The following is a 91,681-nucleotide window of genomic DNA, read 5'->3' as shown; positions in this document are numbered from 1 at the left end:
GATACGCCCGCTTCCCGGGCGACCCGGGCGAAGGAGACTCGCTGTCCAGTTCGGAGCAGGTCCCGGACGACGGTCTGCGTCCGGGTGGTCTTGGCCGTGCTGTCCGCTTGCCGAGCCTGGTGCAAGCGGGCCACGCGTGCGTCGCGGGACGATGCGATTGCGCTCATGCCCCGCTCCTGATCTTCAGGCTCTCCAGCGAGACGAACGCGGCAGCCGACCTGGCCTTGCGCAGTTCCCGGGCTGCTTCCTCGACAACCGTCCTCTCGTGTTCGGGCAACCTGTCCAGTGTGTTCCGCATCTGGCCCAGCGACTTGTCGTAGCCGGCGATCTGGTCGTCGAAGTTGCGGATGACCCAGTCGGCGGCGCCCATCGCCAGGGCGGCTTCCTTGTCGGCCCGCAGTTCGGTGATCTGCTGTTCCAGGGCTGGGAGGTAGGAGGGGTCGGGGCGGTAGAAGTCGCATCCGGCGCACTGGAAGCGGATCCGGCAGTGCTGTCCGCCGGCCTTGACGTTGCTGGGTTCGCTGCATCCCCCATAGGGAACCGCGACGGTCTGGCCCTCGTAGGCCAGGGCATCGCTGAATCCGCGGGGCATTCCGTGCCGGTCGGTGCTCAGCGGAGCGATGGTCTCCACGGCTTTGCGCTTCCGCTCCAGGGAGACCTTGAAGTAACCCATGGTGGTGTCGATCTCCCGGTGATCCATCAGCTCACGCAGATGATCGACGGGGACACCGGCGTCAGCGTGCCGTTGCGCGTAGGCATGCCGCAGCCCGTAGAGGATGATCTCCGAGCGGTCCAGAGCAACCAGGTTGCCCTCGTTGTCGAGCTCTTCGCCGAGCAGAGCGGGAATCCTGTTCACCCACGTCCGGAAGATCTTGGCGGAGAAGTGGTGTGCGGACATGTGGCCGCGGCGGGTGCGGTTCACGCTGAGTGTGTGGTGATCGGCCACGTGCCTGAAGGTTCAGCGAGTAGTCGCGAGCCTCCTCGTGGATCTCAAAGGTCTGATCGTGTACCAAGACCATGGTCACGGTGCCCGTGCGTGGTGACACGGCCCGTTCCATGCGCAACATCAAATACTCCTGAGTGGTTCTTGTGCCTCACTCCATAATCACTCTCAGTGAGGCACGGCAGGTCGGAGCACCTGTGACACATGTGTCTCAGACCCTCAGAAGCGATGCAGATAACCAGGAACGAGGTCCTCCTCGATGAGGCCGTCACCGACCCGGCGCGGACCGGCCGGTGCACCCAGACCGGCGGCCGCTGGTACTCGCCGTACGACGACACCTACGTCGACGGCCCCCGCGCCCTCGACATTGATCACTACGTGCCCCTCGCAGAATCCTGGGACTCCAAGTAGGCGGAGTTGGGGTGGATGCATCATTCCGCTGCTACGGCTGGCGGCTTTAGGGCTGGTAGGGATGCGGTTGTCACCCGGTCTGGTGATGTTGCGGGCTTTCTGGCCTGAGGCGGGACATCCAACGCCACGATGTTGCATCAGATGCAACTGCTTGGGGTGTGGGATGAATGGGCTGAATCTGCCGGGCGCGATCCGGTTGGTGCGGGCGGACAACGTGCGCGCCATAGATCCGGCCCCGGCGTTGTTCGAGGCGATGCTGGTCGGGTGGTCACATCAGCAGCAGAGCCGGCTCCTGCAGCGAAAGACGATCGATAACCGGCTGAGTCTGGTGCGGCGGTTCGCCGCGTTCACGGGCACGTATCCGTGGGACTGGACACCGGAGGATGTCGAGGTGTACTTCGCCGGTCGGCTCTCGCGTGGTGAGGTGGTGTGGTCCACAGTCCGGGGGCAGCAGGGCGACCTGGAGATGTTCTGCGCCTTCATCACTGATGCCCGGTACGGGTGGGCGGCGGCGTGTCTGGAGGAGTTCGGCCGGTTCCCGGTCCAGGTGTGCCACGACTGGAACACCGCCGAGCACGTGGCCGAGTTCGAGGGCCGGCCCGGGCGGCGGGCGTTCACCTATGACGAGTTGCAGACGTTCTTCGACGCGGCCGATGACCGGGTGGAGCAGATCCGCAGGAAGAAGCGCAAGGGTGTCCTGGCAGCGTGGCGTGACTCGGTGCTGGTCAAGCAGGTGTACGCGTACGGAACCCGGCGCCGTGAGACGACGATGCTGGATCTGAGCGATCAGCGGCACAACCCGCGCGCTCCCCAGTACGGGCGCCTGGGCGCTCTGGAGGTCCGCTACGGCAAGGCGTCCCGGGGCAGTCCGCCCAAGCGGCGCACGGTGCTGACGGTGCCGGAGGTCGACTGGATCGTGCCCGTCGTCCAGGAGTGGGTGGAGGAGGTCCGCGCGGGCTTCGGCCCAGGACGGCACCCCGCGCTGTGGGTCACGGAACGGTGCGGGCGGCTGAGCGTGCGGCGCCTGGACGAGGTGTTCACCGTGATCCGTGAGCACGCGGACCTGCCGGACGAGCTTGATCTGCACTGCCTGCGGCACACCTACATCACGCACCTGATCGAGTTCGGCTATCCCGAGAGGTTCGTCCAGGAGCAGGTCGGGCACGCCTACGCGTCGACGACCGCGCTGTACACGTGGGTGTCGGATGAGTACCGCAACCAGCTGATCGAGAACGCGCTCCAGCGACGACTGGCGGGCGCTGGGGGAAGGGCGTTGGTGCCGCGGTGATGCAGCGCATGCAGTACACGTGGAACCTGCGCCGTCTGATGGCGGAGCGGGCGATGTACCAGACCACGGACTTGGTCCCGTTGTTGGCTGACTACGGCATCCACCTGTCCCGCGAGCAGGTCTACCGCCTGGTCACGCAGGCTCCGCAGCGGCTGTCGATGGATGTCCTGGCTGCGCTGTGCGGGATCCTCGACGTCACCCCAGCCGACCTGATCACGGTGGCTCAGGCCCCGACCCAGGTCGCGAAGCCGACCGCGACCGGCGAGGACGCCAGCGCGGCGAAGGCGCCGCCGACGCGGCGCGTGTGGGTGCGTCGCCCGGGTGAGCAGTGAGCGGCCCTGGGCGGGCGCGCCCGGCGTGGGCCGAGCTCGCACACCGCATCCGCCTCCACCTTCCCGAACTGCCCACGGATGTGGCGGAGCGGATCGTGGCCGGGCTCACCCCATCGGCCCGCGGACGTGTCCGGGCCCATCTCGCGGCCCATCCCGATGCGCTGGTCAGCGGCGACTCCGCCGCGCCGCGCTCGGTCCAGGCCCTCATCGCCACGCTGGCCGAGGCCGGGGTGCAGGGGGTGCGGGCGCCGGCGTGTTTGCGGTGCGGGCGGGTGCGGCTGCTGCGGCGGGCCGTGTCCGGCGGCCGGGTGTGCCTGGGCTGCGAAGGCGTCCTGGCTGCGCACGGCGACGTGGGTCCGTGCAGCGCGTGCGGGGCGGTCGGTCCCCGGCCGAGCCGCAAGACCTGCGCGGCCTGCCGCCGCGTCCAGCTCGCCGCCGACCGCACCTGCTCGGTGTGCGGGCGCCCGGCGCCGTGGGACCCGTGCACGAACTGCCGGCCGCGGCCCGCGGCTCCGTGCGCGCTGTGCCGGGTCAGCGCCCCGGTGTGTGCTCGGTGGCCGCTGGGTCCGGTGTGCAAGTCCTGCTACCGCCAGGCTCGCCGCCACCCCGCCCTGTGCCCGCTGTGCGGCCGGACGCGCGTACTGATCGCCCGCGTCCAGGGACGCCGTGTCTGCGGCCCCTGCGCCCACCACCCCGACCCCTACCCCTGCCCCCGGTGCGGTGACCCCCGCTCCTACCAGGTCCGCGGGTTGTGCGACCGGTGCGCGGTGCGCGAGCGCCTCACCGTGCTGTTCACCGCCGTTCCCCAGAGCGGCAGCCAGTACGAGCACATGCGCGCGGCTCTGGCCGACTGCCCGGAACCGGGCACGGTCCTGAACTGGCTGCGCAACTCCCACTCGGCCCGCTTGCTGACCAACCTCCTCGCCACCGGGCGCCCTCTCACGCACGATGATCTGGATGCCACCGCCGACAACCGCTCCGCGGCGATGACCGCGGAGTATCTGCGCGGCCTCCTCATGGCCTACCGAGTACTTCCGGAACGCGACGAACTGACTGCCCGGATCACCCGCCACCTCGACCGGGTCGCCACCCGCCACCCCGACCACGCGCTGCTGCTGCGCTCCTACGTCCGCTGGTCCCTGCTGCCACGCGCCCGCCGCCACCAACGCCTGCGCGGCGGCGGCACCAAGCACCGCATCCGCTGGGCGTACATCCGCATCAACACCGCCGCCGACTTCCTCACCGCGATGGCCGCTCGCGGGCTGCCCATCGGGCAGATCACCCAGCATGACGTGGACGGTTGGCTCGCCGCCAAGCCCCAAACCCGCTACGAGGCCCGGGACTTCGTCGTCTGGGCCCACCGCCGCCACCACACCCGGGCCCTGGTGATCCCCCATCGTCGCAAGGCCGACCCGGTCGGGCTGGACGAGGATTCGCACTGGGACCTGCTGCACCAGTGCCTGACCGACACCGCCCTGCCGCTCGAGGTCCGGGCCGCTGGCTCGATCCTCCTGCTGTTCGGACAGCACCTCACCCGCATCGCCGCGCTGGCCACCACAGCTCTGACCACCACGGATGGCACCTCCTGCCTCACGCTTAACCACACTCCCATTCCTCTGCCGGACTCCCTCGCCCGACTCCTGTGTGATCTCGCTGCGCGCCCGGCGCCCACCGGGTGGGCCGCCAACACGCCGTCCGCCTGGCTCTTTCCCGGCCATCTGCCCGGCGCTCACCTCTCCTCCGCCGTTCTGGGCCGCCGTCTGGCCGCGAACCACATCCCCAACCGGCCCGCACGCACCACGGCGCTGATCGCCCTCGCCCAGGACCTGCCCCCGGCCATCCTCGGCCCGATGCTCGGCCTGCACCCCATCACCGCCGCCCAGTGGCGACGGCGCGCCAGCACCGACTGGACCACCTACCTGCAAGCGCGCCTGCAAAACCGGAACAGAGGCTCAAGGATCACATGACGAAGGTGAACCTCATACGACACCCCCTGGGTATTTCCTGAGGTCTGATTAGGCTGACCGAAGCCGAGAAGGGGGCAGTCGTGCAATTTCCTCGATAAGCTTAGGGAAGGTCCACCCAAGGGCGTTGGCTGCGGCGGCAAGACCACCGCCGGTGCGCAGGGCAGGACAGGCGTTAACTTCAAGGCAGTGCGGCTCACCCCGATTGTCGCAACGAAAGTCCACGCGCGAGTATTCGCCAGAGCCCAGGCCTACTGCGCGATGGGCACTCAGAGCTTGCTCCTGAAGTCTGACTCGGAAAGCAGACGTGACATCGGCAGGGCTCCGGCGGCGTGACGCACCTGGCCGATTCTTCGCTTCGAAATCGTATAGCGGCCCGTTGCATTCAATCTCTACTACCGGAAGTACATGGTCACCGAGTACGCCGACGGTAAATTCCCTCCCCGGCAAGAACGGTGAAATCAACCAGTCTTCCCCCCCTGCCGATTCCGAGCTGGCGGCTGCGAGTTCATCGGCTCCTCTGGCCAAGAACAGGGTCGAATAGCTTGTACCAGCGAGGAGCTTAACCACGACGGGGCCGTCATCAAGCATGCTCAGCACGCCAGAGCGCACCTGACAATCGCCTGCTGGGTGCACCTCCCAGCGGCTCACAGTAACGCCTGAATCTCGCAGGACTCGTAGCGTGCTGTGCTTATCCCACGCCAAGCTACATGCCGCGCTTCCTGCGCCAGCAAATGAGATATCAGCCATTTCTAGCATCGCTTGGATATGCCCGTCTCCACCCCAGCCGCCGTGCAGCGCCGGAAATACCAGGTCTGCCCGTCGTAGAGTCGCAACCATCGCTTCCGATGTGAGCGCAGAGAAGACATTCCGTTGACTCTTGCGCGTGCCAATAGCCGGAAGATCAGCCGCGACTGTAGGCCGCGGTAAATCGTCATGGTTACGAGTCGACCGACAGATGAATGGCTCGTCTGCGGCCGGATCAACCACTGAAACATCGTAGTCTAGGTCGATTAATGCACGAGCTACCGATATTCCCGAGTCGAGAGATACGGCTCGCTCAACGCTCTCCCCGCCACACAAGACCACAGCCCTCATAGAGCAATTTCTAATGCCTTCAGGAGCGGAGTGCCACTCCAACCGCAGGCCCAGATGGCAGTGCCCACCAGTCTCCGACTGCGTGCGGGCATCCCCCACCGGGTAGGCCATGCCGGGCCGTCAACCTCATGGGGCAGGCCGACCATGTCGCCGACCTCCTTGTCCGCCAGCGCCTCGTCCCCCCCTGGCTACTGAGCTTGAACTCGTGAAGTCGTCGGGGTGAGGGATGGTACTGGTACCGGCAAGGCATCCGTCGATGAGGCGGGGCCGGTACTGGATCTTCCTCACCCCGTGGGGGATGGTCTGGATCAGGTACTCGGGTGTGGAGGCAGTGTTGGCCAGGCAGCCACGCCGTAGCAGGCGCGGATACCGGACCGGCTGGCGAGGACTCTGATACCTCGTCAAAGCCGCGCCTCGGAACGAAATATTGGGAGAAAACGCCCCCTCGCTGAGCGTTTGGTGCTGTTTCACCGCTCCTTGTTGGGGTTTGGGCAGTCCGTTGGCTCGAGACAAGAGGGACCGGTGAGCCCATCGGCCGGGGCGTGACGGCAGAGGCACGTTTCATCCCGGCACCTCCTGTCTCCTTCCAGGACGGGGTGGCGAAGGGGCCTTCGCCCCTCGCCAAGAAGGCCGCCGCGCGGTACATCCAAGACATAGCCCCGCGCGACGGGTATCTCAGCGACCTGTCCGACGACCGCTGACATGGTCCTGGGCGCCGAACAGTTCGGCCTGACCGATCTCAGCGACGCCCAGCTCACCGACCTCGTCGCCCTGCAGAGCCACTGATGGCCCTCTTCCACACCTACGGCGAGCTCCAAGGCACCGCCTACACGCACCACCCCACCACCGGCACCCGCAGCCAGGACCGCCGCGTCCGTGAAGCCTGGTACGGGGAACTGACGCCCCAGCGCAGCGACGAGCAGCGCATGAATGCCGTGACAGCCGGGGGCACTGCCGTGGGATGACGATCGGCGTGCCGGTCATCGAGCGCGCGCGGGAACTCCCAGCCGTCGGCGCAACGCTGCGCGAGTGGCGAGTGGTCATCGCCCCCGAGCTCGCCGGGCACATCGCCGCCGTCTCGTACCTTGCCGACACCGGGCAGCTCACGGTGTGCCCGGCGTCGTCGGCCTGGGCAACAAAGGCCCACCTGGAGCAGACCCGAATCCTCGCGGCCGCCAACGAGTCGGCGGGTCGTACGGTCGTCCGGCTTCTTGCGGATTCTGGCGCCCGGCGCGGTGCCGACGACCGAGGCTGTCGACGTCGATCCGGAGCCCGCGCACACGCCCGCCGGACCGCCGGGTACTCGGGAGGCCGGCTCGGACGGCTGCCGCCGCTCGCTCGCGCACCAGGCCGTCGTGCACCCATGCTGCGGCGGGCCCGTATGGAGTGCGTGACGGGGGAGGCTGGGACGGTGGCAGCTGTGCCGCAGCCGTCGGAGCGACGGTCCACGGCTTGACGGCGGGGTGCGCCGCTCTGGCGTTGCACCAGACACCGGCTGGTGAACGGACGCAGGTTTCCCAGCGCGTTCTGGTCCTGAGTGCGGTTCCGCGGTAGCGAGCGGATCACATTCATGATCGTTTAATACCTCTTCGACACAGAAGGGTGATCAATGCCACTAGGGTGAATTGATCTTTTTGCCCCTTCTGTGTTGATCATGCTTCATTCGTGATCTTCGGTGCGGGATAACTTCCCCTGCGAACAACTCCAATTCCTGACCAGATTGGGTTAAACCGCACATGCGCCACCCGCAGTCCGCGCGTACCTCGCGCGGTCGCACTTCGAGCCGAATATCCCTGCGCACCGCGGCAGCCAGCGGGCTGTCCGCGCTGACCGCGCTGGCCCTGATCGGCCCCGCTACTCCGGCGCTCGCCGAGAGTAGCGAAACCCCCTCCTCACCGGCCGCGCAGACGCATGCTGATGCGAGCGGCACCATCACCGAGGCGAACACGCCCGAGGCCGCCATCACCGCGGCTCAGGTTGGCCAGCGCAAGGTGGAGGTGCTGGAACGCCGTACCGAGACGTCCACGACCTGGGCCAATCCGGATGGAACGCTGACGACGACGCTCAGCGCGGGGCCCATCCGTATGGTGCGGGACGGCAAGTGGGTCGATGTCGACGCCACCTTGGCCCACCAGCCCGACGGCAGCGTCGCCGCGAAGGCTCACCCGCAGGACCTGCGCCTGGCCGGGGCAGGCGGTGTCAAGGCACGCTCCATCACCGCGGCGGCGGAAGCTCCGGACTCCAAGGCCCGTGACCTGATCTCCCTCGGCATGGGGGACCAGCGCATGGCCGTCCAGTGGAAGGGAGGCCTGCCCAAGCCGGTCATCGAGGACCACCAGGCCGTCTACCCGCAGGCCGTGCCCGGCGCCGACCTCGTCGTCGACGCCACCCGTACAGGGTTCGAGCAGTTCCTCGTCCTCAAGGAACGGCCCAAGGACAGCAAGGCCCCCTGGACGGTGCCGCTGACGCTGCCCGGCATCAACGCCACGCAGCACGAGGACGGCTCGGTCTCCTTCAAGGACAAGAAGACCGGCGACGAACTCGCCACCATGCCCGCACCCGTGATGTGGGACTCCCAGACCGACGAGCGTTCCGGCGAGCGGACGAACTCCACCCAGGTCGACATGAAGCTGTCCCAGGACGGCGACACCGTCGAGCTGACCCTGACCCCCGACAGCCGATTCCTGGGCGACCCGGACACCAAGTACCCGGTGACCATCGACCCGGCCACCGACGGACTCAGCACGCTGTTCGACACCTTCGTCCAGCAGGGCGACACCACGGACCAGTCCGCGTCGACCGACCTCAAGCTCGGCTGGCCCGGGGACTGGGCGGACACGGCGAAGAAGCAGAAGCGCATCGCCCGCTCCTACATGACCTGGGACACTTCCATCTTCGCCAACGCCCTGGTCGACAAGGCGGAGCTGTCGCTGTACAACTACCACTCCTGGTCGTGCGAGAAGCGCGAATGGGAGGTGTGGGCCGCAGGTGCGGCAGACACCAAGACCCGCTGGACCAACCAGCCGGCGCTGACCGAGAAGGTCGCCACGTCGACGCAGACCCGCGGCAAGTGCAACGACGCGGGCTGGGTGAACGCCGACATCACCGCACTCGCCAAGACCTGGTCCAGCGCCAACGCCGAGGAAGGCCACATCGGCCTCAAGGCCGCGGACGAGTCCGACACGTACGCGTGGAAGCGGTTCTACTCCTCGGAGTCGACCGCCGACCAGATCCCGCAGCTCACGGTCGACTACAACTACCGGCCTCGGAACGGCGCCAACCTCCAGGCCGGGCCTCCCTACGTCGCCGAGGGTGGCATCTACAAGGTCAACACCCTGACCCCCACCCTGCGCTTCACCCCGCAGGACGCCAATGAGAACGACATGGTCCGGGGCACGTACCAGATCACGGACAAGGAGACCGGCAAGGTCGTCTCCACGGTGATCGCCGACCCCGTGGCCACCGGCGAGACGTCCCAGGTCGTCGTCCCGGAAGGCAAGCTGGCCAACAGCAAGACGTACACTTTCCGCACCACGACGGACGACGGCACGCACTGGAGCCCCGGGTGGTCCGAGCCGGTGACCTTCACCGTGGACACCAAGTGGAAGCTCACCCCGGAGCTCAAGGCCCTCGGCGCGGTCAACTCCGCACTCGATGCCGCGGACGTCACCGCCGCGACCACCAGCGACAGCACCCACGCGGCCATCGCTACCAGCGAGGGCAACACCGTCCGGCTTCCCCGCAGCGGCGAGGACGCGATCTCCGTGAAGTCGGACGGCCGCGGCGACCTGGGCATCACCCTGCCCACCGCACAGCCGCGCGGCGTGAACGTGAACGGCAACGTCGTCTACCACAACCCCGACAGCCCGGTCGACACCGTCGCCCAGCCGAGCACCGAGGGCGCCGCCAGCATCTTCCAGGTCATCAAGAACGCCAAGGCTCCCCGCGAATACACCACCAGCCTGAAGCTCCCCGCCGGAGCCTCGTTGAGCACGCTGGAGAACAACCGCATCCTCATCTCGTCCGGCACGGGCGATGACACCGTGACGCACGGAGTCATCGAGGCCCCCTGGGCGACGGACGCCAACGGCAACGCTGTGCCCACCGCGTACCGGATCGAGGGCAGCAAGCTCGTTCAGACAGTCGACTTCGACAGCAAGACCGCCTTCCCGGTTGTCGCCGACCCCAAGATCAGCTTCGGCTGGGGTGTGTACCTGGCCGCCAGGGGCATGGAATGGAAGGTGTGGTCCAGCACGATCGTCACCGCTGGATATATTGGGTCGCTGTACACCTGCACGGTCGCGAAGCTTCCGGCGAAGATCGCGGGCATCGCCAAGATGGTGTGCGGCGCGGCATCCCTGAACGGCCTCAAGAACCTCCTGAAGGTCCTCAAGCAGATCAAGAAGAAGAAGCTTGATTCCAAGGGCTGCTACCAGACCAAGATCCTTCCCAGCAACGGGAAACTGAGCAAGGTGAGCAAGAAGAAGTGCTAACAGGTCACCGTCACGAAGGATCTCCGATCATCCTGCGCACGCCCTGGTGGCTGAATCTGATCGCGCTGGCAGCGGCGGTCTTCCCCTGCCTGGTCCTCGACCTCCCGTGGTACGTCGCCGCCGTCGCGGCGCTGATCACCGGAACCATCGCCGACCGCACCTGGGCGGCACGCCAACGCCGACGCAGTCGCAACGCGTAGGCCCGGCCCACCGCGGCGCAAACCGGCTGGTGAACCCTCAGGATTAACTGCAGTCGCCAAGAAACAGCTCCGGCCGAGCCATCAAGACGCCAGGCCACAAGGCCCCGGATCCCGAAAGCGGGATCCGGGGCCGCTGCGCGCCCGAGAAGAAGCGAAGGCTACGTCACCAACTGACGGCTGCGGTAGCGCCTGGGTGCCCAAGGAGGAACAGGACAAGCGGGGCGGCCGGATCCAGACCTTCGAAGAGGGAGTGGATCGTGCACCGTGGGCCAGTTCCTTGAGGGCCAGCTCTTGGCCGCCGTCAACTCCGGAAGTTCCAGAGCCGAAAAGGCGGGGCTGAACGTAGAACGAGCAGCCGAACGAGGACATCGCCGTGGCCAACGCGGCTGGTGGGGCACGGGGCTGCCCTACCCCTGCGGCTCTCAGGGATTCAGAGGGCGCGCTGGCCGTCCACGATGGCGGCGGTCCATCGGGCCTTTCCACCTGCCTGGATGGCCAGCTTCTGCTTCACCGGGTCGGCATATTGATCAGAAACTCATGGGGTTCTCGTCGAGGACGTAGCGGACGTGTGGGCCGCCGAAGTAGCCGCGGACGATGTGTGGCTACTGAACTTGATTGAGTGATGTCGGGCTGGACGGCTGGCCTTGGTTCCTGCTGAGACCTGAGTCAGATGTGGGCTCTGATCTGCTTCACCGGGTGCCCGAGTGTGTCGCCGATAGCGACCAGGTCCTCGTCGCCGAACCAGTCACGTTCGGGGTTCCAGATTGCGATCTCGAAGCGGGCGAAGCCGCACGGCCAGTCGTAGTCCAACACATCCAGCGACGTGTCGGTGCCGCAGCAGGGCACTTCCACGACCAGGGTGGCGAAGCCGTCCTCACAGTGGCTTTCCAGCAGGTCGGCGTACCACTCGGTGTCGATTGAGGCGCCGCAGTGCGGACAGCCGATCCGTTCCAGGTTGTCGCCGCAGTCGACGGGGGTGAGGGTGTCGTGCCAGGTGACGTCGATCTCGACCTCCACGCCATCGGGCAGACCGGGAGCCAGGTCCGCGGCGAGCGCGGCAGTCTGCTCGGCCGCCGCCCGGTCGGGCTGCCACTGGGGATCGGTTGGAATGATCGACAGGACGTCGTCGCTCACGGGCTCACTCAATTCGTCGGGCACAGGCGTTCGTCAGGGTGCCGCGATCGTAGGGCCACGTAGCAGGCCGGCCGTTCCCTGGGTTCGTTACTCATGGATGGCAAGGCCGGTGCCGGCGAGGCAGCCGTCGACTACGTGCGGTCGGTACTGGATCTGCTTGAGCCTGCGCTTCACGGCTCGGGTGATCTGGGCGAGGTCGGCCGCTGCGAGGTTGCCGATGTCGCGCTTGACCAGCGACCAAACGCCCTCGGCCGGGTTGAGGTCCGGGGCGTATGTGGGCAGTTGGAACAGGGTGAGCCACTCGGTATTCGCCTCGATGAACTCCTTCATTCCGACGGTCAGATGCAGGCGGACGTTGTCCCAGACGAGCACGATCGGGCCGTCGAGCTGGATACGGGCTCGGACGATCAGGTCCCGCAGATCGCGCCAGCCGAAGCCCTTCGGTTCGTCCTTGCGGCCCCGGTACTCGCGGATCCCGTAGATCAGCCGGGACCGCTCGCCCGGCTTGTAGCAGACCATGCCCGCCATCGGCACCCGCCCCGAGCCCCGGCCCCTCACTCTCACGACCGGGGTCTGCCCGATCCGGCCCCAGGTCCTGGCACGCGGCGGAGTCATCGACTGCCCGGCCTCGTCCTCGAAGACGATCCAGGCCCCACGCTCCGCCGCGGTCCTCTTACCCGCAGCCAGGTCTCCTTCTTCCACACCTCGACCGCAGCGTCGTCCCGCTCGATCGCCCGCCGAGCGGGTTGCTGCCAGCTCCAGCCGTGCCGCTTCAGTAGCCGCCAGGTCCCCTCGACCGTGTAGGAGACATGGAACAGCCGACCGATCAACGATTTGATCCGTGCGAGCGTCCACCGCTGGTCCGCCCAGCCGTGGGTAAGCGGGCCACGCTTCAACTCCCGCTCCAGCCTGGCCATCTGGGCATCACTGAGCCGAGGTCTTCCCGGGGATCCCTTCGACAGGACTCCCGTCTCGCCCAGCTCGCGCCAGGCCCGGCGCCACCGCTCGACCGACCGCACGCTGATCCGCAGGGCAGCGGCAATCTCCAAGTTCTTCTGCCCACTCTCGAAACGCTCCACGGCCTGCAGCCGTAACCGCTCCCGCGTGGCTCTCTCGGCGTCGGTAAGCCCGCCGCCCTGCGCGTACCTCACACCCCAGGGCTACCGGTACCGACACCCAGCCGTCAGGCGAACGACACCGACATCACTCAATCAAGTTCAGTAGCGTCCGCGTACGCCCACACCCCGGCCACGTGACCGGACCCCAACAGATCCCCCAAGGGCAGTACCCAAGTTCCCCGAGGTCGAATACCGCTCACTTGGAATAGCGCCCCCCACCAGCTGGGGCGAGCAGTTGGACGCCCGCGGAGCGTGAGGCGTACGCGAACGATCTCGACGACGAGCGGTCCCTGATCGCGGTCACCGCGGCCAGCAACCGGTCGAAGTCCGACCAGGACCCGGCCACCTGGATGCCACCGGCTGCGGGCTACCGCTGCACCTACGCGACCACCTGGGTCACCGTCAAGACCCGCTGGGGCCTGGCCGTCGACGCGGCCGAGGCCACCGCGCTCGCCAGCACCCTGGGCGAGTGCCCGAACACCCCCATCGAGGTGGAACTCGCACGATAGCCGAGCCAGGCTGCGCTTTCCGTCCTTCAACGGGACAGGACCCCGCGCTTATGGCGGGGCAGCGGACACCCGGGCCGGGATCCCGGTCCGCTTCGGGTGAGTTCGTACTCGTGCGGGGGCGCCCCTGTGCCAGTCCAGGCACAGGGGCGTTCGGCAAGTGACCTTGGGCCGTCGCTCACCAGTTCCGGGTGGCGGTCAGCTGCTCTACGTCCGCGTCCCCGAACCCGTAGGCCGACGCCACCAACCAGAGGTCCTCGGCGAGCACTTCGCGTGCAGCCGTCTGCGCAGACATGCCGCCACCGGCATCGTGCCTGCGCTGGGACAAGGCCCGGGTGTGCGTGCAGTTACCGACGGACAGCGGCTGAAATCAGGCGCGGGGCTGTGTCAGCGGCGACGCGCCTGGGTTGTGTCAATCTTCCACAACGCGGACAGCAGGCATGGATGCTTCGTCGGCTGCTTGGGGCACGGCGCAGCGGAGTTCTCGCTGGATTTTGTGGAGTGCGCTCTCGTAGGAGTCCGCACGCTCGCCGCCTGCGATCGCTTCCCGGTATCCCGTGAGGTCTTCGAGGACTTGGGGGTTCGTCCCGTGGTCCTGCTCGGGGAAGAGTGGATCGAACGACGACAGGATCTCTCCGTCCTGTGCGTAGGCGATCCAGCCGGCGGTTGAGTCGCTGAGGGTGACGGAGAGCGCGGCCGTGCCGCGTGAGGCGGATTCGAGGATCTCGTCCTCGGCCAGATAGAGGCCCACTGCCTCGACGGCGAAGGCCCAGTCACCATGGCTCCCTGCGCGGAGCAGGGTGTGGTCGTTGTCGAGCATGCCGCTGTCGCGGAGCTCATCTAGGTCCAGCCCCGGGATGTCTCCCTCTTCGAGGTCTTCGCCCAGCTGCTGAATGGCATCAGCTTCCGCACGGCTCAGGGGAGTCGGAGTTTTGTCCTCGCCCGCCACTCTGGCCAGGAGCTCAGTCGGGGAGATTCCCTTCGCGAAGATGACGCAGTATCCGAATTCATACAGATGCGAGTTCGGGAATGTTGTTGCACTCACTTCGCTACGCGTCCTCAACTTCTCGACTGCCGGAGTTCTTTCAGCGGGTTCGCCAGGGGGCGGCCCGGCCGCTGTGAGCGTACCCGGGTCTGGCAGCTCGATGGAAGTGCGGGTCTGGCACTCTCGCCGCGGGCCAGTGGTCCGGCCGGCCGTGGGCGGGCCGGACCACTGCGCGTGCGCTTCTGTTACTTCTTGGCGCCGACGTCTACCCAGTAGGCGTCATTGTTGAGGAGACGCCATTCCGAGGTCTTCTTTCCGAGCTCCCCGCCTACGCCCTTGTTCTGGCCTGCGGGCATGCTCGCGCGGGCGCACTTCGCGTTCGCCGGAGGAAGCTTGGCCTCGAACAGGCCGTCCCACATGAGCAGCCGGTTCTTCTTGCCGTTCACCGTGTCCTCGGCGACCCAGTACCACTGGCATGATTTTCCAGACGTCACCCCGAGCCGTCTGCCGCTCTCCTTGGATCTGGCGAAGGGATACTCGTCGCACGAAGGCTTGGGTGTGTTCGAGGCGGCTTTGAAGGTCTTGTCGCAGACAATGTCCCGGTTCTTCTTCGCCTGTGCTTCGCTGCCTTCACGGTGAAGGGGCTTCCCGCCCCCTTCAAGGCCTGGGTGGGTGGACATGCTCGCCTGGGCCACGGCAATGAAGAGGCGGGCCTCCTTGTGCTTCTTGGGCACCACCAGGGTCGGAGTGAAACTCGGCACGACACAACCCGCGTACTTGGTTACGCTGTTGTCGCAGCGGACCTTGTACGTACCGCCTCCCGGCTCCCGGTGGCCCCCCCATGAAAGGTCACCGAAGCTCGACGCGATATTGACGATGATGTCGTACTGGAGAAGGAAGGTCTTCCGCCCCTTGTTACCGTTCCAGGAGCGGGTCCAGTGTCCCTCGACCGACTGGCCGACCGTGATCGGCTGGGGCTTCTCGGCCCATGGCCCGGAGCTCTGCTTGCAGCTGTCGTCGAGCGAGCAGATCGACTCCACCTTCACCGTCATCAATGAGGACGTGAGGTCGGATTTCGTGAGATGGAACTTGAAGTGCTCGTCGAACTCGACGGAGTTGTTCTTGGTGTTGATCTCCTGCTCGGTGTAGCCGCGGGCCTTGCCCCAGACCCGGCCGGTCATCGTATCGACCAGGAGAATGGTCATAGAGCGCCGTGAGCAGATGGAGGTGCGCGTCACATACGTCTTGTCCATATTTTGGTTAGAGCACCAGAATGTGCTCGCCGCAGACTTTGCTGCACGGCCGGGCTGGGCTGCTTTCCTCTTCGGCGCTTCCTGTGGGTCTCCCCATTCGACGCACACGGCCCGCTCCTGGCCGGCGTCCCTGAGCTCCTTGAGGTGCTGTTCGTCGCAGCCGGAGCGCCCGGGCGCGGGGGCAGGTTCGGGCAGAGTCTGGAACTCCTGTGAGCTCGGTTCCGGATCCTCGGCAGGCTCCGCCGGTACGGTCTCGCCCGCCGGGACCGCCGTCCGGGGCGGCGCCGCCGATTCAGCACTGGCCTCAAGTGGCGTGAGCAGCAGCACGATTGACGCTGCAGCGGCTATCAAGGATCTCCTGCGCCCAGTACGCAAAGTGCCCCCCTGTGGAGTTGTTCGGACGTATACGCCCATGTCAGCGCATCAGGCAATCATGACGTGATCACTTCGTCAAAGATCACCGTCAGTCAGCGCCCCGCGCTGGCTGACGGCCCGACAGCGTCCAAGGGCACAACCCGCAATCGGAGGGAGAGCAGCCCGACTACCGGAAGCCGTGGGTTTCCTGATGCCCGGCCAGCGGCTGGGCTCGTCATGTACCGGGCTGGGACGCCGGGTCCAGGCCAGGACCCAGGACGTTGATCAGCACCCCGTCACCGAAGCGGACATCAACACCGCCACTCAGCTCCGCGTGAACGGTCACGACCTCCCCGCTGCCCTCAGGGGAGCCCGGCTGGCCGTTCCGTGTCCCGGCAAGGGCTCGCCGTCTTCCCGGAGGCTGTGTGATGCGTCAGCATGTGCTCGTCGGCCACCCCGCGGAAGGGAGACCTGGGCATGGGCAAGCACGAGAAACCGCCCGCGGATCCGAGCCAGGGCAAACCACCGCCCGGCAACAGCGACGGGCAGGTCCCCCCTCCCCCGCCCAGCGACGGCAAACACAAGAAGTAGGTCACCCAGGTGACGATCGTCTCCGAGCTCGGCGAGCTGCAGCACCGCCTGGCCGCGGCCATGGAGCAGCGAGGGGCCTGGCCGCGGCGCTCCGCATGGATCCGGCAGACCATCGAGGCTCTGCCCCGGCACGACTTCGCACCCGAACGCTTGTGGTCGTGGGACGGGAACAGGTATGTGCCGGTGGACCGCGGCCGGGATCCGGAGCGGTGGGCGGGCGAGGTGTACGCCGGGCCGGACACGGCGGCCGTCACACAGATCACGGCCGGGCTTGCCACCTCGAGCCTGTCGTGCCAGGCCGTGGTGGTCGACATGCTCGACTCCCTGCTCCTGGAACCCGGCCACCGCGTCCTGGAGCTGGGAACGGGCTGCGGCTGGAACGCCGCCCTGCTCGACTGGCGCGCCGGACCACACCGCACCATCAGCGTCGAGACCGATCCCCGCCTGGCCGGCGCGGCGCGCCGGGCCCTGGAGCGGGCGGGGGCGTCGGTATCCGTTCAGGCGGCCGACGGCAACAGCGGCTGGCCGGCCGGCGCGTTCTACGACCGGGTGATCGCCACCTACGCCGTCGAGCGGATCCCGTGGGCGTGGCTCGCCCAGACCCGACCGGGCGGACGGATCGTCGCTCCCTGGGGGCGCCTGGGGCATGTGGCCCTCACCGTCGCCGAGGACGGACAGTCCGCCACCGGCTGGGTCCAAGGCCTCGCGCAGTTCATGCCCGCCCGCGGCACCGAAGTGGCCGAGCCCGGCTTCCTCCAGGTTCGCGGCAGCGGTGACAGCGACGACGAACGGCCTTTCCTGCGCGACCTGGCCCCGCTCCACGGCGACGCGCACCTGCGGTTCGCGCTGCGCGTCGCCCTGCCCGACGTCCGAATCACTGTCGCCGCCGACGAGGACGGCCTCAACTCCTGGATCCACGACGGCGCCTCGTCCTGGGCCGTGCTGTCCGCGCTCGGGGACGGCAAGACCATCGCCGACCAGGGCGGGCCGCGGCGCCTGGCCGACGAACTCGAGACAGCCTGGGACGCATGGCACGACGCCGGCCGCCCCGACCTGTACGACTACGGCATGACCGTCCAAAACGGCGGCGCCACCCAGTACATGTGGGCACACGACCCTGCCACCGGCCCACGGTGGCCCCTCACCTGAAGACGAACCCGTCTCAAGCCGAGGGCGGCAGCCCACGGCTTGCCTTGCGGATCAGGGAACGGGAACGGCGACGGGCTCCTCAACGCCGTCCCAGCGGACCCAGATCTCGTTGGGAAGTGGTCCGCCGAGGGTGGCGGCCATCATGAACTCGGCGGACTCCCCCGGGCGCAGGACACCGTCTTCCGGAAGGGCCCTTCCGAAGGTGATGTTCGCGTCGTCCACGTGCACGCCCGTCACGGTCAGGGTGCTGTCGTTGCGCAGCACGTACATGTGCTTGCTCTTGCGTGTCAGGGTCCAGTGCGCCGCATGGGTGGAGCCCGTCGGCGCCGGCTCCGCCGCGCTACCGGGTCCGGGGGGCACGGGTGTTGCCGGGTCCAGCCCATCAGCGGGCTGTTCTGCGATCCAGCCCTCGATCATGCGCTCGACGGAGTAGGCGCGGCGTTCCGCGGCCTCGACCTGACGGTGCGCGAGGGCGGCGGCCTCGGTCTGCAGGCGGTCGCGTTCCGCCTGCTCGCGTGCCTGCCAGTGTCCCTGCCACACGGCGTAGAGGGCCACCAGGAGCGTGACGAGGGTTCCGCCCCAGGTGGCCGCGTCTCCCACTTCCAGGGCGCTTGTCATGGGCTGTGACGATAGCGTCACAGAGGCAGGGTTATGCCCAGTTCCCGCATGGCGGTCGACGGAGGGCCGCCCTCGGAGCGTTCGGTCTTGTGGCCCTTGGCGCCGGCTTCGAGGGTGCGGGGGTCGACGGCCTCGGCGAGGGCACCGGTCGCGTAGAGGCCGTCGGGGTCGGTGTCGTGGTCGTGGGGCAGCAGCCACATCACCCGTCGGCGGAACGTGCCCGAGGGAGAGGACTTGGCCGCCTGGGGCCCGAGGACGGCGTAGCCGACCAGACGTCCGTCGAGCGTGTGCGTCATATACAGAAGCCTTCAGCCGCTTCAGTCGCTTTGCGCCGCCTGGCGGCCGGGCGCACCATGGTGTTCGTCACGCACCGGCTGGCCAACGTGCGCCTAGCCGACCGCATTGTCGTCCTGGAAAGCGGGCGGATCGTCGAGGAAGGGGACTTCGACTCCCGGCTCGCGGCTGGCGGGCTGTTCGCCGAGCTGTACAAGCTGCAGCAGGATGACCCCGTTGCCTCGCTATAGGAAGAAGGGCTTTCATCGTGATCCGCGCTGGCCGAGACTGCCAGGTTCGTACGCTTACCGACCTCGCCGCGGCGGCGGGCAAGTCTGCGAAGTCGTTCAGGAACCAGAGGCTCCACAAGGTGCCCGGACATCCCGAGCCGATCAGTTCTGCCCGGGCGCGGGTGCTTCTGTGGGACGGTGAACAGGTCGATGCCTTCCACGCGGGCAGGCCCGTGCCGGCCCTGCCGGAGGAAGACAGTCGGGATGACCTGCTGGACCGCAACGAGGCCGCGGAGCTCGCGGATGTAGAACCGCGGACGTGGGACCGGTATGCGAACCTGCCGGGCATGCGCCCGCGCCCGGACCTCGTCGCCGTGGCGGAAGTGGACCATTGGCGCCGCGGCGAGGTCCTGGACTGGCTCGACGATCGCCCCGGCCCCGGCTCTTCCCCCGGCCGGCCCGTCGGCAGTCGCGAGGCAGCATCGCCCCACGCGCGGCCCAGTTGTTGGAGCGCGATCCGGCCATCACGGCCGCCGCAGCGGCCGTTGAACTCGGCGTCACTACTGACACGGCGCAACGTGCCCTCGCACGCGCCCGCGCGGCTGCGGTACGCCGGCTACTCCAGGATGATGCCGAGCTGACGGCCGAAGGGATTCACCAACGCCTCGGGTACCCGCTGTGGGCCGCCCAGCGCGCGCTGAAAGCCGCGAAAGAAGCGGTTGAAGGGTCTGCTGCAGGCGGCCGGCCCGCGGACACGTCGGTCCGCGGGGAGCAGGGTTAGCAGCCCTCCCAACCAGCCGCCGCTGAGGCGCCTGGCCGCCAAGGCGATCATCACACCCAAAGCCAAATGCCCACACCACACTAACCCCTGATCAGCCAGGACAGGCCCGTCTGAAGAGCCCGCACGATGGTCTCTTGTCACCATCGAGACACAAGCTCATACGCGGGCACCCTCGTCGACTGGGCCAAGACCTTCCTCCACCTGACGATCAAAAACTGTGAGCAGGCCCAAGGGCGCCAAGGGTTTCGTGATCCTGCCGAGGCGCTGGGTGGTTGAGAGGTCGCTGGCGTGGTTGTTGCACGCGCGCCGCAACGTCCGCGACTACGAGACCCGGCCCGAGCACTCCGAGCAGATACTCACCCTCGCCGCTATCACGCTCATGGCCCGCAGACTCATCCGGCACTCCGTCTATCCGGACGTGGCAAGCCGAGGGTCTCCCCGGCCGTTGCAGTGGCCTGACCACTAGAGCTCCCAGTCCAGCTCGTCCTCATCGACTGCCACAGGCAGGTAACCGTCCACCGCCTCGCCGGTCTCCAGTGCCGTGGCCGTCGCATCCAGGAGAGCCGGAAGCGATGCCCACATGGGGTGACGCGGGCGCGGGCGGCTCCGTCGTTCACGCCGTCGAGGTCCTGTCCGGCGAGGAGGCGTCCCATGCCCGAGAGGAGCGCGTCGGTGGCCTCGTCTATCTGCTTCTCAAGTTCGCTCTGTCCCATAGGGCACTGTTCGCCGTGGTGTTCACCACGTCGCTGTCCACCAGTGCCCTACAGGGGTCACAAGGCCGTAACTCCGGCCGTGGTAAGCGTTCTGGGCCCTCGGCGGTAAGCGTGCGCCCTTCTTGTGGGTCGAGCAGGTATGAAGTGCAGCCCGCCAAGTCAGGAATCGTCGAGAGCTCGCCGTGCTTCAGCCCACACCCACTCGAACTCCTCCGCAGTGATCTCGGCTGCCCGCGGCTGGCCCTGCCAGCCGTCCATGGGGCCCTCGGCGAGAAGGCCGTACTGCTGTTCATAGCGGCGCATCGCCGCGAGATCAGCATGATCACGCAAGTGAAGCATCTCCTCCAAGGAAGCCGCAGTCACCGGACGCGAGTCCTGCCCCCGGACCTCGACCTGTCGCGCCGCCCATCCGGCGTCATCGGCCTCGAAGTACAGCCACAGATCGTCGTCCTCGCAGTAGGTGCGAAACCAGGTCGTCATGGCGCCATCCTGGCCCACGGCCTTGACCAATGAGATAGGGGCGCTCCTCCGGTCTTCACTGCTCCCGAAGCCGCGTCGGCGCAGTCTTGGACCCGGGCTGCGGGGCCTCACGGATACGTCAGCGAAACGCTGCCGCTTCATTCGCTATCTCTAGAAGTAGTCCAGCCCATATGCGAGTACACAGATTCGCAACTATTGAGCGGCGACCGATCCAACGCAGTTGCTTGGATATCTGCATGGCGGCAGTTTCACTATCGGAAGTGTATCCGCAAGGGGTAGTCAGCTCACCGTTCTGCCCCCTGGACTCCGGCGGTCAGGATGGGGGCTCCGCGTCGCCTCGCCGGGTGACAGGTTTTCCTGGGGGCCAGGCCTGCGTCACTGCGTCGGACCCTGCGAGTCGCGGGCGTGGGGATTGAGGGCCAGGTGTGCGCGGCGGTCAATGCTTTCCAGTGCCATGGCGAGCCGGTCACTCCTTAATCGCGTTCGCGTCATACCCGTACTTCGGAGAACTGTGATCCGCTTCTCGCTGGTAGGTGTGTACACGAAGTAGTCGTCATCGAGGGGGTTTCGTTGAATATCGCAAGGAAGTTTTCTGCGGGGGTGCTGGTGTCATGCCTGGCCATGCCGCTGGCGGCTGAGTCTGCGTGGGCCGCGGACGGGCCCACCGTTGCGGGTGTCGCCTCCAACGCGTGTACGGGCAAGCCCAGGAAGCACGTCGTGAAGAAGTACTACCGCGGGCCCGTCATGGTCCCGCTGCGCTGCGGCACCAAGAACTGGGGCTACAAGCACCTGGTGGACGAGGGGCGGTGGAGCGGCAATTTCGACAAGAAGATCAATAAGACGGTGTGGAGCGGTACCATCACCGTGGACCAGCCCGGTCAGGTCGTCTACGAGCGCAAGTTCGCCGGCTGTCCTCCCAGGACGCTGTTCAAGGTCGTCACGAATCCCGGGGCCTACAGCGCTGATCCCCGGATCAAGCCGCAGGGCGTCATCACCGCGTACAAGCCGTCGAGTCTCGCCGCTTCCTGCTAGGAGGAAAGGGCTATGGCCACAGCCGAAGAGGTACGGGACCTGCTCGTGCCGCACCTCATGGGGCAACTGGACGATACACAGGCCGAGTTGAACGTCACCGCCCTGGATGTGGTGGAACACGGCCGCAGTTTCACTCTCGTCCTGGAACTCGTGGCCTACCGCGAGCGATGGCGGGTGCGCCTGGACAGCGACAGGTCGCAGATGGCGCTGTTCAACGGAACACCTCCCCACCATCTGGTGCGTGCTGTCGCCACAGAGTTCCGTATCCGCCTGTTTGAGTGGTGGCACACGAAGAACGCGGAGAAGCAGTCAGCCAAGCTCGGAGAGCGCATCGACTAGCAGCCTGTACGGACAAGCCACGATCCCCGCACCGCTGAGGTGCGGGGATCGTGGCTTGTCTGGACCGACGGCGCGCTCGTACGGGACCGACGCATGCCCTACTTCCCGAGCCAGCCTCTGTACGACTGGGCACAGCGGCACGGCATCACCGCCGCAGCCCCAAGAACCGTCGACGGCACGCACACTGCAGCCCTGGTCATGCTCTCGGCCGTGCGAGGGCGCCGGGGCCGACGGCGTGCTCTCCGAACCTGGCGCGTGCCCGGTCAGCGGCCCGTTCGATGCCGCGGCGTTTGCCGTCTGCCGGATCCAGGAGCAGTTGTTGGACGGCGTTGTGGGTTTCGGTGAGCTCGACGCGCAGGCTGATCGCGCGTACGCGGGCACGCTGGAGGCCGAGCCGTTCGTACAGGTCATACGCGTCGGCCCGTAACGCAGGTGTGTGGGCGGTGGGTTCGGCCAGAATTCGTGAGCGCTGCGTGGTGGACCCGTCGGCGTACGACACGCTCAGCGCGAGGCGCACGGCGACCTGGCCGGTGGTGCGCAGCCGCAGCCCGAGGCGCTCGGCGAGATCGAGCAGGGCCCGCCGATGGGCTTCGGGGTCGAGTTCGTCCCGCTCGAAGGCGTAGGAGCAGCCGGTCGATAGATGAACGCGGATCGTCATCGAGGGGTATGGATCTCAGACCGGGTTTGAGATCTGCCGTGTCCGACTCGCGTCAGAACCGGTTCTCATGAACAAAGCCACGGGACCCTGCGCTGGCCTTCTTCTCTGCGTCAGACTGAGGCCGGCCGCGCGGCGTGGAAGAGCGGGGAGGGGCGGGCCACGCTGGCCCGACCGCCCCTCCCCGCGCCGGACTCGCGTCCCATCCAGCCGCAGCTAGCATGTGTCAGAGCGCGAGGATTTCCTGCTTGAGTTCCTCGGCGATGACCCTGTGGTCCTCGCCCTTGGCGATCCGCTCCACTACACCTTCGAAGTACTCCTTGGCCTGCTCCTCGAAGCTGCCCAGCTTTGCGGCGAAAGCCATGAGGAAGTCCCGGACTTCATCGACAGATCGAGAGACCGCGATCTGGTCCGCCAGATACTGCGCCATGGTCTCCCTGAACTGCTGCTCCGGGTCTGCCATGCCCCGCCCCTTTTCGTCTGACCGTCTGAACCATGCCAAGGTGAGCCAACCACACTGGTGATCGTTTCGGCAGGGCCTCTCTTCCCACCAGATCGCGCCCGAGATCTCATGGAACGGTGCGTGAGAGCCGTCGTGGGCCTGGTCGTGCGGCTGGCCTTCGGGCGGGTGCCGCCGTAGAGGCGCAGGCCAGCAGGCACGGGGCGCTCATCCCTTCTCCGCTCGGGGACGGGCTGTCGCATCCGACGGCGTACGGGGGTGCGGCACAGAGAGCGGCAGTCCGAGATCGAGCCGCTTGTCCATGTCCAGGCGGAAGGTGCCGTACGGGTTGACATTGGACCAGAACAGCGCGGTCAGTCCGCGCCGGTCCTCGTCGCTCAGCTTCTTCGCCCACGCGGGTTCGGCCAGGACCTGCTGCACCAGCAGGGTGTTGACGTGCACGAGAGCGGACTGGAGCAGGTGCAGGTCGGCTGCCTGGCACCGGCGGGTGTGCGCCCGTGCCGCCGAACAGACCGGTGCTCGCATCGACTATGCGGATGAGCCGGAGGACCACTGAGGCGTTCAGGGCACGGGCAGGGGAAGTTGGCCTTCCGTCACTCTTGCCGGGTCGTGAAGGCCATGTGCCGGAGCTCGGTTCACCCTGGCGGGTTGCCCCCGCGGAGCAGGCGTTCGCGTTCCACGATGGTGCGGGCGTCCGGCGCGTGCGGGTCGGGGCCGGGAGGGGGCGCCGGAGTGCGCAAGGAGCGTTCGATCTCCTCGCTGGCCCGCAGGATGCGTGTTTCGTCGGGTGGTCCTGCGGGCCACAGGTGCAGCAGGTAGTCCTCGACGGGCTCGTCACAGACCTTGCCGGGGGCGAGGGTGCGGCCGCGGGCATGGAGGCGCAGCCGGTAGGGCCCACTGCCGCGGGTGCTCAGCACGGGCAGATCGTGGACGTCGCCAAGTTCCAGGGACTGTACGCGCAGGCGGCCGGTGGGGGCGTGCACGGTGACCTCGATGACCTCCTCCCACCCGTCCCACCGGTCCGATGGTGGGGGCGGCGGACCGGCGCTGGTGGCTACGGTGACGCGGACGGGGCCGTCGCTCACGCCGGTGGCGATCAGCGCGCCGGAGGACATGACCGCGACCAGGCCGTTGGACCAGTCCGCGGTGTGGGCGGGGATCTCTCCAGCGTCCAGGACGCCGAACAGGCCGTCCACCGCTTCCACGAGTGCCATGAACTGCCTCCTCATCCTCACGTTGGGGGTGTTGCCCGCAGGGCGAGCGTTCTCGCAGGCGTGTTCCGGGCGGTCGCCCTGCGGGTCGCGGTCAGCTGGCCCGGGCGGCCAGCAGCTGGTCGCGGGTATAGGTCGTCGATCCGTCCTGCGGGTTGGCGGTCAGCAGTTCGAGCAGTCCGTGCGGTGCTTCGGGAGCCCCCGCGGTCATGGCGGGCGCGGAGATGTCGTCGAGCAGGGCGTCGAGGAGTTCGGCCAGGGTGTGGCAGCCGGTGCCGGGGTAGCCCCAGCTCACCCCGTAGCCGGGGAGTTCGGGGGCGAACCACAGGGTGTCGTCCAGAGTGCGGATCCACACCGTGTGGCTGCTGACGGTGAGGGCGGCGAGCGGGGAGTTGGTGGGCAGGCGTTGCAGCGCGAACGTGGCGATCTCCCGCTCCGATTCGTGTGAGCGCACCGCCGGGATGCCGGTGACGGGGTCGGTGAGGAGGTCCTTGGGGCTCGCGTCGGGGGCGGTGCCGAGCAGCATCTTCTCCAGGACGCTGGGGTACTGGTCGCGGTCTGCGGGCTGCAGGCGGGTGGCCCATTCGCGGGCCGTGGGGCAGGAGCTGGGCCGGGCGGAGACGAGGGCGCCGGTGTGCCAGTGCTGGCCGCCGTCCCAGCGCTGGGCGAAGTCGGCGGCGCGGTGGGCGAGGACGTCGCGGCGCTCGGTGATGGCCAGCCAGCCTGCCCGGCGCACGACTTCCGGCGGTTCCACGGGTCTGGGGTGTCGTAGTTCGGCGGGGACGGCGCCGAGGACCAGGTGGGCGCCGTCACCACCCTTCGCGATGTTCTTGCGCAGGTCGGCGATTTCGGTGGTGACCGTGGTGTGGTCGCGGCGGCGGGCCTCGCGGGCGAGGTACCAGCACGCCGCAGCGGCCGGGGATCCCTCCGGCTCACCGGCGGCGAGTTCGGCCAGGGCGCTGACGGGCGTGGTCGCGTGACAGGCCGGGGCCTGTGCCGGGGGCGCGCCGGGGCGCCACGCGGCGATCGCGTCGCGGTCGCGGAGCACGGCAAAGAAGTACGTTGCCCGCTGCCCGAGCACCGCGGCGAGCTGCCGCCAGGTCGTCTCGTGCTGCTGGACGGTGGCGGGGTCGTAGGCGAGCAGCTGGGGCACGTGCGCGTCGGACACCGTGACCTGGGTGCTGGACTGGGCCACGACCACGCACGCGTACCGGTCGGCGAGGCGCTCCTTGTGCTGGCGGCGTAGCGCGCTCACGACGGCCGTGCAGGTGGCGTTGCCGTCGATCAGGGAGTGCGCCAGGCCGAGGGCGCCGCGCGGGGTCTGCCACCGTAAGATCGCGTAGCCGTCGGCGAACTCCGCCTGGTCGAACACCGCCTGCCCGTCCGTGGCCGAGGGCGGCTGAAGCCACCGAGAGCCGGTGGTGTCGTGGTCGTCGTGCCCGGGGGTGCGGTTGAACAGCCCCATGATCCGCCTCCACTGTCGGTCGGCAATGCGGCCCGGTCCGGCTCGTCAGGTGCCGGACCGCGGCACCGGTCCCTCCCAGACCACCACGCGGCACTGACAACCGGCCCTGCTCGCGGCTGCGGCTGCGACCCTCGGTAGAGACATCCTCTGAAAGTTCGCCTTGGCGCGCGCCTCGTTCTGGTCTCGCCGCCCCGGACGGGGAGCGCCGCCGACGCCGCGCCCTGCCGGGCCTCACGAAGGTATGACGCCCCGGCACCCCAGCGCACGACGACCCGGTGCCCAAGAACTCCTAACGCAACGTGGGTAGCCGCGGCTTTGAGAGGCATGTCGGTTGCTTGGGAGCGGCCTCCCCACGTGTCCCCACATCGCGTATCCCCGCAGTTCACAGGGGCGCCGCTGTCCCCCGTGCTTCTGGGACGCGAGGCAACTACCCGCTGGGGTGACGGCGCTGCCACTGTTGCTCAGCGCCGCCGGGACAGGCGGCCTGCACCAACATCAACGGGTAGGGCGACAAGAGGGGGAATCATGCGGCATGTGTTCAGGGGTGCGGGGCTTCTCGCCGCGGCTGGAGCGCTGACGCTGGTCGGCTCGGGCACAGCGTCGGCGGGGGTCTTCGGAACCATCGACAACAGGACGCCGTACTACTTCGACGCGGGTGATCTCGAAGGCGGCTCCTCCAGGTGCAAGATTTGGAACAAGGACGGGGGGTCGAAGATCTCCAACAAGACGTTCGACTGCACCATCGAGAACATCGCTCCGCACACCCAGACAGGCACGTGGTTCGACGCCGATTCGCTGCGTCCCCGCGGCGGCCAGAACGAGTACAAGGTCCGATGGGGCGACGACGGACACTGGACCTGGGTGAGCACCTACGTCTACACCAAGATCCAAAGCGACGAGATCGCCAAATGCACGAGCACAGCGCTCGGCCTCGTCGAATGCACGGTGGATTAGGCGGGATACGGAAGTAGGCCGTATCGGACCACTCCGATACGGCTTACCATCAGCGAATGCGCAGGCCGGGACGACGTGAGCATCGCTGAACGTGGCGGAAGAAGTAAGGAACTTCCCCTTAGCCGTAGTCGAGCCGGAGGACGTGGTGGCCGCGTGCCGCGTCGAGCCGCGGGCGACCTCCACGGGGACCGCCGTCCGGCAGGCGTGCCGTCCGGGCGCCCGCGCCGCTCGATTGGAGCGCCTGAGTCAGTGTGACGCAGGGCGACACTCAGCGGCGTGGACGGCCCGGGACCGTCATCGAGGTCGACGACCATTCGGCCCGGGGCCCCGCACGGCCGGTGTACCCGAGGGCCACGGCGTCGCGCGGCTCGCTCGGCCTGAGCTTGAGCCAGCCCCAGAGGCCCGCCGGATAGCCGTGCGACCACGGCTTGATCACAATGCCCTCGAGGCCCGCCGCCACGAGGTCCTCTTCCTACAGCCACGCGCGCGCCTGCGCCCCATCGCGCGTCATCGGGACGATGGCGCTGCAGATACGGACGCGGGCTGCAGGCATGGATGTCGCCTCGGCGATCACCGCAGCGTTGCAGTGGGTCACCGTTGGGTGTCCCAGGCGCTCGGCGGTCTCCGCTGATCAGGTCGGCGATGCGCTGACTGCGGAGAGCTCGGCGGTGCTCGGTGCCGCCCCTTGGCCGGGACCAGGACGACCTGCTCGGCCAGCCGCAGACCGCGCTCGTAGGTGCTCCCGGTGCCCGCGGTGACGCCAAGCTCGGCGGCGGCCTCGTGACGGTCCACCAGGTCCTGGTCATCAGCAGCCTCCGGCCGTGCTGGAGACGGGTGCCGCTGCGCGTGTGAGGGCGGCATGGTCGGCTCGGGCCCGGTTGAGGGCTGCGGCCTCGGTGGCCGCGTGACGGCGGTGCTGTGCACGCACCTGATCGAGCGGCGGCAGGGAATCGCCCGGAGCCGTGGTGGTCTCGGGGAAGGCCCGGCGGCTGCGGTCGCGCAGGACTTGGGTCTGCCGCTGCCAGGCCACCAAGCCGACCCGCCACGTCGTCAGAGCCAGTCGCTACCTCAAGACGCACGCCAGGGCGAAGCAGACCAATCTACTTCTCGGCATCCCCGGGCGACAGATGCTGCAAGGCAAGGGAGCGAAGGGCGTCCCGGGAACCATGCGTCATGCGCCCGATCACGCACGGCGCCACCAACAGAGACTTCGGGACCCTGAGGCAGCACGCGTAGTCGCTCAGTCCGTGGCCGTGGACCTCCAAGCAGCGGTGACGCACCCTTCCTCCCAGTGCCACCAGCCTTCCGCTGCACCATGTTCCAGAAGCTTGCGGATTCGCGGCAGGTTGGCCTCCGGCGGGACATCCAGCGCCACCATCCGGTACCGCTCGATGCTCTCACCCGTCGTGCCGAGCTTGTGGAAGATCTCCAGAACGCTCTGCCGGGCAGCAGCCGAACCGCCGTCCTTCAACACGATCAGCCGGATCGTGCAGTTCTCCGAAGCTTGGACCGTCTCCCCAGCCCAGCGGATGCCCTCATCGTCGATCTCAACCCGGATGATGTCGTCGCTGGCGACGCCACGGACGAACCACGGGGTGTTGTCCAGCCGGACGGTGCCGTCGCCAAGGTCTACGGCCCACAGGCTCTCGACGCTCGCCGGCGGCCAGCCGTCCTCGTCTATGTCCATCCGGAAGTGGACCTTCACGTGGTCGTCACTGATGTTCGTCACGACGCCATCATCCACGCCACATCCGCATGATCGGACATGGGAGTGCGGACGGAAGATGTCACCGGATCCGGATGGTGGAGCAGGTGAACGTCGTGTCCTGGAGCAGCGCCAGGGTGACGGTGATGCCAGCTAGCTCGTTGGCATCCCTTGGGCGGCGCGGCTGTCAGTGGTCTCTGTCAGGATGCCCTCGGTCAACATCAAGACCGGGAGACAACATGGGCACCTGGGACGTCGGCAGGCAGTCCGGACAATGCCGGGGTGATCTGCGGGGGCAGCGTCACGGTGATGTCCCGGCCCTGGATCACCGCGTGGAAGAACACACCGCCGCTGATCGTGTTCGTCACCGCAGAAGCCGAACTCTCGGACGGTTCCATCCCTCGCTCCCTCCGCGCGGACACGCTCATCGGGAGAAGACACGGTATGAGGTGGTGCGGTTCATACTGAAGGCCACGGCGAGAGAGGCGATCGACCTCGAGTACAGCAAGCTGGCCGACCGGCTGGGACCCAGACACCAGCCCCTGCCCCTGCCCCTCACCGACGAGCTCCCATCGGGCTGGGATGAGGCCGATCGCCGCGGGCCCCCCACCCAACCCGACCCGGCCGTCCTCAACGCCCTGTTGGTCGGCCCCGTCTTCGCCTGGCTGTATCTGCTGTCGGAGTCCCCGAGCGACTCCCTGCGCTGACCTCTGCACTCCTCGACGCGGCACTCGCCCTCGCCGGCTCCGGACCTCCCGCCGCCCCAGACGATTCCCGCGGTGAGCCAGTGACTTAAGCGCCGAGGTACTTCGCGTCGAAGCGGTCGAGCAGCGCGGGGTCGGCGTGGATATCGGCCAGCAGGCCGGGAACGGTCCCAGGCGGTGGCGAGGCCATGCTGTCGGCGACCTCGGCGAGCACGGTGGCCAGATCGGCGCGGAGCGATCCGCGGTCGGGCGCCACGGCCAGGAACTGGTCCGGCACGAGGACGTCGAAGATCATTTCCTGTTTGGTGGCGTGCCGCCGGTAGACCGCCCCCTTGCCCACGCCGTCAGCGCCCCCGGCGCCGGACCCGACGACTTCCCCGTGATACTCGACGCACTGAAGAAGTCCTACGACACCCGTAAGCAGCCCGCCATGACCCGGTTCCTGCCGGCGGTGCACTGGAAGTTGGGCGGCCTGCTCGGCTGGGACGGCCCCCGGGCGGGCCTGGACGGGCGGGTCGCCTCGCTCCACGACCGCCTGCCGAGCGACCTCGCCCGGGCCGCGGACCGCATGGCTCCCAGCACCGACCCGTTCGTCGAGGTCTTCCAGCTCGACAACGAAGCCGCCCGCGAACTGGCCAACAAGACCTGCCACGCCATCATGCACCTGGGCTGGGTATCGACCGGCGACGGCGGATTCGAACTGCGCATGGCGGCCCTGGTCAAACCCAACGGACTGTTCGGACGGCTCTACATGGCCTTCATCGCCCCGTTCCGCTGCCTACTCATCTACCCGGCACTGACCCGCCAATGGGAACGCGCCTGACAGGAACGCACCCGCCTGCTGGCCGTCACAGCGGCAGCGCCCTCGCCACGCGACTCCCCCGTGGTGGAATCGTTCATGTCCGGCCAACCACAGAGCAGGTCCGTCGACAACCCCTGCTGTCTCTTGTCGTCGAGAGCTTCGCCGGTGCCGCTTGCGGCTGGAAGGCAAGGGCTCTGCACAACGTCCAAGCAAGCCGACGCACCGGCGGCACCGGCTGTCATAACAGGCCAGCCACGGCCTCCTCAGGGACGACGACGCTAGCCTCCGGGCGAGCCGCGCTCGGGCGGAGCCAGAACGTGTCCGGCGGATCAAGAGTGAAGCCGGAGTCCGATCGAGGCGAGGCAAGGCGAGGGTGATGGTGCCGCTGATCGCCAGCAAGCTCCAGGTGCCGGCCGCCCTCCGACTGGATGGGGCGGCGGGTCGGCGCGGACCGTGCACTGCCCCCGCATGTCGCGCGTCCGTCTGCTCCGGCGCCCCGAACGGGGTGCCGGAGCAGACGGGTTCCCCTGGCCGGGCTGCTTGTGTGGCTACAGGGTGCGGGTCAGGTGGTCGGTGAGGAGCCGGGTGAAGCGGGTGGGGTCGGGCAGGTCGCCTCCTTCGGCGAGCAGTGCGCTGCCATAGATCAGCTCGGCGATCTCTGTCAACGCGGGGGCCTCTGCGTTTGCGTGGTGTGCGGTGCGCAGGGCGGTGATCAGGGGGTGTGTGGGGTTGAGTTCCAGGATCCGTTTGACGGTGGGGATCTGCTGGCCCATGGCCCGGTACATCTTTTCCAGGGTGGGTGTCACATCGTGGGCGTCGCCGACGATGCAGGCTGCCGAGGTCGTCAGGCGTGAGGAGAGGCGTACCTGCTTGACGTGGTCGGACAGGGTGGTGGTCAGCCAGGGCAGCAGTGCGGCGAAGTCCTGCTCGCGCCGGGCCTTGTCGGTCTCGTTCTCGCCGTCGGCGGTCTCGTCGAGGTCGACTTGGCCCTTGGCGATGGACTGCAGACGATGGCCGTCGAACGCGGGGACCTGGTCGACCCACACCTCGTCGATGGGGTCGGTGAGGATGAGCACCTCGTAGCCCTTGGCGGCGAAGGCTTCCATGTGCGGGGAGTTCTCCACCATGGCGCGGCTCTCGCCGGTCAGGTAGTAGATGGTGTCCTGGCCGTCTTTCATGCGCTCGACGTACTCGCGCAGCGTGGTGGTCTTGTCCGGGTCGTGGGTGGAGGCAGCCGAGACCAGCTCCAGCAGGGCCTCGGTGTTGTCCGGGTCTTCGAGCAGGCCTTCCTTCAGTGCCCGGCCGAACTGGGCCCAGACCTTGCTGTAGCGCTCGGTGTCCTTGGCCTGCATGTCCTTGATGGCGCCGAGTACCTTCTTGATCAGGCGTCGGCGTACACCTTGGATCTGGCGGTCGTGCTGGAGAAGCTCACGGGAGACGTTCAGCGACAGGTCGTGGGCGTCCACGACACCCTTGACGAAGCGCAGGTAGTGCGGCATGAGCGCTTCGCAGTCGTCCATGATGAACACCCGCTTGACGTACAGCTGCACGCCGGACTTGGACTCGCGGGAGTACAGGTCGAAGGGGGCCTGCGACGGGATGAACAGCAGCGCCTCGTATTCGAAGGTGCCTTCGGCACGCATGTGGATCGTCTCGGCCGGGGGCAGCCAGTCGTGGCTGATCTGCTGGTAGAACTCGTGGTATTCGCCCTCGCTCACCTCGCTGCGCGGCCGGGCCCACAGTGCCTTCATCGAGTTGAGCGTGTCGAGGTCGGTGGTGATCGCGCCGTCGGCGTCGGTCCGGTCGGTGGCCATGCGGATCGGCCAGCGGATGAAGTCCGAGTAGCGCTTGACGATCTGCCGGATCTTCGGTTCGGCGAGGTAGTCGGCGAGTCCGTCCTCGCTGTCGGCGGGCTTGAGGTGCAGGGTGACCGAGGTGCCGACGGGGAGGTCGTCGGCGGCCTGGACGGTGTAGGAGTTCTCGCCGTCGGACTCCCACTGGGTACCGGAGTCGGTGCCGGCCCGCCGGGTGCGCACGGTGACCTTGTCGGCGACCATGAACGCCGAGTAGAAGCCGACGCCGAACTGCCCGATCAGACTCTCCGCAGTGGCGGCGTCCTGGGACTCTTTGATCTTTTCCAGCAGGCTGGCGGTGCCGGACTTGGCGATGGTGCCGATCAGCTCCACGAGTTCGTCCCGGGTCATGCCGATGCCGTTGTCGCGGACGGTCAGGGTGCGGGCATCCTTGTCGACCTCCAGTGAGATGTGCAGGTCAGCGGTGCCGTTCTCGGTGAGGTCGGCGTCGGTCAGCGATGCCAGCCTCAGTTTGTCCAGGGCGTCGGAGGCGTTCGAGATCAGCTCGCGCAGGAAGATGTCCTTGTTCGAGTAGATCGAGTGGATCACCAGTCGGAGCAACTGGCGGGTCTCGGCCTGGAATTCCAGCGTCTCGACGCTGCTGGCCATGCTGGGTCCTTTCGACGGAAGGTCGGATACGGAGGGGACTCGGGCGCGAGGGGTGCCGTCGGCGTGACGCGCAGGCGGGGCGTACCGCGTCCGGATGATGACTTTGCGTGTGCGAGTCAGTCTTCGTCGGAGGCTGGCGTCGCGCGGTGGGCTTCGAGGGCGTTCAGTGAGTCGACGAGACCGGTGTGGCGGGCATCGAGGTAGGGACGCATGCCGAGCAGGGGTTCGATGAGTTCGACGGCGTCCGCGGCGCCGAGAGCGGTATGCAGGGCGGCCTGAGCTGAACGCGCTTCGGGCGCGAGGTGGGCGAGCGCGGTGATCTGTCCGGCGAAGCGGCGCAGGTCGGCGGCGTGGGCACGGGCCCAGGTGGCGGCGCTGCGGTCGGCCGCGCGGCGTTCGCGGGTGGCCTGTACACGCTGCTCTCCGGTGGTGCCGGCGGGGCCGGGGCGACCGCGGAGGTAGCGGCGCTCTGCCGCCTGACGGCTGGCGACACCGAGGGGGCGCGCCAAGTCGGCCCAGCTGGCACCTGCGTCGCGGGCGGTCTCGATCAGGCCGGTCTCCCAGCCGGCGAGCTGCTCACGCACCTGACGCAGCAGCATCAGGGAGGCCAGGGCCTGCTCGGGGCCGGGCCCAGCGGCGTCGGAGGGCTCGTTGTGGGCGTCGCGCAACGCGTCGTCCATGGCGGCCAGGGCTGCCGCGGCGGCCAAGAAGGACGTCGGGCTGTGGGCCTCGGTACGGGTCGCGGGCGGCTGGTCGGCTGCGGTCACAGGCACCTCCTTCAAAGGTCATCGACACGATGACACCACGATTGTCATCCATCCGATGACACGTTACAACAGTGCCAGTGCAGCGCATTGGCAGCAACCGCTCGAACCTGCTGGAGGTGTTTCACGATGTTGATGCGCACTGACCCCTTCCGTGAGATGGACCGGATCACGCAGCAGTTGATGGGCCCAGGCACCTGGTCGAAGCCGTCGGTGATGCCGATGGACGCCTACCGTGAGGGTGACGAGTACGTGGTGGCCTTCGATGTCCCCGGCGTTGCCGCCGACGCGATCGACATCGACGTCGAGCGGAACATGCTGACCGTCAAGGCCGAGCGACGACCGATGGCCAAGGCCGACGCCATCAAGATGGAGCTGTCCGAGCGGCCACTTGGCGCCTTCTCCCGCCAGATCGTGCTCGCCGACACCCTCGACACCGAACGCATCCAGGCCGACTACGAGGCCGGCGTCCTCACCTTGCGCATCCCGATCGCAGAACGGGCCAAGCCCCGCAAGGTCTCCATCAACGCCGGCTCCGGCCACAAGGAGATCTCCGGCTGACGCAGTCCGGAATCGGTGCGGAGGACGGCCACCTGATCCCTCCCCCTCCCCGTCCTCCGCACTCCCCTCTCCGTACCCCGTACGCAGCCCGACGCCCACGCAGGGGCGGCTGATGCCCTGGAGACGCGAGGCGTTCCCCGACCATGTGAAGGAACGAGGCGAATACGGCACCGCGGAGGAAGCCGAGCGTGCGGCGCGCGTGGTGCTGGCCCTGCTCGGCGGCCGCCCCCAGCCCACCTGACCAAGACCGGCAGCGCCGTGCCCGGCGCTGCCCTGCTCCCGAAAGGCATGTCCCGCAGTGATCACCGACGCGCGCATCACGCCCGAGCACCGGCAGCCCTGCTCGACGGCGTACGAGCAGATGCTGGAGAAGGTCCGATACGAAGGCGCCTACCCCACCCGTGAACGGGCCGAAGAAGCAGTCCGGGAGGTGCTCGCCGGACTCGGGCGCCAACTGACCGGCGACGAACGCGTCGACCTGGCCCGCTGCCTGCCCCTGGAGGCGGCCCGCGTGCTGACCACGCAGATCCCCGACACCCAGCCACTGACCGGCCGGGACTTCGTCAAGGGCCTCGCCACCCGCTCCGGCGCGTCCCTTGCCACCACCCGCTGGGACATCGGCTCCGTCTTCGCCGCCGTCACAGCCCATGCCGGCCCCCACCTGATCACCCGCATCCTCCGCCGGTTCCCCACCGGCTACGCCCTGCTCTTCGGCCAAGCCGACCTCACCCCCGCCGCATAGCCTCCGAGACACACCCCCGGGGGAATATCGGAAAGGCCGAACGCGGAAGAACACGAAGGCCCTGCTCCCTCCGGGGAACCGGAGGGAGCAGGGCCTTGTGGCGAGCTCAGCGGCCCCCGGGCCCGTGAAGCTCAGGCTGAGTCGGTGGTGTCGGCCTGGGGGCCCTTCTTGGCCCTGCCTGACGTCGAACGTCACGATCGACAGCTCTTCGGCCAGGTGGTGGGTAGGGGGTGCCGGGTGTATCGCGGCCGGGTGTATCGCGGGCGTATCGAAAAACTCATACGCCACCGCAACAGTCGCCGGTCTTGGGTGGAGGCACGGTCGGTCGTCGACCAGAAAGGGACCGTGATCATGGATTCGGATTCCGTGGGTGGTGTCGCCCGGCGGCGGCTGTTGGGGTGGGGCGGGCCAGCGGCCGCGGGGCTGGTGACAGTGGGAGCGCCGCTGGTGGGTACCCGGCCCGCCCGTGCCGATGGGGCCCCGGCCGGCTCCGGCATCCCGTCGGACGCCCGGCCCGGCGGCGCCTACGACCGGTACGTGGCGAAGCTGGCCGCCGAAGGCAGGTTCTCCGGTGTGGTGTTGCTGTCGCACCGGGGCCGGACGGTGCTGTCGCGCAGCTACGGCATGGCCGACAATGAGAAGGGGATCCCCAACGGCGAGAACACCGCGTTCAGCCTCAGCTCGGCGGGCAAGCCGTTCCATGCGGTGGCCATCCTGCAGCTGGCGCAGCGGGGCCAGCTGCAGCTGTCGGACACGGTGGGCACGCACCTGACGGGTTATGCGAAGAAGATCGCCGAGCAGGTCACCATCCACCACCTGCTCACCGGCACCTCCGGGATGAAAACCCCGGATGAGGACGTGCAACGCACATTCCAGAGCCGGAAGGAGGTGCACGAGTTCTACGAGCAGTGGGCCCGGCAGGCGACGCCGGAGGGACCCCCTGGCACACCCAGCAGCCACTCCGGCGCCGAGGTCGCCATTCCCGCGCAGATCATCGAAGCCGTGACCGGCCAGACCTACTGGGACTACGTCCAGGAGAACATTTTCAAGCGCTGCGGCATGACCGGTTCGGGGTTCTACACCAGGCCGCAGTGGCTCGCCGATCAGCACATCGCGCACCCGTACATGGCACTGGCCGACGGCAGCCACGTGGACGCGGTCCGCAATCTGGACAAGGGCAGCCCAGACCCGTGGGTCCTGGGCAAGAACCCGGGCCGCGCCTTCATCGACGCCCCTGGGGACGGCGGCTTCGCCACCGCGCCGGATCTGGTCCGGTTCGCGCGTGCGTTGGGCGACGGAACAGTGCTGGACCGGCACTACGCCGAACTGTTCACTGGACCCAAGATCCCCCTGGCCCCCGAAGGGAGCGGCCCAGCCCGCCGAGCAGCCCCGGCCGACGCGTCGTTCGGGTCCTACCAGATGCCGGTCAACCTCGTCAGCGGCCAGTGGGTGTGGAGCCGCGCCGGCGCCAACCCCGGCGTCGGCGCCAACTGGACCATCTACCCCGACACCGGCTGGGTCGGCGTCATCCTCACCAACCGCGACGGCGCGCCACTATGGGAGATCATCGAGGAGGAGACCCGCGCCGTCATCGGCCCGCGCCGGTCGGAGCGATGAGTTTTGCCGGGCTCGCAGGTCCTAAGGGGTGAATTCACCACACCGGAGAGAGCGCCGATGACTGAGGCCGACAAGGCACGGATCCCTGGCGTCGGCATCGTCGCCGTTCCCGTCAGCGAGCAGGACAGAGCCGTCGAGTTCTACGTCGGCGTCCTGGGGCTGGCCAAGCGGATGGATGTTCCGCTGGAGCAGAAACGTCCTCGTTATCGTCGAGTAGGAGCGTGTCATGACCGCACTGGACAAAGAGTTCACCGCGACGCTGCAGAAAAGCCCGAACAAGGGCGGCTGGACCTATGTGGTGATGCCCGGGTCAGCCGAATTCTTCGGCACCCGCGGGCTCGTAAGAATCCGAGGAACGATCGACGGTCACCCGTTCCAGAGTTCCTTCATGGCGCTGGGTGACGGTACGCACAAGCTGCCCGTCAAGGCCGACGTGCGCGAGTTGCTCGGAAAGGGCCCCGGTGACGAGGTCACCATCCACCTCGAGGCACGCATCAAGTGACACCGAAGCTGAGATGGCGCGCGGGCGGCTGGTTGTGCCGAACGCACAGCACCGCCCCAGCTCCCGCGCTCCGGCCACCATCGACACGCCACCGAGGAGGAGACGCTCCCCCACGCCATCGGCAAGGTCGCCGACGCGCACGGTGAGGCGATCGCCGAGCACTTGAGCGTCGAGGCCACCGTCCCCACCAAGCCCTTCCCTCCCATCACCACGGCCGAAGCACAGCGGGTAGCGTTCCGGCATGACCTCAGCGCCGCCCCGGTTTCCGCCGTACCCGATCCGCGGCGTGCACATCCTGCATCGAAAGCAGAACTGCTCACCGCACTTCGCAGAGACAGAGGTCGACTTCGAGCCCGCAGCCGACGGCTTCGTCTTCGAGACGGCCCGAGACCTGACGGTGCTGTATGAACCCGCCGAGGACCTTCCCCGCTTCTTCGCAGCCGCCGCTGCGGGGATCGAGGAACAACTCAGGCTGCCCGAGCACGCAATCATCACCGCCACCCGGGTCGTCCTGCGGCACGCCCGCGCCGATACCTCCCACGAACTCGCCTTCAGAATCGCGGGCTACCTCGCCGCGCGCAAAGCCGTGGAGTGCACGAAAGCACTGCGACATCGAGCTGCCCCCTGCCGCGACAGCGGAGCATGACGGCCACCACATACATGGGGGTGACCGGCACCGCTTCGGAGGACGCCCCGACGCTGTCGACACCTCCGCGGGGGACCCCTGCTCGACGTCACGCCAGCGGTGTGGGGACCGCGGCCGGGCCCAGGCCGGCCACGGGGCCGTCGGTCTTCTCCACGGGCGACCGGCTGCCGCACCCTTGCAGGGCGTCGGAGCAGGTGCGCTCGATCACGGAGACGACGACGGACGAGTGCCGGGTGGGCAGACGATGACAGCCCCGCTCGACGACCTGCAGTTCAGCGGTCGGGATCTGCTCGGCCAGGCGATGTGAGTGGACCGGCGGAACCGTGGGGTCCTCCTCCCCCACCAGGATGTGCACCGGGATCCGCCGCAAAGCCCCCAGCTCGGTGACCTCGTGACGCATCAGTGCCTTGAACCACCGCCCGGCGACATCCATCGGGGGCTGCGTGCTCAACCGCGCCTGCCACAGGTTGTGCAGGCGCAACGCCACACCGGGGGCGTGAATGCACAGGCCGGCCATGGCGTGGCGCAGCACGCCGACCAGCCGTGTCCGCAGCGGAAATCCGGCGGCAGCAAGGTCGAGGCCGCCGCTGCTGGTGGCCACGAGCAGGGCCGCGATCACTTTCTCCCCGAAGAGGCGGGGGCGGGACGCGGCCAGGGTGAGGACCGCGGCGCCTCCCATGGAGTGGCCGACGAGGACGACCGGGACGTCTCCGGGCGCGGTGGCGGCGATGACGGCCTGGATGTCGTCGGCCAGCAGCGACATCGACGGCCGTGCGGTGCCGGAGGTGGAACGGCCGTGTCCGCGCTGGTCGTAGCGCACGATGAGAGTGGACGGTCGGTTCAGCTGTTCCACGGTCTTGTCCCAGATGGCAGAGGTCGCCTGCCATCCGTGGGCCAGAACGATCACCAGGTCAGGGTTCTTCGGCCCGTGCAGGTAGAGAGCCAGACGCGCGCCGTCGGGCCGGGGCAGACCGACGAGGGTGCAAGGGGTCTCGGGCACGAACGTCTCCTTGAAAACGGACGGCAGCACGGCTGCCCCCGGGCCAGCAACAGCGACACAACACACCCTGCACGTCCACGCACGGCAGGACCTACCCGATCACGCCCCGCCACGAGCAGGAAGGCACACGAACAACAGACGCGGAAACACACACAACCGGTTGTGGAAAAACCCCGCAGCCATCCAACAGATCGGACAACCCACCACCCCACGCATCCATCTCTTGGTAGGGATTGGTCAGGAGAGGGCTGCTTCCGAGCCGGGGGCGCGGCGGCGAAACCCACCGGTCACCGGCAGAGTGGGTTCCGCGAGGAATTGGCGACAGGTGAAGAGGCGAGCCCAGCAGCAGACCGCCGGTTCGTACACTGCCAGGGTGGAAGACCAATTCGGGTTCGCCGGTCTTCACCCATCGTCCTCGTCAGCTCGCTGGGCTGTCGGCGGGTTCGTGTGGCGTACCACTGCACGAAACCGACGGGTCGGAGCAGTCGGCTGCTCCGACCGCGACCCGGCCCGTGTGGTTACGCGGACGCCGTCCGCAGGTCGACGACCGTGCGCAGCTTGCCGCTGCCCGCGGTGCGTTCGAGTGCGGTGCCGTCGACGATCTCGACCGTGCAGGTCAGCAGGTTCTCCTCGGTGACCGCCGTGCCCAGTTCCGGAATGGCCGTCAGGAACGCGGTGCGTGCTCGCTGCGGGTCTGTGGCGTACTCGCCTTCGAGTCGTACCGTCAGGAGCTCACCGGTGGTCTCGGTGCTCAGTACGAGTTGCAGTTCGCCGCGGTAGCCCAGCTGTTCCTGTGCGGTCTCCACGAAGCGGCGGTAGTTGTAGAAGTACGTGCCGATGCGCAGCACGTCGCCGTGGCGGCCGAGGAGTTCGATGCGGGGGGCGTGGCTGCCGCAAGGGCAGATGCCTTCCACGACGCGGCCGAGGTCGCCGATCTGGTAGCGCTCAAGGCGCTGGCCGGAGCGGGTGCGGCTGGTGAAGACCAGTCGGCCGGCCTCACCGGCCCGCACCGGTCGGTCCTCCTGTGGGTCCAGGATCTCCAGGGTGTGCAGTTCGGTCAGGACGTGGTGGACGGCTCCGTGGGCGTGGGTGCACTGGTAGCCGAGCGGTCCGAGGTCCGTACTGCCGTAGGAGGCGGAGCGGATCACTTCGACGCCGAAGGTGTCGTTGAGGGTGCGGCGCTGCTCGGTGGTGAAGTGTTCGCCGCCGTAGAAGACCTTGCGGATCCCGCCGTATGCGCGCAGCTTCTCGCTCTGGGAGTTGAAGAGCTGCCACAGGTAGGAGGGCATGCCGAGGATCGTGTCGGCGTGATGCGTGATGAGGGCCTCGGCGACCGCTGCGTGGTCGGTGCCCGCGGCCAGGGGGATCTGGGTGGCGTTCAGCCGCTCCAGGATGGAGAAGAAGCTGATGAACCCGCCGTACATGCCACCGCAGTAGAAGAGGTTGGCGGCCCGGTCGCGGGCCGGGTCGAACCCGGCAGCGAGCAGGCCGTGCGCGGCGGCCCGCATCTGGGTGTCGTAGTCGTGGTTGGTGAACACGGACAGGGCCGGGGTGCCGGTGGTGCCGCCGCTGCGGAAGTGCAGGTGGGCGTGTTCGGGGGCCAGCGTGGCCAGTTGCGCCTGGACTCCTGTCTTGTCCAGCAGGTCGCCGGTCGGTGGGGCGGGAGTGGGGGGCGCGGCGACGAGGTCGTCCAGGCACGCGGTGGCCTGGAAGGTGTCGTCGGTCTGGACGCTGACGCGGCGGCTGTAGCGCTGGAGCGCGTAGACGCCGTCATGCGGCTCGCCGTCGTAGCTGTCCAGCATCCCGCCGACCGGGGTGACGCGCAGCACGCCTGCCGTGAGCAGGGTGCGGGAGAGGCGGGCGATGTCGGCGCGGCTGCCGCCGACGGCGGCAGTCTGGAGGTAGCGGCGCATGGGCCGCAGGGTGGCGGTGATGTCGCGGGCGGGCAGCGGCTTGACCCAGATGCTGCGGTGCAGCGGCGACGCGGTGAGTGCGGGGCGGGTGTCGGCCAGGACCCGCCAGGTGCCGTCGTCGGCGGCGATGACCTTGGTCAGACCGAGGTGTTGTTCGAGGCGGGTGAGGAGTTCGGTGGTGGTGATCTCGGCCTGCTCGGCGGCGTCCAGGGACGGGGGTATGGCGGTGCCCACGACCGGCGGTACGGCGGCAGTGCCCGTCGACGGCGATGCGGCACCGGTGTCCAGCGCGGCAGCCGTCGCCTTCGCCAGGACGGGGGCGAAGGACGCCGCGAAGGCGAAGACCTCCTCGCTGTCCTCGGTGTCGAGGTACACCACCTGCGGGCTGGAGCACGCCTGCTGGTCCAGGCGGCAGACGTCCGCGGCGAGCGCCTCCAGGGTGGCCGGGTCCTGCCAGGCCACCCGGGTCAGGTAGGCGAAAGAGATCTTGTGGCCCCACTCGACCAACCGGCAGCCAGGAGGCGCGAGTTCGGCGGCACCCGCCACCGCGTCCTCGCCTCCCCACACGGCGATCACGTCGGCGGGCGCGCACATCAGGCGCAGCCACTCCCTGCGGCCGGAGGGGAAGCGCAGGGCGACGACGCGGCGGGCCAGCGCGCCGGTGGGGTCGGCGGCGGCCAGCTCGGCGAGCAGGCGCTGGGCGAGCAGCGTGTCACCGCTGCTGGTCTTCAGGACGTTGACGTTCCCGGTGAGCAGGCCCTCCACGACGCTCAGCGGGGCGACGGCCGCGGCGTTGCCGGGGGCGATGTGCACGAGCAGGCCGGCCGGGGCCCAGGCCTCGAAGACGGTCTCCCGGGCGTCGGGGCGGGTCAGTCGCTCGGGTCCGGTGCCGCCGAGCTCGCGGAGCAGCTTGCGTTCCAGGGCGGGGCGGGCGAGCGCGGCGGCCAGCTCGGTGAGGGTCTCTCCCATCTCCGTCGTGTCACCTGTGGCGTCGGCCAGTTGGGGGTGGAGGCGTTCCCGTACGGCGCTCGCGGGATCGCGCAGTGCGGCGCTGAGCGTGTCACAGGCGTTCAGCACGGTCTCCGTGGGCAGCGGCTCGGCCAGGGCCTCCTCGACCAGGGCCGGGAGGTCCGCCAGGCGGGCGGTGGCCTCGGTGTCGTCGATGAACTCGCCCTGCCAGTAATGGAGTGCGCGGTGCGTGGTGGCCGGGGGTGCTGCGAGGGTCACTGCGTGGGTCGCTTCCGTGGTCGTTGTCTCAGTACGTGCCATGCGTGTCGTCGCGGTGTTCATGCCTGTCCCTTCAGCAGCTCGGCTGCGGCCACCGCGCAGCTGCGGTTGCGGCTGACTCCGGCGCGCCCGTGGATGGTGAACCACGGTGTGGGCAGCGGGCAGTCGCACTCCTCGGCGGGGTGCAGCGAGGCGAGGTCACCCATGACGACGCTCTGTGCCGGCACGGAGGTGATGTACGGCGAGACCAGGTGCAGGAAGCCGCGCTCGCCGTACCCGAGCGGCCGCAGCGTGCGGGGATCGCGCACGGCGGCGCGGGACCACACGGGCACGTGCAGCCGGTGTCGGGCGCACTCGATGTAGGGCACGCAGTGTTCCACCGACCCGAAGGTGTCCCGGATCCGCTCCGGCTCGACACCGAGCAGTTCGGTCACGCGCGCGTAGAACTCGTCCTTCCCGATCTGCTGGTCGGCATGTCCCTTCCAGCCGCCGCCGAGCACGACCAGGGACCCTGGGGGCAGTTGGATCGGGGGCAGGCCCTGGGCGTGCATCCGTTCCAGGGTGAAGTGCAGGAACGCGGGGAAGCCGAGGATGCGCACGGGCAGGCCCTCCTCCGCGTATCGCCGCAGCGCCCTGATGCAGCCGTGCACGTCGAACTCGTGGCCCTGACCGGTGTGGCGCAGGGCGTGGGTGACGTCCTTGGCCGGGGCGAAGTCGCACAGGTAGTTGTCGGTGAAGGAGGTGCCGAGCTTCATGCTCGGGGCGGGTTCGTAGCTGTAGAGCAAGTAGTTGACGGGCTGGTCGGGGGTGATCCAGCCGTAGTGGTCGAAGATCCGGGCCACCATGCGCTGCGCGGAGCGGATGGTCCACTCGTCGAAGAACATCTGGGACTTCTGGCCGGTGGTGCCCGACGACGTCAGGTGCAGGAAGACGTCCTCGCGCGGGACCGAGAGCACCTCGTGCCGCTTGAAGAAGGTGGCGTGGACCAGCGGTGTGCGGATGTCCGCGCCGACCGTCGGTGCCGCGGCTTCCGGCGCGTCGGTGAGCAGCGAGCGGAAGAACGGCGAGCGTGCCGCGTGCCATTGGTTCGTCTCGGCCATGGCGGCCGCGAACAGGGCGTCGGTGTCGGGCCCTTGGGCGTACGGCTCGGCCAGGTCACAGAGTTGCTGGACGTGTGCGAGGGCCTCCGCGTCCGGGACGTGCACCGGGGCGAGGTGGGGGTTCACCGGAGCGCCCGGGGACGGCGGGGAGGCCGCGGTGTCCGGTGCGGCCGGAGAAGGGGTGTGGGTGTGGGTGTTCACAGGGCAACCTCGTGGCGGGGCAGGTATGTGGCGGCCCAGGCCGTCAGGTAGGCGTTCGCGTAAGGCCGGAGCGGCCCGCTGACGGCGATGGTCCGGAAGTCGATCTGGCGGCTGGTGCGGGAGAGCACGACGTAGTCGTGGAGCGTCTCGCCGATGCGGCGCATGGCCGGGTAGACGGCGCTGGGAACGAATCCCTGGTCCAGGAAGGCGGTCAGGCTCGCGGTGTCGGACAGCGGAAGGAGGGTCTCGACGTAGTCGGCGCCGGACCGGGAGACCGTTGCCATCAGGGGTTCCAGGGCGTGCGTGACCGCCGCCGGGTAGGGGTGCACGGCGATCAGGGCGCAGCTCCCGGCGACCGGGTCGAGGTCCACGTACGCCTCGAACGCGCCGTCCGGCGGCACCAGTACGGCGTTCGGGGCGTGCAGCGGGTAGTAGCGGCCGGCCGGGTCCGGGAAGAGCTCGAGGAAGCGGCGGCGTACGAAGCCGGGAGCGCTGACCACTTCCAGCGCCGCTGTCGGCGGCTGGGCCGGTCCGTCGGGGCCGACCAGGCCCGGGGTGTCCGAGTCCAGCACGGATCCGTGGGGGACGCCGGTGCTGGTCTCGGCGGCGGCGAGCAGCGGGCCGAGCGCCGCGGGTGCCCGGGAGACCCGCTCACGGTGGGCGAGCACGCCGTCGGCGAAGCGGGCGAACAGGCCGAGGCTCTCGCAGCCCGCCACCTCGGCGGCGTTGGGCAGCAGGCCGAGCGGTTTGAACCCGTTGCGGACCACGACCTGTTGGGGCCCTTCGGTGACCATCCGTACGGTGGCGTACACCGAGTCCAGACGGCCCGCGGCGAAGGCCGTGTCGCACACCGCTCCGGTCAGCTGTCCGGCGAGGCCGCCCCGGCGGCGGTCCGGGTGGACCGCCAGGCCGACGAGTTTGCCGATGCGGCTGCCCGGGTCGGTCTGTACGACGGCCGAGCCCGCGAGTTCGCCGGTGCCGGGCAGCCGTGCGGTGAGCCAGTGGGTGTGCGGGTCGGTGATCAGCCGGCGCATCACCGCCGGGTCGCTGCCCAGCGGCACGGGATAGCCGTGGCCGTACACGTCGAAGTACAACTGCCGCAGTTCCGCGATGTCCTGGAGCGCCGCGGGGGCGATGGCGGCGGTCATCGGAGGGCTCCCGGGGCGGCGGTGAGGGTGTCCGCGGGGACGGTCCGGGCGCTGGTCGCGCCGGGTTCGGGTGCTGTCGCGGGAGCGGCCTGAGGACCGGGGGCGCCGCTGTCCGGTGCCGTCGTGTCTCCGCGTCGGCCGAGCAGGAACAGGGCCGCCGCGACCGGCAGCAGGCCCGCGCCCTGCACCAGGCACAGCCAGCGCGCCTCCAGGTGGTCGCCGAGTACCCCGAAGAGCAGCGACGACAGGGGGAAGGTGGCGCCGAGCAGCGCCTGCATCACCGCGAAGAACCCAGGTTTGTCGGCGGCCGGGACAGACCGCTGGAAAAGAGCGACGAAGCGTACGCCGATCACGCCGACGCACCAGCCCGCCACGATCAGCGACACCAGCACCACCGCGGCGGTCGGCGCGAAACCCGGCGTCGCGAGGGCGAGCGCCATCAGGGCCAGGCACATCCCGCCGACCGTGGTCGGCGAGCCCGGCACGCGCCCTCCGGTGAAGGATCCCAGCAGGGTCCCCACGCCCAGGGCCGCCTCCAGGGCGGCGACGGTCGAGCCCCGTCCGTCCAGCACTGACCGGGTGTAGAGCGGCATCACGACGTACACGGCCGTGGTGAAGAGATTCGCGGCGGCGAAGCAGAACAGCGCGTGCCGGATGTGCGGCAGACCGGCGAGGACCTGGCGCAGTGTCCGGCGCTGCGGTGCCGCGCCCGGCGACATCTCCCCCGGGCTCTGGGAGGCGTCGGCGGTGACGGCCCGCGGGAAGCGGGTCAGTGTGACGAGCAGGGCCGCCGTGAGGTACGCGCCCGCGCATCCGGCGACGATGCCCGCCAGGTCCCAGGCGTCGACGAGCAGCGGGCCGAGGAGGCCGCCCGCGAGTCCGGCCAGGGACTGGGTGGACAGCTCGAAGCCGGTCGCTGCCTCGATGTCGGCGTCGTCGACCAGTTCGGGGACCGAGGTGGTCAGGCACGGGTCGAAGAGTGCCTGGCAGCCCGCGAGCAGCAGGGCCGCAGCGTAGACGACGGCGGTGGGCAGGTGGGCCGCGTAGGTCCAGACGGCGGTCGCGGTGGCGATCAGCCCGGCTGCTGCGGCGGCGCCCGCGAGGACCCCGCGGTGCGGGCAGCGGGCGATGATCCTGGCGACCAGCGGGACGAGGACGACCGCGGGGAGTGTACTGACGGCGAGGAACGCCCCTGAGGCGAAGCCGCGGTCGGTGTCGGTCGTTTGGCTGATCAGCCACCACACCACGCCGACCTGGAACATCCGGGCCGCCGTCTGGGTGAGGACCTGCGCGCTCCACACGGCCCCGAAGGCGGGGTTGCGCAAGACCACGGGCAGCCGCCCACGCGCGCCTGCGGCGGTCTGTTCATCGGAGGCGGTGCCGGTGTCCGGCGCGGTCATGAGCCCATCCGTTCGTCCAGGACACGGATCAGCTTGCCCGAGCGGGCGTTGACGGCCAGTTCGCCGTGGCGCACCCACGCCACCGACAGCGGGTGGATGTGCCCGGCTTCCACCGCCTCACCGAACAGCGGACGCTCCGTCAGCATTTCCTTGCGGATGGCGTCGGAGAGGTCGGAGCGTCCGGCATGTCCGGCAGGGTCGCTGTCGGACGCGAGGCGCAGCAGCAGGCCGTCGCGCCCGTCCCAGTGGCGCAGCACCATCTGTACGCCGGTGACGCGGCCGACCACGTCGGCTCTGCGGACGAGGTCCTGCACGTCCTGGGTGTAGAGCGAGACGGGTCCGACGCGCACGCCTTCCTGGGAGCGGCCGAGGATGCGGAAGTGCCCGGTGCCGGTGCCGGTCCACTCGGCGCGGTCGCCCGCGGGGTAGCGCAGGACGGGCATCAGGCGTCGGCGCAGGTCGCTCACCACGACCTTGCCCGGCACTCCGGCCTCAGTGATCGGCTCGTCGGTCTCCTCGTCGAGGATCTCCACGGTGGTGTACGGGGCGAAGGCCTGGTGGACGCGCGCGTCGGGGCCGGGCACGGCGCGGCCGAGCAGCCCCGCGTCGACGCTGGCGTACCCCACGGAGCCTGGTCGGGCGTGCGGGAACGCGCGCGCGAGCAGCGGTTCCTGGTCGGGGTAGAGGCTCTCGCCGCCGAAGAGCAGCAGTTCCACCTGCGGGAGTTGGCGGTCGGCGGTGACGAGGTGGTCGGCGAGGGCGCACAGCGTGGTGGGGGTGCCCGCGATCACCTCCACGTCGAACTGCTCCAGGGTGTGCACGGTCGACTCCAGGGGCGCGGCGCCGCCGATGGGCAGCCGCACGTTGGAAACGGGGCTGCGGTGCAGCGAGTCGAGGATGAAGGTGAAGCTGGCGTACAGCTCACCGGTGTAGAAGAGGTCGGCCACCCGGTGCCCGGGGCGCAGCCCGGAGTCCAGGAGTCCGGCGCCGAAGGCGGTGGTGAACTCCCGCCATTCCTCACGGGTGTAGAAGGAGAACTTCGGGGAGCCGGTCGTGCCGCCGCTCTTGAAGACCACCGCTTCATCGAGGGGGCCGGTCAGAAGTTGGTTGTCCCGGGGCGTATTGGCCTGCCAGAACCGGGTTTGCGGCACGACCGGAAGCTGCGTCAGATCCGTGACACGGTCCGGAAGTTGCGCGTAGAGCTCCGCGTAGAACGGGGATTGGCGGCGCACGAAACGTATGAGTTCCGTCAATGGTTGAACGGGCATCAATTCCTGCTTTACGGCATACGAAGGCGGCGAATCCCCTTGTGGGAGAGATCGCCTGGCGTGGTTGGGTGGCGTCCGTCTGCCGGGGCCGGCCCGGAGCTTGTGTCACGGGCGGCCCGCCGGTGTCACGGACTGCGCACAGAAGATTACCGCATGGCGAATGTGCCGAATTCCCACATGCGTTCCCACCGCACGCCGTCGACGCCTTCCGGCCATCTTGCGCGAGCAATTACACGCCCGGACCGGCTGGTTCTCCCGCTTCCGGCTTTTGAGTGCCCGTCAGCCGGGTGCTGTGATTCGGCTGGAAACCGGCTGGTGCGGCGGCGACTTGCCGACACGGTTCACCCGCCGTATGTCCCGGCCCGTCGCGTGGGCCGCGCTGTGTCCTACCCGAGGAAGCAGGGTGATGCCTCAGGCCGCGCAGCTGATGTCGGTGAGGTACCTGTAGCGGCCCCTTACTCCCCAGGTCCGCGACCTGCTCCACTCACGCATCGGCCAACGCCTGAACATCAGCGTCCGGCAGGGCGCGTACCAGCGCGGCCACTGACGGACATTCAGGCTCCGGTGTTGCACGATCCGCTGACGCGGCCCGGAACACACCTGGAGCCGGTACAGCGGAGGAGTTCCCACACGCGCGCACCGGCCTCCGGAGCTCGGACGCCGCAGGAGATACCGGGCGCCATTCCGCCGCCGCACCGTGCGGTAGGCCGCCTCGATACGCTCCAGATTTCCCCTTCGAAGGCCCTCACCTGCCCCCCAGCCAAGCCTTCAGCGTGCGGTCGGCCACCGTCACCGACCGCACCCCCCTGACACGAGCTGTCACTGCGCGTCAGGCAATGAAGCATCGGGGTTCAGGCACTCCACCCCGGCACCGCATAGGCCGACCTGTGTCAGACCCAGCGTGCAGCGATTCCGAAGTGGCAACACAGGCGTATCAAGCCTTCTTTCGAAGCCCGCCTAGCACCAAGGCGCGGACGCTGTGCCGTGGGTCCTTGCTGAGACGGTCCACAAGTTCCGTGATTGCTGGTTGGACGTCGGGCCCTGAGTGAGTGGTCACCGCTTCGGCCAGGGTGCGGCGCACTCGGACGCTCGGGTCTGCGGCCAGACGCGCCAAGGTGTCGGCGAAGCGTTGAGGGTGCTGCATACACAGCACTGCGCTGAGCTGTCGGGCAGAGATATGGCTGTTGTCGGCCAGAGCACGGGGATCGATGTCCGCCGTGGCTTCGCGTGGGAGGCGGTTGAGTGCCAGGGCTGCTTCCTGGACGTCTATGGCCTCGTCGCTGCGCAGGAGTTCAACTGCCTGGTCTTTGACCCATTCCTGCTCGTCGGCTGTTGTCGCTGAGGCAGCGGCAAGGCGTAGGCCATGGCCGCGCAGCGATGCGGATCCCAGGTTGATCTTTAGTGTGCTGAGCGGGTGGGGTTGGCCCGTGAACTCGTCGTCGAGTCGGCTTCCGTCGAACTCGCCCAGGACGAAGGGCTGACTCGCACGGAAGGTGGTGCGCTTGGCCTCTGGTTCCTGGTCGACGACGAGATTGTGGGCGCCGATCAATGCGTCCTGCCGGTTGGACGCCAGCTCTCGTCTATCACTTGCCACTGTAAGGAGCTTATCCAGGCAGGCGTGCCGTTCATCGGAGGCGAGGTGACAGACCATGGCCGAGTCAGGAACCATCGCGCTGCCCAGGGACATAGAGTTGGGATCCGGCTCGGGCCGGGCCAGGAGGCGGTCGCGTGCCGTCCTGGCTCGCTCCTGCACCTCGGGATGGTCAGGGTTGACCGCAGCCTGGATCACGTTGGACAGGTAGTGTCCCTGCCTTGCCAGCTCGTCGGCCCGTGTGCGCAGGGTACTCTGCTCATCACCGCTCAGCGGGCTGCAGGAGACGGTGCCGGCAGCCGCGCTGTCACTCTGCGGCCAAGCACCCAGCAGACGCAGCGTCTGGTCCCTGACGAGAACTTTCAGAGCCTTGTCAGTGTGGACGTCGGCAAGATCGAACAACCTGGTCAGGGCGCGCATCGCGAGCTCGGGGTGTGCTATGGCGATGGCCACGCAGGCAGCCGCGTGCGCGTCGTCGGTGTGGCGGTACTGATTGGGTTCGCGGGGGACGTCCAGGCCGAGCAGGTCCAGCAGGGCTGCGGCCTGTTCATGTGTGCTGCGCGAGGCAAGCGCGCAGGCGCTCTTCGCAGCCTGACTGGCCAGGGACCGCGTAGGTGAATCAACGAGTTCGCCGGCCCTGCCACGTACGGCCAGGTCCAGCATCTCGTCGAACAGCTCGCGGGCTGCCGCATCCTCGCCCAGGTCGTACTGTGCCGCAATCAGGACCGCACGTGAGCGCAGGGTCCACCAGGGCTGGCGCGCGCCGGGCACCAGGGGAAGCAGCGCATCTCCCATGTTCTTGGCGAGCTGTTCGAGCTTCTCGGTGCTTCCGGCGCGCTGGTAGTAGGCCGCCGCCAAATCGGGTTCGTTGTTGTCGCGGTAGAGGTCGCCGAGGAACGTCACGGCTTCGTTCTCGTCCGCCCAGCTCCCGGTGACCACGCTGTCTGTCAGCCAGCGGCGAGCCGTCAGGACAGCCTCGGTGGGCTTGTCCCGGACCAGTGCCGACATCGCTTGTGCTCTCGGGTCCCGGATGCGATCTAGCAAGCGGCCGGAGCCTGTCGTGCGCAGCGCCTGCGCGAGGCGGTGTTCGTCGTCGATCTCTATCGTCCACGGTCCGTACTTCGCGTTGGCCGCGCGGATGGCGTAGAGCCAGTCGGCGGCCTCTTCGGCAAGTCCCGCGTGGATGCCGTCCTGGACGGCGTCCCTCCAGTTCTCCAGGGCTTCCTCCGCCCGGCCTTCGAGGGCGCAGCGTCGCGCCTCGCGCGCGCTGACAAGCGCTGCGTGCCGGCCCTTCATCTGGTGCCGTCTGGCCTCGCGGAGCAGGTCCTGCCGTGGTGCGCTGTCGTATTCGGCTCGCAGCAGGCGCAGGCGCACCACGATGTCCTGCATCTGCTCCGTTACTGGCTGTTCTTTGGCCTGTGCGAGGGCGACGTCGATGAGGCCGTCGAGTTCCACGAGCGTGTGGGGCTCGGTCGCGAGCCGGTACTCGGCGAGCATGAGCACCAAAAGCGGCCGATACTCAGGGGCATCTGTTGCGCCGACCCCTTCCAGGGCGGGTGCCAGGTGGCTCATGACCAGAGGGTGGGCGATGTCCCGGGCAGCCGCGTTAAGGAGGGCTGCATGACGTGCCGTGGCCGACGCCTGTGGTGTGCGGGAGCCGGTCCCGTCCCGAGCGAACTGTTCGAGCTGGTGGGCCAGGATCCTTGCCTGGTCGCTGTCTCCGTGGTGCAGTGCGGCTGCCGCGAGTTCGGCCGCCAAGTCGGCTGCCTCGTCGAACAAACCGCCCTCTTGGAGAGCCTCGAGCTGCTTCTTCCGCAAGACAGTGGCGTGCCCGCGGAACCCGGCATCGTGCAGCCGGTTCGCCAGATCGCCGTAGAGCGTGGCTGATTCGGCCGGTGCCTCGGCCCTCCTGCTGTCCGCGGCACGCAGCATCGGTGCCACGTCGTCGGTGTTGAGAGGCCCGACGAGGATCCTCTCGGCCTGCTCCTGCCGGTCGGGCGGCGGTGTCGGCACTCCTGGCAGCGGGGCGCCCGTGCAGAAGTCGGCCGCTGTCTCGCGCGTCCAGAACTGGGCGACGATGTCGCCGCAGTAGCGCAGGTGCTGGTTGATCTGCTCGGCCCCCCACAGATCCACGTCAAGATCAGGATATTGGAGCTGGAGCGCGGCCAGCTCGTCGGCCAGCTGCGTGGCCTCGGTGGAGGCGGAGGTCGCCACGATCAGGCGGCCAGCATCGAAGGGACGCCGTCCGACCGCGAACTTCGCGACCGCCTTGCGCAAGTCCCCGGCGGTGAACGCCGCGTAATCCTTGCACTGGACGACGGTGAAGTCACCCGTCGGCTCCCGACCGGCCAGGTCGATACCGTGCTGTGCTTGCCCCTGAACCCCGTAGCGCCGAAAGCGGATGTCCCGCAGGCCCAGAACACGGCGTGACAGGGCGAGCATCAGCTTTTCGAAGCGATCCCAACCGAGATGCAAGCCCAGGTCCTCCCCCGGCGGCGTACGACCCGGGGAACCGGCAGGAGGAGGAGTACGCAGGTTCGGATCTCCCGCACACGGCGCCCAGACGTCCGCGGCCGGGCGGTCGCCGCCAGCCGTCTCAGGCTGTCGCGGCATGTCGGATTCGGAAGGGTTCGGCTGTGTCACAGCTGCATCATCACACCCCGCACCGACAACGCGCGGGGCACGCCGACGGATGCCCGTGGGCGGACGGCGTCGCGCTCACAGACTGCCCCTTCGCCCAACCTCACCGGCATCTGCTCCCCCAGAGGTGGCTGGCGTGGTGGGATCCCAGGTGACGGGGCTCTCACGACTGTGCCGCGAGTTGCCCCGGAGAGGCTGGTGCAGACCCAGGGTTATGTGGGGCATGGAGGCGATGACGGCAGGTCAGGCAGGTACACCCAGCGCTCCTGCGGGGTGAGATCCCGGTGCACTCCGCGGCAGAGCTTGCGGATGGACCGGGTCGGTGTGGTGAGTGCGCTGTCCCACAGCCGGACTGTTCCGTCGGAGACGCCGGTAGCGAGGGTGCGTCCGTCGGGAGCGAACGCGATTGCCTCTACCTCGTCGCGGTGGCCGGTGGGAGTGCTGCGGGACTTGCCTGTTTGGGTGTCCCACAGTCGCACCACTCCCTGGCTACCGGCGGTGGCCAGGGTACGTCCGTCGGGACTGAACGCCACCGCATGTACGGGGCTGGTGGTGTCGGTGAGGGTTCGGCGTAGCTTGCCCGTTGCGGCCCCCCACCCCCGCACCAGCCCGTCAGCACGGACGGTGGCCAGGAGGTGCCGTTGCGGGCTGAAAGCTATGTCGGAGACCGGGCCGGTGGTGTCGGTGATGGTACGGCGCGGGCCTCCGCTGGCCGCGTCGCGCAGCTGCACTATGCCCTTGGTGTCGAGGGTGGCCAGCGTGCGTCCGTCCGGGCTGAACCAAGCCCTATCCGCGCGACCGGTGAGGGTGCGGCGGGGCTGGCCCGTTGCGGTGTCCCACAGCCGCACTCGTCAGCGACCTCGCCCGGACCGGCGTCCCTTCACAGGCCAGTGCGCTCTCCGGACTGATCCGCCACATGGAGCTCGTGAGCTGACCCGCCGTCACCCACCGGTCAACGCCCCCTAGTTTTTCTAGGGGGCGCACTGCGACCGGGCCCCCACCCTCGCGGGCATCACAATCCGTGCCTAAGCGATCACATGGGGGTGTCGGCGATGGAGCCGATCAACACCCGCGCTCCGGCTGCTGCCGCTCGCGCCTACGTCCAACTCGGGTGGTCGGTGACGTTAGGACACCGCCTGCGCCCTCGACAGGGCTGCACCTGCGACAACCGCAACTGCCCAGCCCCCGGCGCGCACCCCTTCGTCACCCCATCGCCCCGCCTTGCCGAGGGCACCCTCGAGGAGGCGTTGCAGTCGGCACCCGGCGGCTCCCTCACCGCCTCCACCAACTGCTTCGACGCGGTCCTCGTCCCGCTCCGGGTCGGGATGGTCGCGATGCTGCGCCTCGACCGCATCAGCCTCGTCCCGTGCCTGGTCACCCACCAACAGACCGCCGCGCTGCTGGTGCTGCCCGCAACAGGCCGGTACGCGGCCGTGCACGACAGCGTCGAGGTACGCACCGGACCGGACGGGTGGCTCGCCCTCCCGCCGAGCAACGGCGCCATCTGGGACACCCCACCCTGGACCGACGCCACGAACACCCCGCACACCCTCCTCAACGGCGACACCGTCGGCCGCGAGCTCGAGGTCGCGTTCAAACTGGCCACCGGAACCGCGACGACGACGAAGGAACTACGGTGACTGCGGCGTCCGTCGACCAGGCCGCATCGCGTGCGGACGAGCTGTACGCGAACTACATGCGGCACCTCTACAGCTGCCCTCCGTGTCTGCGGGAGAGCTACTGCCCGGCGGGGACGCGGATGCGCACCGCGTGGAAGCGTGGCCAGGCCGCGGCTATGCGGGCCTACCGGGCACGCGCCGCGGAAGGGCGGCGGTGATGCGCGACGTGGACGTGAGCAACGCGGTGCGCGCCTTCCTCGTGCCGCGTGAGGGCACGCTCACCATCGAGCAGCGCTCGGGCTACGTCTGCATCTGGTGCCCAACCGTCCTCAGGCCCGGCCAGGGCATCCCCCTCGGCGGCGCCGGCACCTGGCACCCTCACGCCTGCACGCCCTGCCACACCATCCAGGGGCAGGCCCTGACCGCCTACCTCGCCTGGAACGATCACGTCACCGATTGCGTGGTCTGCCGCACCGGCCCCTGCGAGACATCGCTCTCCCTGCGGCACGCGACCGTTCAGACACGCGAGCGAGCCGAATGGCGGCCGGCCTGCACGTCCTGCAACGCCGCCTTCGCCCCCGGCGAGGGGTTCGTCCCACGCATGTGGCTCGGGGCGTCCAGGGTCGCGCTGTCCTTCCTGCATCTGGGGCCGTGTGCCTATCCGTTCCTCTCCTCACTCGGCGGGGACGACGGGCCGCATCTGGGCTACGGCCGCCGTCCCCTGCGCCCTCCGCCAGCCGAGGGCTGATCCTTGTACCTCTTGATTGCAGTCTCCTGGGGCGCTTGTCTGCTTCGAGAGCGAGCAGAGTTACGGATCAGGCCTGGCTCAGCTCCCACATCACCCAGAGGAGCACAACCAGCGGGAGCACAATGGCCGCCGTGCCGAGTGCGATACCCGTCCGTGCCCGGGAAGGATCGACGTCATTCCGGTCGCGCATTCTGTGCAGGGCGACGAGGCCGGAGATGACCGCGCCCGTCCCCACTGGCCCGATGAGGTACACGGGCAGGAGGCGCACCGATGAGGGCAGGAAGAAGGCGAGGACCGGCATCATGACGGCGACCCTGCCCAGTGCCCGCGACATTGTGCCCGGCGGCGGCAGCCGCGCCGATGCCCGTGCACCCGTTCCAGCCCTCTGCTCAACGGAACTCATGCTCCGGATGCTAGGAGTTGCTCTCGCCGACACCCATGCGCCCGCATGGACCAAATCCCCGAAAACTGAACACTCAGTCCCGCCACCAGTCGCCGGAATCTTCCAGCGCTCGACGCAGGTAGTCGTCCAGTCCGTTCGCCGCCCATGAACGTCCGTCCGTCTCGTGATCCCAGACGAACACGTCGTCGCGCAGCGGGACCCTGACAAAGGCGAACTGATCCCCGCCGCTGTTGTCACCGAAGAACATCAGCGGCTCGAAGGGCATATAAAGCATGGCGAAGTCCGCAGACGCACGGAAGGACGCGTTCTCTTCGGCGATCCGCTCAGCACTCCACACCACGTCAGTGCCATAGTGCCCGCGCACCCCATTGCACTCGCGGAGCACGGACGCGAGCTCTTCGGGGAGCGGCTGCCCCAGCACGCGCTCGACCTCGGCCAAGGCCACGCTGGTCGCCGGCTCGGCAAGCTCCGCGTCTGCCATGACTTCCATGATCCGTTCACGCCACATCCGGCGAGCATCGCAGGACCTCGACGATCACGACAAGCGATCAGGCCCTCAAACGCCCGTCACCCGCTCCGGAGTGACATCGAACTCACCGACATCCCACCCCGCCAAGATCGGCAAGTGGCATCCAAACTCATCGACCAAGGCGTCGCTAGAGCGTGTCTCTTTGACCGATTGGTCAGTTGATCGGATGTGTCCGTCCGGTTACTGAGCCTGAACTCGTGATGTCGCAGCTGCTGACAGGCCATGATCCTCGCGGTACGCCATTGTCATGAGGTACGCGCAGGGCGGTGGTCTGACGGACGAGCGGCGGGAGTTCCGTGAGGGCATCCGGCAGGTCGCGGCCCAGCGGTTCGCCCGCGGCGAGGCGAGCTCGGTGATCGCGAAGGATCTGCGGATCAGCGTCCGCTCGGTGCAGCGGTGGCGGAAGACGTGGACCAAGGGCGGCCCGCGGGCGTTACGCTCAGCCGGCCCGGCCTCCCCGCCACGGCTGAGCGAGGCCCAGTTTGCCCAGCTGGAAGCAGAGTTGATCAAGGGTCCGCTCGCACATGGCTGGCCAGATCAGCGGTGGACCCTGACCAGGGTCAAGACCGTGATCGGCCGACGCTTCCACAAGAGCTACACCATCCAGGGCGTGCGCAAGCTGCTGATCCGGCACGGCTTCTCCTGCCACATCCCGGCCAGACGGGCCGTCGAGCGCGACGACGAGGCGATCACCGGCTGGGTGAAGGAGACCTGGCCACGGGCGGAAGCACCGCGGCGGCGCTCGACGCCTGGATCGTCTTCGAGGACGAATCCGGGTTCGCGATGACGCCGCCCATCGCACGCACCTGGGCAAAACGCGGCCACACGCCAGTGATCCGGGTCCGCGGCCGTTCCCGCCGCCGCGTCTCGATCGCCGCCCTGGCCTGCTACAAGACGGGCCAGCGTTCCCGGCTGATCTATCGTCCCCGCCGCGACGACGGCCGGCGCGACGGACGTAAGAGCTTTGCCTGGACGGACTACCGCGACCTGCTCCAGGTCGCCCACCGGCAACTCGGTGGCCCGATCGTGCTCATCTGGGACAACCTCAACGTGCACCTCGACGCCCGGCTACACAGGTGGGTCACCGAGCAGGACTGGCTGATCGTCCACCAACTGCCCTCGTATGCACCGGATCTCAACCCGGTCGAGGGCGTCTGGTCCCTGCTACGGCGCGGATGGCTCAGCAACGTTGCCTTCACCAGCCCCGACCACCTCATCCAGACCTTCAGGCGCGGTCTTCGCACGATCCAATACCGCAGCGATCTCATCGACGGATGCCTCGCCGGCACCGGCCTGCCCATCACTCCGACGACTTCACGAGTTCAGGCTCAGTAAAAGAGGTACTGGTGAGTGACATTGGACCGCAGTACCCGTTCCAGCCCGCGGCACCCGCCTCTCCCGCTGATGCGGTGGGCGCGAGTCCGAGTCTCGCCACGATGGTCGTCATGGCCAGCTTCCTGGCCCAGCTCGGCGGCAACGGCTACCTGAGGCGCCGGGCGAACGTCACCATCAGTCCCACCGGCGCTTCCGTCAGGCTGTTCGACGACACCAACCAGGAGCTCACCAGCCTTGGCCTGAACCTCAGCCAGGGCGACGCGCTGGAGTTCCTCTTCTACCTCGAGGCCGAAACCCCCGGAGCCGCCCACGCGATCTCCCTGGAACTGGAACTCCTCGCGGACGGTAAACCCACGGCCCTTGCCGTGGCCGACGGCCGCTGCTTCACCATCGGCACGGCCCCACCGGACGCGGCGACTCACACCTACCCCGGTGCCAACCTCATGTACTGACCACGGCCGCACGAGGGAAGCGGACCGTAGGCGGCGCCTTGCTCCCATCCCACCCACGCCTTACCGTCAGTAAGACGAGAATGATTTCGCCTGAAGCGCGCGCCCCGGCCCCGGCTCGTCGCGCCGGGATCGAGCAGCCAGAAGCGGCCGGAATCCGGCCCGGGCGCGACCTCTGACATCGACTGGTACCACTGGTACCGTGGAGGCCATGACGGATCCCAAAGCGATGAATCTCCGCTTCCCCGATCCCGAGCAGCGCGCGGCCATCGCCGCCGCGGCGAGAGCGGCGGGCGTCAGCATGCAGGAGTACATCCTCTCGGCCGCCTACGACCGCGCGACCGCCGTCGAGCGGCGCTACCTGGAGGCCTTCCGGACGTCCATGGCCCGCAGCGGCGCCGCGTTCGCGGCCGAGCCCGGCAACCTCGACGTCAGCGCCGAGCAGCGGGCCGCCGAGCAGCAAGCGCAGCGGGATCTCGAGCAGACGGAGCGAGGACACGCCGCGTGACCCAGCCCGAACCGGCCCTCCCGCTCGACGTCACCTTCCTCCTGCACGCCGCCGAGCTCCTCGACGGCGATCCGCAGGTCGACGACTTCGGGCCGCTCTACGCCGCCGTCGCACGGGTCAATGCCCGCGCCATGGAACGCGACATCTACGGGTCGCTGTTCCTCAAGGCCGCAGCCCTGCTGCAGACCCTGGCGAAACTGCCGTGCCTGGAACACTCCAACGACGCCTTCTCCTGGCACGCCACCGAGGCGTACCTGCTCCTCAACGCGCACGAGCTCGACTACCAGCCCAAGGCGGCCGTCGCGCTCGTGCGCGACGCGGCTACCGGAGCACTCGGCGTGGCCAGAATCGCGCGCCAACTGCGTGACTGGGCCGTGGCTTGAGTAGCCCAATCCCTTCCTGAGAGCACTTCCGGGCCTGTCACCCTGTCCCGCATGACCCCGCCGCGCAGGCCCGGGCCGCTGCTCTGCCCCGTGTGGGGCCTCGACACCCGCGGGCTCCGGCCCCCGATGGCAGGATCCGCCCAGACGCAAGTCCGAGCAGCCGTTGAAGATGGCCGGGTGGAATACCGAGAAGGACCCGATAGCCCGACAGGAGAAATTCCTCAACTCAGGGGTGGAGTTGTTATGGCAGGGCAACGGCACCGATCAGTCAGACAAGATATCCGACGTTGTCCTGGATGGGCGGCTTGATGACCCACCCAGACGGGCATGCCGAGTACACCCCGGTCCTGTCGCCGAACGCCAGCTTGTACGTGGCGGGGTACCTCTTGGTACTCGACCCCTTGATGCAATCCACGAAAGTCCCGTACTTCTCTGGCCCTGTTCCGTCACACCACCCTCTAAAAGAGGTACTGGTGAGTGACTTTGGACCGCAGTACCCGTTCCAGCCCGCGGCACCCGCCTCTCCCGCTGATGCGGTGGGCGCGAGTCCGAGTCCCGCCACGATGGTCGTCATGGCCGTTGCGATGATGGTGCGACGATTCCGCATCCGTGCCCTCCTAGGTGTACACCGTCTCCGGCTCTGCGTTGCGCAGGGGATACACCTGCACCTGTAACTCGTTTTCAGAGCAACCGCCTTCTCCTGCTCTGCGGTACCGAGGTAGCGACCGGCACGACCCTGATGGGCGCCTATTCGAGCTCCTCAGCGTCTCCCTCATTGGCGGTGGATGCTCTTGAGCAGCGGCAAGCCGGATGTGCCAGGGTGGCGTGATCCTGTCTTCACGGCCCGCCGTGGACACGACCACACTGAAGCCAGAGCCGGGGCCGTGCCTTGTACGAACGCGCACCCCGTCCACTCCGTGTCCGTTAAGCATGCACGGGTCCAGAACGGGGGGGCAGGTATGGCCCTCGGGCCGTCATCGGGGGATGTGAGCCTGGAGCGCTGCCGGGTACGGCGCGATCCTCCCGCCCGACTCCGCGCGTACGTGGTCACATACACCGGATACCGCATGAGTGCGGCACCGTACATGTACAGAGCGACCTTCCCCTCCGCCACCGTGACGGTGTGCCTCAATTGGGGAGCTGCGCTGCACCTCACGTCTGATCGGAGCCACTCGGCTTCGAGTAGCGGCTGGGAGGTGATGCTGGGCCTGCAGACCAGTCCGGTGATCAGCCTCACCGGCGGCACCGGCTACGGCGTTCAGGTCGAATTGACGCCTCTGGGAGCTTTCACGCTGCTCGCCATGCCACTACATCACCTGTCCGACAGCATGATCCACCCGGCCGGTGTGCTGGGCCGACACTGGAGTGCCGACCTCACCGAGCGACTCGCCGAAGCACCCAGTTGGAGACGCCGTTGGGAGATTCTCGATGAATCCATCTCCCGGCGGCTCGCCGACAGCCGCTGCTGGCCTTCGCCGGTGCTGTGTGAGGCATGGGCCCTGCTGCGAAGCTGCCACGGCACGCTGTCGGTCGGTCAACTGGCTGACGCCACCGGGCGCAGTCGCCGCCGCCTGGAGATCCTTTTCGCGGAACAGATAGGTCTTGCTCCCAAGCGTGTCGCCCGCATTCTGCGCTTCCAAAGGGCTACGGTAATGATGCGGACACCGGGCAGGACCTGGGCCGAGACCGCAGCCGCATGCGGGTACCACGACCAGGCTCACCTCGCCCGCGAATTCCGCGCACTAGCGGGCATGACCGCAACCACCCTTCAGACGCTCGCCCCACACAGCATCTCGGACGGCACCAGCACCATCTCCGCGCCTCTGACCTCCGTCCCCATTTCGTAAGTCGGTTGGTCCTGCCAATTCGCCTAGCAGCAACTGGTGCTGCTCCGCGTCAGGCTCTCCGGGCGGGCTGACGACGCTCAGCGGCCCGTCGATCGCGGCGAGTTCGTCGAACGTCCGCGCCTCAAGGCCCCGTTGTCCGGCGAGGCCGACGGGGGGCCGGCCCTTCCCGGTGTGCCGCCGGCCGCGGGCCCGGACGTCCGCGGCGCGCTCAGGGTGCGTTGCGTACGCGGATTCATCGGCCGCGAGCGTGGGGGTGCAGGTCCATCCACGACGTGGTGCGCGGCTTCAGGTGCTTGCGGATCTGATCGGCCATCCCGGCTCGGCGGGCGGCAGCTCCGGCTCCAGTCCGGGTGGCGCTGCAGGACCGCGGCCGCGGTGGTGAACGAATCCTGTTGGAAGCTCCGCGTTCTTGGGCACCTCGGACCCGAAGTGGTGCTCCTGGTCGGCCCTTCCACAGGTGAGCGGGTCCGCGGCGGCGGACATGTCGTACGCGCGCCCGTAGGGGCCGTGTCGGCGCTGCGACGGCCACGAGGTGCCGTCACGCCCGTGAGGGCTCGCACTCGCCTCCTGTGCCGCCCCAGACACCCGCAACATCAGCAGTCGTTGACGGAGGAAGCCCCCTTCGGAAAACTCGAACCCGCGGCCCTTCGACAACTCGACCAATACCTCGCGGGCGGCCTGGCAGTCGCCGAGTGCCCGGCGCCCGCCGCCAGGCGAACCGACGGCTGATGCAGCCGTAGCCGTACCTGGGCGGGCCCAAGTTCGTCCGGGCCCGCCGAACCGCAGGCGGATCAGTTAGCGATGTACTGGTTGATGGTCGTCCCGTCGCCGACGACGTTGCCGAACGCCCCGGTCCCGCTGGCCGTGGCGACCGGCATGTTGCCGCCCACAGTGACCTTGTTGAAGTCCATGGCCGCGTCCATGCCGTGCGCCTCGAAGGCGCGGAAATCATCCAGTGCGTCGGGGTGAGCCATCAGGTGAGCGGCCAGCCGCTCGGCCCACTCCGGGGTTTTGGCCTCCACGTGGTCGCGGTAGTCGTTGCTGTCCCAGCCGGTGCCGAGCGTGGCGTCGTAGGTGCCGGCCAGGTCGTCCGCGTCCGGGCCGAACGCGGCGAGGGTCTGGTTCATAGTGTCGCGGTTCTTCTCGCGCTGGATCAGCCACAGCAGGGCCTGCTTGGCCTTCGTCTTGCCGTGAGTGCCCACCGCGTACAGCATGTTGGAGCCGACACCCAGAGCGAGGCCCAAAGCCACAGTCTCGTTGAGGACGTTCATGTCCGTGTTCCTTCCAGGTCTGCCGCGCCCAGTGCGCGGTCTGCTGGAAAGGATGCGAGGCAGGAGAGGGGTACGCAAACGCTTGATCATTAGCATTTACGCAGGTCAGAATGGGTTTCATATCCCTCGGGGGCCTCCGAAAGCGTACGCGTCGGCCCCCACCCCCTGCCTGACGATCTGACGTTTTGTTACCTGACTCACATCCGCATGTACTCCATTCCTTACGCACCGTTGTCATCGGTGGTGCGAGCCTTCGGCCGTGGCCCAGCGCCGCAGGGCAGCAGGGCAGCAGGGCAGCAGGGCAGCAGAGGATGCGCCGAACAGAAGGAACTCGCGGGAATCCCGACACAAGGCCGGGGCACCGCCTTCACGCCCCGCTCGCCCGAGCCCGGCGTCCCGCTGCCTGGACCGCCCGTCGGCACCACTCCGGCCACCCCGGGCAACGCACTGGACGAGCAGGCCGTTGTCAGTGGCGTCTGGCAAGCTCCTCGTGATCAACCAGTACAGGAGGGGTCAGGGTGAAGAATTTCAAGGTGATCTCGCGCGGGGCGGACAGGGTCCTGCACGTGAGCGTGGTGTCCTACAGCGAGCGCGCGGCGGACGCCGAGGTGAAACGGCGCCAGGCGCCGGGTGTTGTGGTGCGTGTGGTTCCCGTCGCGGTGGGCGGCGACGTGCTGGACAGCGTCCTTGAGGAGATCAGACAGGCGGCCGCCTGACCGGCCGTCAGCGCCTCACAACTGTCCGGCGGCCGTGCCGAAGACGGCCCCTCCCCCGATATGAAGCATGAGCGCGACCTCGTCCTCGTCGGTGACGATGCGCGATCCCGGCGTGCTTCAGGTCGACGGACCGGGCGCCGATACCCCGAGGGTGATGACGAACACTCATTGTCTTGAGTTCACCTGCCCGGCCTGGTGCAGCATGCGCCTGTGCCCCGAGGACCACAGCGGGTCGGACGGCACCGATGTGACCCGAGTGCTGCACATGGGCCCCATGGCCGGCCTCACCCTGAATCACCACACCCTGTTTCGCAGCGCCGGCTACGACATGAACCTGTACGCCTACACGCTGCCCGACGGCGCCCCGGGCCGGCCCTTCGTCCGGATCGCGGACGGCGACGACACGGTCGACGACTACTTCGACACGCACAGCATTGATGCGTTGCAGGAGTTCCGGGACCGCCTCGTCGCATCCCTGGCCGGTCTGACGGAGTACCTCAACAGGATCCAGGACTGGGACCGGTCGGCGAGTAGGACGGCGCGGGCCTGGGACGAAGCGGCACGACGTGACCGGCCGTGCCAGGGCAGTGGGGGGCAGAGCGAGCGCTGCGCACGGTGCGACCCCGACGGCGCCACGCCCGGAGAACAGCGGTGGCTCGAGTTGATGCACGCCGCGTCTCCCACCTGATGGGGCGCCGCCTGCGCTCGGGCAGGCGGCACCGACAGGCACCGGGGCGGAGCCCCTCGGGTGCTTTGACCAGCACGCGTCGTTGGTTGAGGTCGTTGTCGTGGTCACCCGTCATCAGGTGGGCGGCGAGGGCCCCGGTGCGGGGACTTCGTCCTCTGCCGCGAGGGCTTTGCCGCCGACGACGGAGAGCCAGCCCGGCAGCCGCGGCCATCACGTGTCTTCGTCCTTCCCTCGGGCCTCAGGCCTGCTTTGCAGGTACCGGATTTGACGATGGCCGCGGAGAGCCGTGCGTCGCAGGTGCGTGTCCAGCAGGACGGAAAGGGGCATATAGGATCATCTGGCGCGCCGGGGAGGGCTGGGTAAGCGCGTGCATTCCCTGCGCAGTTTCGAGGTCCTTCTACTCGGCGTACCTACAGACGAGAAGAAGGAATACATGACGCGTCCATGGAAGCTCAAGGCGACATCCCTGGCGCTCGCGGCGGCTCTTTCATGTACCGGCGGAACGGCCGTAGCCGCTGAGGTTTCAGCAGCCAAGAAGAAGCCACTCACCAAGTGCGATGACACCCCTCTCTCCGAGAGGATTTCCTGCCTCTCGGACATGGGCCGGGTAAGCGTCTATGCGATTCCTACCCTCATAATCATCGGCCACGCCATGGCCCAAGATGACCGAGGCGTAAGCGACAAGGCCGTCAGCGCCGATATCAAGAAGCATATGAATCAGTATGTGGATGCGCTGAAGGTCATCTCGGCCATTGAGGGGAGCTCGCCGACAGCCAAGGCCGAGATAAAGCGCCTCGAAGCAAAGGCCGACAAGCAGTTCGCGAATCTCCTTCTCGACGTCGAGGACACCGGCAAGAAGGCGTGGGCACTCGGCAAGGCCGTGTATTACGGAACTCTTGCTGTCAGTCGCTTCGCGGACTTCATCTCCGACCCGGGGCTCCACAAGGACCTTGAGGACATCAACAAGGGCTTCAAGAAGATGAGCGGCGCCCTCGACCAGATGAACAAGGGCGTCGATCAGATCAATCGGGGCCTCAAGGAGATGAACAAGGGCATCGACAAGGCAAATTCTGGGCTGGCCGAAGCCAACAAGGGGATCGCCGAGGCGAACAAGGCCATGGGCGACCTCAACAAGGTCATCCCTGAATTCGTCAAGGCTGCCGAGGGTCTCAATAAGATCACTGATCGCGTTCACATCGACTTCCCGATCACCCTCGAGGGAATTGTCACCGGAAAATCCCCACTAGAGAACGCCAAACTGCGAGTTGGCCTCTCCGCCCTCCTGGACCTGGTGCCCGGGATCGGCGACGGGAAGGGGATTATCGAGGGCATCACCGGGAAGGACAAAATCACCGGGCAGGGCCTCAGTGGAACTGACCGTATCCTCGGGTCCGTGGTGCTTCTGCGCTGGATGAAGGCGGGCAAGAAGGTCATCACGGCGGAAGACCTGTCCAAGGCCATGAAGGCCGAGAAGGCGACAGGGAAGGTCGACGGATGGCTCCCGAGGAATGCCTATGACAAGATCCCGCCTTCACTGAAGGAGTACGAGACGCTCAACAAGAAGGGCGTCGGCTACCGCTGGAACGACGGTAAGGGCAACGGCGTGCGGATCGACAAGGGCGAACCGAGCAACCCTCAGAAGTACCAGCAGGTCGATCACGTCGTCATCAACTCAGGCGGGAAGATAATCGGGCGCGACGGCAAGGTGATCAACGGCTCGATCAAGGACAACCCCCGTGCCGCGCACATCCCCGTGGACGAATGGGTCAAGTGGAAGGCATGGAACAAGCCGTGACCGCAAGGAAAGCCGTGAACCTCCCCGAGATGCGCGCCGAAGTAGTCAGCGCCGTCCGGGCCCTCGCCTCCCCCGAACACCAGCAAAAGGTGTGGATCGATCGCACATACCCGCATCCGGACTACTACGATGACCTCACGCTGAACGTGCACATCCTGTACGACGACACAACTGTCCTCGCGTCGCCTGAGGCGGCCCTCGGGAACACGCTGGCGTCGGAGCAAGAGGTGCGGGCCATGGAGGAGTTGGCCCGCGCCCTCGACGCCGTACTGGAGAACGTAGGTGTGGATGTTCCAGACGCGGAGTTCCTCCGATCCCCCCTGTGGCCGCAGGTCGTGGTCGCGGCGCAAGCTGCCCTGGCCGCCCTCGACGAACCTGAGCTCCACAGCGGGCCGCCGGCCTGATCTCCACGGAAACAGGGCGTGAGCGGCACCCCTAGGGCACAAGCAGGTGGGCCGCACAGAGTCTTCTGTGCGACCCACCTGCTGTGTGGATCTTCGTTCGTAGTTCAAGTTCCGGACCACCGGCGCCCGTGGCTGTGCCATGGGTCGGCTCCCTGGGGGCCATCGGCGAGCGCTCCCACGGGGCATGTCCTGCCAGGGGCGGCGGCTACAGCACGCGCTGGAGCAGCACGAAGATGAGGCCGATGACTCCGGTGCCGATGCCGTAGCAGGCGCCGCGGAGCATGTGTGCCGCGGCGGTGCGTCGACGGCGGCGGGTCTGTGTCCGGTCGGTGGCCGGTTCCGGGCTCGCGGTGGGCGGGCGGGGGCTAGAGCCTGTCTGACAAATGATCACCTGGCCGTTTCGCGGAGCCAGAGAATCAGGGAGGCCAGGACGACTCCCGCGCGGTAGCGGTCCGCGAGCTTGTCGAACCTGGTTGCGATCGCACGGAACTGCTTGAGGCGAGCGAAGCATCGTTCGACCACGTTGCGGTCGCGATAGATCTCCCTGTCAAAGGCGGGTGGCCGGCCACCGAAGCGCCCCCTGCGTCGACGGTTGGCCACCCGGTCGCGGCGCTCGGGGATCGTGGCGGCGATGCCCCGACGCCTCAGCAGATGACGGACGGCCCTGCTGGAGTAGACCTTGTCACCCAGCACACGGTCCGGTGTCGTGCGCGGGCGGCCCGTGCCGACGCGCGGGGTGCGGACCCCGTCGAGGACATCGGCGAACGCGGTGGCGTCGTTGACGTTTCCGGGTGTGAGCACGATCGACAGCGGCAGTCCCCGGCCGTCGACGGCGAGATGGACCTTGGTGGTCAGCCCGCCCCGGGACCGACCGAGTGCCTGATGCGCCTGCGAGCGGCCCGGATCTTCCAGTTCGTCCCTGTCTGCGTCCCCCTTTTACGGGCGCCCGCGGCGTGCTGGTGGGCCCGGTTGATCGTGGAGTCAACGGCGACGATCCACTCCACCCGGCTCCCCGCGTCATCATGGACCTGGACATGCTCCAGCGGCTTCGCCCACGTGCCATCGGCCTCCCAGCGGGCGAACCGCTCGTAGACGGTCTGCCACGGCCCATACCGCTCGGGCAGGTCGCGCCAAGGAGCCCCGGTCCGTAGCCGCCACAGCACGCCGTGGACCACCTGCCGGTGATCACGCCACGGACGGCCCCGTCCGTCCACCTGGGGCAAAAGGGGCTCTATCCGCCCCCATGCCGCATCCGTCAACTCACCTCGACCTGCCACAAGATCAATTATCAGACCGGCTATAGAGTCCTGCCCGTGGCAAATCATCAGGACGAGACCAGGACGGCCTACGACGGAGTCGTCGAGCTGTACGCATCGCTGTTCGCAAACCGACTGGAGACACAGCCTTTCTCCCGGACCATGATCGGCACCTTCGCCGAACTGGTGCGCGCGACGGGCAACCCGCGGGCAGCGGACGTCGGGTGCGGTCCCGGACATCTGACAGCCATGCTGCACGAACTGGGCCTGGACGCCTTCGGACTCGACCTCGCCCCCGGCATGATCGACCACGCCCGGCAGGCTTATCCGGCGCTGCGCTTCCAGGAGGCGCGGATGGAATCCCTGCCGATCGAGGACGCCGCGCTCGGCGGCGTACTGGCCCACTACTCGATGATCCACACCCCTCCGGGAGAACTGCCGGAGCTGCTCGCCGAGCAGGCACGCGTCCTGGCGCCGGATGGCCTGCTCCTGGTCTCCTTCTTCGGGACCGACGAACAAGAACCCGTCCGCTTCGACCACAAAGTGGCACCTGCCTACAGCTGGCCGGCGGATCGCCTCGCCGAACTGCTGGCCGACGCCGGGCTCGTTCCCTTCGCCCGGTTGCTCCACGATCCAGCCTCCGAAAGGGGCTTCCTCGACGCCCATCTGCTGGCCCGCCGTTCGTAGGCCCTGCCCGGTAATCCCCGCCGGACGGTCGGCGCACCTCCCGATTGCCAACTCAGCCGAACCTCGCTGATTGGACGGGAATTGTCAGACAGGATCTAGCGACAGCTGAAGCGGCGAGCCCACCAGCAGACTGCCGGTTCGTACACTGCGAGGGTGGAAGACCATGCGGCCACCAGGATGTATGCACGTCCGGCACCCGCCTTGCGGCGGTACGTCGGCTCGTATGTCGGTTTCGATCTTCGTGGGTTCCCGGCCGGGGTGCACTGCGGTCCGCCGGGCCGCGTGCTCACTGCGGTGATCAGCCTGTCCGGCCCTCTGGAGGTGGCGGCGGGCGTCGACGACGGGTCACCGGTCAACCGGTTCAACAGCGTGGCCGGCGGTCTGATGCGGCGGTCCGTCGCGATCCACCACGACGGACACCAGGAAGGCGTACAGGTGTCGCTGACACCGCTCGGGGCCCGGGCCGTCTACGGCATGCCCGCCGCTGATCTCGCCGACCGACTGGTCCCACTCGACGAACTGCTCGGAGCGCTCGGCGTCGAGCTGGTCGACCGGCTCCGCGCAGCGACGACATGGACCGCGCGGTTCTCCGCGCTGGACGAGTTGCTGCTGCGAGCCGTCAGCCGCAGCGCCAGCGGCGACCCCGTCTCTCGGGTGCGCCCCGAAGTGGCCGAGGCCTGGCGCCGCCTCCTGGCCGCGCGGGGCCGCGTCCAGGTCGAGAAGGTCGCCGCGGAACTGGGCTGGAGCCGCCGGTACCTCACCGAGCGGTTTCGCGGCGAGGTGGGCCTGTCGCCGAAGACCTTCGCCCGGGTGTTGCGCTTCGAGCACGCGCACGAACTGGCCACCCTGCACGACCCGCTCCCGTGGGCCGATGTGGCGACCGTCTCCGGCTACGCCGACCAGGCCCATCTCGTCCGGGACTGGAGCGAGTTCACGGGCCGATCGCCGACAGCATGGCGTCGCGGCGAGGTCCTGCTCGGGGCCGGGTAGTCGCCGAGACGCCGCCCATCGCGTCGGCTTTTCGTTCCCTTTCCTTCAAGACCGCCCTCTTGCAGTCCTGTGACGATCATCGGCATGAGACTCGTCAATCACGAACCCCACGCCATCGACCTGCGGACCACCCCCGTGCACCTCGGACTGGGGTCGAGAGCGAAACCCATCGAGGGCTTCGCCTGGGCCCCGGAGGTGCTCCAGGCCTACAGCGCCGCGATCGCGGCGGACGGCGCCGAAGGCCGGATGGTGACGATCTTCGACGGCGACGGCCCCGACGACCAGTGGGAGCGCCACCCCGCCGGCGACGAACTGGTCGTCTGCCTCAGCGGGTCCGTGACGGTCACCCGTGAAGTGGACGGAGTGCCCGACCGGGTTGTACTCGGGCCGGGCGAGGCCACCGTCAACCCGGCCGGGACATGGCACGCGGTCGACATGGCGGGACCGGCGTCCATCCTGACCATCACCGCCGGCCTCGGCACCGAACACCGTCCCCGGACCGAAGCCCGCCCGACCGAGCACGCCGGCACATCCGGCCCGCGCACACCATGACCACCCGTGTCGCATGCCTCGGCGACAGCCTCACCCGCGCACAACTCAGCGTCGACTACCTGGACCTTCTCCAACGACGCCGGCCTCCCGGCGACGTACGGCTCGCCCGATTCGGCGTCAACGGCGACTTCGCCCACAACCTCGCACAACGCCTCGATGCCGTCGTCGCGGACCCACCCGACGTGATCACCGTGCTGATCGGGACCAACGACGCCCGAGCGAGCCTCCCCGGCTACCCCGTCGAGCAGGCCATGAAGCGCAAACAACTCCCCGAACGCCCGTCGGCCGCCTGGTTCCAGCAGTGCCTGGGAGCCGTCGTCGAACGGCTGCGAACGCAGACCGACGCGACGATCGCTCTGCTGTCCCTCCCGGTCCTCGGCCAGCAACTCGACGGAGCCGCGGCGCAGGCATCACAGGCGTACAGCCGCATGATCGCCGAGGTCGCCACCACCACCAAGGCGACCTATCTCCCGCTCCACGAACGCCAGACCGAGGAGCTACGCCAGGCCAACCCGCCACCGATCCCCTACCAGGACCCGACGCCCGCAGCGAGCGTCAGCGTCGTCGTCCGGCGCGCCTTGCTGCGCCGCAGCCTCGACACGATCTCGCGGCGCCGGGGTCTCGTGCTCACGACCGACCACATCCATCAGAACAGCCGAGGAGCCGCCCTTGTCGCCGAGGTCATCGACACCTGGCTCTCGACCCGGAGCGCGTAGCCGGCTCCGGCGGCGGCCCCTTTCCTGCGTATTCGGAACCTGAAGGTTTGGTCGACGGCCAGACGTTCGGGGTGGCTGGTGTCGTTTTCTCCTGGGGCCGGCCGAGATCAGCGGCAACGCTGTCCTCGAGTTGCTGTCCTGCGGCGCCGATCCTGAACGCGACGAGCCGGCAAAACGGTGCTGGGCCCTGCTGGAGTGGTAACCCCGGCAGGCGCCCTCACACCGCTCAGCGCCTGTCCTCGAACTCGCAGGAGTTCGAGGGACGGCTTCTCACAGCACCACGACGTTGTCCGCGGCCGAAGTCGACGGTCCGGTGGTGGTGTTGCCGTAGTACGCCCAACGCCACGCGCCCGTCCTGGACGCCTTCGCGGTCGTCCTGAGATCACCCGAGGCGTTGGCGCGCACCTTCTTCACCGTGGTGTAGGAGGTCGCTCCGCTGGGCTTGAACTGCAGGCTCACCAGGCGGCCGCCGTACGAGGCGTACTTCTTCGTCTCCCAGTTGGCCCGCGTCACCTTGCCGGTCACGGTGATGGTCCTGCCCTTGGCCACGGGCTCAGGCGCGGCGTTCACGCTCAGGCGGGAGTTGCGCTTGACGTAGGCGGTCAGGCCCTTGTCGTCCGTGTCACCGCCGCCGCCGTTGAAGGACACCTCGGCCGCGACCTTCCAGGCTCCGGCCTCGCTGTTGCGCATGTCCCACACACTGGGGTCGAAGTACATGGTCTCGTTGAAGTCGCAGACGCCCGAGCTCACCTCGTGGCAGTCGCTCGTTTCGATGGCGTGCCACAGTCGGTCATCCGTGTTGCCGCGGTACAGGAACACCGCCGGCCACTTCCACTTGTGGGTGGTCGTCATCCGGAAGGAGGTGGGCACCGCGACCTCCTTGGCCACCCCGATCACGATCGGCTTGCCGCCGTTCACCTGGACGCGGGTGAAGGAGACCCCGCCCTCGGCCGCCCCGGCCGGCGCTGCCGCCACGCCCGTGAACACCGCCGCCGCGCCACCGGCCACGGCAGCTCTCCAGACTTTCTTGCTCACCTGATCCACGATCTTTCCATCTCTGTATCTCTAGTACTGAAAGGCGCCGGAGGGAGGCCCTCCGGCGCCTTTCAGACAGCCGGAGTCCATACGTGGTTGTGCGCCGGTTGATCACGATCGGGCATCAGGGGATCTTCACCTCGGGCGTCTGATGGCGAGGTGCATCCCACCGCCGAAGCCGCCGCCCCCGGCTGCAAGCCGGGCTGCACCTGCTGCTCGTAGTATCCGCGCCGTCTCCTCGTAGCGGTCCGACGCTGGAGCGCTGACGGCGAAGGCCCGCGGCGCCCGTGGGGGGCCTTCGTTGTGCAGGTCGGATCGAGGGGTTTCGCCTCCGAGCACTGTCCAGCAGGTCATGTGATCTTCCGGCGCGTTTGAAGCCGTGGCCGGAGGCCTGGATGCCGGTGACGGTGACCGGCCCGAGTACCACCTCCCCGACCACCATCAGCAATGGCTACTGGCCAGGGGTTTTGGGGTTCACCACGCTGAGGGTTCACAACTTGCCGACGGCGAACATGGCGACGGCCGCGCCGAACAGGGCGCGGCCGTCGTCAGCTGCGGACCTCATTCGCCCAAGGGACACGGACTCCATGGCCAGCCCGTGCGGCGGAACGCCTGAGCCAAGGTGGCACCGGAAATGCCCGTCAGGCGCACCGGAGAGGGGATGCAGTTGGGCGTCACCCCGTCACGTGATCGGGGTCTCCCAGGTTCGGTAGTCCTCGCTCACGGCGACACGTTCTCGTTGATATACCTCTGCGCTCGCCCCTTCAGTGAAGAGGAAGGGCGCGCGGAAGTTGAATGTCCAGGTGTCGTTGCCGTTGGGGGTGATCTCGATGCGAACCCTGGCCCGGCCGCCCCGCAGTTGTGACAGCGGGATCTCCCTCGTCACTTCGAGTTCGATTCGGGGCGAGTACGTGCGCTCCCGGAATTCGCCATATGTTCCATCGGCCAAGGCGATGGTGCGGTTGTTCCGGTCGTAGACGGTGATGCGCACGTGGGTGTCGTGATCTTTGTTCTGGTCGACCGTGAAAAAGGTGATCGACACCTGTTGAAGCGTCGGTTCAAGCCGCGCTGCAGCGGCCGCCGGCGACGGCGTGCTCATTGTCACTGGGGTGAGGAGAAGGCCTACTGCGAGGATTACGGTCGACGCGATGCGCCATGGCGCGGAGGAGCGTGTCTCGTGTGGGATTCCACTCCTGAGCGCCGGCAGTGGCGTGCGTTTCATTGTTGCCTCCTTGACTTTGATGGAGTGCAATTGATGGAGAGCTCAGGTCTTTCGCGAGAAACGATCTCCGCGCGCAGGCAATACAGCCAGGGTTCGGTTCGCTGAGCGGACCGGCACCTGTCCGGGCATCGGAGCGGCGGCGAGCATCGAGGCCCAGGGGCCATCGAGGAGTGAGCGGCGATGGAGGTCAGGCCACAAGCACCCGGAAACGGCGGGCGCGGCGTATTGGAGGGCGCGTTCGCGCTGCTCGAAGAACTCGGCCGGGTCGGCGAGGCCGGTCTGACCCAGCTGGCCGCCGGCGCGAACCTGCCCAAGGCCACCGCGCACCGGTTGCTGGAGCAGCTCGTTGTGCTCGGCGCCGTGCGCCGCCAGGACGGCCGCTACCGGATGGGTTCGCGGATGTTCCAGCTCGGCCAGTCCTGGCAGTCCTCCGCGCGCACGCTCCGCCTGGCCTCACGTCATCCCATGCGGCAGCTGGCGTCGATCGCGCCAGGCACGAGCCTCGGCCTGGCCGTCCCCGAGACCGATCGCGCCATGATCGTGTGCGGGATCCTCGGTGAAGTCGACGAGGTACTCTCCTGCGGCCCGGGGACACTGCTGCCGCCCGGATCGGTGGCCGAACAGATCATGTCCATCGACACCCCGCGGACAGAGCCACCACCGCCGTACTCGGCCCACGAATGGGGACGGCTCCTCACCCGAGCCCGCGACAGCGGCCTTGCCGTCGGCCTCGACACGCTGGAAATACACACGGCGGCCGCCCCCGTGCACGCACCCGACGGGACCATCGTCGCCGCGGTCGGCGCCGCCGTGCTCGACGCCTCCCACATCACCGCCCTGGCCGACCCCGTGCGTCGCGCCGCGGACATGACCAGCGCCGCGCTGCTGCACCTCCACCGCCGTACCCACGGAACACGCTCCACACGGCCACCACGACCATCGCTGCCATGACCAGCCAGTGGGTCGTCGGTGCGTCGTTACGGAATGGGAGAAAGGGCACGCTACGGACGCCGGTCGGCTGGTTCCGCCGGACAGGTAATCACCGGGAGCATAGCCATGTGCCTCCCTTGGCGAACCTGATCGCGGTGGGAGGGCTTTCCCGCAGGGAGAGTTACCTGGCTGAGTTCGACCGAGTCCGCTCGCGGGCTACCGGCTCCCCGTGCGCAGGCTGGCACGCAGCAGCGCGTGCCGGAAGTGGTACGTGATCCCTTCCTCGCGGAGCACACCCGCGCTCTGAACCGTGGTCATGAAGTCGCTGAACCGCAGCGGTAGCCGGTCGCTGACGACGTACCAGACGTGGGCGGCCCGGAAAGCCGGCCATGCGGTGAACAGTCCGGGGCCGACCACGGCGGCCGTCGCGGCGGCCCCGGCCAGGAACGCGCCCGGGGGTGCCCCCTCGAGATTCAGTGACCAGGCGATCCATGTCACGAGCGCCGTCGCGAGAGCGAGGCAGAGGGCGAACGCGGCCGTGACCTTGCTGTCCCGGCGTAGCAGCTCAAGGGGCCCGGTGGCGTTCGCCGGGGCCAGATTCACATCCAGCGTGCGCACGCGCTCCAGCAGGGTTCCCGCGGCGAATCCGCCGCAGAGGCCCGCGACGACCGACAGGACCGTCCCCTGCCCGAGCAGCGCCCACAGGTCGGGCCAGTCCAACGGAGCGAACAGCAGGCCCGCGAAGAGCTGAGTGGCCACCCCCGCCGCGGTCACCACAGGCAGCAGCCGAACGACCCTGGACACAACGATCGGGCCGCCCAGGTCCGAACGGAATCCGCCCGGTACGGCGGAGCGGTTGCGGTATTCCTCGGCCCGGGTGACCACGTACGCCATGGAGAAGGCGGCGCCGCACGCCGTCCCCCACAGCGCGCCTGCCACCACTGCGGTCCCCGCCGCCTGCGACAGCGCGGAGAAGCCCACCGCCAGCGCGGTCAGCACCAGGCCGTAGACCAAGGCGAGTTGCCACTGCGCGCGGCGGTAGAGCGTCCACCACCGGATGCCGCCGTCGCCTCGCTGCTCCGCCAGGAAGCGCAACAGGCGCAGGGCGCGACGGGCTGTCCAGCGCTGCCCCGTCTGCAAGCCGTTGTTCAGCGGGTCGAAGACGGCAGGGATCAACGAGGCCAGAAGGTGCCGCTCGACGTCCTGGGCGGAGGGGAACCGCGACGGGTCAGCCAGCTCCGCCGGGCCGGCGGCGTTGCCGCCGTAGACCTGAAGGCCGAGCCACAGCATGAGGGGGGTGGCGAAGGCGTCCCTGGCCCAGGGCGCTGTCCCGGCGCGCATCGCATCCAGCAGGGGAAGCCAGGCCGGCCTGTTCGGTGTGCGCGAGTCGGCCAGGAAGGTGGCAAGGTGTTGCGGCTCCAGGGGTCCCAGACGAACCGCGACGGATCCCCGTACGGCTCCGGCCGCGGTCACGGCCTCACGGAGCTGTTCCTCCCTGGAGGCCAATGCGATCGACAGGCCCGCGCCCAGAGTCTGGTTGAGTGCCCGCAGCAACGCGGCTCGCTCCGGGCCGGTCACCTCGTCGAAGCCGTCCAGGAACGGCACGAGCACGCCGTCGTGCAGCAGGGCGCGGGTGAGGTCCTGCGCCTCGACTCCGCTCTCGGGGCCGACGACGGCCGGGTAGCGGTCGGCGATCTGTCCGATCAGCCATGGGTACAGCGGCTGGCGTGCGTTCCAGCCGGCCAGGGACAGCACCACCGGCACCGGGCCGTCGACGGTCTGCCCGCTGGTCGCCGAGGCCAGGAGTTCCTCGGCCAGCAGGTGCAGGGTGATGCTCTTGCCGGAGCCCGCCGGACCGCAGATGACGACCCGCGCGGGCCGACGTCCGGTCCAGAGTTCCTGCCGCAACCGGTCGACGCGGCCGGTGCCCGGCGGGCCGTAGGCCTGCGTCACGCGGTCGTCGGCGAGCTCGGGCGCCGGCTCCCACGGAACAGCGATACACGCCACCTCGACCCCGCGGCCCCGCAGATCCGCCCGGAGCCGATCACGCTCGGCCCTCGCAAGGGGGGCGAGCCACTCCTCCCGGGCGGGAGGGGTCTGCGGCGGCTGTGGCCTGGACCGCCGCCACAACGCGAAGATCCCCGGGAACAGCAGCCCGAGCGAACCGACGAAGGTATCGACGGGACTGGCGAAGGGCGCCGTGGCCCGCAAGGTGTGGATCAGGTAACTGGCCGCCAGGAGAGCCAAGATGATCGACACGATCAGAACCGTCGCGGACGTCCCGCGCAACCGTGCACCGTTGGCCATGGTCGGCAGTGTGCCGCACGGTGTCGGCCCACATCGTGCTGATGGCACGCCCTCCCACGAAGGAGGGATGACGCGGCGTCCCGCAGGGGCGAGGAGCACGTCGATGCCGTACCACCAGCCTCGGCCCAGAACGGCGAGAGTGACAGCGGCACGCCGAGGGAGGCTCGCTGTCTCGTCTCGTTCGATCTGGTCCTGGTTCCGAGTGATCTGGTCCGATTCGCTCGGCGTCTCAGACGACCGGGCCGGTACGGAGCGTGCTGTCGGCTCGGTCTCGCGAGGTGGCCGCGCAGTCGTCAGCGGGCGAACTTCTCGATGGTCGCCGGCGTGACTGGGGTGAAGAAGTTGACGAGGTTGCCGTCGGGGTCACGGAGCAGGAGCGATCGGTTGCCCCAGGGCATCGTGGTGGGCTCGGTCACGAAGTCGGCGACGAAATCGGCCAGGTTCCGGTGCACGCCGTCCACGTCGGCGACGAGGAATTCGATGATCACGGTGTTGTTGTCGGCGGGACGGGCGGAGCCGGGTGCGAAGAGTGCCACGGTGCGGGTGCTGCCGATCGCGAGGGTCGCGCCGGTGGTCCGCAGTTCGGCGAAGTCCTCGGTGGACCAGTCCGCCCGCACTCCGGTGGCTCGCTCGTAGAAGTCGACGAGGCGCGCGACGTCGCCTGTGATGATGCGGATCGATACGAAGTCCATGCTGCTCTCCTCGGGGTTGGCGAAGCCGTTGCCCTTCGGACGCTAGAGCAAATAGTGGACAGAATCGGTCCGGTATCGACGCTAGGCTCGTGGACATGGCTCGACCTACCAGCCGTGTACTCACCCTCCTGGAACTCCTGCAGTCGGGCGGCATCAGAACGGTGGCCGAACTCGCCGACCGGCTCGGCGTCGACGGACGCACCGTGCGGCGGTACGTGGACCACCTGGTCGACCTCGGCATCCCCGTCGAGGCGGTCCGTGGCCGCTACGGCGGGTACCGCCTCGCGCCCGGATACCGGTTGCCTCCGCTCATGCTCAACGACGACGAGGCGCTCGCCGTGCTGCTCGGCCTCGTCGCCGGCCGCAGGACGGGGTTGCTGACGGCGGCTGAACCCGCGGGCGAGACGGCGGCGGCCAAGATCCGCCGGGCGCTGCCCGAGCGTCTCGCCCGCCGACTCGACGCCGTCATGGAATCCCTCGCCTTTACGGCTCCCCCTGGAGAGTTGGCCGCCCCGGAGGCGGAGGTCCTGCTCGCCCTCGCCGACGCGGTACGCCATCGCCGCCCGGTCTCGATGAGGCACACCACCCGCGACGGCCGAAGGGGCGAACGCACGCTGCACCCGTACGGAATCGTCACTCACGCAGGCCGGTGGTACGTCACGGGCACCGATCCCGGGATCGGCCAGGCCCGGACCTTCCGGCTCGATCGCGTCGCGGACGCGCGGGCCCTGCCGGGCTCCTTCGAACCGCCCGCTGAACTCGATCCCGCACAACGCGTCCTGTCGGGGCTCGCCAAGGCCGCGTACCGGCACGAGGTGACCCTGCGGATCCACGGGACGGTCGAACAGATCCGCGCCCGGCTTCCCGCCAGCGTCGCGAGCGTGGAGGAGCCCGCGCCCGCGGAAGGCGCAGATCCGCACGCCGAGCGTTGGCTCCACGTCGAATTGAGGGCGGAGCGGCTCGACTGGCTGCCGCCTGTACTCGCCTCGCTCGACCGGCCGTTCGTCATCGAGCGACCGGACGAACTCCGCGGCCTTGTCGTCGCGCTCGCCGACCGGCTCGCCGCTTCCGCCCGCCGAGCCTGACGGCGGTGTGTCCGGGCTGCGGTGTGTCCGGGCTGTGGAAGCCGTGCGGGCCGGATGTACAGCTCCTGCCTGTGGATTCCCGCCGATGCGTCCAGAGCGGGCGGGGTAGGGCAGGGCTGGCTTCGCGCAGGCGGAGGCCCATGCGGCGCACATGCCCGCGGGTGACGTTCGGGCCCGTGGCGAGGTGTCGCCAGGTGGTCAGGCGACGAAATCGTGGAGGGCAGGCCATGGAGCGGTCTTCTCGACCGATCCGATGTAGACCACGGCCTCCTCGAACTGGAAGTAGGAGAGCCCTTCGTGGCGTGGGCCGATGACCAGGAGGTTGCTCCCGCGGCGCCAGGCGGCGTGCCGCCATTCGCCGGGTCCCATGGCCAGGGCGCCTCCTTCCGACCTGAGGTCGCGCTCCGGAGGACCGAGTCGCCGACTGAACTCGGCGACGGCGGCGTCGATCTGCGCATCGAACACCTCCCGTCCGGCGTTCTCGTGGCTGGACCAGCCGGACAACGTGCCCCAGAAGTCCTCACCCCAGGTCTCGCCGCCCACCCAGTAGAAGTGGGCGAACGACAGGGCGAGATGGCTCCCGAGGTGGGCGAGATGGCCTTCGGCCGTGACGAAAGTGTCTTCCAACGGCAAGTCGTCGCCCTCGCACCAGCCCAGACGCCGCATCGCCGTCTCGAGGACCCCTCGGTCGTCCCACTGCAGTTCCGCCAGGCCGACGATCTGCTCCACCAACAGGGGTGTGACGGGGCAGACGGCGACGTGGTCGGCGATCGGGTCCTGAGCTGTGGTGATGGGAGCCTCCTCTGTCATGGCAGAACGGTATCCAGGCCATGTGACGGCATCGACACCCTGGGGCATGGGGCTGCCACGTCCTGTTTGCGGTCCGGGGGCAGCCGTGGGGCGGTCAGCGGCAGCCGCAGCCCGGCTTGCACCCGCGGGCGTCCGATCGGGGCGGCGAGCGCGCGGCCGAACCGCGCCAGGACCTCGACCTCGGAAGCGAGAGTCAACACCCCACGGCAGTACAGAGGATCCTGAATTCAAGGAACCGTGAACTCCACGCTACCGGCGTCTGCTCGACTCACCACCGAGTGGCGGTACCGCGTCCGCGGTGGCCAGTCTGCGGATCCGGCTGGGGCTACGAAGTCAAGCTGGCTTCTCGGTAGTTGGCTTGTAGGCCAGGAAACTGGCGAACTTCCAGTTCAGGTTCTCGTCGGGCTCCTGCACCAACTGAGCGGTGACGGTGAGTTCGGCCTGGTTCAGCAGCTCGGCGACTTGGAGTGTGGACAGCCGATACGACGTATACGACACAGGGTGACCGCCATAGCCGTGTGTGGGACGACGGTGCTCACCGGTGCCTACGTGGCCGGCGAGGAGGAGATGTCCGCCGGGTGCCAAGGTGCGGTGGAACTCGGCGAACACGACCGGCAGCAGCTCTGGAGGCGTGTGATGGGTGGAGTAGTACGCCAGGATGCCTCCGAGTGTGTCGTCCTCGATCTCCAGCTCGGTCATGGAGCCCACAGAGAAGCGCAGGTCCGGATAGGCGTTTCGGGCCAGTTCGATCATCTTTGGGGACACATCGATGCCGAATACAGAAAGGCCGAGTCCGGCCATGTGCGCCGTCACCCTTCCGGGTCCGCAGCCCAGGTCGGCGACCGGCCCTCGGTCGGAGGCAGAGGGCGAAGGGGCGTGTTCGTCGAACGGCTGCCGGGTCTGCCGTCAGTGATCGAGTCAAAACCAGGTGCGGCCGGTCGCCGCGACGGTGTGGGATGCGGGGCATGACGATCGTTCTCAACGAGCCCGGCGTCGACGGGCTGACCGGGGCCGTGGCTGCCCTTCGCGTATGGCAGGACGACCGCACGCCGCTGCAGCTCCACCCGGGAGACCTCGGGTGGGCCTGGGCGCTGGGCGCGGAGCGGCTGGCCGCGGCCGTGCGCACCTGGAGTGCGGACGGACGGATCGTTGCCGTCGGGTTTCTGGACGGCCCTGATGTGCTGCGTCTGACGACCGCGCCGGACCTGCGACAGGACGGCGCTCTGGCGCGCCGGCTGCTGGCGGACCTCAGCGATCCGGAGCGTGGGGTCCTGCCGCCCGGGAAGGTCGGCCTCGAGCTCCCCGACGGCGCTCTGCTCCGCGAGGTCCTCCTGGAGGCGGGCTGGAATCTGGACGAGCCGTGGACGCCGCTGCGCCGCGGTCTCTCCGAGCCGGTGCAGGACTCCGGCCTGCGGGTCGAGGTGGCCGGTCCGCAGACGGCGGGGGTGCGGACCGCAGTGCACCGCTCGGCGTTCAACAGCCCGATGTTCACCGAGGAGATCTGGCATGTCCTCGTGGCCGGGCCGGTCTACGCCGACGCCCGCTGCCTGATCGGCTACGACGACCAGGACAACGCGGTGGCCGCGGCGACGGTCTGGTCGGCCGGGCCCGGCAAGCCCGGCCTGCTGGAGCCGGTGGGCGTGCACGCCGACCATCGCGGGCGCGGCTACGGGACGGCGATCAGCGTCGCCGCTGCGGCGGCGCTGCGTGAACTGGGTGCATCCAGCGCACTCGTCAGCACCCCGACCTCGAACGCTGCCGCCGTCGCCGCCTACAGGGCGGCCGGATACGAGGCGTCGTCCGAACGGCTGGACGTCAGCCGAGCCGCCTGACGATGATCAGACGGCGGAATCGGACAGGCCGCGTCGCTGACCCTGGCTGGGGCCGAACGCCCTTTTCCGCCACCGCCGTCCCCGAGCGTGCTGAGATCACGCCGGGTGCATGGGGCGGACCGTGGCCGTGACGGCGTCGGCATGACCGCGTGGGCTCTCGGTTACAGCTCAGCTCGACGTCTGATGCGGCTGGTCCGACCGGATGGACGCGACCGGCGGCGGGGCCGCGTCGGTTCCGGGCACAGGCGATCAGTCGTCTGCGGAGTCGTGCTGGCCGAGGAGTTGTGCCGTGAGTTCCATGCAGCGCATCCGGGCGGGAGAGAAGTCGTACGGCATCTTGGTGACGGCTTCGAAGGCGCTCATCTCGATGGTTTCCTCGCCTTGCAGGTCGGCATCGTAGATCTCGAAGAGCTTCTCCTCGGCCGTGTCCAGCCCGGCAGCCTCGATGGCCTGATGGAGGGCCTTGTGGTGGGTGAATCGCTGTGCGGCGAGTTCGTCGACGCGAGGGTCACCGGGGTCGACGCCGTCGTCGAGGGCGGCCTCGGCTGCGTCGAGACGGTCCTCCTCAGCCCGCAGGTCGGGGTGGGTGGCCAGCACGATGAACACGCTGGCCTGCACCGCGGCGCCCAGCGGGCCGAAGACCCGTTCCGTGACCAGCAGGCTCTCCAGGTCGGAGGGTCGCAGCGCACCAGGGGGCAGGTGGCTGAGCCGGTCCGTCACCAGGTCGGAGAGCAACCCCAGCGGGTTGCCCACGGCCCGCAGGCGCTGGAGGGCGGCGCGCTGACGTCTGATGTCGGCTTCCTGGGCGGCCAGGGATTCCTCCAGGCGGCCCAGGTTCTCCTCGATGCCCCGGGTTTCGTCGAAGGCGGCCCGCATGTCGTCGAGGCTGATGCCGGCCTCTGCCATCTTGCGGATCCAGAGGAGGCGGATCATGTCGTCGTAGCCGTAGCGGCGGCGGCCGTCCCCGCCTCGCTCGGGCTCCGGCAGCAGACCGATCTGGTGGTAGTGGCGGATGGCGCGCGGGGTGGTCCCGGCGAACGCTGCGGCATCACCGATCTTGACCTGGCGGGGAGGGGTGACGGAGGGGTACATCGTAGACGGAGCCTTTCGTGCTGTGGTGCCTTCGAGGACAGCACATGCCGCTACGGCAGGTGCAACAACACCCCCAGGTCCCGCCGTCGGCCACGTCCTGGCCGCCGCTGAGGTCGGCGGGCTCAATGGGGCACGCTGCCCCGGACGGCTACGCCCCACGCCCAGCTCCGCCCGACAGTCCGCCCGCGACGCACGCAGTCACCGTGGGCCGTGTCCAGGACGTCTCAGGCTGACCGGAGCCCGGGTCGGGTGGCAGGTTGAGCCCGCCGGCCGCGCATGACAGGCTCATGCCCCGTGATCGATGAATTCGCGAAAGAGTACTTACACAGCGAACTTCGCGAGACTCGACAGGCGATGCTGTGGAAGCTCGACGGGCTCGGCGCGTACGACGTCCGCCGGCCCCTGACCCCGACGGGAACCAACCTCCTCGGCCTCGTCAAGCACCTGTCGGTCCTGGAGTCCAGGTACTTCGGGGAGGTCTTCGACCGACCAATCCCCCAACCCCTGCCCCGGTGGGACGACGCCGCGGAGCCCGGCGCCGACGTGTGGGCGACCGAGCACGAGACACGCGAAGAGATCACCGATCGCTACCGTCGCGCGTGGGAGCACGCAGACGCAACGATCGCCGCCCTCACCATCGGCTCCCCCGGCCACGTGCCCTGGTGGCCACGCCCCGACGTAAAACTGTTCAACATCCTGGTCCACATGCTCACCGAGACCAGCCGGCACGCCGGACACGCCGACATCCTCCGCGAACAACTCGACGGCTCGACAGGGACCACAGCCGCGCATGCGGCGCCGCGCCGCGACACCGCCGCCTCGGAAGCCCGACTCGCGACGATCGAGCGGGCCGCCGAAGCAGCAGCCGCCAAGCCCGACCACCATGGTTGACGACCACCGCACCCCCACCAGCTCCTGACAACGGCCACCAGGAACCCCAGTCTTCGGCCGGTGCCGGAGCACAGCCTCCTGGTGCGGCACCTATGGCGTGCCATGCGCTCTGGCGCATCCCCACCCGATCGGGTGAGCATGTGGTGACTTCATGTCACATCCGGCTACCGAGAGGCTGTTGAAGATGCTGGTCGACTGGCCCACCGAGACCTTCGTATTACGCCTGCACCGCATACCCGGCCTGGTGGCGGGCGTCTCGGCGGGGAGCCTGGAGGGCACCCCCGTGGTGCTCGGGCCGGAGACCGGCGCCGACGGCGAGCAGTGGGTGGCCGAACGGTTCCGGGTGATCAACCACCGGATCCGGCACGCCGCCACCGGCCTGTACCTGACCGCCGAGGGCACGAGCAGGGGCGCCGCCGTCACGCTGCGGCCCAAATTCTCCGACACCGGCAGCGATTCCTCGTACTGGCGCCAGGCGTGGCGGGCCTTCGTCCAGCGTGACACCGGTCGGATGATGGCCCTCCACGACTCCTCCAACTGCCTCCTCGGCCTGGCCGACCCGGCTGCCGAGCGGCCGGGTGGACCGCTGATCCTGGAGAAGGGCGCCGGGGCCGAGGACCGGAACTGCACCGCCTGGGCGCCCACGCCCGTCGCACCTCCGAAGCCCGCACCCGCTCCGGCGCCGAAGGCCACCGACCTGCCGGTGGGGACGGGACAGGTCCGGGTGCCGGCCCGCCGCTACGAACTGGACCGGCGGACCGTCGAGCAGATCTTCGATGCGACCACCTTCCGGGAGGTCCCCGGCGAACTCCTCGCCCCGGGCACCCGCATCGGGACCTTCGACTTCGACCAGTACTCCCAGGGCGACTGGTACCAGGAGGGCCGAGAGGGCAGCCTCGTGACCTTCACCGACAGCTACGAGCGTGCGGGGGGCGCCGTGCGCAAGGCCTTCCACCGGCTGCCGGGGGAACCCGCCCGCTACGTGGACGGCGACGAGGTCGTCGTCCACTACGTCCCGCCGAAGCTCGTCGCCCACACCAACTTCCCCGCCGCGCTCTTCGACGACTACAGCGGTGCCCTCATCAGAACGCCGTACCGGCTGGCCAACCGGCACGGCTTCTACAACCAGCCGCAGCGCCGCGAGGGCCTCTACTTCCCCAAGCGGGACGGCGCCGGGACTGTCGTGCAGTGGAACAAGACCTGGATCGCGGACAACGACACGACGTACAAGGTCTTCCTCTGCTTCGACGGCCGCTACTTCATCGACCAGATGGACATCACCTGGGCCGAGGACGGGAAGAGCTGACCCGCTCGCCCGACGCGTACGGCGAGATGTTCGCTCGATGCACCGTGCATCCCGGCCGGCGGAGGGTCCGCTGAACGGCGGCTCGGCCATTCCCCGCATCCTTCACGGGGAGTTGAGCAGCGCGGTGCCGAGCGCGGTGAGCGTGTGGAGGGCCGTGTTGCGGTGCCGGGCCGTCTGTACCAGGCCCGCTTGGCGCAGGGTGGTGGCGTGTTCGCTCGCCGTGGGAGGCGTGACGCCGGCCAGGAGGGCGAGTTCCTTGGTGGAGCAGCCCGGGTGTCCCGCGATGTTGATGAGGACGGCGGCGCGGGTGTGGCCGAGGAGCGCGGACAGTGCCGGTGACCCGGTTGCGTGGTGTTCCGCGTGCGGGGGCCGGGTGATGGGGGATCGCGCGTCCCAGGGGGTGTGGGCGGGATAGGTGAGCACGGGCTGGGGTGCGGAGGCGGTGCAGACAGCGGACCACCGCAGTCCGAAGTAGGAAGGGACGAGCAGGAGTCCACGGCCTTCGAGCAGGAGGTCGCCGTCGAGGCCGCTGGGCATCGAGACCTCGAGTACGGGGGCGTTCCAGCGGACGCAGTGGGGGTTCGCGGAGCTGAGCAGGTGTTCCATGCCGCCGGTCAGGGCCTGGCGCGTCCTCATCCCCACCTCGGCCGTGGCGTTGCTGGTGATCTGCGCCCAGTGGGGGGACAGCAGCACGGAGTACATGTGCTCCAGGCTGTCGCAGAGCCGCTGGAACAAGTCGCGGTCGTCGGCCAGGCCCTTGGCCCACGGGGGGAGGGGCCAGCCGGCCGCCACGTGCTCCAGGTCACCGCGGATCCGTGCGCGCGGCGTGGCCCGTACCCGCTCAAGGACTTCCTCCGGCGAACCCGACTCGGCACAGGTGAGGAAGTCGGGCGCCCAGCGGCGGGTCCGGATCAGATCGAGCACCATCCGGGCCTCGGGACGCAGGTCGGCCAGGGCGCGGCGCCGCCAGGCACCGAACCGCACGGCGTGGCTGGGCTGTTGAAGGGTGCGGACGGCTGCCCCCAGCTCCATCAGCGGAAGGGAGCACGGCGACACCCGTGTCCGCGCCAGATCGTCGACCGTGAAGTGAATGCGGTAGACCACGGCTCCCCGTCCCCCGTACGACACCGTTCGAGACGATCCTCCGGGAATGCCGTTGTTCGGTACAGGCCGAATCACGTCGAGCGGCGCCACCGACGGACGTGAGGCTGGATCCCGGCGCCGGACGCTCCGGCGCACCCCACGACCAGATCCATGGGGTCAGTCCACGAGAAGAAACGGGGAACTTCCATGCGCACTCGTTCCATGCGCACTGCCGGAATCGTGACGGCCGCGCTCCTGATGACCGGAGGAGCAACGGCCGTCACGACCGGCGCGGCCACCGCGGCGCCCTCGGCCGCCCTGGCCTGCTACGACACCAGTAAGCCTTTCACCACGGTGAACAAGGTGTGGCCCAAGTACCCGAACTGGGCCTACACGACGGCCAACTGTGCGGACATCAACGTCAAGCCCAACGCCACGATCAAGGTGCAGGCGTGCTGGAAGAACCACGCCTGCAACCGTCCGACGACGATCCGGGCCGGCCAGTGGGGAACCGCCGCCACGGACGTCCTCAACGGTACGAAGTTCTATCTCAAGTTCAGCGGTAACGTCAGCGGGAGGATCGCTTACTGACCGAACCGGCCCGGCAACGCCGAGATCCCGTCCGATCGAAGTGATCGGACGGGATCTCTTCGCTGTTGTACGAGCTGACTCGTGAACGGTGCCGCAGTGGGGCCGCGTGCTCCGTGGGCCGCTCGATGAGGTGACCGCGTTCGAAGCGGGCCCCGGCGCGGACGAGGGCGTTGGGCTTCGGTGCTTCGGTCGTCTGTGCCAACGTGTATGGACGTCCCTCTCAGCGGAAGTCCGCTGCGTGGTCCACCGCCCACTCCCGGAAGGATCGGGCCGGGGCCCCCGTGATGCGCTCCACTTCGTCGTTGACCGGCTCCGGGTTGTCGAGCATCTCCGCCTGGGCCGGCAACACGGCCTCCGCCAGCTCTGCCGGGTAGCCCGCGGCCTTCATCTGCTCGATGGCCTCGTCCAGCGTGACCTCCTCGAACCGCACCGGTCGCCCGATCGCCTCGCCGATCAGAGCCACCTGCTGTTCCTGGGTGATCAGTTCGGGGCCGGTGATCAGGGGGCGGGCGCCGAGCAGGGAGTCGGTCGTCAGTGCCTGAACGGCGACCGCAGCCATGTCCGCCTCGTGGATCAGCGGACGGGCCAGCCTTGCCAGCGGCGCCCGTACCGCACCGGTGGTGCGGACCTCCTCCGCCCAGCCCAGCGTGTTGCCCGCGAACCCGGTGGGCCGCAGCGCCGTCCACTCCAGGCCCGATGCCTCGATCAGCCGCTCCAGCTCCGTGTGGAACATGGTGATCGCCTCGCCCGGCTCCTCCTTCTCGCTCCCGACCCCCGCGGAGGACAGGTACACCACCCGTCGAGCGTGCTTCCCGATCACGTCGATCACTTCCGACGCGCCCTCAGCGCTCAGGAACGGCCACACCAGGAACACCGCATCGACGCCCTCCAGAGCCGTGGCAAGCGACACGGGATCACTCAGATCACCACGCACTGCCTGCACACCCTCCGGGAAGTCCGACTCCCCTCGCACCAGCGCCCGCACGGGCACGCCCGCCGCGTGCAGTTGCTCGACCACCGCGCCGCCGACCTTGCCAGTCGCGCCGGTCACCAGAATCACGGGCTGTGTCATCGGAATCTCCTCGTCTCGCCGTTCGATGACACGACCCTCGTACATCAACCATGGTTTAGGTCAAACACCGGCCGGAGGCGAATCCCCGCGCTGTCCAGCGGTCACCACGATCGACACGTCTGACGGCCTGGGACGTGCCCGGGGAATTCGTGGTCCGGGGCCAGGACACCCGGGATCAGGCGACGGTGAGCAGCCCGTCGATCAGGTACGCCGCCAACGGACCAGTCATCCGCGGCTGTTGCGGCGGTTGCAGGGCCAGCCCGCCAATGACGGCGCCGAGGCAGCCGACCCCGTCGGAGCCCGTGGAGCCGGGGTGGCCGAGCAGTTCGACCGCGTGCGGGACCTCCCGGGCGAGGGCGTCCTGCACGAAGCAGCGGACGTAGAGCGAGTCGGCGAGCATCGTCTCGCCCGTTCCTCCGTCGTCGATCCGGTGGGCGACGCCCTCCGCGGCCGACATCGCACTCTCGCTCTCCACCACCAGTCGGACCCGCTCGGACTCGGGCACCCGGTCGTCGAGCAGCACCCGCTCGACCAGCGCGCCGGCGGCCCCGAGATGGCTGCCGGTCATCAGCAGCTGGTACCAGGTGAAGCCCGCGGTCAACCGTGCCTCGAGCTGTCCGACAAGGTCCGAGGTGCGCACTGCACCCTCGATGCGTCCACAGCGGTGGCCCCTCGGCCCTGGCGGGCCGTCGCCACCAGCAGCCCGGGGGCGCCCCTGTCGCGGAAGTGACCGACGCCGGGACCGCCGGGGTCCTCCAAGTACGCGGGGGCTAGCGACCGCAGGCTCTCGTCCAGCTCCGGCAGCAGCTTCGCCTTCGTGGCGCGTGCCCGATCCAGAAAACGCATGCTCTCCCCCCACTCCTTCCGGGCGACCAGTGGGCAGGGAAGGGAACCTGTATTTCGCCGACGCGGACCAGCACCAGGTCGACAAGGTGACTCCCCAGGGCGACATCAGCACGGTCGCAGGCACGGGCACGGCCGGGCGCACGGCTGACGGCGGACCCGCCGACGCAGCCCAGCTCCACGCCCCCACAGCCGTGGTGGGCGATGGTGCCGACAACCTCTACATCGTTGCATCGCCAACAATCTGCGGGTCTACGGACAGTCCACGCCGCCACCCGACCCTCGCGGCACACCCGCCGCCTCGTGGGCCCACGGGCCCGCGGGGCGGCCGCCCGCAGCCGCCGTCCGGGTTCAGCAGGGTGTCCAGGGTCCAGAGGCTGTCGCGCGGAGCGCCGCGCACGACCATCGCACCGATCCCGGCGACCTGGCACGAACAAGCCCTTCCCGGAGCACGGCGCATGCACCGGCAGGCATCTGGGCACCGATGCCCGCGTGCCCCTTACAACCGATGCCCGTGTGCCCATCGCAGACGACTTACCTCGCTTCGCCGCTCTCTCGGCGAGGCTGACAGGCTTCGACGAAGCAGCCCTGGAGGCCACCGGGCTGACCGAGGTGTACCGGGCGGTCGCCGCGGAAGGGCTCGGTGCGCAGCGGTACACGCGGCTGCTGCGCGAGCTGCGGGATCCGGGCGACGTCATGGACGGCGGGCTGCGGGAAGCGGCTCAGGCGGTGACGTATCTCTGGTACACGGGCAGTTGGCCGGGGTCGCCGCCGGTCGTGGTGTCTCCGCGCGCTTACGCCGAGGGCCTGGTGTGGAAGGCGGCCGGCCTCAAGGCTCCCGCCACCGACCCCGGCGGGTACGGGAGTTGGGGCGAGGCGCGCGAGGGGTCGGGGCCGGACGGCGGGGGCGCGGGGAGCGGCCGGTGACGCGGTACGACGTGATCGTCGTCGGCGCCGGTGTCGCGGGCTCGCTCGTCGCGCACCGGCTCGGTCGGAGCGGCAGGCGGGTCCTGGTCCTGGAGGCAGGCGCGGGCGTTCCCGGCGGCCATGAACCGTCCGCCGACCCGCTCACCACCTATCTGACGGCCGCCGCCAAGGTGCCCGGCTCCCCCTACCGGGCCCATCCGGTGGCCCCCTGGCCCGAGGTGACGGACCTCTCCGGCACGGACGGGACGCCGGGGTTCCGGGCGGCCGGCCACCTGCGGCAGGACGGCCCGTTCCCCTACGCCAGCGGCTACGTCCGCGTCAACGGCGGCACCGGCAACGTCTGGACCGGCCTGGCGCCCCGCATGCTCCCGGAGGACTTCGACACCGAGCCCTTCGGGTACGGACGGCGGTGGCCGATCACGTACGACGACCTGGAGCGCCACTACCGGGCGGCCGAGGAGGAGTTGGGGGTGGCCGCCGACGCCGACGAACAGCGCGCGCACGTCGGGCTGTCCTTCCCCGACGACTACGTGTTCCCCATGCAGGCCCTGCCCGCCTCACACCTGGACCGTCTGCTCGCGGCCCGCCTCGACGGGCGGTGCGTCAAGGACCCCGCCTCCCTGGATGAGGTCGAGCTGCGCGTGGTCGGCACCCCGCACGCGCGCAACGGCGTGCCGGACCCTCGCTACGACGGCGGGCGCGGCTACGTGCCGCGCGGGCGGCTCGGGAAGCCCACCCCGGACAGCAGGTGCGTGGGCAACGCGAGCTGCGTCCCGCACTGCCCCTCGTACGCGAAGTACACGCCGCTCAAGACCCAGGGCCGTTGGAGTACGACCGTCTCGCTCCGGGACCGGTCCGTGGTGAGCCGGGTCCTCGTCGACGGGCGGGGCCGTGCCACGGGTGTGGAGCACCGCTCCTACAACGGGCAGGTGGCCGTCGCGCACGCCGATGTCGTCGTGCTCGCCGCGCACGCCGTGGAGAACGCCCGGCTGCTGCTCCTGTCCGGGCTCGCCGACCGCAGCGGTCAGGTCGGCCGCAACCTGATGGACCATCCGGTCCTGCTGACCTGGGGCCTGCTGCCCGACGACGCCCGACCGTACCGGGGGCCCGGCTCGGTCTCCGGCCTGGAGGGGTTCCGCTCCGGCGCGGCACGCAGCCTCCGGGCTCCGTTCCGCGTCGAGCTCGGGGCGTGGGGATGGGTCTGGGCGAAGGGGTCCGTCGATACCGACGTGCACCACTTCGTCACCGAGCGGGGTCTGTTCGGGGCGGAGCTGCGGCGGGCGGTCGGGGACCGGATCCGCCGCCAGTTCACCCTGCAGTTCGAGATGGAGCAGGGCGCCGACCCCGCGAACCGGGTCACCCTCCACCCGCACGAGCGCGATGCGCTGGGCCTGCCCCGCCCCCTCATCACGTACGACCTTGACGAGCACGTGAAGGAGGGGATGGCGGCGGCCCGTGCGGTCTCCGACCAGATCTTCGCGTTGCTCGACGCGGAGGACCACACCGACTACACGCCCGTGGCGGCCTGGCCGGGTCGCTTCGAGCACCGCGGCCGCACGTACGGCTATCGCGGCGCCGGGCACGCCGCGGGCACCCACATCATGGGCGACAACCCGGCCACGTCCGTGGTCGACGCCTGGCAGCGCTGCTGGGACCACCCCGGCCTGTACGCGGTCGGCTGCGGCAGCATGCCGTCGGTGGCCACGTCCAACCCGACGCTGACGATGGCCGCGCTCGCCCTGCGCAGCGCGGAGCGCATCGAGGCGGACCTGGCTGTCCGCGACCGTCCGGCGGCTCTCGCCCCGCCCCTCGCATCCCCCACGTCCGACGAGCCGCCACCCGACCTTGGAGCCCCGGCATGACCGCCGCCCTACCCCCTGTTCCCGAGCCCTTCCGACTCCCCTTCCATTACGGGGCCTTGCACCAGGTCGGCATCGACTGGCTGGTCGACCCGGACCCGGTCCGCGAGGTGCTCGCCAAGCACCACCCGGACCTGACCGCGGCCGTCTTCGACGACGGGCGGGCGCTGGTCTCGCTCAACTACCAGCTGTACTTCGCGCAGTACGCGTTCGGCGGCGGCGTCACGCAGGAGATCGAGTTCAACGTCATCGCGTTCCCGACGGGCGACGGCGACCGTCTGCCGCGCCTCACCTACGCCCAGTACGCGCAGGGCTGGGACCAGACCAAGCTGCTCGGCATCGCCCGCCTCCACGTCGTGTGCGACAACCCGTTCGCCATCAGGGCCGGGAAAGAGCTCTACGCGGAACCGAAGTACCCGGGCTGGTTCAAGGTCGACCTGCCGTCCCTCAACGGACCCGCGGGAGAGACCTGGACCGTACGGTGCAAGGCGGCCACGATCGGCCCGGACGACACCCTGGAGAGGGACCCGAGCCCGCTCCTCGACATCACGGCGGACCTGGACGGCCTCAGCGCCGTCGCCGCCAACTCCGCCCCGGTCACCGGCTACGGCACCGACCCCGAGGGACGCCTGCTCGCCGGCCCCATGAACGTCTACCAGCCCTACCGCTGGTACGACCTGACCGCCCCCGGACTCTCCTCCCGCACCCGCCTTGCCCTCCACACCCCGGACGACGACCTCGGCCACACCGTCCGCGCCCTCCTCGGCGACGCGACACCGGCCGCCGGCGCCTGGACGTACCAGTCTCCCCCGGTGGCCGCCCACAACCGCCCGTACTACCTGCCGGCGCGGCCGCGCCCCTGACCACCGGGTCCGCAGGCGCGCGAGCGCCTCGAGCCGCACGCGGTCGACGCACCTTCGCGGTGGTGCTCGACCGGCGATCGGGGTCTCCGTGGCGTCGCGGAAACGGGTCGGGGAGCGGTCGAGGAAGTTCTCCTCGTCGGCGGCGACGGTCGTGGTGAAGATGTCGGAACGGAGCGGTCCTTGTCCTCCCAACAGGTCTTGCGCAGCGCGCTCAGCTCCGCATGGCCCTGGAGGAACTGGCCGCGGCCATCGTGTGCCGCTACTTGGCCAGGTATCCCCCGTCGACCACATGGTCGCTGCCCGTGACGTACGCCGCGTCGTCGGAGACCAGGAACGCGATGAGGGCGGCCACCTCGCTCGGCCGGGCGGCGCGCCGCAGAGGAAGGGAGTCGAGGAGGCCCTCCGTGGCGTGGGGCGGCAGCTCGGCGAGCAGGGGCGTGTCGACGATGCCTGGTGAGACGGACAGGACGCGCACACCCCGGTCGGCGTACTCGCGGGCCGCGGTCCGGGTCAGGGCGAGGACGCCCTGTTTGGCGGCGGCGTAGGCAGCGTGGCCGCGGAAGCCCGAATGGGCCGCGATGGAGGCGAGGTTGACGATCACGCCTCCCGTGGCGGCGATCGAGGCGAGCTGGCAGCGCAGGGCGTGGAAGACGCCGTAGAGGTTCACCTTCATCACGGTGTCGAAATCGGCCGGTGACAGGTCGGCCAGTGGATCCAGCGGGCCCACGACGCCGGCGCTGTTCACCGCGATGCGCAGGCCGCCGCGCAGCTCGGCGGCTTCCGCGACGACGAGGCCGACGCTGTCCGGGTCGGTGACGTCGATCCGGCGGGGCAGGGCGGTGCCCCCTGCCGTCGTGATCTGCCCGGCCACCCGTCGCGCGCCATCCTCGTCGAGGTCCGCGACCATCACGACGGCGCCCTCCTCGGCCAGCCGTAGCGCGCACGCGGCACCGATACCGGAGGCACCGCCGATGACCAGGGCGACCCGGTCGCGCAGTCGGCCGGACCGTGCGACCGGTTCGGCCGACGGCTGCGTGTGCGCTGCCATCCGGGGCTCCTTGTCGATCATGGATAGATGGCTCCTCGGCATCGTGACGGGTCGGATCAGGACGGGCGGGCGTGGGCGGTGAGAGGGAGGCGGTCCGGCCGCAGGACGGTGCCGACCAGTGGCCGTACGGGGGTGGAATCGGCCGGTGTCAGGCGCCGCTGCCCCAGGAACGCGGCGAGCGCCAGGGTCAGTTCGGTCCAGGCGAAGTCCTCGCCGACACACAGCCGGGTGCCCGCCCCGAAGGGCAGGTACGTATGGCGTGGCGCCCTCACGGCGCTCTGGCGCGGCCAGCGCTCGGGGTCGAAGCGGTCCGGATCGTCGTACAGCTCGGGATCGCGGTGCAGTGCGTACGGGCTGAAGAACACCTCGGCCCCCGGAGCGAGCCGCACGCCGCCGAGGGTGACCGGTCGCAGCGCGCGGCGCATCAGCAGCCACGACGGCGGGTGCAGCCGCAGCGCCTCGGTCAGCACCTGCCGGGTGCGGACCAGTGCGGGCAGGTCGTCGAAACCGGGGGCACGTCCTGCGAGGGCGGTGTCCAGCTCGTCGTGGAGCCGCCGTTGGACGTCGGGGCGGCGGGAGATCTCGTACAGCGCCCAGGCGAGCGACGCGCTGACGGTGCCGGTCCCGGCGAGGAAGAGGGTGATCAGTTCGTCGGTCACCTCGGCGTCGGTCAGGGCGTCGTCCGGGCCGCCGGTGAGCAGGAGCATGGACAACAGGTCGCCCCGGTCCCGGCCCGTGGCGCGGTAGGCCCCGATGATCCGTTCCTGTACGGCGACGAGGCGGCGGAGCGGGCCCGCGTCCGGCGGCCGCCATCCGGGCAGCAGCGGGATGCGTTCCGCCCAGGCGTCGATCGGGGACAGGGCGAGGCGCATCGAGTGGTACTTGACGGACAGCCAGCCCTCGACGGCGGTGTGCAGCTCGGGGTCCTGGGGGTCCGCGAAGAGGGTGGCGAGCAGGGTGTCGAGGGTGAGCCGGTGGATCTGCGGCACCAGGTCGATCGTGGTTCCGGGTTTCCAGGCGGCGGCCCGGGCCAGGGAGCGTTCGGACATGACGTCGGCGTAGCGGGCGATCCGGGCGTGGTGGAAGGCGGGCTGCACCAGGCGCCGGTGGCGCAGGTGGCGGTCGCCCGAGGCGGTGATCAGGCCGTCGCCGAGCGGTCCGCGCAGTGCGTCGAACATCGCGCCCTTGTCGAAGGAACGCGCCTGGGAGGTCAGCAGTTCCCGGACGATGTCCGGCGAGGTGACGAAATGGACCGGGCGGGGGCCGATGTAGATCCTCGTCACCGGTCCGTGGCGCCGCAGCTCGCGGACGAAGCGCAGCGGGTCGCGGTGCAGGCGTGCGGCGTGCCCGGCCAGTGGCACCCTGCCGGGGGCGATGGGAGCTGCGGCGGGGAAACGTTCCGCCGCGGTGTCGGTGCGCACGCGTCACCCCTCCTTCGGCGCGCGGGTGGCATCCAGGCGGCGCTGCCCTGCGAAGAGGCCGTCCGCGGCGAACGCGTGGGTGTGGGTGGGGAAGTGGCTGAGCAGCGGTCGCGGACCGTACATGAGGGGTACGCCGGGCCAGGTGCCGTCGGCGCGCTGGGTCGCCACGAGGTAGGTGAGCCCCTCGTCCCAGTGGTCCGCGTCGTGGAGGCCGCCGCGTTCCAGGGCCGCGAGCGCGAGGCCGGTGGCGGCGGGAACGCTGGGGCCGCCCGGCTCGACGGGCCAGCCCCCGTCGGGATTGCGGGTGTTGGCGAGCGTCCTGGCGGCGGGGTGCCCGGCCGCGGGTGCCGCCGCGCCGTTCAGCGCGGGCAGGACCTCGGCGGTGGCGTACGGCAGGCCCCGGTACCAGCCGGCCTGCCAGCGTCCCTGGGCGCCGAGGCGCTCGGTGAGCCAGCGGCGTGCCGCGGCCGGACGTACCCGGTGGCGGCCGGGGTGCCGGTCGAGGGCAGTGACGACGTGGGCGATCACGTCGTCCACGGGAGGGTCCCCGGCGGACTGCCAGGTCCGCCACAGCCCGTCGGACATCTGCTGCCCCGCCAGGTGGCGCAGTCCCGCCCCGACCGTCGTGCCGGGCACGTCGTGCAGGCCGGCCAGCGCAATCAGGACGGCCGCGGTGGTGTCGTTGTCGGACTCGACGCCCGAGCGGTACGGCCAGCCGCCGTCCGGGTTCTGCGCCGCCACCAGGAACGCGACGGCGGCGGGCAGACCGTGGCGACGGAAGAGCGGCGCGCTGTGGAAGACCCGCACGGTCAGCGCGGTGTCCCATACGTCGCTGGTGGAGAAGCGCCAGGTT

The 91,681-nt window shown here is 68.9% G+C and carries 91 protein-coding genes and 7 pseudogenes (1 of these 98 running past the window's edge); 52 read left to right on the top strand and 46 right to left on the bottom strand.

The features are described from left to right. Positions 1-163 precede the first annotated feature (163 nt). A complete protein-coding gene (locus tag AB6L24_RS20135) occupies positions 164-946 on the bottom strand; it encodes a hypothetical protein (RefSeq protein WP_405656977.1) in 783 nt (260 codons plus the stop codon). Positions 947-1,180: 234 nt separating this feature from the next. Here AB6L24_RS20135 and AB6L24_RS20130 point away from each other — a divergent pair. The 4 genes and pseudogenes from AB6L24_RS20130 to AB6L24_RS20115 form a co-directional block, all read left to right on the top strand. Then, a pseudogene (locus AB6L24_RS20130) lies at positions 1,181-1,348 on the top strand (HNH endonuclease); the annotation flags it as partial. 169 nt (positions 1,349-1,517) lie between these two features. Next, positions 1,518-2,642, top strand: coding sequence for a tyrosine-type recombinase/integrase (locus tag AB6L24_RS20125; RefSeq protein ID WP_405656975.1), 1,125 nt, complete (start codon positions 1,518-1,520; stop codon positions 2,640-2,642). Next, a complete protein-coding gene (locus AB6L24_RS20120; RefSeq protein WP_405656973.1) occupies positions 2,639-2,974 on the top strand; it encodes a helix-turn-helix domain-containing protein in 336 nt (111 codons plus the stop codon). The genes AB6L24_RS20125 and AB6L24_RS20120 overlap by 4 nt, the downstream gene beginning before the upstream one ends. A 767-nt stretch (positions 2,975-3,741) precedes the next feature. Next, positions 3,742-4,941 carry a hypothetical protein gene (locus AB6L24_RS20115; RefSeq protein WP_405656972.1) on the top strand — a complete coding sequence of 400 codons (1,200 nt, stop codon included), beginning with the start codon at positions 3,742-3,744 and terminating at the stop codon, positions 4,939-4,941. A gap of 48 nt (positions 4,942-4,989) precedes the next feature. Here the strand turns inward: AB6L24_RS20115 and AB6L24_RS20110 are convergent, their stop codons facing one another. Next, entirely contained in the window at positions 4,990-6,036 is a 1,047-nt protein-coding gene (locus AB6L24_RS20110; RefSeq protein WP_405656971.1) for a D-alanine--D-alanine ligase, read from the bottom strand. A 542-nt stretch (positions 6,037-6,578) separates the two neighbouring features. Between AB6L24_RS20110 and AB6L24_RS20105 the strand changes: the two genes are divergently transcribed. The 5 genes from AB6L24_RS20105 (at position 6,579) to AB6L24_RS20085 (ending at position 10,729) form a co-directional block, all read left to right on the top strand. Further along, positions 6,579-6,737, top strand: coding sequence for a hypothetical protein (locus AB6L24_RS20105; RefSeq protein WP_405656970.1), 159 nt, complete (start codon positions 6,579-6,581; stop codon positions 6,735-6,737). Positions 6,738-6,821: 84 nt separating this feature from the next. Then, the gene (locus AB6L24_RS20100) at positions 6,822-7,001 is read left to right on the top strand and encodes a hypothetical protein (protein ID WP_405656968.1); all 180 of its coding nucleotides are present in this window, start codon (positions 6,822-6,824) and stop codon (positions 6,999-7,001) included. Beyond that, a complete protein-coding gene (locus AB6L24_RS20095; protein ID WP_405656966.1) occupies positions 6,998-7,492 on the top strand; it encodes a DciA family protein in 495 nt (164 codons plus the stop codon). Before AB6L24_RS20100 ends, AB6L24_RS20095 begins: the two co-directional genes overlap by 4 nt. Positions 7,493-7,772: 280 nt before the next feature. After that, positions 7,773-10,529, top strand: a complete 2,757-nt coding sequence (locus tag AB6L24_RS20090) for a DNRLRE domain-containing protein (protein WP_405656964.1) — start codon at positions 7,773-7,775, stop codon at positions 10,527-10,529. Next, positions 10,523-10,729: a hypothetical protein gene (locus AB6L24_RS20085; RefSeq protein WP_405656962.1), complete on the top strand. Its 207-nt coding sequence runs from the start codon at positions 10,523-10,525 to the stop codon at positions 10,727-10,729. The genes AB6L24_RS20090 and AB6L24_RS20085 overlap by 7 nt, the downstream gene beginning before the upstream one ends. Positions 10,730-11,395: 666 nt before the next feature. Here the strand turns inward: AB6L24_RS20085 and AB6L24_RS20080 are convergent. The 3 genes from AB6L24_RS20080 to AB6L24_RS20070 form a co-directional block, all read right to left on the bottom strand. Further along, complete coding sequence (locus AB6L24_RS20080; protein ID WP_405656961.1) at positions 11,396-11,863, bottom strand: hypothetical protein; 468 nt, start codon at positions 11,861-11,863, stop codon at positions 11,396-11,398. A gap of 87 nt (positions 11,864-11,950) precedes the next feature. Further along, positions 11,951-12,565 (bottom strand): transposase, encoded by a 615-nt coding sequence (locus AB6L24_RS20075; protein WP_405656959.1) that lies wholly within the window; start codon positions 12,563-12,565, stop codon positions 11,951-11,953. Then, complete coding sequence (locus AB6L24_RS20070) at positions 12,475-13,014, bottom strand: winged helix-turn-helix domain-containing protein (RefSeq protein ID WP_405656958.1); 540 nt, start codon at positions 13,012-13,014, stop codon at positions 12,475-12,477. Before AB6L24_RS20070 ends, AB6L24_RS20075 begins: the two co-directional genes overlap by 91 nt. 188 nt (positions 13,015-13,202) lie before the next feature. Between AB6L24_RS20070 and AB6L24_RS20065 the strand changes: the two are divergent. Then, positions 13,203-13,490: pseudogene (locus AB6L24_RS20065) on the top strand (DUF1524 domain-containing protein); the annotation flags it as partial. A 175-nt stretch (positions 13,491-13,665) separates the two neighbouring features. Here the strand turns inward: AB6L24_RS20065 and AB6L24_RS20060 are convergent. The 3 genes from AB6L24_RS20060 to AB6L24_RS20050 all read right to left on the bottom strand — a co-directional run bounded on the left by AB6L24_RS20060 (position 13,666) and on the right by AB6L24_RS20050 (position 16,052). Continuing rightward, complete coding sequence (locus tag AB6L24_RS20060) at positions 13,666-13,782, bottom strand: DUF5713 family protein (protein ID WP_405656956.1); 117 nt, start codon at positions 13,780-13,782, stop codon at positions 13,666-13,668. Between the two features lie 117 nt (positions 13,783-13,899). Further along, entirely contained in the window at positions 13,900-14,532 is a 633-nt protein-coding gene (locus tag AB6L24_RS20055) for a DUF6461 domain-containing protein (RefSeq protein WP_405656955.1), read from the bottom strand. Between the two features lie 185 nt (positions 14,533-14,717). After that, positions 14,718-16,052, bottom strand: a complete 1,335-nt coding sequence (locus AB6L24_RS20050) for a hypothetical protein (protein ID WP_405656954.1) — start codon at positions 16,050-16,052, stop codon at positions 14,718-14,720. A 627-nt stretch (positions 16,053-16,679) separates the two neighbouring features. Here AB6L24_RS20050 and AB6L24_RS20045 point away from each other — a divergent pair. Beyond that, positions 16,680-17,819 (top strand): protein-L-isoaspartate O-methyltransferase, encoded by a 1,140-nt coding sequence (locus tag AB6L24_RS20045; RefSeq protein ID WP_405656953.1) that lies wholly within the window; start codon positions 16,680-16,682, stop codon positions 17,817-17,819. 51 nt (positions 17,820-17,870) lie between these two features. Here AB6L24_RS20045 and AB6L24_RS20040 read toward each other — a convergent pair whose 3' ends face one another. Together AB6L24_RS20040 and AB6L24_RS20035 are read right to left on the bottom strand one after the other, a co-directional pair. After that, entirely contained in the window at positions 17,871-18,437 is a 567-nt protein-coding gene (locus AB6L24_RS20040) for a hypothetical protein (protein WP_405656952.1), read from the bottom strand. Between the two features lie 17 nt (positions 18,438-18,454). Continuing rightward, positions 18,455-18,718: pseudogene (locus tag AB6L24_RS20035) on the bottom strand (DUF6009 family protein); the annotation flags it as partial. A 72-nt stretch (positions 18,719-18,790) separates the two neighbouring features. Between AB6L24_RS20035 and AB6L24_RS20030 the strand changes: the two are divergent. The 3 genes and pseudogenes from AB6L24_RS20030 to AB6L24_RS20020 form a co-directional block, all read left to right on the top strand. After that, on the top strand, positions 18,791-18,961 hold the full coding sequence (locus AB6L24_RS20030; protein WP_405656951.1) for a hypothetical protein: 171 nt from the start codon (positions 18,791-18,793) through the stop codon (positions 18,959-18,961). A gap of 17 nt (positions 18,962-18,978) precedes the next feature. Further along, positions 18,979-19,581: a hypothetical protein gene (locus AB6L24_RS20025; protein ID WP_405656949.1), complete on the top strand. Its 603-nt coding sequence runs from the start codon at positions 18,979-18,981 to the stop codon at positions 19,579-19,581. A gap of 293 nt (positions 19,582-19,874) precedes the next feature. Further along, a pseudogene (locus AB6L24_RS20020) lies at positions 19,875-20,121 on the top strand (transposase); the annotation flags it as partial. Positions 20,122-20,593: 472 nt separating this feature from the next. Here AB6L24_RS20020 and AB6L24_RS20015 read toward each other — a convergent pair. Beyond that, positions 20,594-20,914, bottom strand: coding sequence for a hypothetical protein (locus tag AB6L24_RS20015; protein ID WP_405656948.1), 321 nt, complete (start codon positions 20,912-20,914; stop codon positions 20,594-20,596). Positions 20,915-21,631: 717 nt separating this feature from the next. Here AB6L24_RS20015 and AB6L24_RS20010 point away from each other — a divergent pair. Further along, positions 21,632-21,946 carry a hypothetical protein gene (locus AB6L24_RS20010; RefSeq protein WP_380889267.1) on the top strand — a complete coding sequence of 105 codons (315 nt, stop codon included), beginning with the start codon at positions 21,632-21,634 and terminating at the stop codon, positions 21,944-21,946. A gap of 12 nt (positions 21,947-21,958) precedes the next feature. Continuing rightward, positions 21,959-22,285, top strand: coding sequence for a hypothetical protein (locus AB6L24_RS20005; protein WP_380889269.1), 327 nt, complete (start codon positions 21,959-21,961; stop codon positions 22,283-22,285). Between the two features lie 196 nt (positions 22,286-22,481). On the opposite strand, the gene AB6L24_RS20000 is transcribed toward AB6L24_RS20005, so the two are convergent. From AB6L24_RS20000 to AB6L24_RS19980, 5 genes are all read right to left on the bottom strand, one after another. Continuing rightward, positions 22,482-22,943, bottom strand: a complete 462-nt coding sequence (locus AB6L24_RS20000; RefSeq protein ID WP_405656946.1) for a hypothetical protein — start codon at positions 22,941-22,943, stop codon at positions 22,482-22,484. A gap of 223 nt (positions 22,944-23,166) precedes the next feature. Next, positions 23,167-23,403: a hypothetical protein gene (locus AB6L24_RS19995; protein WP_405656945.1), complete on the bottom strand. Its 237-nt coding sequence runs from the start codon at positions 23,401-23,403 to the stop codon at positions 23,167-23,169. 204 nt (positions 23,404-23,607) lie between these two features. Further along, complete coding sequence (locus AB6L24_RS19990) at positions 23,608-23,925, bottom strand: Tn3 family transposase (protein ID WP_405656944.1); 318 nt, start codon at positions 23,923-23,925, stop codon at positions 23,608-23,610. Between the two features lie 110 nt (positions 23,926-24,035). After that, on the bottom strand, positions 24,036-24,614 hold the full coding sequence (locus AB6L24_RS19985) for a hypothetical protein (RefSeq protein WP_405656943.1): 579 nt from the start codon (positions 24,612-24,614) through the stop codon (positions 24,036-24,038). 91 nt (positions 24,615-24,705) lie between these two features. After that, the gene (locus AB6L24_RS19980) at positions 24,706-26,076 is read right to left on the bottom strand and encodes a hypothetical protein (RefSeq protein ID WP_405656942.1); all 1,371 of its coding nucleotides are present in this window, start codon (positions 26,074-26,076) and stop codon (positions 24,706-24,708) included. 525 nt (positions 26,077-26,601) lie between these two features. Here AB6L24_RS19980 and AB6L24_RS19975 point away from each other — a divergent pair. Together AB6L24_RS19975 and AB6L24_RS19970 are read left to right on the top strand one after the other, a co-directional pair. Next, positions 26,602-27,030: a hypothetical protein gene (locus AB6L24_RS19975; RefSeq protein WP_405656940.1), complete on the top strand. Its 429-nt coding sequence runs from the start codon at positions 26,602-26,604 to the stop codon at positions 27,028-27,030. A gap of 675 nt (positions 27,031-27,705) precedes the next feature. Continuing rightward, positions 27,706-27,882 carry a hypothetical protein gene (locus AB6L24_RS19970; RefSeq protein ID WP_405656938.1) on the top strand — a complete coding sequence of 59 codons (177 nt, stop codon included), beginning with the start codon at positions 27,706-27,708 and terminating at the stop codon, positions 27,880-27,882. A 388-nt stretch (positions 27,883-28,270) separates the two neighbouring features. Here the strand turns inward: AB6L24_RS19970 and AB6L24_RS19965 are convergent, their stop codons facing one another. Both AB6L24_RS19965 and AB6L24_RS19960 read right to left on the bottom strand, forming a co-directional pair. Beyond that, on the bottom strand, positions 28,271-28,759 hold the full coding sequence (locus AB6L24_RS19965; protein ID WP_405656936.1) for a DUF4265 domain-containing protein: 489 nt from the start codon (positions 28,757-28,759) through the stop codon (positions 28,271-28,273). Positions 28,760-28,956: 197 nt separating this feature from the next. Continuing rightward, on the bottom strand, positions 28,957-29,133 hold the full coding sequence (locus tag AB6L24_RS19960; protein ID WP_405656934.1) for a hypothetical protein: 177 nt from the start codon (positions 29,131-29,133) through the stop codon (positions 28,957-28,959). Positions 29,134-29,187: 54 nt separating this feature from the next. Between AB6L24_RS19960 and AB6L24_RS19955 the strand changes: the two genes are divergently transcribed. Next, positions 29,188-29,442 carry a hypothetical protein gene (locus AB6L24_RS19955; protein WP_405656933.1) on the top strand — a complete coding sequence of 85 codons (255 nt, stop codon included), beginning with the start codon at positions 29,188-29,190 and terminating at the stop codon, positions 29,440-29,442. Positions 29,443-29,527: 85 nt separating this feature from the next. On the opposite strand, the gene AB6L24_RS19950 is transcribed toward AB6L24_RS19955, so the two are convergent. After that, a complete protein-coding gene (locus tag AB6L24_RS19950) occupies positions 29,528-29,734 on the bottom strand; it encodes a TetR-like C-terminal domain-containing protein (RefSeq protein WP_405656932.1) in 207 nt (68 codons plus the stop codon). 84 nt (positions 29,735-29,818) lie between these two features. Here AB6L24_RS19950 and AB6L24_RS19945 point away from each other — a divergent pair, with 84 nt between their 5' ends. Continuing rightward, the gene (locus AB6L24_RS19945) at positions 29,819-30,262 is read left to right on the top strand and encodes a DUF2867 domain-containing protein (RefSeq protein ID WP_405656931.1); all 444 of its coding nucleotides are present in this window, start codon (positions 29,819-29,821) and stop codon (positions 30,260-30,262) included. A 527-nt stretch (positions 30,263-30,789) separates the two neighbouring features. On the opposite strand, the gene htpG is transcribed toward AB6L24_RS19945, so the two are convergent. Both htpG and AB6L24_RS19935 read right to left on the bottom strand, forming a co-directional pair. Continuing rightward, the gene (gene htpG / locus AB6L24_RS19940; RefSeq protein ID WP_405656930.1) at positions 30,790-32,703 is read right to left on the bottom strand and encodes a molecular chaperone HtpG; all 1,914 of its coding nucleotides are present in this window, start codon (positions 32,701-32,703) and stop codon (positions 30,790-30,792) included. A 116-nt stretch (positions 32,704-32,819) separates the two neighbouring features. After that, complete coding sequence (locus AB6L24_RS19935) at positions 32,820-33,470, bottom strand: type III effector protein (protein WP_405656928.1); 651 nt, start codon at positions 33,468-33,470, stop codon at positions 32,820-32,822. A gap of 126 nt (positions 33,471-33,596) precedes the next feature. On the opposite strand from AB6L24_RS19935, the gene AB6L24_RS19930 reads away from it, so the two are divergent. From AB6L24_RS19930 to AB6L24_RS19905, 6 genes and pseudogenes are all read left to right on the top strand, one after another. After that, the gene (locus AB6L24_RS19930) at positions 33,597-34,028 is read left to right on the top strand and encodes an Hsp20/alpha crystallin family protein (protein WP_405656927.1); all 432 of its coding nucleotides are present in this window, start codon (positions 33,597-33,599) and stop codon (positions 34,026-34,028) included. Between the two features lie 112 nt (positions 34,029-34,140). Then, positions 34,141-34,248: pseudogene (locus AB6L24_RS19925) on the top strand (DUF2267 domain-containing protein); the annotation flags it as partial. A 78-nt stretch (positions 34,249-34,326) separates the two neighbouring features. Then, entirely contained in the window at positions 34,327-34,770 is a 444-nt protein-coding gene (locus AB6L24_RS19920; protein WP_405656926.1) for a DUF2267 domain-containing protein, read from the top strand. Positions 34,771-35,121: 351 nt separating this feature from the next. Further along, positions 35,122-36,387: a serine hydrolase domain-containing protein gene (locus AB6L24_RS19915; RefSeq protein WP_405656925.1), complete on the top strand. Its 1,266-nt coding sequence runs from the start codon at positions 35,122-35,124 to the stop codon at positions 36,385-36,387. Between the two features lie 226 nt (positions 36,388-36,613). After that, positions 36,614-36,889: a DUF1905 domain-containing protein gene (locus AB6L24_RS19910; protein ID WP_405656924.1), complete on the top strand. Its 276-nt coding sequence runs from the start codon at positions 36,614-36,616 to the stop codon at positions 36,887-36,889. Between the two features lie 241 nt (positions 36,890-37,130). Then, positions 37,131-37,535, top strand: a complete 405-nt coding sequence (locus AB6L24_RS19905) for a hypothetical protein (protein ID WP_405656923.1) — start codon at positions 37,131-37,133, stop codon at positions 37,533-37,535. An 88-nt stretch (positions 37,536-37,623) separates the two neighbouring features. Here AB6L24_RS19905 and AB6L24_RS19900 read toward each other — a convergent pair whose 3' ends face one another. The 8 genes from AB6L24_RS19900 to AB6L24_RS19865 form a co-directional block, all read right to left on the bottom strand. Then, on the bottom strand, positions 37,624-38,535 hold the full coding sequence (locus AB6L24_RS19900) for an alpha/beta fold hydrolase (RefSeq protein WP_405656922.1): 912 nt from the start codon (positions 38,533-38,535) through the stop codon (positions 37,624-37,626). 518 nt (positions 38,536-39,053) lie between these two features. Further along, positions 39,054-41,675 (bottom strand): acyl-CoA reductase, encoded by a 2,622-nt coding sequence (locus tag AB6L24_RS19895; protein ID WP_405656920.1) that lies wholly within the window; start codon positions 41,673-41,675, stop codon positions 39,054-39,056. Between the two features lie 59 nt (positions 41,676-41,734). Next, positions 41,735-42,901 carry an acyl-protein synthase gene (locus AB6L24_RS19890; protein WP_405657236.1) on the bottom strand — a complete coding sequence of 389 codons (1,167 nt, stop codon included), beginning with the start codon at positions 42,899-42,901 and terminating at the stop codon, positions 41,735-41,737. Between the two features lie 71 nt (positions 42,902-42,972). Further along, positions 42,973-44,124, bottom strand: coding sequence for a GNAT family N-acetyltransferase (locus AB6L24_RS19885; RefSeq protein ID WP_405656919.1), 1,152 nt, complete (start codon positions 44,122-44,124; stop codon positions 42,973-42,975). Beyond that, positions 44,121-45,524, bottom strand: a complete 1,404-nt coding sequence (locus AB6L24_RS19880) for an MFS transporter (protein WP_405656918.1) — start codon at positions 45,522-45,524, stop codon at positions 44,121-44,123. The genes AB6L24_RS19885 and AB6L24_RS19880 overlap by 4 nt, the downstream gene beginning before the upstream one ends. Then, a complete protein-coding gene (locus AB6L24_RS19875; protein ID WP_405656917.1) occupies positions 45,521-46,675 on the bottom strand; it encodes an AMP-binding protein in 1,155 nt (384 codons plus the stop codon). The genes AB6L24_RS19880 and AB6L24_RS19875 overlap by 4 nt, the downstream gene beginning before the upstream one ends. A gap of 1,051 nt (positions 46,676-47,726) precedes the next feature. Then, on the bottom strand, positions 47,727-50,858 hold the full coding sequence (locus AB6L24_RS19870) for a hypothetical protein (protein ID WP_405657243.1): 3,132 nt from the start codon (positions 50,856-50,858) through the stop codon (positions 47,727-47,729). 377 nt (positions 50,859-51,235) lie between these two features. After that, complete coding sequence (locus tag AB6L24_RS19865) at positions 51,236-51,754, bottom strand: WD40 repeat domain-containing protein (protein ID WP_405657234.1); 519 nt, start codon at positions 51,752-51,754, stop codon at positions 51,236-51,238. Positions 51,755-52,075: 321 nt separating this feature from the next. On the opposite strand from AB6L24_RS19865, the gene AB6L24_RS19860 reads away from it, so the two are divergent. The 3 genes from AB6L24_RS19860 to AB6L24_RS19850 are packed head-to-tail and all read left to right on the top strand — an operon-like array spanning position 52,076 to position 53,390. Next, positions 52,076-52,663 (top strand): hypothetical protein, encoded by a 588-nt coding sequence (locus AB6L24_RS19860; protein ID WP_405656916.1) that lies wholly within the window; start codon positions 52,076-52,078, stop codon positions 52,661-52,663. Next, positions 52,660-52,860, top strand: a complete 201-nt coding sequence (locus tag AB6L24_RS19855; protein WP_405656915.1) for a hypothetical protein — start codon at positions 52,660-52,662, stop codon at positions 52,858-52,860. Before AB6L24_RS19860 ends, AB6L24_RS19855 begins: the two co-directional genes overlap by 4 nt. Further along, on the top strand, positions 52,860-53,390 hold the full coding sequence (locus AB6L24_RS19850) for a hypothetical protein (protein ID WP_405656914.1): 531 nt from the start codon (positions 52,860-52,862) through the stop codon (positions 53,388-53,390). The genes AB6L24_RS19855 and AB6L24_RS19850 overlap by 1 nt, the downstream gene beginning before the upstream one ends. A 67-nt stretch (positions 53,391-53,457) precedes the next feature. Here AB6L24_RS19850 and AB6L24_RS19845 read toward each other — a convergent pair whose 3' ends face one another. Both AB6L24_RS19845 and AB6L24_RS19840 read right to left on the bottom strand, forming a co-directional pair. Beyond that, a complete protein-coding gene (locus AB6L24_RS19845) occupies positions 53,458-53,694 on the bottom strand; it encodes a hypothetical protein (protein ID WP_405656913.1) in 237 nt (78 codons plus the stop codon). Positions 53,695-53,866: 172 nt separating this feature from the next. Then, positions 53,867-54,274 (bottom strand): SMI1/KNR4 family protein, encoded by a 408-nt coding sequence (locus AB6L24_RS19840; RefSeq protein ID WP_405656912.1) that lies wholly within the window; start codon positions 54,272-54,274, stop codon positions 53,867-53,869. Positions 54,275-54,569: 295 nt separating this feature from the next. Here AB6L24_RS19840 and AB6L24_RS19835 point away from each other — a divergent pair, with 295 nt between their 5' ends. The 6 genes from AB6L24_RS19835 to AB6L24_RS19810 all read left to right on the top strand — a co-directional run bounded on the left by AB6L24_RS19835 (position 54,570) and on the right by AB6L24_RS19810 (position 58,844). Then, positions 54,570-55,109: a winged helix-turn-helix domain-containing protein gene (locus tag AB6L24_RS19835; protein ID WP_405656911.1), complete on the top strand. Its 540-nt coding sequence runs from the start codon at positions 54,570-54,572 to the stop codon at positions 55,107-55,109. Then, the gene (locus tag AB6L24_RS19830) at positions 55,106-55,657 is read left to right on the top strand and encodes a transposase (RefSeq protein WP_405656910.1); all 552 of its coding nucleotides are present in this window, start codon (positions 55,106-55,108) and stop codon (positions 55,655-55,657) included. The genes AB6L24_RS19835 and AB6L24_RS19830 overlap by 4 nt, the downstream gene beginning before the upstream one ends. Positions 55,658-55,668: 11 nt before the next feature. Next, a complete protein-coding gene (locus AB6L24_RS19825; RefSeq protein WP_405656909.1) occupies positions 55,669-56,109 on the top strand; it encodes a hypothetical protein in 441 nt (146 codons plus the stop codon). A gap of 208 nt (positions 56,110-56,317) precedes the next feature. Beyond that, entirely contained in the window at positions 56,318-56,614 is a 297-nt protein-coding gene (locus AB6L24_RS19820) for a DUF1778 domain-containing protein (RefSeq protein ID WP_380839835.1), read from the top strand. Then, on the top strand, positions 56,611-56,997 hold the full coding sequence (locus AB6L24_RS19815; protein WP_405656907.1) for a fic family toxin-antitoxin system, toxin component: 387 nt from the start codon (positions 56,611-56,613) through the stop codon (positions 56,995-56,997). The genes AB6L24_RS19820 and AB6L24_RS19815 overlap by 4 nt, the downstream gene beginning before the upstream one ends. Before the next feature lie 1,199 nt (positions 56,998-58,196). Then, the gene (locus tag AB6L24_RS19810; RefSeq protein WP_405656906.1) at positions 58,197-58,844 is read left to right on the top strand and encodes a helix-turn-helix domain-containing protein; all 648 of its coding nucleotides are present in this window, start codon (positions 58,197-58,199) and stop codon (positions 58,842-58,844) included. 791 nt (positions 58,845-59,635) lie between these two features. Here the strand turns inward: AB6L24_RS19810 and AB6L24_RS19805 are convergent. Then, complete coding sequence (locus AB6L24_RS19805; RefSeq protein ID WP_405656904.1) at positions 59,636-60,115, bottom strand: hypothetical protein; 480 nt, start codon at positions 60,113-60,115, stop codon at positions 59,636-59,638. 518 nt (positions 60,116-60,633) lie between these two features. Here AB6L24_RS19805 and AB6L24_RS19800 point away from each other — a divergent pair. From AB6L24_RS19800 to AB6L24_RS19785, 4 genes are all read left to right on the top strand, one after another. Beyond that, entirely contained in the window at positions 60,634-60,831 is a 198-nt protein-coding gene (locus tag AB6L24_RS19800) for a hypothetical protein (RefSeq protein ID WP_405656903.1), read from the top strand. Positions 60,832-60,898: 67 nt separating this feature from the next. After that, positions 60,899-61,519, top strand: a complete 621-nt coding sequence (locus tag AB6L24_RS19795; protein WP_405656902.1) for a hypothetical protein — start codon at positions 60,899-60,901, stop codon at positions 61,517-61,519. A gap of 367 nt (positions 61,520-61,886) precedes the next feature. After that, positions 61,887-63,314 (top strand): pre-toxin TG domain-containing protein, encoded by a 1,428-nt coding sequence (locus tag AB6L24_RS19790; protein WP_405656901.1) that lies wholly within the window; start codon positions 61,887-61,889, stop codon positions 63,312-63,314. Continuing rightward, the gene (locus AB6L24_RS19785) at positions 63,299-63,718 is read left to right on the top strand and encodes a hypothetical protein (RefSeq protein ID WP_405656899.1); all 420 of its coding nucleotides are present in this window, start codon (positions 63,299-63,301) and stop codon (positions 63,716-63,718) included. Before AB6L24_RS19790 ends, AB6L24_RS19785 begins: the two co-directional genes overlap by 16 nt. Positions 63,719-64,083: 365 nt before the next feature. On the opposite strand, the pseudogene AB6L24_RS19780 reads toward AB6L24_RS19785, so the two are convergent. Next, positions 64,084-64,995, bottom strand: a pseudogene (locus tag AB6L24_RS19780) (IS5 family transposase). Positions 64,996-65,031: 36 nt separating this feature from the next. On the opposite strand from AB6L24_RS19780, the gene AB6L24_RS19775 reads away from it, so the two are divergent. From AB6L24_RS19775 to AB6L24_RS19760, 4 genes are all read left to right on the top strand, one after another. Then, positions 65,032-65,661: a class I SAM-dependent methyltransferase gene (locus tag AB6L24_RS19775; protein WP_405656898.1), complete on the top strand. Its 630-nt coding sequence runs from the start codon at positions 65,032-65,034 to the stop codon at positions 65,659-65,661. Between the two features lie 153 nt (positions 65,662-65,814). Further along, the gene (locus AB6L24_RS19770) at positions 65,815-66,651 is read left to right on the top strand and encodes a helix-turn-helix domain-containing protein (protein ID WP_405656897.1); all 837 of its coding nucleotides are present in this window, start codon (positions 65,815-65,817) and stop codon (positions 66,649-66,651) included. Positions 66,652-66,735: 84 nt separating this feature from the next. Continuing rightward, positions 66,736-67,203 carry a cupin domain-containing protein gene (locus AB6L24_RS19765; protein ID WP_405656895.1) on the top strand — a complete coding sequence of 156 codons (468 nt, stop codon included), beginning with the start codon at positions 66,736-66,738 and terminating at the stop codon, positions 67,201-67,203. Beyond that, positions 67,200-67,919, top strand: coding sequence for an SGNH/GDSL hydrolase family protein (locus AB6L24_RS19760; RefSeq protein WP_405656893.1), 720 nt, complete (start codon positions 67,200-67,202; stop codon positions 67,917-67,919). The genes AB6L24_RS19765 and AB6L24_RS19760 overlap by 4 nt, the downstream gene beginning before the upstream one ends. A gap of 270 nt (positions 67,920-68,189) precedes the next feature. Here the strand turns inward: AB6L24_RS19760 and AB6L24_RS19755 are convergent, their stop codons facing one another. Both AB6L24_RS19755 and AB6L24_RS19750 read right to left on the bottom strand, forming a co-directional pair. Then, a complete protein-coding gene (locus tag AB6L24_RS19755) occupies positions 68,190-68,954 on the bottom strand; it encodes a hypothetical protein (protein ID WP_405656891.1) in 765 nt (254 codons plus the stop codon). 682 nt (positions 68,955-69,636) lie between these two features. Beyond that, positions 69,637-70,053 carry a hypothetical protein gene (locus AB6L24_RS19750; protein ID WP_405656890.1) on the bottom strand — a complete coding sequence of 139 codons (417 nt, stop codon included), beginning with the start codon at positions 70,051-70,053 and terminating at the stop codon, positions 69,637-69,639. A gap of 303 nt (positions 70,054-70,356) precedes the next feature. On the opposite strand from AB6L24_RS19750, the gene AB6L24_RS19745 reads away from it, so the two are divergent. Next, a complete protein-coding gene (locus tag AB6L24_RS19745) occupies positions 70,357-71,127 on the top strand; it encodes a helix-turn-helix domain-containing protein (protein WP_405656889.1) in 771 nt (256 codons plus the stop codon). Between the two features lie 195 nt (positions 71,128-71,322). Here the strand turns inward: AB6L24_RS19745 and AB6L24_RS19740 are convergent, their stop codons facing one another. Further along, positions 71,323-73,413, bottom strand: a complete 2,091-nt coding sequence (locus AB6L24_RS19740; protein ID WP_405656888.1) for a hypothetical protein — start codon at positions 73,411-73,413, stop codon at positions 71,323-71,325. A 293-nt stretch (positions 73,414-73,706) separates the two neighbouring features. Further along, complete coding sequence (locus AB6L24_RS19735; RefSeq protein ID WP_405656887.1) at positions 73,707-74,105, bottom strand: VOC family protein; 399 nt, start codon at positions 74,103-74,105, stop codon at positions 73,707-73,709. 95 nt (positions 74,106-74,200) lie between these two features. On the opposite strand from AB6L24_RS19735, the gene AB6L24_RS19730 reads away from it, so the two are divergent. After that, on the top strand, positions 74,201-75,190 hold the full coding sequence (locus AB6L24_RS19730) for a helix-turn-helix transcriptional regulator (RefSeq protein WP_405656885.1): 990 nt from the start codon (positions 74,201-74,203) through the stop codon (positions 75,188-75,190). 198 nt (positions 75,191-75,388) lie between these two features. On the opposite strand, the gene AB6L24_RS19725 is transcribed toward AB6L24_RS19730, so the two are convergent. Together AB6L24_RS19725 and AB6L24_RS19720 are read right to left on the bottom strand one after the other, a co-directional pair. Then, positions 75,389-76,000, bottom strand: a complete 612-nt coding sequence (locus AB6L24_RS19725; RefSeq protein ID WP_405656860.1) for a hypothetical protein — start codon at positions 75,998-76,000, stop codon at positions 75,389-75,391. A 333-nt stretch (positions 76,001-76,333) separates the two neighbouring features. Then, positions 76,334-76,858: pseudogene (locus AB6L24_RS19720) on the bottom strand (class I SAM-dependent methyltransferase); the annotation flags it as partial. A 107-nt stretch (positions 76,859-76,965) separates the two neighbouring features. On the opposite strand from AB6L24_RS19720, the gene AB6L24_RS19715 reads away from it, so the two are divergent. Next, positions 76,966-77,832, top strand: a complete 867-nt coding sequence (locus AB6L24_RS19715) for a GNAT family N-acetyltransferase (RefSeq protein WP_405656884.1) — start codon at positions 76,966-76,968, stop codon at positions 77,830-77,832. Between the two features lie 249 nt (positions 77,833-78,081). Here the strand turns inward: AB6L24_RS19715 and AB6L24_RS19710 are convergent, their stop codons facing one another. Continuing rightward, a complete protein-coding gene (locus AB6L24_RS19710; protein ID WP_405656883.1) occupies positions 78,082-78,924 on the bottom strand; it encodes a MerR family transcriptional regulator in 843 nt (280 codons plus the stop codon). 294 nt (positions 78,925-79,218) lie between these two features. Between AB6L24_RS19710 and AB6L24_RS19705 the strand changes: the two genes are divergently transcribed. Beyond that, the gene (locus tag AB6L24_RS19705; RefSeq protein ID WP_405656882.1) at positions 79,219-79,815 is read left to right on the top strand and encodes a DinB family protein; all 597 of its coding nucleotides are present in this window, start codon (positions 79,219-79,221) and stop codon (positions 79,813-79,815) included. 151 nt (positions 79,816-79,966) lie between these two features. Then, positions 79,967-81,121, top strand: a complete 1,155-nt coding sequence (locus tag AB6L24_RS19700; protein ID WP_405656881.1) for an RICIN domain-containing protein — start codon at positions 79,967-79,969, stop codon at positions 81,119-81,121. Positions 81,122-81,223: 102 nt separating this feature from the next. Here AB6L24_RS19700 and AB6L24_RS19695 read toward each other — a convergent pair whose 3' ends face one another. Further along, a complete protein-coding gene (locus tag AB6L24_RS19695; RefSeq protein ID WP_405656880.1) occupies positions 81,224-82,225 on the bottom strand; it encodes a winged helix-turn-helix domain-containing protein in 1,002 nt (333 codons plus the stop codon). Between the two features lie 186 nt (positions 82,226-82,411). Between AB6L24_RS19695 and AB6L24_RS19690 the strand changes: the two genes are divergently transcribed. Continuing rightward, a complete protein-coding gene (locus AB6L24_RS19690) occupies positions 82,412-82,795 on the top strand; it encodes a hypothetical protein (RefSeq protein ID WP_405656879.1) in 384 nt (127 codons plus the stop codon). 220 nt (positions 82,796-83,015) lie between these two features. Here AB6L24_RS19690 and AB6L24_RS19685 read toward each other — a convergent pair whose 3' ends face one another. Continuing rightward, positions 83,016-83,912, bottom strand: a complete 897-nt coding sequence (locus AB6L24_RS19685; RefSeq protein ID WP_405656878.1) for an NAD(P)H-binding protein — start codon at positions 83,910-83,912, stop codon at positions 83,016-83,018. Positions 83,913-84,042: 130 nt separating this feature from the next. Further along, the gene (locus AB6L24_RS19680; RefSeq protein WP_405656876.1) at positions 84,043-84,507 is read right to left on the bottom strand and encodes a hypothetical protein; all 465 of its coding nucleotides are present in this window, start codon (positions 84,505-84,507) and stop codon (positions 84,043-84,045) included. Positions 84,508-85,226: 719 nt separating this feature from the next. Between AB6L24_RS19680 and AB6L24_RS19675 the strand changes: the two genes are divergently transcribed. From AB6L24_RS19675 to AB6L24_RS19665, 3 genes are read left to right on the top strand one after another with little or no spacing between them, the layout of a single operon-like run. Beyond that, positions 85,227-85,637, top strand: coding sequence for a hypothetical protein (locus AB6L24_RS19675; RefSeq protein WP_405656874.1), 411 nt, complete (start codon positions 85,227-85,229; stop codon positions 85,635-85,637). Next, positions 85,634-87,499 carry a GMC family oxidoreductase gene (locus AB6L24_RS19670; RefSeq protein ID WP_405656872.1) on the top strand — a complete coding sequence of 622 codons (1,866 nt, stop codon included), beginning with the start codon at positions 85,634-85,636 and terminating at the stop codon, positions 87,497-87,499. The genes AB6L24_RS19675 and AB6L24_RS19670 overlap by 4 nt, the downstream gene beginning before the upstream one ends. After that, positions 87,496-88,359 carry a hypothetical protein gene (locus AB6L24_RS19665; protein ID WP_405656870.1) on the top strand — a complete coding sequence of 288 codons (864 nt, stop codon included), beginning with the start codon at positions 87,496-87,498 and terminating at the stop codon, positions 88,357-88,359. Before AB6L24_RS19670 ends, AB6L24_RS19665 begins: the two co-directional genes overlap by 4 nt. Before the next feature lie 259 nt (positions 88,360-88,618). Here AB6L24_RS19665 and AB6L24_RS19660 read toward each other — a convergent pair whose 3' ends face one another. The 3 genes in view from AB6L24_RS19660 to AB6L24_RS19650 are tightly spaced (at most 56 nt apart) and all read right to left on the bottom strand, a layout consistent with a single transcriptional unit that may run on beyond the window. Continuing rightward, on the bottom strand, positions 88,619-89,407 hold the full coding sequence (locus AB6L24_RS19660) for an SDR family NAD(P)-dependent oxidoreductase (protein WP_405656868.1): 789 nt from the start codon (positions 89,405-89,407) through the stop codon (positions 88,619-88,621). A gap of 56 nt (positions 89,408-89,463) precedes the next feature. Next, positions 89,464-90,828, bottom strand: a complete 1,365-nt coding sequence (locus AB6L24_RS19655; protein WP_405656866.1) for a cytochrome P450 — start codon at positions 90,826-90,828, stop codon at positions 89,464-89,466. Between the two features lie 3 nt (positions 90,829-90,831). Next, positions 90,832-91,681 carry the 3' portion of a prenyltransferase/squalene oxidase repeat-containing protein gene (locus AB6L24_RS19650; protein ID WP_405656865.1) on the bottom strand. Its footprint extends 671 nt past the window's final position, so the window shows 850 of its 1,521 coding nt (coding positions 672-1,521); its start codon lies beyond the right edge, outside the window — the gene reads right to left on this strand; its stop codon occupies positions 90,832-90,834.

Source organism: Streptomyces sp. RK9, from assembly GCF_045070545.1.
Taxonomy (GTDB): domain Bacteria; phylum Actinomycetota; class Actinomycetes; order Streptomycetales; family Streptomycetaceae; genus Streptomyces; species Streptomyces alboflavus.
The sequence above is the reverse complement of the archived record's forward strand: the minus strand, read 5'-3'. Positions and strand labels throughout refer to the sequence as shown.

What these genes read in the sequence shown, in the direction of transcription:
- AB6L24_RS20125 (WP_405656975.1), top strand. Translation starts at nt 1,518, where the DNA reads ATGAATGGGCTGAATCTGCCGGGCGCGATCCGGTTGGTGCGGGCGGAC.
- AB6L24_RS19880 (WP_405656918.1), bottom strand. Translation starts at nt 45,524, where the DNA reads ATGACCGCGCCGGACACCGGCACCGCCTCCGATGAACAGACCGCCGCA.
- AB6L24_RS19745 (WP_405656889.1), top strand. Translation starts at nt 70,357, where the DNA reads ATGGAGGTCAGGCCACAAGCACCCGGAAACGGCGGGCGCGGCGTATTG.
- AB6L24_RS19930 (WP_405656927.1), top strand. Translation starts at nt 33,597, where the DNA reads ATGTTGATGCGCACTGACCCCTTCCGTGAGATGGACCGGATCACGCAG.
- AB6L24_RS19960 (WP_405656934.1), bottom strand. Translation starts at nt 29,133, where the DNA reads ATGGAACCGTCCGAGAGTTCGGCTTCTGCGGTGACGAACACGATCAGC.
- AB6L24_RS19660 (WP_405656868.1), bottom strand. Translation starts at nt 89,407, where the DNA reads ATGGCAGCGCACACGCAGCCGTCGGCCGAACCGGTCGCACGGTCCGGC.
- AB6L24_RS19690 (WP_405656879.1), top strand. Translation starts at nt 82,412, where the DNA reads ATGCGCACTCGTTCCATGCGCACTGCCGGAATCGTGACGGCCGCGCTC.
- AB6L24_RS19665 (WP_405656870.1), top strand. Translation starts at nt 87,496, where the DNA reads ATGACCGCCGCCCTACCCCCTGTTCCCGAGCCCTTCCGACTCCCCTTC.
- AB6L24_RS20060 (WP_405656956.1), bottom strand. Translation starts at nt 13,782, where the DNA reads ATGTCTGCGCAGACGGCTGCACGCGAAGTGCTCGCCGAGGACCTCTGG.
- AB6L24_RS19845 (WP_405656913.1), bottom strand. Translation starts at nt 53,694, where the DNA reads ATGATGCCGGTCCTCGCCTTCTTCCTGCCCTCATCGGTGCGCCTCCTG.
- AB6L24_RS19740 (WP_405656888.1), bottom strand. Translation starts at nt 73,413, where the DNA reads ATGGCCAACGGTGCACGGTTGCGCGGGACGTCCGCGACGGTTCTGATC.
- AB6L24_RS20000 (WP_405656946.1), bottom strand. Translation starts at nt 22,943, where the DNA reads ATGACGATCCGCGTTCATCTATCGACCGGCTGCTCCTACGCCTTCGAG.
- AB6L24_RS19735 (WP_405656887.1), bottom strand. Translation starts at nt 74,105, where the DNA reads ATGGACTTCGTATCGATCCGCATCATCACAGGCGACGTCGCGCGCCTC.
- AB6L24_RS19840 (WP_405656912.1), bottom strand. Translation starts at nt 54,274, where the DNA reads ATGGCAGACGCGGAGCTTGCCGAGCCGGCGACCAGCGTGGCCTTGGCC.
- AB6L24_RS19975 (WP_405656940.1), top strand. Translation starts at nt 26,602, where the DNA reads ATGCGGCATGTGTTCAGGGGTGCGGGGCTTCTCGCCGCGGCTGGAGCG.
- AB6L24_RS20095 (WP_405656966.1), top strand. Translation starts at nt 6,998, where the DNA reads ATGACGATCGGCGTGCCGGTCATCGAGCGCGCGCGGGAACTCCCAGCC.
- AB6L24_RS19980 (WP_405656942.1), bottom strand. Translation starts at nt 26,076, where the DNA reads ATGGGGCTGTTCAACCGCACCCCCGGGCACGACGACCACGACACCACC.
- AB6L24_RS19760 (WP_405656893.1), top strand. Translation starts at nt 67,200, where the DNA reads ATGACCACCCGTGTCGCATGCCTCGGCGACAGCCTCACCCGCGCACAA.
- AB6L24_RS20015 (WP_405656948.1), bottom strand. Translation starts at nt 20,914, where the DNA reads ATGACGACCTGGTTTCGCACCTACTGCGAGGACGACGATCTGTGGCTG.
- AB6L24_RS19795 (WP_405656902.1), top strand. Translation starts at nt 60,899, where the DNA reads ATGAGCGCGACCTCGTCCTCGTCGGTGACGATGCGCGATCCCGGCGTG.
- AB6L24_RS19860 (WP_405656916.1), top strand. Translation starts at nt 52,076, where the DNA reads ATGGAGCCGATCAACACCCGCGCTCCGGCTGCTGCCGCTCGCGCCTAC.
- AB6L24_RS19700 (WP_405656881.1), top strand. Translation starts at nt 79,967, where the DNA reads ATGTCACATCCGGCTACCGAGAGGCTGTTGAAGATGCTGGTCGACTGG.
- AB6L24_RS19750 (WP_405656890.1), bottom strand. Translation starts at nt 70,053, where the DNA reads ATGAGCACGCCGTCGCCGGCGGCCGCTGCAGCGCGGCTTGAACCGACG.
- AB6L24_RS19905 (WP_405656923.1), top strand. Translation starts at nt 37,131, where the DNA reads ATGACCTCAGCGCCGCCCCGGTTTCCGCCGTACCCGATCCGCGGCGTG.
- AB6L24_RS19805 (WP_405656904.1), bottom strand. Translation starts at nt 60,115, where the DNA reads ATGAACGTCCTCAACGAGACTGTGGCTTTGGGCCTCGCTCTGGGTGTC.
- AB6L24_RS19995 (WP_405656945.1), bottom strand. Translation starts at nt 23,403, where the DNA reads ATGGCAGACCCGGAGCAGCAGTTCAGGGAGACCATGGCGCAGTATCTG.
- htpG (WP_405656930.1), bottom strand. Translation starts at nt 32,703, where the DNA reads ATGGCCAGCAGCGTCGAGACGCTGGAATTCCAGGCCGAGACCCGCCAG.
- AB6L24_RS19715 (WP_405656884.1), top strand. Translation starts at nt 76,966, where the DNA reads ATGACGATCGTTCTCAACGAGCCCGGCGTCGACGGGCTGACCGGGGCC.
- AB6L24_RS19835 (WP_405656911.1), top strand. Translation starts at nt 54,570, where the DNA reads ATGAGGTACGCGCAGGGCGGTGGTCTGACGGACGAGCGGCGGGAGTTC.
- AB6L24_RS19820 (WP_380839835.1), top strand. Translation starts at nt 56,318, where the DNA reads ATGACGGATCCCAAAGCGATGAATCTCCGCTTCCCCGATCCCGAGCAG.
- AB6L24_RS19990 (WP_405656944.1), bottom strand. Translation starts at nt 23,925, where the DNA reads ATGCGAGCACCGGTCTGTTCGGCGGCACGGGCGCACACCCGCCGGTGC.
- AB6L24_RS19830 (WP_405656910.1), top strand. Translation starts at nt 55,106, where the DNA reads ATGACGCCGCCCATCGCACGCACCTGGGCAAAACGCGGCCACACGCCA.
- AB6L24_RS19725 (WP_405656860.1), bottom strand. Translation starts at nt 76,000, where the DNA reads ATGACAGAGGAGGCTCCCATCACCACAGCTCAGGACCCGATCGCCGAC.
- AB6L24_RS19850 (WP_405656914.1), top strand. Translation starts at nt 52,860, where the DNA reads ATGCGCGACGTGGACGTGAGCAACGCGGTGCGCGCCTTCCTCGTGCCG.
- AB6L24_RS19810 (WP_405656906.1), top strand. Translation starts at nt 58,197, where the DNA reads ATGCTGGGCCTGCAGACCAGTCCGGTGATCAGCCTCACCGGCGGCACC.
- AB6L24_RS20040 (WP_405656952.1), bottom strand. Translation starts at nt 18,437, where the DNA reads ATGACAAGCGCCCTGGAAGTGGGAGACGCGGCCACCTGGGGCGGAACC.
- AB6L24_RS19950 (WP_405656932.1), bottom strand. Translation starts at nt 29,734, where the DNA reads ATGATCTTCGACGTCCTCGTGCCGGACCAGTTCCTGGCCGTGGCGCCC.
- AB6L24_RS19915 (WP_405656925.1), top strand. Translation starts at nt 35,122, where the DNA reads ATGGATTCGGATTCCGTGGGTGGTGTCGCCCGGCGGCGGCTGTTGGGG.
- AB6L24_RS19910 (WP_405656924.1), top strand. Translation starts at nt 36,614, where the DNA reads ATGACCGCACTGGACAAAGAGTTCACCGCGACGCTGCAGAAAAGCCCG.
- AB6L24_RS19785 (WP_405656899.1), top strand. Translation starts at nt 63,299, where the DNA reads ATGGAACAAGCCGTGACCGCAAGGAAAGCCGTGAACCTCCCCGAGATG.
- AB6L24_RS19685 (WP_405656878.1), bottom strand. Translation starts at nt 83,912, where the DNA reads ATGTACGAGGGTCGTGTCATCGAACGGCGAGACGAGGAGATTCCGATG.
- AB6L24_RS20090 (WP_405656964.1), top strand. Translation starts at nt 7,773, where the DNA reads ATGCGCCACCCGCAGTCCGCGCGTACCTCGCGCGGTCGCACTTCGAGC.
- AB6L24_RS19985 (WP_405656943.1), bottom strand. Translation starts at nt 24,614, where the DNA reads ATGGCACTCGTGGAAGCGGTGGACGGCCTGTTCGGCGTCCTGGACGCT.
- AB6L24_RS19765 (WP_405656895.1), top strand. Translation starts at nt 66,736, where the DNA reads ATGAGACTCGTCAATCACGAACCCCACGCCATCGACCTGCGGACCACC.
- AB6L24_RS20110 (WP_405656971.1), bottom strand. Translation starts at nt 6,036, where the DNA reads ATGAGGGCTGTGGTCTTGTGTGGCGGGGAGAGCGTTGAGCGAGCCGTA.
- AB6L24_RS20005 (WP_380889269.1), top strand. Translation starts at nt 21,959, where the DNA reads ATGGCCACAGCCGAAGAGGTACGGGACCTGCTCGTGCCGCACCTCATG.
- AB6L24_RS20030 (WP_405656951.1), top strand. Translation starts at nt 18,791, where the DNA reads ATGGTGTTCGTCACGCACCGGCTGGCCAACGTGCGCCTAGCCGACCGC.
- AB6L24_RS19710 (WP_405656883.1), bottom strand. Translation starts at nt 78,924, where the DNA reads ATGTACCCCTCCGTCACCCCTCCCCGCCAGGTCAAGATCGGTGATGCC.
- AB6L24_RS20100 (WP_405656968.1), top strand. Translation starts at nt 6,822, where the DNA reads ATGGCCCTCTTCCACACCTACGGCGAGCTCCAAGGCACCGCCTACACG.
- AB6L24_RS19885 (WP_405656919.1), bottom strand. Translation starts at nt 44,124, where the DNA reads ATGACCGCCGCCATCGCCCCCGCGGCGCTCCAGGACATCGCGGAACTG.
- AB6L24_RS19730 (WP_405656885.1), top strand. Translation starts at nt 74,201, where the DNA reads ATGGCTCGACCTACCAGCCGTGTACTCACCCTCCTGGAACTCCTGCAG.